Genomic DNA, 115,343 nt, shown 5'->3' with positions numbered 1-115,343 from the left:
CCCCTTCATCACGCTGGTGGTAATCGCGGATCAAGCGTTGGCTGTCATCGATAATGGTTTGTTCGGTTTGAATGGTGTGTCGTGGAGGTAGCCCACCTTCATCTTCCCCAAGGCTCATGGAGCCGCGCGTAAATATCGCTCTTACACCTAGTTTCTCTGCGGCCTCAACTTGTAAATCGATGGCGTGCTCTAGCCCGTTTGGCAGCAAGTAATGATGGTCTGACGCTGTGGTACAGCCCGACATCATTAATTCAACCAGAGCTAACTCTGTGGCAAGGCTCATCATCTCCGAATCGAGGTTGGCCCAAACTGGATAGAGGCTTTGTAGCCAATGGAAGAGTTCTTTATTGAGTGCGCCGGGGTAGGCACGCGTTAGGGTTTGATAGAAGTGGTGGTGCGCATTGATAAGCCCAGGAGTCACAACATGACGAGAGGCGTCGACGCTGTAATCTACGGGTAAGGTCGGCTCTTTGTGTTTGCCAACCAGTTCAATGATTTTATTACCTTTTATGACGATTCCTCCTTCTGCATCAGCCTGCGAGCCAGTGTAGATTGCGAGAGGATTCTTAATCCAGATGGTTTCCATTCATAGTAGTCCTTAGCCATCTCAGCCTTTTCAGGGAAGAGGGTCTTTATTTGGTATTTGTTGTTGAAAGATAAATTCAAATCAAGGGCGATGAGACATTCACTGTTATCGTTACGCCCGTGATTCTACGGAAATCGGTTTTACGCTCGTTAGCGATTTATCTAGTTCGTTTTTGGCTCAGGGTTATCTGATGCCGTTTGAACTTCAGTTTCTGTTGTTGCTTGTTGAATTTCTAATTGCTCGTTTGAGTGTCGTTCTTCTTCAGCCTGTTCTTTCATTTCTAGCTCAACTTGCGCTTGGCTTTCGGCTAACGCTTCTTGTTCTTCTGCGCGTGAAGATTTAGGCAATACAAGGTTAAGAACAACCGTCATGATGGTGCCAGTCGTAATGCCAGAGTGAAGGAAATTGGCCAAATCGTGTGGCAAATGTTGAAGCAATCTTGGTTCGAAGGTGACGGCTAAGCCAGACGCTAAACCTACACAGATTACTAAGGCATTTCGCTTGGTGTCTGCGGCCTTGATCAACATGCGGATACCCGCGTAAGCAATCATCCCGAACATCACAAAGCCCACACCACCCAAAACAGGTTTCGGAATCGTGACGGCAATAGCGGCTAATTTCGGGAATAAACCGCCTAAAATCAGCAAGCCACCGGTTGCAGCTACTACATAGCGACTTGCTACACCTGTGATACCCACAATACCGACGTTTTGGCTGAATGACGCCAGTGGCATCGCTGTTAAAATCGAAGACAAGGTACTACCAAGACCATCGCCTAGCAGTCCACGTTTTAGATCTTTACCGCTGACTTGGGTTTGGCAGTTGTTGCCAAGCGCCATGAAGTCACCGGTTGCTTCAGCGATAACCACGATGTACACCAAGCTCATGCTGATGATGGCACTAGCAGAAAACGTAAAGCCATACTTAAATGGTTCTGGGCCACCGACCCAAGCAGCAGAGCTGATCTGCTCAAGATCGACCATGCCGAGTGACAGCGCCACAATGTAACCGCCCGCTAAACCAATCACGATAGCGGAGGCCGCAACCGCGCCTTTACAGTAAACCGATACGCCAATCACTATCCCCAAAGAGACCAGTGCGAGAAACAGTTTTGGTAGCGTGGCGAATTGTTCCGTGTTGGCAGGAGAATCGCCAACCCAGTTCATGGCAACCGGTAAAATGGTTAAGCCGATTAGGGTAACCACCACACCACTTACCACGGTCGGGAACAGCTTGCGAACCTTGTCCATGTAGAAGCTGGCACCAATTACCACGAATGAGCCGATAAGTGCTGAGCCCATGATAGCGGCGACACCACCTTCGTTACCGATGGAAATAGCCACACCTAAAAAGGCAAAGCTTGAGCCCATTACAACAGGCAGTCGAATACCAACAGGGCCAAAACCGAGACATTGCGCGACAGTCACAATACCAGAAGCCAATAGCGCCGCATTGATCAGTGAAACGATCTCTGTGTTAGGTAGGCCAATAGAAGCACCGACAATAAGCGGGACAGCGACGATGCCACCAATCGAGGCGAGCATGTGTTGTAAAGCAAGTAGAAGGGTTAGCCCATGGGGCGGTCTTTCATTAAGGGTGTACAGAAGTTTCATTTGATATTCCTCTGCCTGCGTTTCCGTTTACAGGCGATTGGCGGTCAAATAATGACTTCTACAAACTGCGTAGGGTCATAAAAAAGTGCACTGAATCGGTAGGGTTTCTGCTCTCTCGTCATCAATGCAATTAGCTTTCTTAAAAATCATGTTGTTGCTTGGCTTGCGAACCAGCCAAGCAACGTTGTGAGCAATCAAGAAATGACTGCTCAGGAGCTTTAGGGTTAACCGATGAACACTAGCTTGGCGATGAAGATAGCCGCTAGGAAGTACATCGAGATAGACACATCTTTGGTTTTACCTGTCGCCAACTTAAGCACTGTGTAGGTAATGAAACCCAATGCGATACCGTTCGCGATAGAGAAGGTCAGTGGCATCATTAGTGCGGTAATCGCGGCTGGAGCACCGTTAGTGAAGTCTTTCCAATCGACGTGCTGCATGCTGCTCATCATCACGAATGCGACGTAAATAAGAGCACCAGACGTTGCGTAAGCGGGGATCATGCCTGCAAGCGGTGATAGGAAAATTGCCGCTAAGAACAACACACCAACCACGACTGCTGAAAGACCTGTACGTGCGCCTGCTGCAACACCGGCTGCACTCTCTACATAACTGGTTACTGGCGGACAGCCTACACACGCACCTGCCACGCTTGAAATACTGTCGGCTTTCAGTGCTTTGCTTAGGCCTTCAATCTTGCCCGTTTCAGGGTTGGTCAGGTTTGCACGCTCAGCTACGCCCATCAAGGTACCAGCTGTATCAAACATGTTTACAAAAAGGAAAGCCAAGATAACGCTGATCATCGATACGTTTAGTGCACCGGCGATATCCATTGCCATAAAGGTAGGCGCTAAGCTTGGTGGTGCAGCGAAGAAGCCATCGTAGTGAACTAGGCCAAGCATCATGCCGACTAGCGTTACACTCAAAATACCGATAAGCACCGCGCCAAACACTTTACGCTCACTCAGAACCGCAATGATCAAGAATGCAATCGCAGCAAGCAGAGCTTCTGGTTTCGTGAAGTCACCCAATGAAACCAAAGTTGCTGGGTTTTCGACGACGATACCCGCTGTTTTTAAGCCAATCAGACCTAAGAACAAACCAACACCTGCAGTCATTGAATAGCGCAAGCTCTCTGGAATACTCTCGATGATCCATTGGCGGACTTTGTAAAAGCTCATCCCGACGAACAAGATACCGGAGATAAACACCGCACCTAGCGCGACTTCCCAGCTGTAGCCCATTTCGCTTACTACTGTGAACGAGAAGAAGGCGTTCAAGCCCATGCCCGGCGCAAGTCCGACAGGCCAATTCGCAAATAGCCCCATTAACAAACAACCGATCGCAGCACCAATACAGGTCGCGACGAATACCGCGCCTGAATCCATGCCTGAAGCGGCCATGATTTGTGGGTTAACGAAGATGATGTAAGCCATGGTTGCGAAGGTAGTGACACCACCGACTAACTCATTTTTTACGCTACTTCCGTGGGCCTTAATTTTAAAAAACTTCTCTAAAATTCCGTTGTTCGCATCTTGGTTGAGTATTTCTGTTTTACTCTCACTCATGTCAGCAAGTCCTTTTATGTTGTGATCCATTTATTGAATACAGCGAGATTTCAATATTAAGTTTTAAGGTTTTTCCTAGCCGCTATTTCTTTAGCTATCAGTTGATTAGTCATCAACTCTCTAACTAATAACGTTATTAGTATTTTTATATGAGCGTGTTGAGGGTCTGTTGACCTTTCGCGGTTAAATTTTGTTCGAGATAGAATCGTTTTAGGCGCGGCAAGGAGTATGTAGCCTAGTCACTCTAAGTAAATACTTCTTAACAAAGCATAAAACGATTCTAGCCGAACCCTTCGGGCAGCCTTTGTGGTTCATTTCTACTGCGTTATCGGCTTCTCATGTAGGCTAGCTACACATCAAAGCCTCTGCCTTGTAGAAATTTTCCACAAAGCGCTGCAAAAATCAGCTCGAAAGGTCAACAGACCCTACTGAGCGCGCATCTTTTTAGATGCACGCACGAATCTGTTTATTATTCGATGGTTGGGCCTAGTTCGAAGTTCTAGGACACGGGACTAACTGCCCCGATAGGTTGAGAAACTGTAAGGCGAGACGAGAAGAGGAACGTGATAATGCGCTTCTGGATCATCTAGACCAAAGCGAATAACAACATCGTCTAGGAAAGGCACGCCATCCAATTCCACGCCTTTACTTCTGTAGTAATCGGCTACGTAAAACACCAATTGATATTTCCCCGGTCGGAAATCATTCCCAGCCAGAATCGGCGCATCGGTTCGGCCATCGGAGTTAGTGATTACCGTCGCCAACTTTTCTGTTGAGTCTTCATTGACCTTATAAAGCTCTACCTTGATCTCTGCACCCGGTAAGCCGTGAGTCGTATCTAATACGTGTGTTGTTAGTCTTCCCATAGTCCTTTAATAGCGCTTTTGGCGCTCCTCTGTTCCGTGGTTTATCTGTCTGTTTCGACCTTGCAAAGAATGCAACTGGTCACTTTGTTATCACTAACTATGTACGAACTGTACACAATTAGTAAAGCAAATTGTTGGAAAAATGTTAACCATTGTGTCGTTTTTTATGATTTTATAGATCTTGATTATCGTTTTTTGGTGAGTTTTGGCTTTATTAAGTTATTGTTTTTAAGTGATAATGGCACGTAAATTTGACTTTAATAACAAAATCTTTACATTGAGATAAATAATTGTATACAATAAATGTACAGGGGTAAGGTTGCTCTGTTTATCGAGAATCCATTTGGTTGAATCATTTGGTGACTTACTTAAAGAGCGGCTAAGCCAACCACTTATGTTAGGAGTACTTGGATGAATAAGGATTATTCAAGAAATTTGATCGGTTACGGAGCTAACCCTCCCAACCCTCAATGGCCAGGTAATGCGCGCGTCGCGGTTTCTTTTGTATTGAACTATGAAGAGGGCGGTGAGCGTTGTTTGTTACATGGAGACGACGAGTCTGAAGCCTTTCTCTCAGAGATCCCGTCAGCACAGCCGATCAAAGGCGAACGTCACATCAGCATGGAATCCATCTATGAGTATGGTAGCCGTGCGGGTGTATGGCGTGTTCTTCGCTTGTTCGATGAATATGAAATTCCATTAACCGTCTTTGCTGTCGCAATGGCGATTGAGCGTCACCCAGAAGTAGCCAAAGCTATGGTCGAAGCGGGCCACGAAATCTGTAGCCACGGTTACCGCTGGATAGACTATCAATACATTGATGAATCTGAAGAGCGCGACCACATGACCAAAGCGATCGAGATCATCCAACAAGTGACGGGTCAACGCCCACAAGGTTGGTACACAGGTCGAACAGGTCCAAATACGCGTCGCTTAGTCGCAGAAGAAGGCGGCTTTCTTTACGACTCAGATGCCTATGATGATGACCTGCCTTATTGGCACACCGAGACTGGTCATCCGCAATTGGTGATCCCTTACACACTTGATGTGAACGACATGCGTTTTTCAACGGCGCAAGGCTTTAACTCGGGTGAGCAGTTCTTCCAATATCTGAAAGACACGTTTGACACCCTTTATATGGAAGGCGAAACCGCACCGAAAATGATGTCGGTTGGGTTGCATTGTCGTCTGATTGGTCGTCCCGGTCGTATTGCTGCATTAAGACGTTTCTTAGATTACGTAAAACAGCATGACAGCGTGTGGCTATGTCGTCGAATCGATATCGCCAACCACTGGCACCAACATCACCCATACAACGAACAACAAAATTAGAACGAACAGCAAGGAGGCTTAACGTGACTGAATTTCGATCTTGCCAACCAACAACCATGAACCGCGATACCTTTGTCGCTCACTTCGCTGATGTCTACGAACACAGCCCATGGGTTGCAGAAGTGGTGTATGACCAAGGTTTGAATGCCGAAGACGACCATATCGAGAATCTTCATCTGAAAATGGCATCGACCTTGTTAGGTGCAGACCAAGGCAAACAGTTGGCTTTGATCAACGCTCACCCGGATTTAGCCGGTCGAGCAGCAGTAAACGGCGAACTCACCGAGTCGTCGACCAAAGAACAAGCGGGGGCGGGCATCGACCAGTGCAACGCCGAAGAATTTGAAAAATTCACTTCTTACAACAACAGCTACAAAAGTCGCTTCAATTTCCCTTTTATCATGGCGGTGAAGGGAGCCAATCGTTACCAAATTCTTGAGTCGTTCGAGATGCGATTAGGAAATGATAGTGAAACTGAGTTTGCTACGGCGATTCAAGAGATCAACAAGATCGCGATGTTTCGTCTCTGGGATATGTAAGTTAACGGAGTTAACAGCTATCTCAGCCCAGTCTTAGTGCGCTAAGAACTTGATTTATCAAAGCCTTATTGAATAAAGCATAAGCCACTGAGTTCTCATTTTATTATTACTTGATTAATTGGATAGGATTACACGGACATGACCCAAACATTTGAACAATACATAAACCTTGCAGACGAAAAACTCGGTGCAGAAGCCACCTTCGCAACAGACGATTTTTTCGCGGATAAAAGCCGTCTACTCAGCCACGCAGCGGCAGAGTGGAAAGACGACTTATACGACGATAACGGCAAGTGGATGGACGGTTGGGAAAGCAGACGTAAACGTGGTGAAGGTTACGACTACTGTGTCGTTCGCCTTGGCCTAGCTGGCACCATTGCTGGCGTTGATATTGATACCTCATTCTTCACAGGTAACTTCCCACCTTCGGCATCAATTGACGCGTGTTATTCACCACAAGGTGAGCCAACTGACTCAACAGAGTGGCAAGAAATTCTGCCTTCAATGGCACTACAAGGTGATCATCATCATCTTGAAGCCATCGAAAGTGACCAAGTATTTACGCACCTACGTTTGAACATCTATCCAGACGGTGGTGTCGCGCGCTTACGTGTTTATGGCCGACCAAGTGTCGATTGGGACGCAATAGATTCTCAGCAACAAGTTGACTTAGCAGCCGTTGAACACGGTGGCCGAGCACTCGCATGTAGCGATGAGCACTATGGCAACAAAGCCAACATCTTAGGCCCAGGCCGTGGTGAAAACATGGGTGATGGCTGGGAAACAGCACGTCGTCGTACACCGGGTAACGACTGGGTTATCGTGGCACTAGGCCACCCAGGTAACATCGAACGCATCGTTGTTGATACAGCCCACTTCAAAGGTAACTACCCAGATAGCTGCTCGATTCAAGCGGCTTATGTGAAGGGCGGTACCGACGACCAAGTAGAAACACAAAGCCTATTCTGGCGTGAACTGTTGCCAGCACAAAAGCTGCAAGCGCACGAAATTCACGAATTCATTTCTGAGGTAAACGACCTTGGTGCGATTACCCACGTACGTGCAAACATATTCCCAGATGGTGGTATCAGCCGTTTGCGTCTGTTTGGTACGAAAGCGAAATAGGAAATGAGTATGAGTAATGGAATACGTCGTTTATCCATCGAACCGTTAACCAAGCAGGCTTTTGCAGAGTTTGGCGATGTTATCGAGTCCGATAATAGTGATTTCTTCATGATCAACAGTGGGTCAACACGTCGCTACCACAAGCTAGCGACAACTGATGTGCAAGACCAAGACGGAGAAGCGATCATCAGCATCTTCCAAGCCACACCGTTGAGCTACCCACTGACCATCAAAATGTTAGAGCGTCATCCGCTTGGCTCTCAGGCATTCGTTCCATTACTTGGTCAACCCTATTTAATTGTTGTTGCACCGAAAGGCGATAACCCGACGTTAGCCAATAGCCGAGCTTTCTTGAGCAACGGCCGTCAAGGAGTGAACTATCACAAAGGGGTGTGGCATCACCCAGTTCTCGCCCTCACCGATCAAGACCAGTTTTTGATCGTCGATAGAGGCGGCGAAGGGCATAACTGTGACGAAGTTTATTTCGACAGCGACCGAGTGGCATTGCATTTGGACGATCTGCCAACGGACGACAATAAGGAAGAGCAACGCTTAGCTAAAGCGTTGTGATACAGGAGTTTATTATGGATCCGCATATTACAGAGTGGTTGAACTTAGCAATACGCTGGGCTCACATGATTGTTGGTGTTGCGTGGATAGGCGCATCATTTTACTTTGTTTGGTTAGAGAATAACCTTAACCGAGTTAACCCTAAAACGGGCCTTTCAGGCGACTTATGGGCAATTCACGGCGGTGGTATTTATCACCTAGAGAAGTACAAACTTGCGCCACCAGAGATGCCAGAGCACCTGCACTGGTTCAAATGGGAAGCTTACTTCACGTGGATCACCGGTGTGTGTTTACTGGGTGTGGTTTACTACCTCAACGCTGAAATTTACCTGATTGCACCGGGCTCTGGCCTTGATTCAACAACGGCAATCGCGATTGGTATTGGTTCATTCGTTGCCGGCTGGTTTATCTACGACTTACTGTGTGATTCACCATTAGGTAAAACACCCGTACTACTTGGCGTTGTGTTGTTTGTATTGCTCGTTGCTGCGACCTATGGCCTAACCCAAGTGTTCAGTGGTCGTGGTGCTTACATCCACGTAGGTGCAATCATTGGTACCATCATGGTGGGTAACGTATTCCGCGTTATCATGCCTGCACAACGCAACTTGGTGAAAGCGATTGAAGAGAAGCGTGAACCGGATCCGGCACTGCCAGCGAAAGGCCTACTGCGTTCTCGTCACAACAACTACATGACACTTCCAGTGCTGTTCATCATGATCAGTAACCACTTCCCAAGCACTTACGGCTCGGAATACAACTGGTTGATCCTTGCTGGTTTAGCGATCTTCAGTATCTTGGTGCGTCACTACTTCAACACCCGTCATGGCAGTCAGAAGTTTGCATGGACAATACCAGTAGCAGCATTGGGTATGATCACGCTTGCGTTTGTTACCTCACCTTACGCGAAAAAACAGATGACTCCGGTTGTGCAAGCACCAGTGGTTCAAGAAGTGCAAGTCAGCGCGACTGAATCAGCGACAGAAGAACTTGCTGCAAACGACACCGCTTCAACGACTAGTTCTCAGGCCGCACCAGCAGACCACGCAATGCAAACTGCTAGCGCAGGCGTCAGCTTTGAAACCATCAACAAAGTCATTCAAGAGCGCTGTTCTGTGTGTCACTCATCAACCCCGAGCCACGCCGCTTTTGCTGCTGCGCCAGGTGGTGTGATGTTTGATACGCCAGAAGAGATCAAAGCCAACGTCCCAAGGATTGTTGCTCAAACCGTAACAACTAAGGTGATGCCGCTCGGCAACATGACTCAAATGACTGACGAAGAACGCGCACTGATCGGCACTTGGGTAGAGCAAGGCGCTACGCTTCAATAATGATGTGAATCCTTTACCTAAGAGCATGAGTCTTAGGTGAGGCTTGGGGAGAGTTTGGTTTCGGGCACGCGCCAAACTCATCCCACCCTGTTTCCCCGGTTCCTATAACCGGGGCTTTTTGTTTTTGGACAAAGGAAATGCAGAATTATCATTCAGTTGGTGACTCTAGGTGCATATGTGGTTTAGAGTTCGAAGAATTGGGTTTTATTAAGTATTTTGGTGTAATCAAATCTTAATGTTACCTATGCTAACAATTTTACTTGATTATTCTTATTAAAGTTAAAGCTGTATTGAAATATCAAGTGTGCATCCACCTAAACTTGACCTAGGCATATAGGAAACCATTAATGAGTAACGTTATTCCATTTAGAAAGAAACCAACTTCAACTCAACACCCGAAAACAGCGATTAAGATGAGCGATTGCCATTTTGAAGAAAATGGTATCGGTATGCTTTTAGGAGAAGGTGTAGAAGTTGAAATGGATACAACTACTTTCCTTAACAATGGCATGGGGATTGTTGCTGGCTCAACCGATGAAAAATTTCTTCAAGCGTTGTCTGAATCAAAACCTCAAGAAAGGCTAGGGTTTGCGAATGAACTAAATCAATTCGCTAGCATTCCAGATAAAGAACTACGTACACAAGAAATAGAGAAGTCTTCTATTTCCAGGAAATTATCTTCAATAGCCAATATTGCGACTGTCACAACTTGGCTTAATGAAGTTATTGAGGGCGTATCAAGCGTAGATTTTGAAGCGTTATTAAATACGATTATGGGTAGCTAGCGAGATAAAAACAGCTGAAGAGAACTTACTTAAGCTTGGTATCTCGCATAGGTGGCTTACAGTCTTTTAGCTATATCGTTTAGCAAGGAAGCTCTGTGAGTCATTGCATGTCGATAGTAAGTACTTACGTTTAAACTGATTCATTGCGTACGCAGTCCTGTATAAGGTTCTTGATATGAATCTCTACCCATGGCACTTATAGTCCAAATTGACTTTAGTTAGGACAAAAAATGGAAGACTTGATAGTCGCGTATTTTAGGGCATTGAGCTCATTCTTTAGGTATCTGTTTCAGTCGATATTGATTGAGTTCATTGGTTACGGAGCTGGCTGGATAGTCTGTAAAGTATTCACATTAGGGCGCTTTCCCCCATTGATTCCAATTGAAAAAGAGCGAACCAGAATTTCTTATGTCGGGGCGATTAGCATCGTATTGTTTCTGTTAGCAATTGGTGTGTTCAATAGTTTTTAGGCGACGGAATAGAGTGTGGCCATGGATAGTATTCAAAATAATACGGACAAAAAAGACATGCTTGAGAAAGTTCAGAATATTGCTTCGATTAACGGGTTGGAATATGAAGTGAGCGGAAATGTCCTTAACCTTAAGCTAGGCAGAGCTGGTGGAAAGGTAAAAATTAAATACGACTACGCGACGAATTCATACGTCTACAACTGTAATGAATATGCTATTGGTTTTTCCAGTCTCATCTTCTTCGTTCTTTCGTTCAATACTCTGTATCAAGTTACTCACCAAGCATGGTCTGGCTACGTCGCGGGTTTGATGTTTGCGGTGGCAGTATTTAATTTGATCCAATTAATATTGTCTCACGTCCAAATGCTAGACATTAAAGCACAGCTAAGAGAAGTCGGTATTTATCTCAAGTCTGGCGCGTGAGAACCTTTAGCATCTTGTCTATCGTGAACAACTGAGCATTCGCTGAGTAATGAGTGGTTGAGCCTTGCCATCGGTAGCTATACGCTCAAATAAACAGCACTAACGCCAATTCTTAATGCTGTTTTTACTTTCCTCTTACACTCTTTTCAAATATCGAACCTAGTATCAAATTTCTCTTTGTTATACAGGCAAGTCTCTCATTATGAAGAACTTCTTTGATAGCGAACTCATGCTCTCTAGCTCTTTGAATTTCGTTTTGCTATCGCTTGGGCTAACGCTCCTTTTTCATCTTCCGATTTGGTGTGGGTTCAACTTGAGCCGACGCAAATGGAAGCTTATGGATTATTTATGGCCGTTCTTGGCGGGTATCGGGATGCTGGGCGCAGTGTCTGAGATTCGTGCGAAAGTAGCGGGTGATTGGGTTGAAACAGAACAAACCAGAGCGGTGGCGATTTTAGAGTCGGTTCAGCAGTTTTCTTTGGATAAGCTGCGAAGTGATACCTGCACCGGTCAGCCATCTTTAGATAGTCACGCTCAGCACCACGAAGCGTGTTTGTGGTATTTGAATACGGCAATCACGTTCAAAGATGTCGATTTCACCTTGTTACCCAACGCATCGGATTTTACGGTTCCTGCGCCGAGCGTGTCGCTGGTTGAAAGCGATGCCGTGTGGGTGGATGGTATGTTGAGCCAGTATGAGAAGCAGAAAAACCAATACATTAAAACCAGAGAAGCGCAGGTGAAGCAGCCATTAGAAAGCCTCTTCTGGTATGTGAGTCCTTACTTAGTCTGTTTCGCTATTGCTCTGCGCCTTACTAAAGTGACGGCAGAGCTTAAACTGGATAAGTGCGTAAACAATTAACTCGACATAGACAGCGCGAACGACAGTAAAATAGGCAAGGTAACCACACTTAGGAAGTTGCCGAACAACACCATAGATGCGACTTTAGGCGGCTCGACATTGAACCGTTCAGCGAACAGGTAGTTCATCACGGCAGGTGGCAGCATGGTGAACAGCACCATCATTTGTAGGTGCAGCGTTGGCAGCGGGATAAAGAAGTAGATGATGGCGAAGGCGATGGCACCAGTAAACAGCGATTGAGCCGTACACAGCAAGCCAACTTTGAGTCCGCTTAGCTTCAAGTTCACCATTTGCGAACCCAACGACAACAGCATAATTGGGACAGCAGCTTGGCCGAGTAGCGATGTTGCTTCGTAGATTGGATTCCATACTGCAATGCCAGACAGGTTGAGCGTCATCGCTAATGCTGCGGCTAAGAATATCGGCATCTTGAGGATCTGTTTGATCGGATTACCTTCGCTTAGGAGCGCTAAACCAACACTGATATGGACACACGCCGATACCACAAACAGCAGTACTGCAGGGGCTAATGCACTCTCACCAAAGGTATAGGTGAAGAGAGGGATCGCGAGGTTGCCACTGTTACGGAACATGTGTGGCGGAGCCCAAGCTTTGAAGTTGAGCTTAAAGATCTTACAGATTGGAATCATCAATAGTGCTGGCACCAACACCGCAACCAAAGAAGCGGTGATGAGTGGCAGTTGTTCGGTGTCGAGAGGCATGGTGGTCAGCGATGCAAAAACCAAAGCAGGAATACAAACATCCATGTTGATGCGATTGATCGGTTTGAAATCGGGCTTGAGCCAACGACCGACCGCAAAGCCAGCACTGGCTAAAGCAAAAACGGGAAACAGAATGCTGACGACCTGTTCGAACATAGAATTCCTTTCTAGATTGAGTGCTTCCATTTAGCTGAGAAACGAATGTTTTAGAGAGACGCTAAAGTGAAGTATGAAGTCGATATGTATAAACATTAACCTATCAATATAATGACTTGGCGTCACCGAAGATCGTTGTTTGTGAACGGTTAATTTATATTTCTTTGAATGAAGCACAAAAAAGACCAGTGGCATCAGCAACTGGTCTTTCAAGGCTAGATAAATCTGGACGGATTTTTAATTAACGACGGCTGTCGCTGTCTAGCGATTGTTACTCGGTTTTCAGTCTAGCTAACGAGCTTTTGATAATCTTTGAAATTCACATCGTAGGCTTTCTCGCCGTAGATGTAAGTCTCGCTGACGGTTCTGTCGTCACCCAGGCTCATCAATACAAATAGCTTCTCTTCAAGCTTGGTCGCTTGTTCCATTCTAAAGCGCATCAATTGTGTGGCGTGTAAGTCCAACACCACGAAATCGGCTTCTTTTCCTACTTCCAAGTTGCCAATCTTGTCTTCTAAATGCAGTGAACGTGCACCACCTAATGTGGCTAAGAATAGCGACTTAGCTGGGTGCAATTTCTTATGTTGAAGCTGCATGATCTTATAGGCTTCACTCATGGTTTGTAGGATTGAGAAGCTAGTGCCTGCGCCGACATCAGTCCCCATACCAACACGAATGCCGTGCTCTTCCATTTCTGGTAATCGGAATAAACCTGAGCCTAAGAACAGGTTAGAGGTCGGGCAGAAAGCAATGGCAGATTCCGTGTCGGCTAGGCGCTTACATTCGCAATCAGACAAGTGAATGCCATGGGCGAAAACCGAACGTTTGTGCAGTAGGCCATAGTGGTCATACACATCCAAATAGCTGTCGCGCTCTGGGAACAGTTCTTTTACCCATTCAATCTCTTTCTCGTTTTCAGAAAGGTGCGTGTGCATATACACATCTGGGTACTCTTCTAGCAATTTACCAACGGTAGCCAATTGTTCTGGTGTACTGGTTGGCGCGAAACGAGGTGTCACGGCATAAAGCAAACGGCTGCGGTTGTGCCATTTCTCAATCAGTTCTTTGGAGTCGGCGTAGCCAGATTCTGGCGTGTCGGTGAGGTAATCAGGCGCATTGCGATCCATCAAAACCTTACCCGCAATCATACGTAGGTTGCGCTTCTCAGCTTCTTCAAAGAAAACGTTAACCGACTCTTTGTGTACCGTGCCGAACACGAGTGCCGTGGTTGTGCCGTTGCTTGCTAGTTCGTCTAGGAATAGCTTCGCCACTTTGTGTGCGTAGACTGGGTTTTTGAAGCGCTTTTCTTCTGGGAAGGTGTAGTTCTCTAACCAATCAAGAAGTTGCTCACCGTAAGACGCGATCATCCCTGTTTGAGGGTAGTGGATGTGCGTATCAATAAAGCCAGAGGTGATCAGCTTGTCTTTGTATTCTTTGACTTCGAGTGTTTTTGGTTGGCGAGCCAATACTTCATTGGCATGCCCTAAATCGACGACATGGCCGTTCTCAACCACTAAAACACCGTCTTCAAAATAGTCGTAAGACTCATCGATGCCGACGTCTTTTGGGTCGGCGACGCTGTGTAAAATACTGGCGCGATAAGCTTTGCGTTGCGTTGTCATGTTTACTTCCTTTTAATGACTTCAGCGACGTTATGGCCACTGAAGCTTTGCGACTTGTGTTAGGCGATCTTCTCTTCCAATGGTGGTTCGCCTACGTCGCTTGGTTGACTGTGTTGATCGGTCAAACCCTGATTTCGATATTGTTTGGTTGGGCGCTTTTGTTCAAGCGCTTGGCCTTGATAGTGTGCGATCAGTTCACCCGCAACCGATACCGCAATTTCGGCAGGATGTTTGCCATTCACGGCGCTAATGCCAATCGGGCAAAGCATGGTTTCGATTTGTTCTTGGCTGTAGCCGCGCTGCTCTAAGCGGAAGTCGAACTTCTTACGCTTGGTAAGCGAGCCGATCATGCCAAAGTAACGGCTGTCTTCACGGTCAATAATGGCTTTGGTTAGGTCAAAATCGAGCTGGTGGTTGTGGGTCATCACAAGGTAATAACTGTTTGGTTGCATGTGTTTCACTTCACCGACTGGGTCGTCTGAGACAAGCTTTTTAACACCGTGTGGCAGCGTTTCAGGGAACACTTCTTCACGTTCATCAATCCAGGTCACACGGAAGGGCAGAGTCGCGACAATGTGCAGCAGCGCTTTGGCAACGTGCCCAGCGCCAAACAGCACAAGGTGATTCTGCTGAGTGCCAATCGGTTCAAAGCTTAATGTTGCCATTCCGCCACAACACTGGCCCAAACGAGCGCCTAGGTTAAAACGTTCCACTTTGAGCGACTTTTCACTGGCAATCAGCATCTCTCGAGCCATTTTAGTGGCCACATGTTCAAGGTGACCACCACCAATCGTAGCGATGATTCGGTCACGAGTGACAAGCATCTTGGTGCCCGCATCACGTGGCACTGAGCCTCTGTCTTCAAGCACTGTCACCATGACACATGGTTCGTAGCTCTCTTCCAGCTTTGCCAGTTCGTGAATCCAATTATCCTTAAACATATGTCCTCCTAAATCCCTTCTGTGCTTCCTAAGCTGTTTATTACGCCCTATGCCATATCTGTCAGCTCTAAGCCGTTTCTGATTGAGCATCGACCGAAGTCGGGGCTGTTTCAGAGACTTCCTGAATCGCCATCAAAATACGCTCTGGCGTTGCTGGTGTGTTGAGCTTAGGAATCGCTCCATCAACGGCCACGTAGCTAATCGCATCTTTCAATGCACTCCATACCGACATACCCAACATGAAAGGTGGCTCACCCACGGCTTTCGAGTTGAATACTGTGTCTTCTGGGTTGCTGCGGTTTTCCAAAAGGTGCGTTCTGAAATCAATTGGCACATCAGCAATCGCAGGGATTTTGTAGCTTGCAGGGCCGTTGGTCATTAAGCGGCCTTGCTGGTTCCACACCAACTCTTCCGTTGTTAACCAACCGACACCTTGTACAAAGCCACCTTCGACTTGGCCGATATCAATCGCCGGGTTCAATGAAGCGCCTACGTCATGCAGAATATCGACACGCAGAATCTTGTTCTCGCCAGTCAGGGTATCGATGATGACTTCTGAACAAGAAGCACCATAGGCGTAGTAGTAGAACGGACGACCACGCGCCTTCTCGTGATCGTAATAGATCTTCGGAGTGCGATAGAAGCCAGTGCTTGATAGCGAGATTTGGTTGAACCAAGCCAGTTCAACAAATGAGTTGAAGGTCATGATCTCATCGCGGATCTGCACCATGCCGTTTTTAAACACCACTTCTTCAGGCCACACTTTGAAGTGCGAAGAAGCGAAGTCGATCAGGCGCTGCTTAATGGTTATTGCGGCGTTTTGCGCGGCCTTACCGTTGAGGTCGGCGCCCGATGAGGCTGCGGTTGGTGATGTGTTCGGAACTTTGTCTGTGTTTGTAGCGGTGATCTGGATACGTTCGACATCGACTTGGAACTCCTGTGCAACGATTTGTGCCACTTTGATGTTCAAGCCTTGCCCCATTTCCGTACCACCGTGATTCAAATGAATACTGCCATCGGTGTAGATATGGATGAGCGCACCTGCTTGGTTCAAGAAAGTCGCAGTAAACGAGATGCCGAATTTCACTGGTGTGATCGCAAGGCCTTTCTTCAAGATAGGGCTCTGCCTGTTGAACTCAGCGATTTCTTTACGACGTGCGTGATAGTCACTGCTGCGTTCAAGCTGTTCGGTTATCTCAGGTAAAAAGTTGTCTTCAACGGTTTGGTAGTAATGGGTCACATTACGGCCTTCTTCGCCGTAGTAGTTCGCTTTACGTACTTCCAAAGGATCTTTTTTCAGGTAACGCGCAATCTCGTCCATGATGTGCTCGATGGTCATCATGCCTTGCGGGCCACCAAAGCCACGGTAAGCGGTGTTCGATGCGGTATTGGTTTTGCATCGATGACCAACCACAGTTGCATCACCTAGGTAGTAGGCGTTGTCTGAGTGGAACATCGCACGATCGACGATAGAACTTGATAAGTCTGGTGAGTAACCACAGTTACCTGCAACGGTAATGTCGGCACCTTGAATCACACCATTGTCGTCAAAACCGACCGTATATTGATTGTAGAACGGGTGGCGTTTACCGGTTTGCTGCATGTCTTCATTGCGCAGCAAACGCATTTTGGTTGGTCGGCCTGTAAGGTGGGCAATAACCGCAGCCATACACGCTGGAGAGGCCGCTTGGGTCTCTTTACCACCGAAACCACCGCCCATGCGACGCATATCAATCACGACTTTGTGCATCGGCACGCCAATCACTTCCGCAACCAGTTTTTGAACTTCGGTCGGGTTTTGAGTCGAGGTGTAAACGATCATGCCGCCGTCTTCGGTTGGCATTACGCTACTGATTTGAGTCTCTAGATAGAAGTGCTCTTGGCCACCGATCTCTAGGTCACCAGAGATCACGTGTTTTGCTTTTGCCAGTGCTGCTTTCGAGTCACCACGTTGTTGAGTGTGGCTTTCTGTTACGAAGTGCTCTTTTGCCAGCGCTTCTTTCACATCAAGAATGGCTGGTAGCTCTTCGTATTCAATAACGGCTGCGTGCGCGGCTTTGCGTGCGGTTTCTAGATCGTTAGCTGCCACAGCAATCACAGGTTGGCCGTAGTATTCTACTTTGCCATCGGCAAGCAGTGGGTCGCCCGGTAGGATTGCACCAATGTCCAATTCACCTGGTACGTCTTTGGCTTGAATGGCAATCGCCACGCCTTCGAATTCGTAACACGGAGATAGGTCTATTTTGGTGATGTTGGCGTGCGCTTGCGTGCTCAGGCGTGCGTATACGTGCAGCTGATTCGGGAACTCTAGGCGATCATCAATGTACACCGCTTCGCCTGTGACTTGCTTGGCTGCACTGTCGTGTTTAACGCTTTTACCTACGCCAGTTTTTAGGTCTTGTTTTGCAATGGTAACCATCTCTTCGTGGGTCATCGCATTGCTCTTGTGACCAGAGGAATTTGATTTAGACATAAGACGTTACCCTTGTTTCGATTTGGTTGTTTTTGTTCTGTCGTTCAATGAAGTAACGGCGCAACATATTGGCCGCCGACAATGAACGGTATTCTTGGCTGGCACGGAAATCAGATAGCGGCTCAAAGTCGTTATACAGTTCCTGCATCGCTAACTTAATATTAGCGTCTGTCCACGGTTTACCTAATAACGTATTTTCACAACGCGCCGCGCGCTTAGGTGTTGCAGCCATACCACCGAAGGCGATACGAGCGTAAGAAACCTTGCCATCTTCGATTTGAATATCAAACGCACCACACACCGCAGAGATGTCATCGTCTAAACGTTTAGACAGTTTGTAAGCTCGAAAGCTGTCGTTGCTTGTTTTAGGAATGATGATCTGTTCAATGAACTCACTCTCTTTCTGCGCTGTCACTTTGTAGCTGATGAAGTAATCTTCAATCGGCATTGTGCGAGACTCGTCACCGCAACGAAGTTTGATCTTCGCGTTCAGGGCAATCAGCAGAGGAGGGGTGTCACCGATAGGTGAAGCATTGGCTACATTGCCGCCGATGGTGCCTTGGTTGCGTACTTGCAGTGAAGCAAAGCGATGCAACAGTTCACCAAAATCTGGGTAGTGCTTTTTCAGTAGTGAGTAAGAATCACTGATAGGCAGGTTGGCACCAATGATTAAATCGGTGTCGGTCTCTTCACATACCTTCATGTCTTCAACAAGGTTCACGCTGATCAGTGTTTCAATCTCGCGATGGAATTGCGTCACTTCCAGTGCTAAATCCGTACCGCCAGCAACCAGCTTAGCGTTCGGATGCGCTTGAAAAAGCTTGGCCAGTTCATCGGTGCTTTTCGGGGAAAAAGCGGTGAGGTGACCAAGGCGTAAGTTGGCTTCGGTGTCTTGAATACTTTCTAGCTTCTTGATGGTGTTGCGTTCAAGCTCAGCAAATTGGTCGATCAAAGGTTGGTCTGTTGAAAGTGACATCGCAGCATCAACAATTGGTCGGTAGCCTGTACAACGACATAGGTTACCCGCCAGTGATTCCATGACGTCTTCTTTGCTCGCATCGGGTTTGTTTTTGCCTAGCGCAAACATCGACATGATGAAGCCCGGCGTGCAGTAACCACACTGTGAACCGTGAAAATCAACCACCGCTTTTTGCACTGGGTGCAATGAGCGATCTCGATTTTGCAGATCTTCTACTGTGATCAGTTGCTTGCCATGCAGCGCTGAAACGAACGTAAGGCAAGAGTTCACCGAGCGGTATTGCAGTTGTCCATCAACCACTTCACCCAGAACTACCGTACATGCACCACAGTCACCCGACCCACAACCTTCTTTTGTACCCGTCTTATTTATCTTGGTACGAAGGTAGTTGAGCACTGTCATATTTGGCGACAGATTATCTTCGCGTCTTATTTCCTGATTGAGCAAAAAAGTAATCAAGAGACCTCCTTGTAAATCGACATATTTCCATGTGTATTCTTTTTGACTTCTAGGTCAATAATTATCCATCCTGACCCTGCGGTCAACTATTTATTTACAAAAATGCAACAAAGATGGCTTGTCGTGAATTGTATACAATTTAATTTTGGTCATAGTCGTCTGTTTTATAAGGGTTTGGATTGAGATTGAACAGTTTTATGGTGTGAATGAATGGATAGCTATGTATACAAGATAAAGACAAGATTTATGGCACTGTTGGGAGTGATTCTGTAGAGGCTAAGATCGTTGTTGAGGCTAGAATAGACAGTGTTTTAGATGGATGTGAGCCGATCGTCGTCTTTATTTTTAGGTGAGAGGGCATAAAAAAGAGAAGTAAACGCTGAGGCTTACTTCTCTCTTGTTTGTTAACGAAAAGTTGTTAACAAAAGGTTGGGCTATCTAGTTAGCAGAACTATGATTTGCTCTTAAGCAGATCTGAGAACACGACATGCAGATCACTAGAAGCTGTGCTGCTGTCTAGGTTGAGCTTCGAACGAATATGGCTTAGGTGTTCTTGCATCAACTCTACGGCTTGTTGTTCATTGCCTGACTCTATCGCATCCAGTAAGCCTGAGTGTTCGTCTAGAGAACAGTTCGAGTGGTTGCCCGTTTCGTACTGAGCGATCAGCAGTGAAGTTTGCGATACCAAGCTGCGTTGGAAAGCCAGCAGTGGCGCGTTCTCTGCCATTTCAGCCAATTTGATGTGGAACTCACCAGACAAACGTAGGCCAGAGCCGTAATCGCCTTGGTCGAAAGCACTGTTCTCTTTCGCGACCAATTTTCTGCACTCTTCGATTTGAGCTTTGGTCGCGTTTTTAACGGCTAGCTCGGTGATAGCAATTTCCATTACTTCACGTGCTTTAAATATCTGTTTGGCTTCGTCTACTGTTGGAGCCGCAATCACAGCTCCTCGGTTAGGGCGGATCACCACAACTTGCTCCAAAGAGAGTCGTAGTAAGGCACGACGGATAATAGTACGGCTAACGCCAAAGATTTCTGCGAGGGCTTCTTCGCTTAATTTGGTGGCTGGTGGCAGCCTTTGTTCTAGTATCGCGTCGAAGATATGGCAGTAAACAACATCGTCTTGAGTCTGGCCTGATACTTTTGTATTTATACCTTTGGAGACAGAGTTTTTGAGAGCTGTCATAGAGATAAGGGCCCTTGTTTAGTCGAGTAGGGTGGGTTGAGCATGATTCGTGAGTGTTACCTTACATTGTATACACTTATCTATACAATGCCACTGGCTGAAAGTGCGATGTACGCTTATTTGTTAGCGACTTATAACATTCAGCTTCGTACAAATCGGTGCAATATTGAACTATGTACTTTTTAAAAAGTGAGTTTTGGTTTAAAGCTTAGTGCGCATCTGGTCGAAGCTAAGTGTGTATGTAATTAAAGCTAAATGCGCGTTCTGTTTAAAGCTATACTCGATTATCGCCGCAACTGTATGCCACGATCTGACTGATTTCGCTCAGGCTACGACCTGACTGTTGCTGCCATTCGTTGAAGGCTTTACTCGCTGCCAGTTGTGCTCGCTTGGTGTTACGACCGCTATCAACCACGTCTGTGCTGCGTAGGTGTGCTTCAACATCTGATGACAAGATGAAGGTATCTTTACCCATTTGGCGCAGAGTGTAGGCTCCAGTATTACCACCTAATCGCTTGCCGTGTTTTTTCAGGTAATCCCACAGCTCGGTGATACGTTCTGATGGCCAGTCGGCAACCATTTGCGAGAAGGAATCCGCTTCACGCTTGGCATTGTGGATCATCATGGCGTTGGCAGGGATGGTCATTACCTTGGTGAGGTGGCGAATAATGCGCGGGTCTTGCGCTTTCTGTTCCCACATCTCATTCGGCAGCATCAGCATCTTTTCAATATCGAACTCAAAGAATACTTCTTCAAATTGTGGCCACTTCTTTCTCACCACATTCCACGAAATACCACACTGGAAGACCTTTTCGGTAAAAGCGGCCAGCCAACGGTCATCAGTGATTTGTGATAACTCGGCTTGTGAAAGGGGCGCACGGACAATCTTTTCGAGTTCGGCCGCTCCGCCTTTACGGTGAGCCGCACGTTGATAAATGGTGTCGAATTTTTCTTGGGTCATTGAAGGTTCCAAACTAAAGCGATTCTTTATGATATGGGGACTAATTTCTATATGAAAAGGAGCTTAAGCTTCTGTCGCCAATTGAACAAGAAAACCGCGCATGTAGTCGGTTCGCTTGTTGGCTTCTAATTTGGCGGATTCTGTATTCATGGTTTCAGCGAGCTTGAACAGTTTCACGTAGAAATGGTCGACACTGTAATGCTTGTCATCCAAATCACGCTGCTTGGCGAACGGGTCTTCGTGGTTATAGAGTTCGGCATCGAAGCTTTGACCAACGTATAGGCAACGAGCAATACCAATTGCACCGAGAGAATCTAGGCGATCAGCATCTTGGACGATTTGAGCTTCCAAGGTTTCTGGTGTGATGTTAGCGCTGTAACTATGCGTGACAATCGCATGATGGATCTCATCAAGATAGGACGCAGGGTATTCGATAGATTTGAGGAAAGAGATCGCCTTATCTGCTGCCATTGTTGAGCTTTGGGCCCTGTCTGGGTGGTTCTTAGGAAAGGTGAAGCAATCATGAAGATAAGCAGCAGGTAACACGACTTCAAGCTTAGCTTGTTCTTGATCGCACAAAGCTTTTGCGGTTTTGACGACACGCTTAATATGGCTGATGTCGTGTGCTGCATCTTGTGTCATTTCTTGCTGTGCAAACTCAAGCAGTTGGTCTTCAAACTTTTCCTTCACGCGTCTCTGTCTCCGTTAATGATGTTGCTTATTATCTAGCATTTATTCACATCGACTGTAACAGTTTCAAGCGCGAGTTTTTATCTTTTATAAAAAGTATATCAACAAAAAAACCGACTCTGTGAGTCGGCTTAATATTGGTCTTTATTTGTTGTATTGGCTTTTAAGCTGCGGCTTGTTGCAGCTGCGCCAATACATGATGCAGCGATGGGCTGATCGTGTGGCCAAGCGCTTTTACTTCTTCGCAAGGCTCAACCAAATCTGGAATTTGGAAGCTGATCATGTTCGCTGCCATAGAAGCGCGAATTCCGTTGTTCGAATCTTCGAACGCTAGGCAGGTTTCAGGCGCAACACCTAGGCGTTCAGCCGCCAGCAAGTAAATCTCTGGGTGAGGCTTGCCGTGAGTCACTTCGCAGCCTGTGCTTAATGAAGTGAAGTACGAATCTAGGCCAGCCAGCTCAAGCTTCTTCTTTGCGATATCAAGCTGAGTGGAGGTCGCCACCGCGATTGGAATGTCGTTTGATTTCAGCCACTCAAGAAGCTCAATCACGCCGTCTTTTACTGGGATTGCTTGGTTTTTAACAATTGCACTGTAGCGCGTGCGCCATTCATTATTCAGCGCTGGGTAATCTAACCCTTCACCGTAACCATTTCGAAAAATCTGTTCGATGGTTTTTGCGTTACAACCAATGATGCCTAGGTAGACATCTTGCAAAAACGGAACACCTTGCGCGTGACATGCTTCTTCAAAAACCTGCATACAAAGTCGCTCGGTGTCGAGCAGCAGCCCATCCATATCAAAAATAGCAGCTTGAAAATTCATATCCGTGGTTCTTAATGTGTTGTCATCGTGAGGGCGGGTATTTTGACATAGTGTCTAGTGATAGGCGAGTCAACGTTCAGTAAGAATATATCCAATCGGCTCGGCAATATGCTTCTGCATGACTTTAAATGTGATTGGTTGTGGTTGAAATAATATCGTTCAGTTATGAGCCTTGTGTTTTATAGGCCATCCAGATCTAACAGAAACAATTATGATTATTCCACATAACAAATCTAGCTTGTGCGTCTGGCTTATTATTACATTTCATAAACTTACAGGTCTGTTTACGTGACCATAATCTTATAAAAAACAATTACCGGGAGCCTGCAATCATAGTGTGACCAAGCAATAAGTAAATGGCTGAGCTTAGGGAGAAAATAACATTAGTCCACATTTTTAGCAGGGTTGCTTATGTTGTATTTTGAGTTTCTATTTTTATTAGTCGTCCTTTATATCGGATCTCGGTATGGCGGTATTGGCTTAGGTGTTGTTTCTGGTATTGGTTTGGTTATCGAGGTGTTTGTCTTCAAGATGCCACCAACGTCTCCACCTGTCACCGTGATGCTGATCATCCTCGCCGTTGTTACTTGTGCTTCGATTCTCGAAGCGGCAGGTGGTTTGAAATACATGCTGCAAGTGGCGGAAAGGGTACTGAGAAAGAACCCGAAACGCGTTACCTTGATAGCACCGTTCGTGACTTACTCGATGACTTTCCTATTGGGTACTGGCCACGCGGTTTACTCAATTATGCCAATCATCGGCGATGTTGCGTTGAAGAATGGTATTCGTCCTGAGCGCCCGATGGCGGCTGCGTCTGTTGCGTCTCAACTGGCTATCACTGCATCACCAATTTCTGCTGCTGTGGTCTATTACCTCGCGCAACTTTCTGATATCCAACACTCTATTACTCTGCTTTCTATTTTGATGGTGACGGTTCCTGCAACGCTGTTTGGTACGTTTTTACTTTCTTTGTACAGCTTGAAACGCGGCAAAGAACTGAACGACGATCCTGAATATCAAGCTCGTCTAAAGGATCCAGAGTGGAAAAAGCGTATCGAAAGCACCACAGCGACGTCTTTGGATGAAGTGTTGCCAACTTCGGCTCGTAATGCGGTATTGATTTTCCTACTTTCAATTGTCGTGATTGTTATCGTGGCGATGGTGCCTGAGATCAGAACGATCGTAGACGGCGACAAGCCAATCAAGATGTCAGTGATCATCCAGATGATGATGCTCTGTTTCGGCGGTATCATTTTGCTGGCAACTAAAACTGATCCGCGTGATGTGCCAAACGGCGTGGTATTCAAATCGGGTATGGTGGCGGCGATTGCTATCTTCGGTATCGCTTGGATGTCAGATACCTACTTCCAATATGCAATGCCTCAATTTAAATCTGGCATCGTGGAAATGGTGACTAACTACCCATGGACGTTTGCTCTAGCGCTATTCATCGTATCGGTTGTGGTGAACTCTCAAGCGGCGACTGCACGTATGATGCTACCTGTTGGCCTTGGCTTAGGATTAGATCCAGCACTGCTTATCGGTTTGATGCCAGCAGTTTACGGCTACTTCTTCATCCCGAACTACCCATCAGACATCGCAACAGTTAACTTCGATGTGTCTGGCACTACCAAGATTGGTAAGTGGTACTTCAACCATTCATTCATGTCGGTTGGTTTGATCGGTGTCGTGGGCGCATGTTGTTTAGGCTACGCACTGGCACAGATTTTTATCGCTTAATGTATTAGCTTTCTTTGAGATAGCTAAGACAACAAACAAAAACAGCGCCTAAATTGGCGCTGTTTTGTTTTAACAGGTTTCGTTTATTAGCTTTCAGGAGAGCTATTAACGCGGCTCAAAAGCCAGCGACTGAATTGCTTCTTCAATCGTTAGGAAGTGGATCTTCATCAGGCACACTTCGGCTTTTTGAAACTCGTGGTTTCGAATCAGCTTGGTCACGCTTTCTACTGAATATTGCTCAGGCCGTTTCGCTAGAGACAGTTGATTTGATATCGATTGAAGTGCGTAGCTGTTACCCTCTGAATCAATGAGGTAATCATCTTCACCCAAGATCATGTCTGAGCATTCCACCTGGAAATCTTGTTCTGACGCGACGTAAATAAGCTCATCATCACCGTCGAGTTTTACCAAAGATGGCCAACTGATCATTACTGCCCTTTCTATGTGCTGCTTACTGCTTTTAATAGTGGTGACGACAAGCAATTATATAAAAGTTATCGTCATCTGCTTTATACACTAATCGATTCTTGTCATCGATTCGTCTTGACCAAAAGCTAGACAGGTTGCCGACTAGTGGCTCCGGCTTTCCAATCCCTTCAAAGGGCGTTCTTTTGGCGGCTTCAATCAACTTATTTAGTTTCTTGAGCGTTTTCTTGTCTTGGGTTTGCCAGTATAGGTAATCTTCCCAAGCATTATCTGTAAATACAATCTTTCGATCATTCGTCATTATTCAATTCTCGAACGGTTGTATTTCCGGCTTCGAGTTGAGCAATAGATTCAGCCAATCTTTCAGCGTTTTTAGGCGAGCTCATAAGGTACAAGGTTTCTTGCATTGAATTAAAATGATCAAGAGACATGACCACTGCATCTTCTGAATCTCGTCTGGTTATTACCGTAACATCAGAATCGTCTACCACTCTATCGAGCACAGACTTAAGGCTATTTCTGGCCTCAGTAAAAGAAACAATATTCATCACTTATTTACCCTGTTGTTTTTGGATATGTTTAATCTTTCTATATACACAGAATAGTTAATCATTCATGAATTAACTATTCTACATGTTCCGCTTGTTGTACATGTTATATCAGAGCTTACACATGATCAACTTATGGTACATGTCATTCATTGTAAATATGCAGAGAGTTACTGACTCAAAATGCTATTTACTCAAAGATCGGCCTAATGGTGCGAAGTAACCTTGCAGGGCTTGGTATATCTGTTCTCGGTGCGCCATATCAGGATACACGGGGTACATATCAGGCTTGGTTGTGCCATCCACTAGATAAGCGTTCTTGATATCGGAACACGATTCAATCACGGATTCAAAAGCGCGCGCCATCATCTCTGTGGGTAGTGAGAAGTAACGGGCAGACATCGCTTTGTCGGCAATCACACTGCGAGCCACATAATCGTGTTTGTCCAAGTTATTGTCGCTAAGCAGTGTGGCATCAAACAGAGACATCAAACTTTCGTTTAATGGATGAGGTCGCACCGTTCTATCGTGCAACCAACAGTCGCTGGCGAACAGGATCTGCTTGCGAGGGCCAGAGGTATCGCCGATTTCAAACGCTTTCTCAGCGATATAGTGGTCAAATGCATGCCAAAACTCGTGAGCGAGCGCGCCAGCTCCGGCATTCTTCGCGAGGGCTAATTCTCGTTGGTTCGGGGCATAGTGTGCTTGTACGCCTTTTCTGCCGCCACTGCCGAACGCTAAGCCTAATGTGCCGCGAAGGCCAATCGCTTCTGGTGGCAAAGCCAAGATGTAAGCCAAGTCGGCTAGCGAATCGAATATCAGATTTGCGGCCAACTCTTTTTCTTCTTTCGTCACCCAAGCACCCACACGAATGCTGCCCATACCGAAGGTTTGTTTGATGTCCATGAATGACACCTGATCGCCATGTCGGTAGTCTGGGCCTTCGCGCGTTTTGTATTTAAAGTGAGTTAACTTCAAAAGGGTCCTTGGAAACAGACGTAAGAATGAATAGTGTGCTCAGTGAGATGCGCCTGTGTGAGATGCATCTCTTGGAATTAAAGGACGTTAGCACTTTTGATAGCAAATTGCCGAACAAAATTAGTTTAGATTGAGTTCGAAAGCTTCCCATGAAGTTGGGTTACCTTCACGAGTGAGTGGAAAGAGTGGCTGTTGTGGTTTTGCATAGCTTAATCGGTGCAGTCTTTGAGTTACGTGGTAGCTATCAAGCCCTGATACCGTGACCAAATCCAACGCTTCTAAATCAAGGTAGCCATCCGGCATCACGGCGCGTTTGGGTGCGTGAATCGTTATAACTTCACCGATCAACATTTGCGTTTGATTGCTTTCGATTGTTATCTGTTCTTTGAACGCTAACCCTATCTTTAAACTGCTCTCCAAGACGAAGGGAGCGGGGAATGTGTCGTCATAATAGGCCGTTAAGCCGACCGCGTTGAATTCTGAGACTGGTTTAGGGTAGCGAGCCGAGGTTTGATGGGCCTTTTTAACAAAGTCAGCACCAATGCTGTTAACGGTGAAGTACTTAGTTTCTAGGATGTTTTCTAGCGTATGACGTCGGCTTTTATCTGGGCGAACAATAAAACCAAGCAGCGCGGGATCAGACCCTAGGTGAATGACAGAGCTCACTATCGCAAGGTTTTCAAGCCCCTGTTTATCACAAGTACCAATTAGGTTGGCGCTTTTAAATCCAGATAGGGAGTTAACCAAACGAATGCGGTGGCGCGGGTCCATTGTTTGGATATCTTGTTTAGAAAGGGTCATGTCCTTCATATCTTCTCTTCTTCTCATTTATTGTTATCTTCGAGCATGCTCACTAACGGACTTATATGTACGAAGAATCCGCTTTTATCGATCAAAGAGCGCTTATTGGCCGTGGGCAGTTTGTCTCTTTTATCTCTGCTACAGCACAATGAACGAGATCCTTTGCATAGATTTACGTACGTTGACGTCCCTTTACATCACAGGAGCTAAAGTAATGATGTCGTCTTTATGAGTGTTAACAAATGAAAACAGTCCGCAATATCATTTGGGCAATGATTGCCACAATGTCAGCCTTTTGGTTTGCGATGGAACCGCAATTATTCGCTTCAAGCGATGTCTTTGAATGGCGCTCAGCCATGATTCAGTACTCAGGTATTTTGTCTCTGGTGTTAATGTCCATCACAATGATCTTGGCGATGCGTTTGCCTATGGTTGAGAATTGGCTGAAAGGTATGGATAAAGCATATCGAGTCCATAAATGGCTCGGTATCGGTGGTGTTGCACTGGGTGTGACACACTGGTTGTGGTACCAAATACCTAAGTCATTGGTGGTGTCTGGTGTGTTAGATAAGCCTGTTCGACACGATGGTTCAGGGCCGCAAGCTGTTTTGACTGGATGGGAGTTATGGGTCAATGAATTACGCGGTATTGCTCAGAGTATTGGCGAGTGGGGCTTCTACTTGTTGCTCATTTTACTGGTGGCGTCACTATGGGCGGCAGTGAAGTACAAACCGTTTAAATTGTCGCACCGTCTGATGTCGGTTGCGTACCTGTTTATCGCTTTCCACTCAGTAATCCTGCTTAAACGAGCGTATTGGGGAGAACCTATTTATTATCTAACTGTGGCATTTGCTTTGGCTGGGTCTATCGCAGCGATTTACAGTTTGTTGGGCTTGGTTGGGCGTCGTAATCGTCACTCAGCGACGATTATCTCGACTCGCTATTTTCCACAAGCTGAAGTGATGGAGCTGGTGTTAAAACCGGAGGTATCTTGGCAAGGTCACAAAGCTGGGCAGTTTGCGTACTTGCGTTTCGGTAATGAAGACCCGCATCCGTTTACCATTGTTTCTGGCAGTGATGATCCAGAGCTGCGCTTTTTGATCAAAGAGCTGGGTGATTTTACTAATGGCCTATATGAACGAGTGAAAGCGGGCGATGCGGTTACGGTTGAAGGACCCTATGGTCGACTTTATTTTGACCTAAGCAAGCCACAAATTTGGATTGCTGGTGGTGTCGGGATAGCGTCGTTTTTTGCAACACTTGAAGCGCTCAAAACAGAACGAGATCATCCTCGTATTCAACTGTTTTATTGTACTCGCGGTGTTGATAAGCAATTAATCGATGAGTTGTGGCACCTAGCACACGCGGTTGGTGTGAAGTTGACCGTGATAGATACCTTGCACTCACCGCGGCTAAACGCCGGAAGAATTGTCAATCAATGTGGCGACCTCAACGAGTACGAGATGTATTTCTGCGGGCCGGAGTTGTTCTCTACATCACTGAAAAAAGAATTAGACACCTATCAATTTGATATTGAAAAGCACTACCACGAAGAGCTGTTTGTGATGCGTTAAAGCCAACTATTGGAGCTGTGATTGTTAAATTAGTCAATCGGCACAGTGTAAAAAGGCGTAAAGTCACTCAATTTGTTATTGCAGCGGTTTGCTATTGAGCGATACCATATAGGGCTGTTTCTTTGGTAAAGATGTAATTATGTCAGATGAAAAACTCGCACTCGAATGGATGCGCCAACAAGCTCATAAAGTTGACCCATACGTTATCGATCCATCGTTTGATGAATGCGTTGAGTTGCTTGATCCTGCCTTCAAGAAAGGCAAGAGTGTTGCTCAACTCAAGTATCTGTTATCAGAAGCAGATCGCCGAGCGGGCGCGGCAGAACGTAAGCATGCGGCTTTAAAATACGCCAAAGAGAAAAGCCCAAATGCTGGTCAAATCTTGCGACTGCAAAGCAAGCTTCAACAAGTTCAGTTGGCGTTGAAATTGGCGACTGGTGACAACAACATGACCATCTCTCAGTTCTGTTCAGAGTATGACGTGACTAAGCGTGACGGCAATACGGCATGGAATGAAAAGCTGGTGGAGCAAGGGAAGAGAAAGTAGTCATTAAAAAGCCTGAAAATTGATTTCAGGCTTGGTGGTCAATCCGCTTATTCAGATCCAATACCCACGCTAAGGTCGAATGTTATTGAAACTGACCTTTTGTGTCCCATCATCTAGGTTCTCTAACTTAACCACATCCCCTTGATAGTAATACGGTTCCATTGGCATCTCGCTGTTGGTCGGCCTTGCGTAATGCAATACTGCTGGCTTCGCGTCAACTTGCTGTGCGTATAGATAGCCAATCAGCGCATGTTCAAACTGGTGATAACCGTTGCCCCAATGGAAAGCTTTGGTGCGTTTTGGCTCAAGCCCGACACCGCCGTATTTATGGTCGACCCATACATCATGAAAAGTGGGTAGGGTGTATTGCAGGACGTCTTTCATTGAATCATCGACAAGTGAAACCGTCATTGCTGCTTGATCAAGCTCCGCCCATTCCCATGATGAAGCCCAATTTGTGTTTGGTCTGCTTTGCCAGCCAGTTATCTCTTGTCCTTTCCACGCTTTCTGAAGTTCCTCGCCATAATATTGGGATACGTTGGCGAACTCTTTCTGATATTGCGCCAGAGCGAGAGTGTGTTTCATGCCATCGAATCCAAATTGCGACCATTCTGTATTTTCTAATGCGTGACCGGTTAGATAGGTCATCCAATACGCTTTGATGGTGTGCCCAAAATCGTTGTGATTAGCATTCGGCATCTTGGCGGCTTTGCTGTGAATGGCCCCGTAGAAGCGTTGTTCATCTTCAGAGTGGTAGTGCTCGACCATGGTTTGTGTCAGCCAACTTAGATCATCAAGCCATCTTGTCTTGGTGGGCTCTTTTAGCAGGGGAGCGACTAACAGCATATAACCGTTAATCTGATCAAGTTGCGCGACCAGTTCACGCTGTGTGGCTTTGCCATCTTCACCATCCGCAAGTACCCAAGCAAGACCGCTGTTGTCGCTAAGTCGATATTTATCAAAGATAAAAGCTTGTTGTTCGATGAGTGCTTCTTCTACCTTTTTGTCTTGAGTCAGGTAGTAATACATGGCAAGGCCAACTAATGCATACGCTTGATCTTGAGAAGTACGCTGCTGCCAATTCTGGCCTACTTTTCCCTCTTTTGTGTAGCCGATAAAGCCGCCGTTTTGCTTATCTTCTAGCTGATCAATGATGTAGTAGGCTCCTTGCTTGGCAAGCGCTAAAGCCTGCTTATCGCCACTAAGGTGGTAGAGCACGCCATAGGCATAAGTTTGACGTGACTTCATCCGCGTAAACTCTTTGCCAAAGTGTGGCGTGATCCAGCCTTTGTTTAGTTCATGGCACACATCAGAAACATCGAGCAAGGTACCGTCATCACAGCGGAAAGTAGGGAAGTTTCCTACCGGTTCTCCTTGAGCGCTAGGCATTAACGAATAAGGTGCAAGCCCTTCAGTCGCATGGTTGAGCCACTCTTCTCCAGAAGGAAGAGGGGCGTTGGCAGATACGGCGAAGCTAGTAATACTGAGTAATGCGATCGTTGCTCGTAACATGATGTTTATCTTAACTATTTGAATTTCTTTGAATATAAACAATCACATCTGCACATTGTGATTAGGCGATCACAATCGACCAAATTAATAAGGTTTAGATAAAAGCTCACAGACTAGTGAGCTTTGGAAGGGTGTCTTGTATTTTATACTGGCTTGCCCGCCTCATCTTCTTCAACCACATCGGTTTCTAAGCTTGCCTCTGCCAGCCATTTTTGTATTGATGGACTGTTCAGCACACGTTGTTGATACTGCGATGCCTTTTCGGAAAGTTGTATTCCATAGGTTTCTACGCGCAATGCGACGGGTGCAAACATCGCATCGGCAATCGACCATTCACCAAATAACCATCCCTCTGGGTATTGTTCCATTTGTGCAGACCATATTGCATCAATACGAGCGATGTCTTTCAGTGCGTCTTCACTCAGTGTGAGCTTTCGTTGTGCGCGGCAGTTCATCGGCATTTCATTTCTGACGGCAAAGAACCCAGAGTGCATCTCGGCGGAAATTGCTCGGGCATGGGCGCGTTCTTTCACTGAGCTAGGCCACGCTGCACCGTCCAAATAGGCATCGTTAACGTATTCGAGAATCGCCAGTGAATCCCACACCGCAACGTCACCATCAACCAGAGTTGGAACTTTGGCTGTTGGTGTCACTGAAGCTAGTGTGTCGTAAAAGTCAGACGTGAATAGCTTGAGCTTGATGATTTCTGCATTCAGGTTGTAGTTGTCGAATATTAGCCATGCGCGCAATGACCAAGTTGAGTAGTTCTGGTTTCCAATATAAAGCTGCATAGTTGCTTCCTTGCGTTTAGTGGGTATGTATTTAGGGGTATGCATTTGAGCTTAGGGGATTGTATTGCGGAGCACTAACGGATAATTTTGATGCAATACATTAATAAAAACGATGGGTGGTGATTTCAATATGGATATTGATGCTTTGCGAGGCTTTCTCGCGTTTGTGGAAACCAGTAGTTTCACTCGTGCAGCGAAACAGATAAATCGTACCCAATCGGCATTCAGTGCTCAGATGCGTAAGTTGGAAGAAGAACTCAACGTCACTCTTTTCCAGAAAGAAGGACGTAATTTAATACTGACTGAAGCTGGCTTAGCGCTGCGTTCTCATGCCGAACAGTTGGTCGCCCTCCACAACACCGCCCTCAAGCAAGTAAAGCGTTATGAAGACAAACAACCTCTGCGACTCGGCTGCCCTGAAGACTACAACGACACCATTCTGCCGAAAGTGATTCGCCTGTTACAGCAAGCAGAACCTACCTGTTCCATTCAAATATTTAGCCTACCAAGTATTAACCTCAGAGAGTGGTTAGATGATGGCCGTTTAGATGCGGCGATTGTCACCAGAGCGCCTGATAGTGAAGAGGGTTACTGGCTTACACATGATGTGGGTGTTTGGATAAGCAGCCCTGACTATGCATTCGATGAGTCTAAACCAGTCCCACTAGCCTTGTTTCAGACCGATTGTAAGTACCACGCAGCGGCAGTGAATGGCTTAACCAAGCAGGGCACGCCTTATCAGTTATTGGCGTGTAGCAATACCGCTTCAGCGCAGCGTGCAATCGTGAAAGCAGGATTAGCGATTGGTGCGATGGGTAAGCTAAGCGTGACTTCAGATTTGAAAATTCTTGATGATATGCCGCCGTTGCCTTCGGTCGATATTGTGCTGATCCTAGCGAGTAAGCATCACCCGGTATTGGATAAAGAAGTGCTCAATCAACTTGTGGAGCTGGGTTCTGAGTAGCTTAGGTTCATCTTCCTATTGGAGGATTCCCAAGCTTTTCAATTTTCGATAAATGGTATTGCGGCTGATACCGAGTATTCTCGAAGTCTTACTTATGTTGCCTTGGTTGGCTTGATAGGTTTGCAGCAAGGTTTCTTCAACGGTACTTCTTAAATCGTTATTAGCTGTACCTTTGGTGGTATTAGGAGGCGTGAGTTGATGCTGATTATCGTGTGCTAATGACGTGAGATGTTGAGCAAGGTGGCTGGGCACATGCTCGAGTGTGAGTTGGGGTTCATCACTTGCTAATAGAGCAGCAACCTTAAGTAAGTTGTCTAATTCGCGGATATTACCCGGCCAAGAATAGGCGCACAGTAAGCTCATCAAGTGCGGGCAGATTGTCTGTTCGTCTTCGGCGTATTTACGATGAATGTGCTCGATTAAAGCGTGCTTGTCTTGTCGGTGTTGTAGGCTTGGCAAGGTGAAGGCTAAGCCATTGAGTCTGTAATACAGGTCTTGCCTAAACTCACCTGTTGCGACTAACTGCTCGAGGTTTTTGTGAGTTGCAGCGATGATCTGACAATCGACTTGATAGCTTTGATTAGAACCAACTGGCACCACGGATTTGTCTTGCAGAACATGCAGTAGTCGGCACTGAGCTTCTAAAGGCATGTCGGCGATCTCATCTAGAAATAGAATCCCTTTATCTGCTTGACGGATCTTACCTTGGAAGCCCTTGTGGCTTGCTCCCGTAAAGGCGCCCGGCGCGTAACCAAACAGTTCAGATTCGATAAGGTCTTTAGGCAGCGCGCCACAATTTACCGCTACCAAGGGCGAAGACTTACGCTGGCTTTGCTTGTGCAGCGCTTTAACAAACTCGCCTTTGCCAACTCCTGTTTCTCCTAAGATCAACAAACTGATCCCTTTATCGATTACCTTGTTGGCTTGCTGCCAAGCGTGTTCGATTTGTTGCTCGCCATGGTGCAAATCACACGATGCTGAAATGGAGCGCGTGCGTTTGGTGGTTATAAGAAATCCGGCATCGGCCGTGAGACACATAAGATGATGCTCGATCACTACCAAAATACTAAGAACCTGTTGATCAGCTACGATACTAACCCACTAGGATTTTTCTAAAATAGATAGGTTCTAGAACAGTCTATTAGGAAGTCACTAGCAACGAGATGGCTTAAACAATACAAGTAAAATGAAAAGCAAAACGCCAAGTTCTTATGAGCTTGGCGTTTTTATGTTTGAATCGCTTTAGTTTTTCGAAAAGAAGATCTCTGGCTTATGGTTCGGGCCATAGTTGCCTTCTAGTTGGGTAAGTTCTAATCCTTGTTTGCCTATCAAAGAGCCGACTAACTGGCGGTTGAACGGGTAGCTGTCGGGGTTGTTAATGTACTCTTCAACATCAATCCATTTAGCTTCTGCAATTTCATCTGTGTCTTGAATCGCAATCTCTTGAGTTTGAGCGATAAGGTGACAAACAAAGTAGAGGTTAGACTTTCCGAATTGATACGGGTGTCTTGTCGCCATGCCAACCACTGAAACGAACGTGGCTTCGATGCCAGTCTCTTCTAAGGTTTCTCGAACCACGGATTCTTCAATGCCTTCACCCAACTCAATATGACCGCCCGGTAATTTGTAACCCGTCATGCCGTGCTCTTTGATCATCAGAACTTGATTGTGTTCGTTAGTGATTAACGCACCAGCACCCAAGGTGTGGGTCGGAATGAAAGGCACAAACTCTACAATCTCGGATTTGTGGATCAGCGTAATCTCGTCTTCTAAGCAGTTGTGAAACACAAAGCCAAGCTCAGTCGCCACCGGAATAAGGTGCGAGAGTGAAATAGGTAAGCTAATCCAAATAATGCCTTTGCTATTCTGCTTTGAAAATTCGGTGATCTCGCTGAGTTCGGCATTGAATGAGTCAACATCGTGAGGGGCTGTTGCTGGGTCAATGATGATGCCGTTAAATTTGTCGAGCGTAAATTCCACGGGTGATCCTTTATTATTTTGATTTATTGGGCGTCGAGCATGGTCTGAGCTTATCGTATCTAAAGAGCTTATAACACCTTGAGAGCAAGGGCAGCAGTGAATCAAAAGTAGGCAATGCAGTTTATGTCGAACGGGTCGGGATAAGTGGAGGGTGTTGCTAGAAACAAAAACTGCGCTTGGAAGCCAAAGCGCAGTTTTAAAATGAGGTTTATTGCAGTTCGATTTTAACGAATATAGTTCGCGTTAATACTCACGTACCAGTGTTGAAGCTTGCCATCAGATTTCTTGATCCACAAATCGTTGGTGTAGCTATCAATCTTGCCGTTAACCGTAAGGTTGAATGTGTTCTCGTCGAATTCGCCAAGCTTCACGAACTGGTCCGTGGTAATCAGGAATGGGTCCATGTCGTCTACACCAACCACATCTGAAATCACATAGTAGTGGTAAGTCAGCGGCTTGCTCGCATCATTCGGGTTGCTGCGATACGCAACAAGCTTGAATGGTTCCGTTAATGGAACGTCGAGCGTTTGCTTGTCCATGGTCGCTGGAATTGGAATAAACAGCCAAGCGGTAAACAGACCGCTCAATAAAACCATCAGGAAGAAAAGAGTCTTAATTGCTTTCATAGCAACCTTCAAAATATGGGGGATGTTAATGGGGCTATGGTAACTAGGGAGAGTAAAGATGCAAGCTCTGTTATTACCCTATCTTATCTCAGCTTAATCTAGCGCAAAGAAAGCGGTTCGGTTAACTCGAAATGTAAACACGAGTGCTTAACTCTTGATTATGGCTTAAGAGAATTCGTTATTTGAACCAATCTTGGTTTTTAACCAGTCTCTCGAAACAAGGCGAAGAACTGTCGCGAAATGACCTATATAGATAAAATTCAGTACGATAAGAATAGCGCATGAATATTTTTTGAGCGTTTTCTTATGCATTTAAATCCACGGTTAAGTGGCGAATACCATTCTTATGTCGATCACTCATTTCGTATCGATTGTTCACTTGGCTCCAATCCATTTGGCGCACCAGAAATTCCTGAACATGTGATCAAAGATATTATCTACGGTATTGATAAGTACTATTGCCACAGGGAGCTTTCGGAGCTGACTTATCTGACTCGCCAGTTTATTGGGATTGAAGATTGTCGTATTACGTACACCACGGGCTCTCTTGGGGCGCTAGAACTTATCTTCAATAAACTTATCGATCACAACAATCGCACCATGATAGGCATTGGCCCTCAGTTTGTTGAAGCAGTATCAGAGTTCACTTTGGTGGGCGGGAAGTACCAGTCCATCAACATGTTTGATTATCAAAACGAGTCGGATCTGTTCGGTGTGTTGGCATCAAAAATAAGCAGTCAAAATCCTGCCTTGGTGTATATCGATAATCCCAACAACCCAACGGGTCGAATCTACGACAGAGCTTATCTGGTCGAGATAGCGAGAGTATGTGAGCGTTCTGGCGCTATTTTGATTGTCGACGAGGCCTATGGTGAATACCTGACCCCTGAGCAGTCTATGCTCGATCAGACCTTAGTCTTGGACAACTTAATAGTTTTACGAACCTTTTCTAAAGGTTTAGGGCTCGCTGGGATTCGACTCGGTTACTTAGCCAGCAGTGAAAACCTGACTTCTGCAATCGAAGCTGCGGTGAGTGTGTTTACGCCGACTTACCCCTCAATAAAAATCGCATCGGCGACCTTACCCAATGCAAAACACTTCTTAGAAATGAACCGCAGCAAAACTGAATACTTTAAGCAGCAAATGATCGGCTTGTTGTCTGAGAACAATATTGAGGTGGTTGGCACGTCAATATCGACGCCCATTATGTTGTTGAAAAAGAGAGGAACTCACCTTTCAAAGCTATTTGAGAGTATCGGTATTAAGACATGTTCGGGTGTCGATTTTGCTATTACGTGCGACGCGATGACTGAAGAGTATGTTCGATTACGAATTGTTGGCAATGATATAGATTTAGAAGCGTTAAAGCAGCGTATTAAGCAGTTATAAAAGCAACCGTTATAAAATCAGTAGGCATAAAAAAGCCCGCACCTTGCGTTTACAAAGTGCGGGCTAAATTCATCTGGCTACTTGTTTAAGTAAGCAGCGTGGAACTCAATGTGTTCATCAATAAAGCTAGAGATGAAGTAGTAGCTGTGGTCGTAACCAGGCTGCATACGTAGCTCTAAATCGGCATTGGTTAACTTAGCGGCTTCGACTAATTGCTCAGGTTTAAGCTGCTCAATCAGGAAGTTATCGGCTTCGCCTTGGTCAACCAACATTGGCAGCTTAGTGCCTTTGGTTTTTAGAAGCTCAGAGGCATCGTATTGCTTCCATTCTTCAATATCTAAGCCAAGATATTGGTTGAATGCTTTCTGTCCCCAAGGGCATTGCATTGGGTTGGTGATTGGGCTGAATGCAGAGATAGAACGGTAGCTATCTTCGTTCTTGATGCCAATCGTTAGGGCACCGTGTCCGCCCATGCTGTGACCAGAAATCGACTTCACTGAAGTCACAGGGAAGAAAGATTCAATCAATGCTGGAAGCTCTGTTACCACGTAATCGTACATGTGGTAATGGCTGTCCCATGGTGCTTGAGTGGCATTCACATAGAAGCCTGCACCTTGGCCGAGATCGTAGCTTTCATTGTCGGCAACGCCTTCGCCACGTGGGCTTGTATCAGGTGCAACAATAGCGATGCCTTGCTCAGCCGCAGCTTTGAATGCGCCGGCCTTTTGCATGAAGTTTTCATCGGTACAGGTTAAGCCTGATAACCAATACAAAACAGGAACTGGGTTTTCTTTGCTTGCGTTAGGTGGCAAGAAAATCGCAAAACGCATGTTGCAGTCAAGCGTTGCAGAAAAGTGGGTGTATTGTTTGTGCCAACCACCAGCAACCTTTGCTTGGCTAATGTTTTCGATTGTCATCTATTGTGCTCCGTTAGGTTGATGGTTTTGGGGAATAACATGTCTATATCATTTAAAGTTTCACCACCCACCGGGCAGGAGGTGGTGAAGACAGTTTGTTGCTTTTCATTTATAACTTTGGCCTCGACACCTAAGTATCGAGACCAAGAGGTGTTATACCAATCACAGTAAGTAGATGGTCATAAATAGCGCAGGAAAAAGGCTTGAGAACAAGGCAGAAATTTTCGATAAGTAGTTATTCTACAATCAAAATTTCTAACGCCGTTATCGAGTGTTTTAACAAGCTAGAATGACCAGTTATTTACTACGATTGGTATTATTTATCCATGTGTAGAACAGTACGGATAGATTCACCTTTATGCATTAGGTCGAATGCTTCGTTTACGTCTTGCAGACCCATTGTGTGAGTGATGAACTCTTGAAGACCAAACTCACCTGCCATGTAGCGGTTAACGATTTCTGGAAGCTCAGAGCGGCCTTTAACACCACCGAAAGCAGAACCACGCCATACACGACCTGTTACTAGTTGGAATGGACGAGTTGAGATCTCTTGACCTGCGCCTGCAACACCGATGATTACAGATTCGCCCCAACCTTTGTGACAACATTCAAGCGCTTGACGCATCACGTTTACGTTACCAATACATTCGAAAGAGTACTCAACACCACCGTCTGTCATCTCAACGATAACGTCTTGGATTGGCTTGTCGTAGTTCATTGGGTTGATGCAGTCAGTCGCGCCAAGTTGTTTCGCTAGCTCGAATTTGCTCTCGTTGATGTCAACACCGATGATGCGGTCAGCACCAGCCATGCGAGCACCAATGATTGCAGAAAGACCGATACCACCTAGGCCGAATACAGCAACGTTGTCGCCTTTTTCAACTTTAGCTGTGTTAAGTACCGCGCCCATACCCGTAGTTACACCACAACCTAGAAGACAAACTTCTTCAAGTGGTGCTTCTTTGCTTACTTTCGCTAGAGATATTTCTGGAAGTACTGTGTACTCAGAGAAAGTAGAGCAACCCATGTAATGGAAAATTGTTTCGCCATTGATAGAGAAGCGGCTTGTACCGTCTGGCATTAGGCCTTTACCTTGCGTTTCACGAACCGCTTGGCATAGGTTAGTTTTACCAGATTTACAGAACTTACATTCGCCACATTCAGCTGTGTAAAGTGGGATAACGTGGTCGCCAATCTCAACACTTGTAACGCCTTCGCCGATCATCTCAACGATACCACCACCTTCGTGACCAAGAATTGAAGGGAAGATACCTTCTGGATCGTCACCTGATAATGTGAATGCGTCAGTGTGACAAACACCAGTAGCAACGATGCGAACTAGAACCTCACCAGCTTTAGGAAGTTGTACATCAACTTCTTCCATTTTTAGTGGCTCGCCAGCTGCCCATGCAACCATTGCTTTTGATTTGATATGCGTTTGACCAGGTTTAATTTCGATTGTCATTGGATGTTTCCTATATGTCAGTACAGCGGATAACTGTGCAATTAAATTCAACCCGTTAAGCGTAGTTGAGCTTAATTGTTTCCGCTCTCTCGTTTTGTTGGAGCTAGTATAGGTGTGAGTGCATGTTTTGATAATCCCCTTAAATAGAAAATGATTATTACGTATTTGTAATAATAGAGCATTTAGGTTCCTCGTGTTAACCGAAAGTCACACTTAAGAATTTTTAAGGTACGTCATAATAATTGCTTACTGAAAATCACATGAATTGGAAATAAAACTACAATATTCTGAGCGCCGTATTTAATGTTGTGGACTCATACATGCTTTTATCTCTTCCGCCTCCAGTGATGCTGTCACTTGCCATCGTGCTTGAAGTTGTCGCGACTTCTTTATTGCCTAAAACGCAGCAATTTACTTCCCTTCCTGCTACCGCCGCAGTACTCGTCGGTTATGGCTTTGCTTTTTATCTGTTGTCTCTCACGGTTCAAACTATGTCTCTGGGTGTCGCCTATGCGATTTGGTGTGGGGCAGGGATTGTGTTAGTCGCGGCGTTATCTTGGTTGGTCTACGGGCAAAAGCTAGACATCTACGCGATCATTGGCATCGCTTTGATTCTGTCTGGTGTGGTGATCATTAACCTGTTTTCAACGTCGGTGAGTCACTAAGAGTCTATTTCCTACTTCTGAAGGAACAAACTAATTGGAATCTAGAGTAGTTAGCCTTCAACTTAAGGTATTGAATATAATATAGTAATTCCAATAAATGCATTTTGTGCATGTATTTTATGAAAACAGCTCACTTTACTCATAGATTGGTCGGTTTAGTATAGCCAGCAGAAACCAATGATTATAAATAATCATAGATATTATCTTTTTATCAATAACTTAGGGGGTCATTATGACTATTCCGACAACCGATATGATGGAAGCTTGGACGGGATTTCAAGCTGGCGACTGGCAAACATCCGTTAATGCACGTGATTTTATTCAGCGAAACTACACCCCTTATGAAGGCGATGAGTCTTTTCTTGCGGACGTGTCGGAGTCGACGACACAGCTATGGGAGTCGGTGCTAGAAGGTATTAAAGAAGAAAGCCGCACTCATGCCCCTGTCGATTTTGATACTGATATCGTTTCCACTATCACCTCACACGATGCCGGTTACATTGTAAAAAACCTCGAAAAAATCGTGGGTCTACAAACCGATAAACCACTGAAACGCGGCATCATCGCCAATGGTGGTATTCGAATGGTGAAAACGTCGTGCGAAGTGTACGGTCGTGAATTAGAGCCACAAATCGAAAAGATCTTCACTGAGTACCGCAAAACGCATAACCAAGTAGCGTTCGATCTTTATACCGACGAAATTAAAGCATGTCGCCGTTCTGGTATTATTACTGGTCTGCCGGATGCTTATGGTCGTGGACGCATTATTGGCGACTACCGTCGTCTTGCTTTGTACGGTATCGACTTCCTAAAATCAGACAAAAATGAGCAGTTCAAATCAACTCAGAAGATGCTTGAAACGGGTGGTGATTTAGATAAGACATTGCGTTTACGTGAAGAGCTTACTGATCAAATTCGTGCCCTTGATGAAATGCGAGAAATGGGTTTGAAGTACGGCATTGATATGTCTTCTCCTGCTCGTACTGCGCAAGAGGCAATCCAGTTTACCTATTTTGGCTACTTAGCTGCGGTTAAGTCTCAAAATGGTGCTGCGATGTCGCTAGGCCGCACATCAACCTTCCTAGATGTTTACATCGAACGTGACCTTAAACTTGGTCTGATTGATGAAAAACAAGCGCAAGAGTTGATTGACCATTTCATCATGAAGCTTCGTATGGTTCGTTTCCTTCGCACTCCTGAATACGATTCATTGTTCTCTGGGGACCCAATTTGGGCAACAGAAGCAATGGCTGGTATGGGCGTTGATGGTCGTACTCTTGTTAGCAAAACGACTTTCCGCTACTTGCACACATTGCACACGATGGGCCCAGCACCAGAGCCGAACATGACGGTTCTATGGTCTGAACAACTGCCTATCGCGTTTAAACAATACGCGGCTAAAGTGTCTATCGAAACCTCATCACTTCAGTATGAGAACGATGATCTAATGCGTGCGGATTTTGATAACGATGATTACGCGATTGCGTGTTGTGTAAGCCCGCAGGTGGTTGGCCAACATATGCAGTTCTTTGGTGCTCGTGCAAACCTTGCTAAAGCGTTGCTTTACACCATTAACGGTGGTGTTGATGAAAAATCTAACATGCAGGTTGGCCCCCAAGTTGCTCGTATCGAAGATGAAGTTCTCGATTTTGACCGCTTAATGCCTCGCTTTGATGACATGATGGATTGGCTTGCAACGCAATACGTCACTGCGCTGAACGTGATCCATTACTCGCATGACCGTTACAGCTATGAAGCATCGTTAATGGCATTAATGGACCGCGATGTTCATCGCACAATGGCTTGTGGTATTGCAGGGCTGTCGGTTGTTGCTGACTCGTTAGCGGCTATCAAATACGCGAAGGTAACACCAGTACGTAACGAAGATGGCATCGCTGTCGACTTTGAGATTGAAGGTGAATATCCAAAATTCGGCAACAACGATTCACGTGTTGATGATATTGCTTGTGATTTGGTTGAACGTTTTATGAAAAAAATTCAGAAAATGAACACCTACCGTGAAGCGGTTCCAACTCAATCTATCCTTACGATTACTTCAAACGTTGTATATGGTAAAAAAACCGGTAACACACCAGATGGTCGCCGCGCAGGTATGCCATTTGGCCCGGGCGCAAACCCAATGCACGGTCGTGACGAGAAAGGTGCGGTTGCTTCACTTTCTTCAGTTGCCAAACTGCCGTTTGAATTCGCTAAAGATGGTATTTCTTACACCTTCTCAATCGTACCAAATGCACTAGGTAAAGATGACCTAAGCCAAAAAGTGAACCTAGCAGCACTAATGGATGGTTACTTCCACCATGAGGAAAATGGAGGATCGATTCGTGTTGAGGGTGGGCAGCATCTCAACGTTAACGTGCTTAACCGTGACATGTTGTTGGATGCCGTCGAACATCCAGAAAAATACCCACAGTTAACCATCCGAGTGTCGGGTTACGCTGTGCGATTCAACTCGTTAACACGTGAGCAGCAACAAGATGTAATTAGCCGTACGTTTACTGCTAAGATTTAACCGTAAACTTCAAGATATACGGTTCTAAAAAAGCGCGAGAATGACATCCGTTTCTCGCGCTTTTTTGTGCGTGGAGTATGGCGCTAATGATGTCGTTGGGCGTCGCGTTGTCTTGGCTAGTATATGGGCAAAACCGATATTTACGCGGTGATTGGAATTACTTTGATGCTTTTTTTGGGGGGATTCGCTTGTTTTTTATGTCAGAGATCACTAGGAGCTCTAACTTATCTTTGCCCCAAAGTGAGCCAGAGAGGGGGTGAACTCTGTTTCAAACTCAGGAACTTGCCTTACTTTTCCTCATGCCTAGAGTTCTAACTTTGTCCCCAAATTTCTAACCCACTAGACCACTAGAGACTGATCTTCAATCACAGCTACGCACGAATACGTTGTTTAAGTGTTTCTAAGCTATTGAATAGTCGATAACTAAATGGAAGTTCTTCAGTGATAACGTGCCTTGAATTGGAAGCTATGTGTGTTTGCACGGTTTGCACCTGAAAATCGGATTTATACTGAATTATGTGCTTATTTTTCAGTTGGTTAAGCAATGAATTTCGGATATGCTGAAAGTGTGAATTCGTGCCTGCACGATATTAAAATGTTAGGTTTATAGGTCGAAATATTACATGAAATTACAACAAGTTTTAGCGTTGCTAACTCCTTATAGTTTGTTTATCTCAATCCTGTACTTGTTTGGATTCTGGAGCTCATTCAACGTTAATGTTTTGGAATACATTGCCCTTTCAGATGTTCTGAAGAGTGCCATGACACCATTACTTTACTCCGCTCTTCTGGTCACAGTTGGCTTTTCTATTGGTAACATGTTAGGTATGCCGTTAGCGAAGCACTTACCTGAAGGTGGAGGGCAGCATTTACCGGTAGCTAGGTATGTTAGGTTGGCATTTAGAGTAATGTTTTGGGTATTGCTATCAGCAATCATATATCAAATTGTCTTTGAGTCTGGAAATTATAGGTGGTTTAAAGTAGCGGCATTATCGATGTTAATTGTTCCAGTTATAGTCGGAGACGCAAGAGAACTTGAAGATTACATTCCCTATAAACATGTTCGAGTTATCGTTGTTAATGTACTTGTCGCAGTAGCTGTCTATGCATTTGGTTGGGGGGCGATTGATGCGAAGGCAGCCAAAACTAATGAACAAGATCTCAAAATTAATGGTTTAGATGTCGAACATCAGTATGTAGGTTGGGCTGGAGACTATTTATTTCTTTGGGACAACAAAAATAGTACTGTCATCGCTAAGGCTAAAAGAACCGTAGACTCAATCGAATTTTCGGTGACTGAAGAAAAATCAATTTTTGAACGCTACACGACAATAAATAAACCTAACAAAGAAATTTAAGAGTGATTCACAACGCTTGGCGCTTTCACTTCAAGCAAGTTTAGTGTTTATGGCACAATGGGTTAAGTCAGGTGTTTGCGTTGTTCACACCTTAATTTGGCGTTATACAAACGGAGGCAGCAACAAAATATGAGTAAGCAAGAACATCCTAGAAAAGCGGTAGAAAACTTTAAAGCGATCATGCAATTACTCAGTCCGTCACGGTTGAAGCTTATAGCTTTCTCGGTTTCGTTCGTTGTGCTTGTTGGCTATTCAGTCAATTCAGAACAATTTACCTTGTTAAAATCAATTTTGCTTGTTTACTCATACATCCTTGGTCTTTCTGTTTACTCATTGAATAGACTATCCCAAGTTAAGAATGACATCGAGTATTTGTCTCAGGAGTACTTCGGTGATTTTCCTGTACGACAACCAAATGGTTTTGCTTGGGAAACTCCAGACGGACAGCGCCTAGAAAGCGAACGTTTGAACAAGCACTATAGCTATCGTATAGCGTTAATGTTTATTGGGTTTGTTCTCTTGGTTTTTGGTCTGTGCTTGCTAACAGTGTTTGTATAACAAACGTTTAAGGTTTCAAGATACTTTTTCTAATCTGATTGAAACCGTTTAGATCAAAGAATCTAAATGGTTTCTGTCCAGAGCCTTCATAAGCTGAATTTTTACCCGTGGTACTTCCTAGTTCGAAAGTCCCTCTTTCCAACTTAGAACCGATCTCAATATGAGTTGTCGGGAGATTTTCATTTACCCTCCCGACATCAAACGGATCCATAGCTGATCTTCCTAGCGACTTACAACGTAAGAGGCCGATTAAAAGGGAGAAAAAATTATGGCCACCGTTTATGTCAGCATCGGAAGCAACATTAACCGCGAATATCACGTCACAGAATCTCTCAAAGCATTGAATAGCCGCTTTGCACCTCTACACATCTCTAATTTTTACGATTGTGAGCCTGTTGGTTTTGAAGGAGATAACTTCCTAAACCTAGTCGTTGGGTTTGAATGTGACCTTTCTATCGCTGAACTGGCTAAGGTTCTGCATCAAATCGAATTAGAAAATGACCGCAAGCGAGAAACTAAAGAATATGCTTCGCGTACGATGGATATCGATATCCTTCTTTACGGTAACGAAGTAGGCATTATTGATGGAGTAGAGCTGCCTCGAGGTGAAATCACCGAGTACGCTTTTGTGCTTCGACCGTTAGTTGATGTTGCCGCGCAAGAACTTCATCCCACTCTAGATATCTCTTTTCAGCATCTCTGGAACAACTTCGATCAGCTGAGTCAGAAAACCGAACTTATACCGTTCGAGGTCAGCTTCACTTAGTCCCTGTAACTGCTTTAAACAGAACGCTTGAGCTTTATTGATCTTTTCCTCTAATAGGCACGTAACTCACTCTACCTTCTAAGGATCGGAAACTGTTATGAATCACAATGCGATTATCACCATCACAAATCTCAGATTAAGAACCTTCATCGGCTTCAACGAAGAAGAAAAAACCAAGCAGCAAGACATCGTCATAAATGCGGAGATCCATTATCCCGCGAACAACCTTTGCCTCTCTGATGATGTGGAGAACGCACTTAACTACAAAAATATCTGCAAAAAAATTATTGAACATGTTGAATCTGGACGGTTTCTGCTTTTAGAAAAGTTAACCAGCGACGTACTCGGTATTTGTATCGACCATTCATGGGTCCGATACGCTCAGGTGAGAATTGACAAGCCTCATGCTCTACGTTTCGCCGATTCCGTCTCGCTCACCCTGAGCTATGAAGCAGAACTTGAAGATTAACTCATAAGGAGCGACTCAATGCTAACCACAGAAGCTGAAAAAGTAAGAGAAGCTTTGCTCGAAAAGGGGCTTGAAACCCCGATGACATCGAGCGAAATGAACCCCGACCAGAAGTACAACCGCATCAAAGGGCTTTTGACGGAAGTTGTCAGTACGCTCGGGCTGGATTTAACCGATGACAGTCTCGCTGAAACACCTCATCGCATTGCAAAGATGTACGTTCACGAGATATTTTCAGGGCTCGACTACAATAACTTCCCCAAAATTAGTGTTATCGACAACAAAATGTCAGTTGATGAAATGGTTAAGGTATCGGATATAGATTTAACTTCGACGTGCGAACATCACTTCATCACCATCGATGGTTTAGCACAAGTGGCTTATATCCCAGAATCCAAGATTCTTGGGCTATCTAAAATAAACCGTATTGTTCGATTCTTTGCTCAGCGTCCGCAGGTTCAAGAACGCCTTACACAGCAAATCCTGGTCGCGATACAGACTCTAGTCGAAACAGAAAATGTGGCTGTGACGATTAAAGCAACTCACTACTGCGTTAAATCGAGAGGCGTTATGGACGCTAACTCTGAAACCACCACAACCGCGCTTGGTGGCAGTTTCAAAACTAACCCTCAAACTAGAGCTGAGTTTTTACGATGAGTGAAACGATTCTAATAACTGGAGTGGGGAAGCGTTTAGGATTCGCTCTGGCGCAGCAACTTATATCTGACGGATACAAAGTCGTTGGCACTTACCGAAGCGACTATCCCCAGCTGAAAATACTGCGCGACAGTGGAGCCGACTTACAACAGGTAGACTTTTATCAACAAAGCAGCCTAGAGGGCTTTCTTCATTACGTTGGTCAAGAATATAAGACACTTCGTGCCATCATACATAACGCTTCCGACTGGAAGCCTGAGAACAAGACAAACCCCAGTGAAAATGCATCACAAATCATGCACCAGATGATGACGATTCACGCCACCGTGCCTTATCTGGTTAATTTAATGCTCAAAGACCAACTAATGTCTGGCGATAAAACGTCGGACATCATCCACATCAGTGATTACGTTGCGGAAAAAGGCAGTAAAAAACACATCGCTTACGCGGCCAGTAAAGCCGCACTCAACAACTTGACGCTGTCGTTCTCAGCGATGCTGGCTCCCAAGGTGAAAGTCAATACTCTCTCTCCTGCCATGATAAAATTCAATGAACATGATGACGAGGCGTACAAAACCAAAGCTCTGAAAAAAGCACTGATTCCCTCAGAGGCAGGCTTTGAAGAAGTGATAGATGGCATTAAGTTTGTTTTGGCTAGTCACTATATGACAGGAAGGACTTTGCACCTTGATGGCGGCAGGCACTTGAAGTGAAGTTCATGCGTTGTGATCTTGAGGCAGGATAGTCAACTAATCTATTCGTCTTTCATATCGTCTAACTACATTTTTTTAAGTTGTCCCTCGACACTTTTTGGGTTTTAGACATTAGAACGTGTTTGCATGGGCGACTCACCAAACAACTGCTTGTAGCTTTGGCAAAAATATCCCAGATGAAAAAAACCAAAGTCAAAGGCGATTTCATTGATGCACCGTTGTTCGCTCGGATTTTGCAGAATGCGCCGTACCTGGTTGAGACGTACATTTTGTATAAATTGTTTTGGTGATATGTCACAACAGGACTCAAAGGTGTATTGCAGCGTACGGCGACTGACATAAACCGCATCGCACAGTTCAGACACGGTGACGGGTTTACGGTACTGCGAGTTATCTAGGTACTGCCTAATTCGACGCATTGTATTCTCACGCTGTGAGGCATTGGTTTTTTGCATATTTTGATTAGACGATTGAGCGAACAATTCGACCAACATATCTTGAACAATGGATTGATGAGTTTGAAAAGACCAGCGAGATTGACTCGGGGAGAGTAGTAAGCTCAAGTAAGCTTTTATTTGTTGGGTGTAGTGTTGAGAGCAACCAAGAAAGTGGCTCTTGCTGTTTAATGATTCAATCTCTAGCTGTTGCTGAATCATTTCAACCAGTGAAGGGCTTATGACTAACCCATAAATAGAAAAGGTTTCTGGCGTAAGTAGCTCAAAATCCGCCCCAGCCTCACGGATCAAAATACTATCAGGATTACCTTGTGCGTAATTGATGTGTAAAGGTCTATCGTTAGCACTGATCCCTAACCAAATCCCTTCATTAATACGACATTGCTGCTTGAGTTTTCTGTTGCTGTCTTCTCGAAATAGGTGCACGTGAGAAAATTTTCGTTCACGGATCTGACCTAGAAAACTTCCTTGACTCAGTTGGTCATATTCTTGCTGCCAGTTAAAGAGGCTGGCTGCCTGCTGATTTGCATCAAATGTGTTGAATGTGCACAAATTAGGTGCATAACGCATCAATTCTTCATCCTTTCTCATCATTCCATGACCTACCCATGTGACCCATATTAGTACAGTGTGTCTTTAAGTTTATGTTTATTAATGCTTTTTTATGTTTGCCGATTCTTGATATTCATTCGGTTCAAAAATCGCTTAATTACTCATATATACAAAAGGTTATTGAGCAAGAACTGAACCAGTTTATGAAGAGGGAATTTATGACAGCAGCTTATCGCCGACAACAAGGGCACCTGGTTTTTAACTTTGAGTCGTTAGCAGATCTGATGGCAAAGGCTACGCCAGAGCGTTCAGGGGATGTTTTGGCTGGTGTATCTGCGACTTCTGCTGCAGAGCGTGTTGTAGCTCAGATGACACTGGCAGACTTGCCCCTAAAGACGTTTTTAAATGAAGCGGTGATCCCTTATGAAAGTGATGAAGTTACTCGTTTAATCATTGATAGCCATGATAGAGAGGCGTTTAAAGCGATTGATCACCTTACAGTGGGAGACTTTCGGAACTGGCTGCTAAGTGATGAAGCCGATAGTCTCACGCTTGCAAAGCTGCGTCCTGGTTTAACTCCAGAAATGGTGGCTGCAGTGAGTAAGATCATGCGTAATCAGGATTTGATCCAAGTCGCCAAAAAATGTCGGGTAGTGACTGCGTTTCGTAACACCATTGGCTTGCCTAGTCGTTTATCCACCCGTTTACAGCCCAATCATCCAACCGATTCTCTCAATGGCATTGCCGCCAGTATTTTTGATGGTTTGATGTATGGCAATGGTGATGCTGTGATCGGCATTAATCCCGCAACAGATAATGTACCACAGGCAATTAAGTTGATGAATCTGATGGAAGAGGTCATTCAACACTACCAGATCCCGACCCAATCTTGCGTATTAACCCATGTTACAAACACGATTGAAGCGATTGAGATGGGCGCTCCGGTGGATCTCGTCTTTCAATCTATTGGTGGCACTCAAGGTACGAACGACACCTTTGGTATTAACCTTTCGATCCTTAAAGAAGCAAACGAAGCGGCGCTTTCGCTGAACCGAGGCACCGTTGGAAGTAACGTCATGTACTTTGAGACAGGGCAAGGAACATCTCTCTCTGCCAATGCTTTTCATGGTGTGGACCAACAAACTTGTGAGACACGGGCTTATGCCGTAGCGCGTCATTTTAATCCATTGTTGGTTAATACCGTGGTCGGCTTTATCGGCCCTGAATATCTCTTTGATGGAAAACAGATTATTCGAGCAGGGCTTGAGGACCATTTTTGTGGCAAATTGCTTGGCCTGCCGATGGGGTGTGATATCTGCTATACCAACCATGCCTATGCCGATCAAAATGATATGGATAACTTACTGACATTGCTCGGTGTCGCTGAGTGCTCGTTCATTATGGGGATTCCGGGTTCCGATGACATCATGCTCAATTATCAAACAACCTCGTTTCATGATGCACTTTATGCACGCAAGGTGTTGGGTTTAAAACCTGCGCCGGAGTTTGAGGAGTGGCTAACTCAGATGCAGATTTTTGATGATGTAAAAGATGTGCGCCTAAATGAACGACTCTCCGGCTCATTTGCTGGCGCTCTAGCACAACTTAATGGAGGCCCCGCACATGGGTAAGGTGGTCTCTATGGCAAAACATTCTGCTTCTAAGTTGGTAACTCAAAACCCTTGGCACGAGCTTAAAGGTTTTACATCGGCACGTATTGCACTGGGTCGAAGTGGAAATAGCGTTCCAACTAAAGAGTTGCTTTCATTTCAACTCGACCATGCACAGGCGATGGATGCCGTTCATTGTGCTTTAGATGTGGATTCATTGGTTGAGCTCATCGCTCAATCAAACTCGGTCATTCAACACACTTCTCAGGCACCAATTAAGGCGCACAGCAAAGCGACAGACAGATTCATGTATTTGCAAAGGCCGGATCTTGGTCGTGAGCTTGATGACGTCTGTTGGAATCAGTTGCAAGCCGTTCTTCATTCAGAGTCTCCCCCGTTTGATCTCGCGATAGTAGTGGCTGATGGCTTGTCTTCAATTGCCATTCAAAATCATGCAAATCCAGTCATTGAGCATCTGCTTTCTTTATTAGGGGAAGACGAAGTGCCGTGGCATGTTGCTCCTATTACTGTTGTGAGGCAGGGCCGAGTGGCAATAGGAGATGATGTTTGCGAGTGCTTACAAGCCAAGATGGTGGTGGTTTTGATTGGTGAGCGCCCGGGACTGACCTCTCCAGATAGCATGGGTATGTACCTGACTTGGCAGGCGAGAAGAGGAACAAAAGACTCTGATAGGAACTGCATTTCTAATATTCGCCCACAGGGGTTGGCTTATGAAGATGCGTGTAAGCGAGCGGTATACCTATTGAAGGAAGCTCGTCGGCTAGAGCTTTCAGGAGTCAACCTTAAAGACCGTTCGAGTATCGAGGAAGAAGGTGGTGAGCAGTTAGAAGACAAGCACACAGGCAATTTTTTAATTGGATAAAAGACAAAAATAGAGGGATTTACAATGTCAGAACATCAGGAATATTTGGCGCAAAGACAACTTAAAAGGGGCACTGCTGGGTGGATTTTGCTAGCAGGGTTAGGCGTTTCATACGTTATCTCTGGTGACTTTGCAGGCTGGAACTTTGGTATCGGTCAAGCTGGCTGGGGAGGCTTTCTTATTGCTGCAATTGCTATGGCGGTGATGTACTTTACCCTTGTCCTTTCTTTGGCGGAGATGTCTGCGGCTATTCCCGCTGCAGGAGGTGGCTATAGTTTTGCTCGACAAGCCATGGGACCAACGGGGGGATTTTTTACCGGCTTATCCGTCTTAATTGAGTATGCCCTTGCACCTGCCGCGATTGTCATTTTTATTGGCTCAGCGGTGAATGAACTAATGGGTATCGATGGTCCTCTTGTTTACGCGATCTTTTATGCCATCTTTATCGGTATTCATATGGCAGGGGTAGGAGAAGCTCTGAAAGTCATGATGGTCATCAGTGGGTTAGCCGTACTAGCAATTCTTATGACAGCAGGCGTATTGGTTAGTGAGTTTGATGCTAATAATCTGTTTGATATCGCTCCGGCAACCGCACAAGCCACAGAACTACTTCCTTTTGGTTGGTATGGTGTATGGGCGGCACTACCGTTTGCAATGTGGCTTTTTCTTGCGGTAGAAGGGGTTCCATTGGCTGCTGAAGAGGCGAAAAACCCGGCCAAGGATGTACCCAAAGGCATTATCGGCGCAATGCTATTCTTACTGGTCACCGCTACCTTAGTCGTTCTGCTGCTTGCGGGCGCTGTGGGTTCTGAAGCGATTGCGAATAGTGCCGTTCCTCTAGTCGATGCCTTGAAGTTGACCGGTAATCCAACCGTTGCAACGGCTGTTAATATACTAGGACTTGCAGGACTTATTGCTTCATTCTTCTCGATTATCTACGGTTATAGCCGCTTAGTGTTTGCATTGTCTCGTGCGGGTTACTTGCCTCAAAGCTTGTCGCTTACAAACAAAAACAAAGTGCCTGCTCGTGCTTTAGTGGTGCCGGGTGTGTTTGGTTTTGCTGTGTCATTGACCGGAGAAGGCGACCTGATCTTGGCGATGGCGGTAGTGGGGGCGACAGTGTCTTATGCATTAATGTCGCTTAGTCATATATTGTTGCGTATCAAGCAACCAGAGCTTCACCGTCCATACAAAACACCGGGTGGCATGCTGACTTCCGGCACTTCACTAGTGCTGTCGCTTATTGCAATGACGGGTGTTTATGCTTTTGACCCATCTGCATTCTTTATGACTATGGGACTCTTTGTGATTGGTGGTGCTTATTATGGCCTATATAGCCGTAATAAATTGGTCGCATCGACCGCTGAGGAAGAGTTTGAGATGCTGTCGGTTGCAGAGAAAGAGCTTGAGGCTACTAATTAGATTCAATTTCTAATGGTATTTAAGGCTCTAGTGCTTTGCAGGAGCCTTTATTACACTACTTGTAGTAACTTGCGTGTAAACCCCAATCGCCATCACCTCTAACGATAAATATTAATTTAGAAATAGTGCCGTTTTAGGATCATTTTCTTGGAACGTTTTTGTCCAGACACTTGTCATGATTTTTTATAACTAGTTAGATTCATAGCGACGAGCCCCGAAGTTCATTGATAGTGAAGTTTTCATCGCGCTAATCATGTCGATTGCCTTTCTCTAAAGATAAGTTGAAATGATGCAAAGGAAGAATTCGGCATAGATTATGAATGGGATTGATTCAGTAGACGGAATATATGATTCACTAGTAATTAGGATGAATTACTGTTCGCATGTGTATATGTAGCCTACTCCAGACTAATTTCCCTCACACCCCAACACTGCCACAAACGCATCCAAATACTTCTCTATAGTTAAATCCGCAGAAACTGGCGGAAGTTCTACGGTAATGCATGGCAGGTTTCTTTCCTGACACCATGTGCCGAATGAGCCTGGGGTTTCGTAATCCACGTCTTCAACGAGCGGTAGGTTGAATTGTTTGCTTAGCCAAGTGGCAAGCTCCGATTGGGTTGGGTCATCGACCATGGCGAGAGGTTCGTGGAAAGAGATGACGAATTTTGGCTTACGCTGTTCAATGAGTGTGATGAGGGACTGCACTTCAGGTTCAAGTTGTTCGGCTTGGCCGGTTTTCACTTTTACATCTCTGACTGGTGTGTGGGAGCTCCAGCGATAGACAGTGCCGTTTGCTGTCCAATTTTGAGTTGGGAAGGCACGGTTCAGGTCGACTTGGTTTGCGTTGGCACGTGTTCCTAATTGATTGCCATCTGGGTTCATAGACAGAATCACATCGTGTCGCAAGTTGGCGGCTGGCAAACTTCTTAGTGCACAAGACAAACCTGCGATAGAAGCGGTTTCGTCACCGTGCGTGCCTGCTAAGATCAGCCCGCGAGATTCGCTTTCTACTTGCGCGGGGAAATAGAGCAAGGGTGCGCCCAATACTGACTTTCCATATGTTAGCGGCTTTATTGAAAATGCAGCTCTTTCTGTTCTTGGAATTGAACTCACCTTTATCTCCTGATTGATCAAGTACTATCAAGTATTAACGATTACACAAACTTACTTAAATAAACTAAAGCGTTAAAACTCGTCAACAGTCGCATTGTTAATTTTATTACTTGCTTCAAAGATAGGCTAGGAGAGCAAAAACATATGGATTTTAAGAAACATTCAACGGCTTTACTCATTTCATCTCTATTGACCCCTTTTATCTCAGTAACTGCCGTTGCTGACACATTGCCTGCGGGAACTTCTCTGGCGAAAGAACAACATTTAGTTCGTGCTAACGATGCAGAAGCGGCGACGCTTGACCCTGCGAAAGCAGAAGGCCTGCCAGAAATGCACATTCTACGTGACCTATTTGAAGGTTTAGTGATTCAAGATCGCGATGGCAATATCACCCCAGGTGTTGCACAGTCTTGGGAAACCGAAGACAACCAGACGTTTGTATTCCACCTACGTAAAGACGCGAAATGGTCGAATGGCGATCCGGTGACGGCCGATGATTTCGTGTATGCGATAAGACGCGCGGTAGACCCTAAAACGGCATCGCCAAATGTGTGGTACCTAAAGCTTACTCAAATCAACAATATCGCTGACGTAGCCGAAGGCAAAAAGCCAGTTGAAGAGTTAGGTATCTCTGCAGTCGATAAACACACGGTGAAATTCGAACTCGATAGTAAAGTGCCTTACTTTGTGGCGATGACGGGCCACACATCCATGATGCCAGTGCACAAAGCAACCCTAGAAAGTAGTGACAAGCCGTGGAGCGATCCTAAGCAATTTGTTGGGAATGGTGCATTTGTGCTAGAGGAGTGGGTGGTGAACGAGCGCATTGAACTGAAGAAGAACCCAAAATACTGGGACAGTTCAGATACTCACTTAACCGAAGTAACTTATATTCCGTTTGAGAATCAGAATGCCTCGATTAACCGTTATGCAGTGGGCGAGGTCGATATTACTTCGGACGTGCCTACACACATGGCGCAGCAGCTTAAAAGCAAATACCAAGATGCGTTTACCACAGTGCCTCTGCTGTGTACTTACTACTACGCATTCAATACTACGCGACCACCATTCGATGACGCACGAGTCCGTAAGGCTGTCTCTTATTCCATGATGCGTGACGTTATCACCAATGGTGTTACTCAGGTGGGCAACTTACCGGCTTATACCTTTGCTCATGAGTACACGGCTGGTTTTGATGCGACACAACCTGAATACAGTACTTGGACTCAGAAGGAGCGTGATCAAAAAGCAAAAGAGCTACTGAAAGAAGCGGGCTACGATGCGTCTAATCCGTTGGACTTCAAACTGCTTTACAACACCAGTGAATCGAACAAGTCCATAGCAGTGGCGATTGCATCAATGCTGAAAGGCAACTTAGGTGCACAAGTTGAGCTTGAAAACCAAGAGTGGAAGTCTTACTTGGTGTCACGTCGCCAAGGTGATTTCGATGTAATGCGCGCCTCTTGGTGTGGTGACTATAACGAAGCATCAACCTTCTTGAGCCTATTGCGCTCTGGTTCTTCGGGTAACTTTGCGCGTTACAATAACGACAAGTACGACGCAGCAATGGACAGCGCCTTAGCTGCAACCAGTGAACAAGATCGCCAAGGTTTCTATGATCAAGCAGAACAGTTGTTGGCTGAAGATATGCCTATCGCGCCGATTTACTACTACATGCAGGCTCGCCTAGTGCGACCAAGTGTTGGCGGCTTTGCGAAGAACAACGTTGAAGGACGTATCTACTCTAAGGATCTTTATATCACAGAGTAATTGCGTTTGATTCACGCAGCGACACACCGCTAAAAACATGAAATAGCGAAAAGGGACGTTGATCATAAATATCTGATCAACGTCCCTTCGTCATTAATTTAACAGGATTAATGTTTGATTTCGTAACACTAAGCTCCCTGAATATTTCAATATGTACAACCTTAAGTTTCAGAAAGGAGAATAAACAGTAGGAGATTGATTATTATCGCATATAACCAAGGGTTATTTTGTGTATAACCGATTGACTTGTTTTTGTATGGCATCCTTCCTAGCTCATAGTTACACGAAAAACATTCAATATAATCTATATCTACTGACTGAGGTTGTTGTGAAAAAATCCCTATTACTAATTACGCTTGGAACATTATTTGGTTGTTCTTCAGTACCTCAGCCTAAAATACCTCAAGATCTTGTGAGCATCACAGATAGTCAATTGTGTGAGGCTTTCGGTGTGGCTTATGCGAGCAAAAATACAGAAGCTTTAGCTCATATTATGGAAGAGGCTGAAGCTAGAGGTATAGAGGAGAATGACTCTTGTAAGATGTTTATTGAGCTAGGAGCTCAGAAATATTTTGACTATATGGATTCCCCATCTGGATTCGAAAGCTTCATTAGTACCGTAGATGCAATAGGCACAGCAGGGCATACAAACAATCATACCCTTGAGGTTAAATAGTAAACCTATTCTAAAAATCTCTACATCACTGAGTAATAGAGCCTCTGACATATCAATAAAAATAAGAGATAGAAGCAAAGGGACGGTGATCATAAATATTGAATCAACGTCCCTTCGTCATTAATCTGTAACGGTAACCGCAAAAACTGAAACCTGATTGAAGTATTTTTCACTTTTATTTCAATCAGGTGAAGCCATGTTACCCTCTCTACGCGCTCTTGTTGCGTTCGAAGTTGTTGCTCGTCTGGGTTCCATTGGCGCGGCTGCCCGAGAGCTTTGTGTCACGCAAGCGGCGGTTAGCCAACAGCTCAAAAGTTTAGAAACCTTCCTCGCCTGCCATCCTTTTATAAAAAATACTCTTTTATCAGGCTTAATATTCAGCTGGTGGACTGGCCATCAACTAACCCTTGTCAGAATGTCGATATCGAGCTGACCAACGGCAAGGTCGAAAGCGAAGACACTCATTGCGAGCGATTGTTTCAAGAACATTGGCAACTGGTGTGGAGCCCTTTCAGATAAATTACGCTCAACAATTCAGAAGATCAAACTTGAGCAACAACCAACTCTAACAATTAAGTCTAGTTTTGGTATTAGCTTGCTATCAGAAAAGGAAAAGTGGAAAGACTGTGCGATCGCGCGCTTTATCAAGCAAAGCTAAAAGGACGAAATACAATTGTGATTGAAGAGTCATACCCGGCATCAACAAAAGCGATCTGCAGCTCTTAGTTTGACTAAGAGCCAACATCCACACAAATTGTTTTTGGCATGTTTTAGCCCTAAAAGGTTTTCGTCGCGCAAAGTGATGACGAAAATCGGTAAATAAAAGTCAAAAATAAAAACGCGAGCGGTAGATTGCGATTTATGTTGGTGCTACGTTATGAGCAATTTATAACATATAAGTCATGACACATTCGATTGAGAGATAACAGTTAACAATGAATAAGACAAAACGATATCCGGTCAACATAGTATTCAGTTACTTAATACTGTCATCATTATGGGTTTTATTCTCTGATCTCGCAGTTGAGTCACTATCAAATAATTTACACGAACATGCCTTAGCTCAGACAGTCAAAGGTCTGATCTTTATCATTCTAACGTCTATTTTATTATGGGTAATGGTCCAGAAAAATAATCGAGATTTAGAGGACGCTAACGATCTTGATAGTGTGACTGGACTTCATAGCCCTTCAGTCTTTTATCGATATTTAAATAAAAGACTGAAAAATTCTCAAGCCAGTGACCATTATGTCCTCTTCTTATTAGACATTGATAACTTCAAATCTGTCGCTGACCAGATCGGATTCGAGAATACTAATTCATTTTTAAAAGATATCGCACGATCTATTGAACTTCCTATAGAGCATCAACCGCTTTCATCACGAGTGCACTCAGATGGTTTCGCGTGCTTGGTTAAACTCAACCATACGGAACATATTGAATCCTACATTGCCCTCGTACATCGTAGATTTAACCAGTGTGCTTATCGTTATAATATTAATGCCACTTGCTGTATTGGCGCTGCTCTATTCCCCTCGGATGGGAATAATGCCAAGCAACTCATGGCATCTGCTACCCACGCCTTAACTGAAGCAAAGAAAAGCAAGGACACGATTGAATTTCATGACCCAAAACTCACTGAGCTTGAACGTCAACGTCAAGAAATGGTGCAAGAATTACGTAAAGCGATTGATGACAAAGCGATTGATATTGTGTTTCAGCCTAAATTCAACATTGAAAGTAGACTCGTCGCAGGTGTGGAGGTGTTGTCTCGTTGGACGCATGAGCGCTATGGTGTCGTTTCACCGGATATCTTTGTCGCGCTAGCAGAAGAGAATCATTTTTGTCGTGATTTGACTACGTTAGTTCTAGAGAAGACTGCGTCACAACTTAGGGCTAATGGCTTGCTAGGGAATGAGCTTAATAGTGTCTCGGTCAATATTTCAGCGGTAGAGCTAAATAGCGTTGATGACATGAACCATCTGGATGAATATCTACGAAAGGATCCCGAGTTTGCTCGCTTACTTTGTCTTGAAATCACTGAAACCGCTATTTTGAAAGATATAGATCAGTGTGCAATCGCTGTTCAGAAGTTAAAAAAACAAGGGGTGTCCTTTTCGATAGATGATTTCGGTGTTGGCTACACGTCTTTTGGTATATTTAGCAAATTGGATGTAGATGAAATCAAAGTCGATCGCAGTTACATCAGTGGGTTAGAAGATGATTATCGTTCGAGAGCTATAACGTCTGGTATCATTGATATAGCGCGAGGGTTTGGCATTAGTGTAGTGGCTGAAGGGGTTGAAAATGCTCAACAACTGTCAATTTTGAAAACGTTAAATTGCGAACAAGCCCAAGGTTATTATCTGGGCTACCCGATGCCATATAAACAGTTGAAAGAAAGTCTCACCTCTGAAATAGAACTATGTTCAACAACATAACTTAATACTTTTTCATCTAGGCGACAGAGATACAGATGACTTGTATCGAGAAGGATGCTGTTGGCCCAACTATAAGAAATCCCCATTCGTTGACTAGCCGAATGGGGATTTTAGTTACTAGGGGGTAGTAATTTTATCTTCTAACTTGTTTCAGGTTTTAGATAGCCACCATAGTCGCGGCTTTCTTCATTGCTTCCTTGGTTGAACACTCAATCACGTTCGCATTAGCAAAGCGGTGAGCGTCTTTCACTTGAATATCGTGAGCTAAGATAACCAGTCTTGAGTTCGCTACATCTAGGTCGCTGATGCGGTTCTGAATACCGTTTTGACCTTGAGTTTCTACCTTAATCTTAAGGCCTGCGGCTAAGCCTGCTTTCTCTAGTGCTTTCGCTGCCATGAAGGTGTGTGCAACACCTGAAGGGCAACATGTTACAGCTACGATGTCGTACTCGCCTTCGCCTGCTACAGGTGCCACTTGAGCTTGTACTGGTGCTTCAACCATGTATTCTTCTGTTTCTACCGCTACCGGTTTCCAGAAGCCTACGATAACGGCTGTGGTTAGTGAGCCAAGCGCAATACCGACGACGTACATTGGAATGTTGCTTGATACTGGCGCAGTGATTAGGCCGCCCCACGGTGCGTGCAGTAGAACGTCTGTCATGAAGCCAAACACACAGCCCACGATACCACCGGCAACGATTGAAGGAAGTACGCGCATTGGGTCATTTGCTGCGAATGGGATAGCACCCTCAGAGATACCGATAGAACCCATGATTGCTGCTGCTTTACCTGCTTCTTGCTCTTGTTTAGAGAACTTGTTTTTGAATAGGAAAGTCGCCAGTGCCATGCCTAGAGGTGGTGTACAAATCGCGATGCCTACGCCGCCCATTAGCCAAGGTTGCGTGTCTACTTGAGTTTGAGCAAATAGGGTCGCTACTTTGTTGATAGGGCCGCCCATATCAAACGCCGTCATACCACCAAGGATCGTGCCCAGAACCATCTTAGATGCGCCAGCCATTGAAGCTAGGAACTCGTTCATTGAAGACATGAACAGTTTGATTGGCTCACCGATGCCCCACAGTACGATACCTGCAGAGATTAACGTACCTAGAAGCGGGTAGATAAAGTACGCACCTAGCGCCGTCATGTTTGCAGAAAGCGGGATCTTCTTAAGTTGGAACACCACGCCACCGGCGATAAAGCCTGCCACGATACAACCAAGGAAGCCACCACCCATGTCAGCCATGATGCCAGAAGAGATCATCGCAGGAGCAAGTGCTGGTTTGTCTGCAATTGAGTAACCAATAAAGCCGCCAAGAATGATTGGGAAAAGAACAAGGCCTTTGATACCGATATTAGAGATGTCTGCCAGCAAGCCGACTGCAGGTACAGCACCTTTGCCTGATGCCATTACCGCTAACGCCAACAGAACACCACCGGCTACGATGAAAGGTAGCATGTGTGAGGTTCCGAAAAGCAGGTGGCCTTTCATGGTACTAAGGGTTTTTTTAAAGTCGCTACTACTGTTTTTATTATTGGTATTCGTAGCTTGAGTTGTTAGGGTGCTCATAATTTTCTACGCCTTATGAATTAATTAAAATATTAAGGATTTGTTGTTCGTCTTTTGCGTTATGGATATCTTGAATAAATTCATCGCTGAATTTTCCAAATAATTCTTGTAGTACATAAATATGATGGTCAGCACCGTTGTCGGGTGAGGCAATCATAAAAAACACGGTTGGGTTAATGCCGTCTTCATCGCCATATTCAATGCCTTCACGCTTAACACCGACAGCAATCGCCGGCTCAGTTACAGCCTTGCTTTTTGAGTGTGGGTAAGCGATGCCGTCCATTGAGGTAATGCTTTGAGATTCACGAATTTCGATGTCTGCCAAGAAGGCTTCTTTATTACTGATTCGGTTGTTTCCAAATAACATGCCTGCCAATTCTTCAAACAGTTCTTTTTTATTATTCGCTTGAAGGTTGTTATTAATTAAGTTGACGTTAGTTAGCTGTGTGATCATTTATTAACTCATTCACTATTGAAGTTCTTGAATTAAAATTAATGGATTAACCCGATTCGCGAAATAGCAAATAAAAGCCCTTCACTGTACATTTGTACCAAGCAAAATTAAGTGTGATTTGCATCATTCATCCAGTGTGAGATGAGTCATATTTGATGGTGTATTTCGGTGTTGAAATAACTTTCTGTAGGAAGAAAAAAGCTGTAGGAACAAAAATGCCCCGCAAAGCAGGGCATTATCAGTGTTTGTATCTACTCGGGAGAGCTAGATTTACTTGATAGAGCTAGCTGTAAGCACGCGCCACGCGTCCAACGCAATCCAGTTTGTAGCTCTCTGCGTAAGCTGGAATGAACACCGATTGGCCTTTCTCTATTACGCAGGTTTCACCACATTGATGAGTTAGCACCATGGGTTCATCGAGTGGTAATAGGATCTCGGCGCCTTCGGTTGTGATCTGTCGTTGCTGCGAATTTTGTACGATAGAGAACTTAAAATCCTCGACTGGAATTTGGTATTCCATCACATCACCTTGCTCAATAGGGCTGAGCAGTAGCCTATCTGCAGGCTTTTCATTGAATTGAGTACAAGAGACTAATTCATTGATATCCATGTACTTAGGCGTCAACCCTGCGCGGAGTACATTGTCTGAATTCGCCATCACTTCTAAGCCCGTACCTTTAATGTAAGCGTGCGGTGTCTCGGCATCCAGATACATCGCTTGTCCGGGCTTTAGGGTGATCACGTTCAATAGCAGTGGAGCAAACAACCCGACATCACCAGGATATTGCTCTTCCAGTTCTGAAATCAACTGGAACACAGGTGTATCTGAAAGCTTCGCCTTCATCAGCAACATGGTCAGCGCCATGCCTTTTTGTTCTCCTTGTAAAGACAATAAGCTCGCGAAGAAGCTCGCTAATCCATTGGGAGTTTGATCGCCTTGCAGGTCGTTGACCATCGAATGCAGCTCTGGAATATCAAGGTAATGGAAGTGCTCAAGGATCTCGCTGATTGATCTAAAACCATTCATCGCGGTGTAGTCAGTTAGGGCATACACCAGTTCTGGCTTGTGGTTGGCATCCTTGTAATTACGATTGCCTGCTGTCATCGGAATGCCTTGCTGCTCTTCTAGAGCATACCCAGATTCCGCTTGTTGCTTGTTCGGGTGAACTTGAACAGACAGCGCTTTCTCTGCTGCTAACACCTTGAATAGATATGGTAGTTCACCAAATCGACTTGCTATTTTCTCACTTAGAAACAGGTTTAGGTTCTTCGAAATAAGGTTCGACAACGTGGTTTGCTGACCATTGTCAGTGACCATCGAACAACCATTAGGATGAGCGCCCATCCAGATCTCCGCTTGCGGCTCACCAGACTGGTTATCAATACCAAACAGTTGGCTGAACGAAGAAGGGCTACCCCATGCGTAGTTTTGAATCACGTTGGTCATAGGGTAGAAAAAGCGTTGTACGAACGAATCGTTCGCTAAAGAAAAATCAGACATCGAAATCACCATGTAGGGAAACATGGCTTGAGCTCTACTCGATTTATTGAAATACGAGCTTAGAAGGGCTCAAGCCATTGGAGTTGAAATGGCTTAAGCCGCTGCTGTCGTTAGCTTGGCTTTGCGTAGATTTTTAAGCGCGATACAAGTCACCGCAGTTACGCCCGCACCTGATGCCATGCACAGCAGTGCCAACATTGGGTAGTTCATTGCACCTAACAGAGCTACAACTGGGCCACCATGGGCAACGCTGTTGGTGATACCAAACGAGAACGCCATAACCGCTGCAGTCATTGAGCCAAGCACGTTGGCAGGGATAACCGACATCGGATCTTGAGCCGCGAAAGGAATTGCACCTTCAGAGATACCCACTAAGCCCATCGCGCCTGCTGCTTTACCCGCTTCGATTTCAGAAGATTCGAATAGGTCGAACTTGCGGCCAAGTCTGGTTGCGATAGCCATACCCAGTGGAGCCACAGGGATTGCACACGCCATAGCACCCATGAATTGAGTTTGACCGCTGGCAATCATGCCGACCGAGAATAGGAATGCCACCTTGTTGAATGGGCCGCCCATATCAAAACCAGCCATACCACCCAGTACGATGCCTAGTAGAACCACGTTGCCTGTGCTCATGCTCGTTAGTAGTGCAGTAAGCGCATCCATCAGCCCTGCTATAGGTGCACCGATAACAAAGATGAACAGACCCGCGATGAATAGAGAACCAGTGATCGGAGCGATCATGATAGGCACAAGCGGTTGAACGAATTTGTGGTAGTTAAACGAAGTAATCCATTTAACGAAGTAACCCACCAATAGACCGGCGATGATTGCACCAATGAAGCCTGTACCTGCGTCAGCGCCATAGAAAGAACCGTTGTTAGCAATCCAGCCACCAATCAAGCCAGGGGTTAGGGCAGGGCGGTCGGCAATCGCGTAAGCAATGTAGCCAGCCAAGATTGGGATCATCAATGTGAAGGCAACCACGCCCACTTCGAGGATTTGGTTCCACATGCTGCCAGCAGGGATCGCCATGCCAGATTCACTAGGCTCGCCACCAATGGCTAGTGCTAGGGCAATCAAAAGACCGCCAGTCACTACGAATGGGATCATGTGAGATACGCCATTCATCAAGTAACGATAAAGGTCTGAACGTGCTTGTGAGGCTTTTTCTACAACAGATTGGTTGGTCGGCGTTTGTTCAGCTTGGTAACTAGGTGCGTTGAGCGCTTGCTTAATCAAGCCTTGTGCGTCTTTGATTGGTGCTTTTACGTTGGTGCTGATGACGCGTTTTCCGGCAAAGCGAGCCATGTCGACCTGTTTATCACAAGCCACGACAATCGCGTCGGCGCGTTCGATCTCTTCTTGAGTCGGGCTGTTTTTAACACCAATAGAACCGTTAGTTTCGACCTTGATGTCGTAGCCAAGAGCCGCCGCTCCTTTCTCTAGCGCTTCAGCTGCCAAATAAGTGTGCGCAACGCCAGCTGGGCAGCCTGTCACACCAATGATGAAGCCTTGTTTCTCAACGTTGGTTTCGGTTGCTGAAGGCTCAGGTTTGCTAAGCAGTAGTTCTAATGCTTCTTGTTCAGATTGAGCATTCATGAAGCTTTCGATAAAGCCTTCTTCAATCAGTTTTGAAGAAAGCTCTGCCAGTACTTCGATGTGGTGATCATCGCCGCCATCTGGAGACGCAATCATGAAGAACAGTTTTGATGGCTGACCGTCATCGGCGCCGTATTCGATACCCTGCTTGTGGACGCCGATAACAACCGCGGGTTTGATCACCGCAGCGCTTTTTGCGTGTGGCAGTGCGATGCCCTCTTCAAACCCAGTATTACCTTGTTCTTCACGAGCCTTAATGTCGGCAAGAAACTGTGCTTTGTCTGAAATACGGCCTTGTGCGTACAGCACGTCTATCAGCTCTTTAAATACGTCTTCTTTTGAATTAGCGCTAAGCGAAAGCTTAATCAAATCTTGATTGATCAATGTCGTGATCATAATGAACCCCTACTCTGTTTTTATTTTGTTAGGGGTATTCTGGAATCTACGGCTTGCCTTCTGTAGTGAAGAAAAAATGCATTTACTGGATGATTGTTGCCTTATAAATGGAGTGTGATTTTGATCGGTTAGGAGTGCCTGTTTGGGGGAGTGTTGACAGCTTTTATGAGGTTATAACGCTTTTATTGATAAGGGCTTAGATTGATTTTTCTATCATGATAACAGTGTTCTAAATCTGGCCTTAGACTGGAGATTTATTTCCACTACTGGATTTTTGTAACCTAGATCTCAAATTGTGATTTTGCTCAATAGCGCTATGTTTCACTAAGGAGTATATCTATTCCCGTAGCCTTATTGCTGCTTATAAGAGTTCGAAACAATGATATTTCATGAACTAATCTCGTCGGTATTAAACGAGCGAGAACCGTTTCATAACATCTGGTTTGCGGGAGATTTTCACACGCCTTCAGCATTCAGTTATCAGGTGAACTTTCCGCGTTTAGAGCTGGTGCTCGACGGTGAGTATATTAATGAAATGGAGAGTCATGATCGCAAGATCACCAATGTTGTTGCGAAAGCAGGGGATGCGATTTTCATCCCGCCTAACTGTTGGAACAAGCCGAACTGGGATACTGATTGTTCGGTACTGAGTATGTTGTTTGGGCGTCGTCAGCTTGGTTTAAGCTTGGTGAGCAAGCGCAAAGGGGAAGAGAGCTTCTACGATATCCAAAAGCATAGTATTCAGACTCGCTCTGGCTTTGCGATTGATAATATTTTGGAGGCGCTCAGCTCGTTAGCGCGCGAGAGCAACAAGCAGCCGATGGATGAATTATTGCTGCAAGCGTTGCTTCAATACAGCAAGACGATGCTGGATGCGCCTGTCGAGAAGTCTCACAGCCGCGTACAGGATGTGTATCAAGGGATCTGTATCTATATCCAAGAGAATTTCCACCGCCAGATCACGCGAGACAGCATCGCTTTGCGCTTTAGTATTTCATCCAACCATTTGTCGCGAATGTTTCGTCAACAAGGCCACATGACGCTGGCTGAATACATTACACGTGTGCGAATCGACCGCGCCAAGTTCATGCTCAAGAAATACAATTTCAAGCTCAATGAAGTGTCGGTACGTTGTGGCTTTAAGGATGTGAATTACTTCTGCCGAGTATTCAAAAACCGCACCGGAAGAACCCCGACTGAATATCGTGGTTCAATCTAATATCCCTTCAAATTGCCATTTTTGACCAGAGCTTATACGACCGAAATTTGTATGACTAGATCACCACAGTGAGCTCTGTGTTGTGGTGATCAATTTGCTTTGTGTTCTCCTCTGCCGTTTATTTCTACACCTTATTTCCCAACCTTATCTTTAGGCACGATTTCTATTTATCCCGTTTCACTAAATAACCCCAATTAATAACATTACGGGTTCGCTTTGCGAGTTGCTTATTATTTTTCGTTGCCTATTTATTGAATTAAACGTGTGAGAGTTGATGTATTAATGCGATGCATTTAATGAATGCTAAGTAAATTAAAAACCACTTATCGAGACGATAAAATCTTGTTATTGTTGTCCAGATTACTGATTGAAATGTTTTTAAGTTATTGATTTTAAATGTTTACTTTCCGTTGGATTGTTCTTTATTTACTAACGTGTAATTCATGCCTCGAAATCAAATATTCAGGTTTATACGCCCCATCACAACCTTGACTTATAATACTACAAATTAAAAATTCAATAGATAATATGCTCTTCAGATATTCATCATAAAGAAGACTTATACATGGAACTCAATACTCTGATCGTAGGAATTTATTTCCTTTTCCTTATCGCAATAGGTTGGATGTTTAGAACGTTCACCAGTACAACCAGTGACTATTTCCGCGGGGGCGGTAACATGCTTTGGTGGATGGTTGGCGCAACTGCGTTTATGACTCAGTTCAGTGCTTGGACCTTCACTGGCGCAGCGGGTAAAGCGTATGCCGATGGTATGGCTGTCGCGGTTATCTTCCTAGCGAACGCATTTGGTTACCTGATGAACTACCTGTACTTCGCTCCGAAATTCCGTCAACTACGCGTGGTAACGCCAATTGACGCGATTCGTATGCGTTTTGGTAGCTTCAACGAGCAAGTGTTTACTTGGTCTGGCATGCCGAACAGTATTGTTTCTGCGGGTATCTGGCTTAACGGCTTGGCGATTATCGCATCGGGTATCTTTGGCTTCGATATGACAACCACTATCGTTCTAACTGGTCTTGTTGTACTAGTGATGTCGGTAACGGGCGGTTCATGGGCGGTTATCGCGTCTGATTTCATGCAGATGGTTATCATCATGGCAGTAACCGTAACATGTGCTGCTGTGGCTATCGTGCAAGGTGGCGGCGTGACTGAAATCATCAACGATTTCCCTGTAGCAGAAGGCGCATCATTTGTTTCTGGTAACAACCTGAACTATGTAAGCATCTTCGGAATCTGGGCATTCTTCATCTTCTTCAAGCAGTTCAGTATCACCAACAATATGTTGAACTCTTACCGTTACCTAGCGGCAAAAGACTCTAAGAACGCGAAGAAAGCGGCGCTGTTGGCGTGTATTCTGATGACAATTGGTCCAATCATTTGGTTCATGCCACCTTGGTTTGTAGCAGGACAAGGCGTTGACCTTGCAGCACATTACCCAGACGCAGGTTCTAAAGCAGGCGACTTCGCTTACCTTTACTTCGTAGAGCAATACATGCCAGCGGGTATGGTGGGGCTTCTAATCGCAGCAATGTTCGCAGCAACCATGTCTTCTATGGACTCAGGCTTAAACCGTAACTCAGGTATCTTTGTAATCAACTTCTACCAACCGATTCTTCGTCCAAACGCGACAGAGAAAGAGTTGATGGTTGTATCTAAGTTGATGTCTTCGGTTTTCGGTGTCGCTATCATCCTTATCGCACTGTTTATCAATTCATTGAAAGGCTTGAGCTTGTTCGACACCATGATGTACGTAGGTGCATTAATCGGTTTCCCAATGACGATTCCAGCATTCTGTGGCTTCTTCATTAAGAAGACTCCGGACTGGGCAGGTTGGGGCACGTTAGTGGTTGGCGCGATTGTGTCTTACATCGTAGGCTTCGTGATTACCGCTGAAATGCTACAAAATTGGTTCAACCTAGAGCCGCTAACAGGTCGTGAATGGTCTGATTTGAAAGTAGCGGTAGGTCTGATTGCTCACTTAACGTTTACAGGCGGCTTCTTTCTTCTTTCGACTTTGTTCTATAAACCACTGGAAGCGTCTCGTCAGAAAGATGTTGATACCTTCTTCACTAACCTATCGACGCCTTTGGTTTCTGAATCAACCGCGCAGAAGAAACTGGATAACAAACAACGTCACATGCTGGGTTCATTGATCGCAGTGTCTGGTGTAGCTGTGATGGCGATGTTTGCTCTACCAAACCCATTTTGGGGAAGAATGATGTTCGTACTGTGTGGCGGTATCGTGTTTATCGTTGGTCTACTGTTAGTGAAAGCTGTAGACGACTCGGTTGAGGATGCGAAACAAGCGAAAAAAACGGCTTGAGTAACTAAACCTACAAGATAAGCAATTTAGAATAGAACGGCTGAGCGTAATTGCTCAGCCGTTTTTTATTGTGTGAGCAATTGGGATTATAACCAATGGAGTGAGCAACTTAGCTGAATAAGAAATTGAACTTAAAAGGGTGAGATGAATTAAATCAGACGAGAAGAGATGTACATCAACAGGGCTTGCAGGTCGACACTGCTTCGGGTCTTTTGCAGACGTTCATTGACCTGATCGTGAAGCAGGTTTCGAGTTAGGTTGGTCGCCGCCACAATGTGCTCACGCTGTGGCTTGGTTGGCAATACCAAAGCAATGGCTACATGCACTTCGCCAATACGTGATGCCCAGTCAATCGGGTCGTCACTGACAATAACGGCAATTGAGAGATCTTGAGTCGATTCAAACATCACATGCGGCAAGGCGATACCCGGTGACACGCACGTAGACGAGCGTTCTTCTCGCTTAATGAATGCCAGAATTAGTTCATCTGGGTCTTCTGGATAAACAAGGTGAGCGAGGCCTTTCAAGCATTCAAATTTGGTCAGTTGAGTTTGTGCTTTGGCATGGTGCCACTTGATGTCACAGGGCGGGCATATTTGCGGCATACGCTGGATTAGATCTTTCGAGAATTCATGGTTCACTTGTGAACCAACCATGTCGTAATGCTCAGCAATTACATCTTTGAGAACGAAACAGGCCAGCTCCGCATCAATCCCAACCGCGGTTATCTGACACAAATCACCACGAAGTAAACCTACTTGCAGCATCGCAACGGATTTGGAGAGATCAGCCGTTCGATTTTGAGTGATGTTGATAATGCGGATGTTGCTTTTGAACTTCTTCGCTAATCGAGTAAGGGGCTGCGCGACATGTGAGTTCGCGGAAGGATCGTTAACGAAGAAGGTGATCTGGTATTCGTTCATGAAAAGTTTAAGTTCGACAATGCTTAATAAAGACTTTATCGACACTCAACAACACCTCTTCCATGGGAATGAATACGGTTTTAGCTGGGTCGAACCGGCTTGGTTGTTCAATATCGATATCAGAGACGATCAACACTTTGTCTGCGAGGGTAATATCTTGGGCGGTCAGTAAGTTTTCAATACCCATAGCGCCTTGCGTCTCAACCTTGATTGAAACGTTGAACTTAGGGGCTGTTTTATTTAGAGCATCAGCTGCCATATAGGTGTGCGCAATGCCTGTAGGGCACGCAGTTACCGCTACAATTCTCATTATTATTCTCGGCTTAATCTCGTCCCTGTTACGTTACAAAAGCTACCTTTCAGAAGCTACCTTGGAAAAGCTATCTTGCATGGAAAATCCAGTATAGAAAGCTCGCATAAGGGAGGGGCGATATTGTTATGGGTTCTGTGGATTTTATGGATTGGCGTTTTTTATTCCAAGGTGAAAGTCACACTCTGAGTTCTTGGTTACAATAATCCAGTTAATGCACCTTTCGTCCTATATATTGAGTGCCTTCACACCGTTAATCTTTTCATCTTATTAACCTTATCTCTAGGTTAACAGATACTAATTACTTCAGTCTGAAATCAGGCGAGGCAGAGCAGCATATGGATATCACCAACATTATCGAGCCCGAGATCATCTGCTTAGATTTACAAGCAGACTCAAAACAGGCGGTATTTGAAGAGCTTGTTGAACTGCTCGACCGTGCCGGTAAGCTCTCCAATAAACGTGAATTCCTTGATGATATCTGGAAGCGTGAAGCCATCGGTAATACAGGCTTTGACGATGGTATTGCGATTCCACACGCGAAAAGTACTGCCGTAGCTAAACCAGCTGTGGCGGTAGGTATCAGCCGATCTGGCATCGATTATGGCGCAGACGGCGGCGAGCTGTCGGACGTGTTCTTTATGCTCGCTTCACCAAACAACCACGACGACCACCATATCGAGGTACTAGCTCAGATTTCGACCAGACTTATCGAAGATGGCTTTGTTACAAAATTAAAGGCGGTGGAGTCGGTCGAAGAAGCTCAAGAGCTGTTTCTCGAAGCCAATTTTGAACCTTTCGATAGTTACGCCTCTAGCCATCATGAAGTTTATGTCGAACCACTAAGCCCTTGGGCACAATCTCTTAATCGTCTTAAAGAACACTTGTTATACGGCACCTCACACATGATTCCATTCGTGGTCGCGGGTGGTGTGCTTTTGTCTTTGTCGGTAATGATGTCGGGTCATGGCGCAGTGCCTGAGAGTGGCGTTTTGGCTGACATCGCACAAATGGGCATCGCAGGGTTAACCCTGTTTACCGCCGTGCTGGGTGGTTACATCGCGTATTCAATGGCCGACAAACCGGGTTTAGCGCCCGGTATGATTGGTTCTTGGGTCGCGGTCAATCAATACAACACCGGTTTTCTCGGTGCAATTGTGGTCGGCTTCTTTGCGGGTTTTGTGGTGAATCTGCTCAAGAAGATCAAACTGCCAGATAGCATGATCTCGCTGAGCTCGATCTTCATCTATCCACTAGTCGGCACCTTTGTTACCTGTGGCGCTGTGATGTGGGTGATTGGTTCTCCTATTGCCCAAGTGATGCTAGAGATGAACCAGATGCTGACTGGCATGGCAGGTTCAGGAAAAGTGGTGTTGGGTAGCATTTTGGGTGCGATGACGGCCTTTGATATGGGCGGCCCGATCAATAAGGTCGCAACGCTGTTTGCCCAAACTCAGGTGAATACTCAGCCATGGTTGATGGGCGGCGTCGGGATTGCGATTTGTACGCCACCTCTAGGTATGGCATTGGCGACTTTCTTATCGCCGAAGAAATTCAAAAGAGACGAGCGTGAAGCGGGTAAAGCGGCGGGCATTATGGGAATGATCGGCATCAGTGAAGGCGCGATTCCTTTTGCTGCCGCCGATCCTGCGCGCGTTCTGCCTGCGGTTGTGGCTGGTGGCATTGTAGGTAACGTGGTTGGCTTTATGTTCCATGTAGTGAATCATGCACCATGGGGCGGCTGGATTGTATTGCCAGTGGTTGATGGCAAGATTGGCTATATCGTCGGGACACTAGCGGGGGCTCTAACAACAGCTCTTATCGTGATTCTTCTGAAAAAGAACGTGGTCGAAGGCGAAGCGAACTCTAATCAGTTCACGGGTGGCTCGGTAACGGAAGAAGGGCAAGCGGAGGTATTGGCGATTACTTCTTGTCCGTCAGGCGTTGCCCACACATTCTTAGCAGCGAAATCCTTAGAAAAGGCGGCGCATCATCTTGGGGTTCGGATTAAAGTCGAAACGCAGGGTGCCAACGGAATAGGCAATCGTATCACGCAGAAAGATATTGAAAGGGCGAGGCTGGTGATCTTTGCTCACGACGTGGCGATTAAAGAAGTAGAACGCTTTGCGAACGTGAAAACGTTAGATGTCAGTACTAAGGAAGCGATGCTTAATGCTCAGGCGTTGATCATGAGAAAGGTGTAACTCTTTAAACCGCAAAGTTTATCATCTATAAAGTTAACTAGATCAAAACTAAAAAGACTCCGCTCAGGCCGGTTAAGGTGAAAGTGGAGTCTTTTTGTATCGCTTTCTAATGTATAAGTTCAGCCCTTAAAAAGGGTGGTACTTAAATACGTCTTCAACCATTGAGTTGAGCAAATCGATATCGTCACAGGTTTTGGCGTAAGTACGCAGGCCTGCGATTTGAACCTGAACATGACGAGCAAGTTGAGTCGGATCGCGCTCTTTGCTGATCTCACCCAATTCTTGTGATTCTGAAATCAGCTTGGCGAACTCACCTTCCATTATCTTGAGTGACTTCTTCGCTTCTGCTAACAATTCTGCGTGTTCATCAGTCAGTTCTGCGACCGTTTTAGCCAACATACACATGCCGTTTGGTGCGCTCTGTTTCGATTCGACAACCGCACGTTTTACGAAGTTTTCCAACGCTTTGATAGGCGATTCGGTTTCACTGCGGAAGCGGTTCAGATTCAGGATGCCAAGTTCGGTATAGCGAGCAAGCGTCTCTTTAAACAAACCTTCTTTGCTGCCGAACGTCGCGTAGATGCTGCCCGGACGCATATCAATCACGTCTTGCAGGTTACGCATAGAAGTCGCATGAAAGCCCTTTTCCCAATACAGGTTCGTTGCTTTATCTACTACATCTTGTCTATCGAACTTCGCAGTCTTGGCCATAACATCTACTTCATTAATCTGAACATATGTTCAATATTTTATGCTGAACGCCCGTTCTAGTAAAGGTGTGTTTAGCTGCTTTGCGCAGGCTTAGAACATCAAAGAGTTAATAAAACATCCAGATCATCAGGAAATAATCTTAATCATCAATAACTTCTACGGTCTTGTGCTGAGCGCCGTAGTAGGTGCCTTCATCGATGGTGTACATCAATGTTGCTTCGCACTCTGGACAATCGAATTCCTCATTGGGTTCAATAGCCGCTTCTTCTACCCATTCCCAACCGATATGTTCTTCGCAAGCGGGACAATCCATACAATATCTCTCAGTTGTTGTCGCATATTTATTGCGAATCTCTACTTTGATAATTCGGCATTATACATATTTAGTTAACGAGGAATAGACAGTTAATCAGCGCAGAATAGGGAGTTGATTAGTTGTGAATCAATCGCTGGTGAGCGTTGAATCTATAGTTAGTTCTGAATATATCGTTTTCTCTGAGCACATAATTGGTGCAGGCCTACCCCTTTTGGGTAGTTAAAGTGTGTCAGATTTCAGTCGCTTACGTCAATAAAATGTTGTCGCATGTGTTTTGGGTATCGTTAGGTCGCTTAGCTAACAGTTTTATCGGTAAATCAATGAATTTTGTAAGGTTAAATGTTACCTTCATCGCATCGCGATCTGTGTGTCACGGTAATTGATGCACATTGATCAAGTTGAATAATTATACAGTCACAATTGAGGCGCATCTTATTAAGGGTGTGCGAGTTAGATGACTGAAAAGATTTGTTAGCTGCTAGGGAAATGATAATGAAATTAACCGATATGTCTTTTAAGCAAAAAATCATCGCTTTGCTTATTTTACCGATCTTGGGATTTCTATGGCTTAGCGTTTCTGCGATTTCAAAAGGCGTAGAAACCACCAGTGAATTGTCTTCATTAAACCAACTTACCCGTTTGTCGGTTGTGTACAGTGAACTTGTGCATGAGTTACAAAAAGAGCGTGGAATGACGGCTGGGTTTATCGGCTCACAGGGCACTAAGTTTGTCAGTGAACTACGTGCACAAAGAGCCAGTGCAGATAATAGACGTAATCTGAAAACCGAATACTGGCAATCTGCTGAAATCGATTTACCGCAGATCACTCGGCTGAACACTGAAATAAGCCAAAGCCTAAATCAAATTACTTCTATTCGTAATCGGGTCGATTCTCAATCGATTCCGCTGTCTGAGGCTTTGGGTTATTACACCCAACTTAATGCAAAGCTGCTGAGCGTATCGGCGTTAATTGCTGAGCTTAGCTCTGATGCTGCCATCACCACTGAAACCATCGCTTACTACAACTTTTTGCAAGGTAAAGAGCGAGCGGGTATCGAGCGTGCTGTCCTAAATAATACCTTCTCTAAAAATGAATTTGGCCCAGGCATGTTGGTTAAATTCATCTCTTTGGTGACTGAGCAAGATACCTATTTCTCAAACTTTGAGGTATTGAGTAACCCAGCTAACGTTCGTTTCTTTGAACAGCAATTGAATGATCGTTCGGTGGCAGAAGTAGAAAAGCTTCGTGGTTTGGCTGAATCTAAGATGAGCGGTTTTGATGTTGATCCTGTGTACTGGTTCTCGCAATCTACCGCTCGTATTGTTCAGCTAAAGAAAACAGAAAACCGCCTAGCAGAGTCGCTTATCGCACTGACAGAGAAAAAAATGTCAGAGGCGCAGTCTGCGATGATGATGAGTATTGGTCTGTTTGCTTTGGTAACCTTGTTCGCGACCTTCGTGAGCTATAAGGCGATCAGCGACCTGACGATGAGAGTAAAAGATCTTACAGTGATGTTGTCTAAGGTTCGTAATGACAACGACTTAACAGTTCGCGCTAAGTTCGTTGGCAACAGCGAGCTTGGACAGATCTCTTCGGCACTCAACGAAACGCTAGAGAAGTTTTCAAACGTTATCGACAACCTGTCTCAGTCGAGTCTGACCTTAGCTTCAGCCGCTGAAGAAACCTCACAAACCTGTCACTACAATTCGAACACGCTAGTGCAACAACAAGACCAAATTGGCTTGGTTGCGACGGCGACAGAAGAGTTATCAGCAACGGTAAATGAGGTGGCGGCTAAAACTCAGCAGACAGCAAGTTCCGCTAAACTGGTCGATGAGCAGTCTCAAGAAGGTTTGAGTACGGTTCAAAACTCTTACCACTCTATCGAAAAACTGGCATCTGAAATTAATGATCTAGCGGAAAAGATCACGCACTTACACGAGAGCAGTAATAACATCAACAGTGTGATTGATGTGATTAAGTCCGTCGCTGAACAGACTAACTTGTTAGCATTGAACGCGGCAATTGAAGCGGCAAGAGCGGGTGAGCAAGGTCGTGGATTTGCGGTAGTGGCTGATGAAGTTCGCACGTTAGCACAGCGTACTCAGCAGTCGACAGCTGAAATTGAAGGTTTCATCAGCTCGTTACAGTCTGATGTGCAAACCGCGTTTAATGTGATTGATAACAGTCAGAAGATGTCGTCTAAAGCGGTTGAGGATTCAAAAGAGGTGGAACACACCTTACAAGTTATCTCAGCATCGGTGAGCGAGATCTTTAGCATGACTGAGCAGATCGCAACCGCTACCGAAGAGCAAGCGGTAGTGACTCAAGATATTGCTCAAAACGTCATGGCAGTAGAGCAGAAGTCGACAGAATCTACGACAGGTGCAACGCAAATAGCTGCAACAGCCAAAGAACAAGCTCAGTTAGCAGCTTCATTGAAAGATATTGCGAGTACGTTTAAGAGCTAACTAGCAAGCACTCCAATAAGAAGTAAAATGCCCGTTAGTCTCTACTTTTAATAGCAGGACTAACGGGCTATTTGTATCTGCTGTCTTCTAAATGGCAACAGATAGTCCATTCAATGGGGATCTACCCCATAAACCAAGACACGAAAATCAACGCACCAAAACCAAATGTCGCCATTAATGCCGTGTCGCCACCGGCTGCTGTGTAGCTGCCTTCGGTTTGTAGGTGAGGGAAGTCAGGTCTGCGAACCTTAACTACCATTGCGAGTGGGCCCCAGATAGCTAGGAACACCAGCACCATACCTGCATAGTCCAGCATGCTTACAAACTGGCTAGCGAACAGCTCAGCTAATACCAAAGGTAAGATGAAGGTTAGCGCATAAGCCAACGCTTTGTTGTTGGTCACCGCATCTTTGTTTTGGTCGTAAAGCGCCATCGACACGCCGAGGAAAGAAGTCACCAAGGCCAGAGCAGAGAACAGAGCGATCACCACTTTCAACCAAGCAGATTGGCCGCTGAACGCAGAGATCAACTCAGAGATATTGTGGAACTGGCTTATCGCGTCTGTGCCAAGGTTGCCGATAATCGCGAATAACCAAGTTAGGTAGCAAATTAATGGAATCACTGAGCCTAGCAGAATCATATTGCGGATCTGCTTTTGAGTTGCTTCACGGTTGTAGATAACCAGTGACGGGATCACCACCATAGAGGCAAAGCTAGTAAAGATAACTGCGCTGTATTGCACCACGTCGTTGGCCGTGTATTTGCTGGTTTGAGTTAGGTAATCAAGGCGAATGTTGCTAAACAACGACGCGATAACAATAAACAGCATCACCACCATCATGATGAATAAGCCACGATTAAGTTTGTCTATGTAAGACTTGCCCGCCACTACAATTACACCCGTTAATAGGCTAAAAGCTGTGTAAGCTGCAGAGGTCGATACATCAATACCAACATCGAGCAGTAGCTTGTGGATGATGTCACCGACACCCAAGATATAAGCGATGAGCATGCACACCAGCAGTAGGTAAAAAAGTGCATTGATAAAGTGTTTACTTTTGCTGCCCAGAGTGAGGTAAGCAACACTGCTCATGCCACTGTTGTCTTTGGTTTTAGTACACGCTTCTGCCAGTAGGAGTGCAGAGTAAGTGGTGCCGATAAAGATAAGTAGCATCAGCACTGAGCTGATCATGAAGCCAAATTGAGCCAACACCATGGGAATAGCAAGCATGCCAGCCCCTAATGCAGTTCCTGACAGAATCAAAGAACTGCCGAATAATTTCATATTCAAGAAAAACAACCTCAAGCGATCCAATTAAATTTTGTTTGGATTGTAAATAATTGTTTCCAAGACTAACAAAATACTCAGTAAAGTTAGGGGTTAATTTCTAATAAATTTTGAATTTTTCTAAAAAATTTAAGCAGGAATTTCTGGTGTATATGTGTGGTTGATTTAAGTATTCACTCGGTGAGTTTATTTATCGTTTAGTTAACGTTCGTCCATTATTGAATGATTTAGAAATTGGCAAAATTCAGTTAAAAAGAAGTATGTTTATGAGCTAATTGAAGACGATTCTAGTGAGTCGGATGCGGATAGTACGATTGTGGGTGCGATTATCTTTACGCCGCTTTCATTTGATGATGAAACCAAGGCATATTTGCTTTCGCCAGTGGCGGTGAGCACTCAGATGCAAAAGCGTGGTATTGGTCAGCGCCTGATTAACTTCGGTTTGCAGTTTCTAAAAGAGCAGGGTATTGAGCTTGCAGTGACGTACGGTGATCCTGACTACTATTCAAAAGTGGGCTTTGGGCAAATTACCGTTGAGCAGGTCCCAGCGCCCTTTGAATTGAGTTTCCCTCACGGTTGGTTGGCTCAATTGTTAACTGGTGGTGAAATCAAAGTAACAAGTGGCAAGTCGAGTTGTGTTAAAGGCTTGGCTCACGCAGAATATTGGTAGCCGCTTGCAAAAAATTGAGAAAAAGAGAAAGCCCATCAGGTGTTGCCTGTTGGGCTTTCTCGTTATGAACAAAAGATATCCGTCAGCCTTCAATGTATAAATTGAACAACTGTTCAAAATAACACTTGAACGATCGTTCTTGTTTGATCTATATTGTTTTCACACCAACGGAGAACATTCATTAATTGCTCCGTGATTGAATAACTTTAGAACCGAAAATTGATAGGGATAGAGCAATGAGCAACTTCAAAATTCACTCAGTAGAATCCGCGCCAGAGCAAAGCCAACCTATTCTTGAGGGCGCTAAAAAGCAGATGGGCAGAGTGCCGGGCTTGTTTGGTGTGTTGGCTGAATCTCCAAACACACTTAAGGCTTACACTCAGCTTCATCAGGCGTTTAGTGACTCATCTTTCGATGCTGAAGAGCTAACGGTTGTTTGGCAAACCATCAACGTTGAACACGAATGCCACTACTGCGTTCCTGCACACACTGGCATTGCACATTCAATGAAGGTTGATCCTGCAATCACCGAAGCACTGCGTAATCGCACAGCTTTACCCACTGAAAAGCTGCAAGCCCTGCATGATTTTACGCTGAGCATGGTACGTAACCGCGGCAATGTGCCTGAAAGTGAAATGGCAGCATTTTTCGAAGCGGGCTACGGTCAGCAACAAGTGCTAGAAGTGATTCTTGGCCTGTCTCAGAAAGTGATCAGTAATTACGTAAACCACGTTGCTAAAACGCCAGTCGACAAAGTTTTTGAACAGTTCGCTTGGCAAGGGTAATCGTATTTAACTAACCATCGTATTTAAGCAACTCAAGATATGATAATGATGAAAGCCCCACTCAGTTGAATGGGGCTTTGTTGTTTTGGTCTAAATGGTAATTAGAAAGGTAACCTAACGCACGTGCTTAGCGATTATCTTCGCTAGTGTCACAACCCCTTCTTTCCACTCTTTGCTCTCTTCAATGTTGGCAACAGTAAAGCGCAAGCAGTGTTTATATTGGTCGTTGGTGCCAAATACTGTTCCGGGTAAAATCCCCAACTTATGCTTTAAACAGTCTTGATAGACCGCGTAGCTATCGACCGATTCAGGCAGTGTTATCCAGTTTAAAAAAGAGCCTTCCGGTTTTGATAGGTGGTATTGCCCGACAAGGTGTGGGTGGCTATCTAGTGCTTGTATTAACAGGCTTTGGAATTGCTTTTGGTTGGTTTGGTAGAGCCGTTTCATTTTGGATAAGTGGCTGCGATATTTACCGGTAGTGAGGAATTGCCCCACCGCGGATTGCATCAGGTTTGAGCTGCCCATGTTGTCGCATAAAAGGTACTTTTCGACTAAAGGTTGGTAGCGCCCCGACAATAACCAACCGATTCGCAAGCGTGAGTCTAAGGTTTTAGACAGTGAGTTGACGTAGATGACTCTATCTTGGTCATCAAGCTCTTTGAGGCTAGCGATTGGTGTATCGAACGCCAAGCTACCGAACACATCGTCTTCGATAATTGGTAAAGATCCGGTGATCTCCAGTAATGCTTTTCGATTCGCCAATGGCATTCTTGAGCCGGTTGGGTTAGTAAAGTTTGGCGTTAGCAGTAAGGTTTTTACTTCCCATTTGTCCAACGCGCTCTGCAGTGATGGAATGTCAATGCCATGGCTAACACTGCTCGGGATTTCTAAAGCTTGCAAGCCAAGTGATTCGAGCAACAATAAATTACCGAAGTAACAAGGTGACTCGACTGCCACGATGTCACCCGGTTTGGTGAGCGCACGTAGTGCCAAACTGATCGCCTGTTGAGCACCATGAGTAATCGCAATCTCTTTGGATCCCGCAGGTACGCCTAGATCATGGGTGATCTTTAACAATTGCTTTACTAATTGCTCGTCGCCGGGAGGTAATTGGTAATACCCAGGCAATTGAGTTTGTAATCGACTGTGGCGACCAATCTCGGCATACAAGCTACGAATCGCAGGGTTGTTTATGTTCGGGTGCGCAGAACCTGCCAACAGTTTCAGGCGGCCTTTCGGGCGAGAGAGTACCGATTTGGTGACAGATAAGAGGTCCACTTTTTGAGGTTGGCTTGGTGTATCCCAGCAGGTGGTGTTCGGTGTCTTTACGCGATAGCCAGATTTAGGTACCGAGTAAACCCAACCCGTTGCTTCGAGTTCTTGATAGGCTCGAATTACGGTATTTTTGCTTACGCCAAGCTGTTCGCTTAACTGGCGGATCGAGGGAAGGCGATCGTCTGGATGAAAAAGTCCTTTATCGATCTGAGCCTTAATATGTTGTTCGGTAGCAAGGTATTTATTGCCGCTGAGTTCTGCTTCCACGTGTTTCTCCCTCGTTGCACACTCTCAATCTGTAACCATTTAAAGTGTTATATCTGTATCTTTATTAGTTATCTGTACCCAACTAAGGTAACAGCATTGATGAAGAGTTGACCAGAGGTTTGTAATGCTGATTAAAATGATTCCGTTTGTGTTTGTAATATTGTGGTCGTCAGGTTTTGTCGGCGCACGTCTTGGTGTTGAATATGCCGAACCCGCAACATTACTTTCATTGAGGATGGTAGCCAACGTGGCGCTGTTCTTGGTTTTGATTGCAATCATTAAGCGTCGTATTCCTCGTGGTCGAGCATTCTTCCACGCAAGTGTGGTTGGCATCTTGATTCATGGTTTCTACCTTGGTGGCACCTATCTGGCGATTGATATAGGTATGCCCGCCGGGTTGAGTTCTCTACTTGTTGGCTTACAACCGATTCTTACCTCATTGATTATGATCAGCTGTACTTCGCAGCGTTTTAATTTTGCACAGTGGTTGGGGTTAGCGCTTGGTTTTGCGGGTATTAGTTTGGTGTTGATGGGCAATATTGAATGGCAGTCAGACGACCAAAAAGGCTTGGCAACGTTATTGTGTTTGGTTTCTTTGGTGGGTATTACCTGCGGCACTTTGTATCAGAAGCGCTTCTGTCAGGGGACAGATATGGTCGGCGGTGCGATGGTGCAATATTTGGCTTCTGCCGCGTTGTTTCTGCCGTTCGCAATGCGTTACGAAACTATGCAAGTAAACTGGACGATAGAATTCACGTTGACTCTAATTTGGCTGGTGGTCGTTCTGTCTTGTGTTGCCATCCTATTGTTGCTTTACATGGTAGAGCACGGTGCATCTTCAAGTGTGGCTTCGGTCTTTTACTTGGTGCCACCGACGACAGCAATCCAAGCGTGGCTTATTTTCGGTGAGTCGTTCGACATGTATGGCGCGATGGGCTTTGCCTTGTCTGCTGCGGCGGTTTATTTGGTGGTGAAAAAGCCTGAGTTAATTAAGGCTCGTAGGCGAACAGTGTTAGAGCGGTAGTTTGTATACCAAACTCATCCTACTAAAAATCGATGACTAGAAACAAAAAAGAGCCTGAATATTCAGGCTCTTTCTATATAAAATATTGGCTAGCGACTTTTGATTAGCGTTTCATCAAGCAAGCGTAAGCCGTTGTAAACGGTGCTTCTTGGTATTGCTTAAGGCCAGTTTCTTTGAACTTCATCATTAGAGGGTTACGCTTAAGGCTCTCTTTGATGTCAGCAGGAGATACAACGGTTACGTCTAGGTCGTCGATCAGTTGAATCGCTGCTTCTAGTTTGAAACCAAAGCCACCGCCAGCAAATTTGCCTTTAGTCTGACGTTGGCGAATTACAACTTTTTCTACTTGGTAATCTTCCATTAACTTTGCAAAAGAGAATTGAAAGTCTTTCATATTCTGTGTGTCGTTTGCGTCGCTAATCGCAACCTTAGAAACTCGGCAATCAGGAATGTTAAATACGCCGTCTGACAGAGAAAGAAGACAGATGACTGCATCGTTACCTTTGATTTCAACACCACAAATTTTCATGTTCTTACCTACTTATTTTAGAGCCCTACATTATGGTGTTATTTCTAACACTTCTCCAGTATTTGCGCGTATCAGCAGCAAATAAGTCTAAATCAGAGAGTATTTTAGTCGCCGAAAGTTAACCTTTGATTGAAAAAACATCACACGAATTTACGGTATCGTTTGCTATGAGATGAAGCTCACAAAAGCTTAGCGGGATTTTATATGTGTGCTGTATATTGCGCGCGCATCCCTATTTGAAGTGTGGTTATTAATCCCAATGAATATCAATAATCTTTCGATTAAGAGTAAAATCGCGATCCCGCTGTTGGTGATTGTGATTGTTTTTTCTACCGTTACTGTGCTCAACGTTATCAGATCAAATGCTCAAGCTGCGATTAATAATGAGCTCAATAATGTGGTTCAGCCAGTGCTAGATAACCTAGAAGATGGCTACCGAGATATCTACCAAATTATCGCTTCGGCACAAGGTCTGTTGCTTGCGAAAGACCAAGCGGCGGTCGAGTACCAAAAGTTTGAATTTAAAGACAACGCTTACAAAGCGGTTCCTCGTTTTCAAAGTGTCGAAACCTTGTATCAAGCGGGCGTGTTGGACCCATCTTCACGTGGCGAGTTAGCAAAGCTTGTTAACGCGATGAGCAAGTGGGTGGCACTGCACGAGCCAATGTTCGCTGATCCAGCAAACGCAGACCAATACAATATTGATTACTCGCCAGCGCTTGACGCAGAGTTTGCGATCATTCGTACTCAACTGCGCGATATCCGAACTGTGATCGAATTGAAACAGAAAGAGCTTCGCCAGCAAGCCGATGACTCTATTGAATCGAGTAAGTTGATCATTGAAGTGGGTATGGCCGTTGCTGTTTTCGCTGCACTTTTCGCTATGTGGTTATCCAATCGGTTTATCGTTCAGCCAATCCAGAACGTAGAGAAAGCGATGAATGAGATCGCATCGGGCGACGGTAACTTGTCTCAACGTATGAAGGTCGAAGGTAATGACGAGATCGCTCGTTTGAGTTCTGCTTTCAACCAGTTTGTTGGCAAGATCCATGTCACCGTGGAGCAAGTTATTCTCACATCGAACGCAGTACGTGGCGAGATGGAAAACATCAAATCACTCACGCAAAGTGTTGCTGAATTCTCGTCTAATCAACAGCGAGAAAGTGAAGTGGTCGCGGCTGCAGTTCATGAAATGCAAGCAACCAGTGAAGTGGTGAGTGGTAACGCATTAGATGCGGCAACCGCAAGTAACGTTGCAAACCATGAAGTGGAATCGGCCGATACTACGCTTGGCTTAACTGTTACTTCGATTGAACGCCTTGCGCAAGATATCGAGAACGCGGGCGGTGTGGTTCAAGAACTAGATACAGACGTGAAGAACATCGCCTCAATCCTTGGCGTGATCAAAGGTATTGCAGAACAAACCAACCTACTTGCTTTGAATGCGGCTATTGAAGCGGCACGAGCGGGTGAACAAGGCCGTGGCTTTGCCGTAGTCGCAGATGAAGTAAGAGCGTTGGCGAGTAAAACTCAAGACAGCACTGGCGAAATCCAATCAATGATTGAACGCTTAGAAGTGGGTGCTAAACACGCGGTTGGTGTGATGACTGAAAGCAAAGTGAGTGGCGAGAAAACCATTGTTCAAGCAGGAACTGCAGCATCTTCATTGAGTGAGATTCGTAACTCAATTGGCAAGATGAATGACATGAACACACAAATTGCTACGGCGGCTTCGCAACAGTCTCAAGTGTCTGAAGAAGTGAATAAGAATGTTCAACGCATCGCTGAAAGCACCATGCAAATGGTTGAGATGGCAAGCAGCGCAGAAAATGCATGTATGGCATTGGCTGAACAGTGTGAAGCGCTAGATAGCCTTGTGTCTCAGTTTGAAGTGTAATTTTCAAAATTAGACAGACGAATATGAGCTGATAATGGTTGCTCGTATTGAGTCCCATTAATCAGCGGTGAACGACAAAAAAGCCCGCACTCTATGAGTGCGGGCTTTCTTTTTGACTAGGTGATCAGTCTTTTGACTAGGTGATCAGTTTTTAGACCTGATCAATCATTCGGTGTTAGCTGCTGCGACCGTCTTTGTATGTGTAACGGTAGTCAACTTTTACGTTCGCTTGGTAATCAATGTCACCGCTCATGTTAGTGATTTTCTTCACTTCCATATTCGCGTCATCAATCTTGAACGAATCGTATTTGGTTGTCTGTTGGAACTGTGGCAGTTCTCTTGAAAGCTCAAAAGGTGTTTTTGCGCTTAACTCATCCATAAGGTTGGTGCCTGCATCGTATGCTTCCGCTTCAGTAACAAATGTATCAGATTTTAGCGTTGTTTCTTGAATTGTTGTTTTAGTTGCTGCAAACGCAGTGGTGCTGAGTACAAGAGTTGATACAAGTATGATTAACTTCTTCAAAGGGATACCTTACTTTGTTGTACCAGTGTTTTAGAGATTCTCACCCTAGCAATAGGGGATGAGGTTAATGTTAGGACAAAAATATGGTTCTGTAAGGGAATGACTATAGGTGCCGAAGATTAATGCACAGCGCATATCAAGCAAGGTGACACTGATATCTAACTTCAATACACTGTATGGGTAACCAAAGTTCAGCATAAGGTAAAGGCATGGCCAATTGGGAAGGGGTAAGTGAGTTTGTTGCAGTGGCAGAGCGTGAAAGCTTTACTGGTGCGGCGCAGAAGCTCGCTACGTCGGTGGCTCAAATCAGTCGTAGAGTAGCAAACCTCGAAGAACGACTCGCAGTGAAACTGCTCAATCGAACGACTCGAAAGGTGTCTCTTACAGAGGCTGGGCAACTCTATTACCAACAATGTAAGTTGTTGGTCGAAGGTTTAGAAATTGCTGAGCTTGCGGTCACGCAGATGCAATCCACACCCAAAGGCTTACTGAAAGTCACCGCGCCTGTGACTTATGGTGAGCGCCAACTCGCCCCAATACTGCATCAATTCTTAAAGCTTCACCCGCAAGTAGAGCTTGAGCTGATGCTGACCAATCAAAAGCTCGATCTTATCGATTCGGGTGTTGATGTTGCGATTCGTCTTGGCCGCTTGGAAGATTCAAGCCTTGTGGCAAAGAGGCTGTCTCAACGCCAACTTTATGTATGTGCAAGCCCTGAATATATTGAACGTTATGGCGAGCCGCATACATTATCAGAATTAAATAATCACCAATGTTTAGTCGGTGGATTTGAACATTGGCGTTTCAAAGAAAATAGACGCCCTCGCTCAGTTCGTGTTAACGGACGCATTAAGTGCAACAGTGGTTTAGCCTTGTTAGACGCAGCTAAGCAGAGCATTGGCTTGGTGCAGTTGCCTGAATACTATGTGAGTGAAGACCTTGATTCTGGTGAGTTGGTTGAGGTGCTGTCCGATTATCGAGATGACAAAGAAGGGATCTGGGCGCTTTATCCTCAGAACCGCAACTTATCTTCAAAGGTTCGCCTGCTGGTGGACTTCCTTTCTGAGCAATTGGATTAGTGTATGGCTTAAAACCTCCACCGATAAAAACGGGCTTCAGAATAGAGATTCTGAAGCCCGACGTGTTTTAGGATTAATTATCGTTTGATTACGGCTTACTAGACCGAAAATGTATTAGACGGTGAAGCGATCCACCAAGTGATACAGCTCATTTGCACGACTGTTGAGGTTTTGGCTACCTGTACGGTTTTGATTCGCGAGTTCTGCCGATTGTGAGCTTTGGTCAGAAATCACCACGATGCGTTGAGATATTTCTTGTCCTACAATATTTTGCTGTTCAGTGGCTGTCGCAATAAGCGAGTTCATGTCCATGATGGTATCAATCGACGCTTGGATCTTCGCCAGTGCTTTGGCTGCGGCATTCGCTTCTTCCACGGTTTGCGCACTTCGGTTTTGACTTGAATCCATCGCTTTCACAGCAGCATCTGAGGCAGCTTTAAGTTGCTCAATCATCTTGTGAATGTCGCCAGTGCTTTCTTGAGTACGGCTTGCCAGTTTACGAACCTCATCGGCAACCACAGCAAACCCACGACCTTGTTCGCCTGCACGTGCAGCTTCAATCGCGGCATTCAACGCGAGTAGGTTAGTTTGCTCGGCAATGTCTTGGATGACCGCCAACGAAGAGGAGATATTCTGCACATCACCTTCTAAACGAGACACGACAGTGTTGGCTTCTGATACTTCGCTCGCTAGGCCTGCCACCGAATCTGCAGCGGCGTTTACTATCTGTTGCGCTTCTTTGGCATTGCCCTCTGCAAGTTTAGCGGAATCCGCCGCTTGGCTAGCGTTGCTCGAGATCTCTTGCGCCGTTGTGGTCATTTCAGTCATCGCCGTTGCAACTTGTTCAGTCTCTTCACGTTGCCCAGTAGCAATCTCGTCGACCTGCGCAGCACGAGAAGACATGTTAGATGTCTCGGCTACGACTTGCTGACCGACATCACTTACGCTGCGAATGATGGTTTGCAGGCTTGCCACAAAGGCATTGAAGTTCTCGCTGAGTTTTGTGAACTCGGGCGCTTTGAAGGTTTCCATTCGAGCGGTTAAGTCAGCTTCGCCACTCGCGAATGCGCTGATTGAACGATCAAACTGCTCGAGTGGTTGCATGATGGTACGGTTGACGGCAACGGCAAACACAGCAACTACTAGGGCAATCAAACCACAGAATATAGCGATGGCCGTCAATGAGCTTTGTAACGCAGCATTTGAGCTCTCTTTCATCTCTGCGATGACCGCATCGATGTCGTCAGTATAGAAGCCTGTACCTAGCATCAAGTCCCACTGGGGAACGAATATCGAGTAGCTCAGTTTCGGTAGGGCTTCGGATTGACCAAGTTTTGGAAAGTAGTAGGTGGTGAATTCACCAAGCTTTGAGTTCTTGATCAAGTCACGAATCAGGTAGTTGCCTTTTTTGTCTTGCAGGTCGTAGTAGTTGTTACCAATACCATCGTTGTTTTGTCCAACAACCACTCGAACGCCTTTAGAGTCGTAGCCAAAGATGTAGCCAGATTCGCCATATTCGAGTGTTCTTAATGTTGGTAAGGCTTCTTCTAATGTTGCACCTCTATCCAAAAATGGGCTGATCGAAGAGTAGGCCATTTGTAGATACGCTTTGAGTTCCTTTTCTTTCATCGCCATCATATTGCTACGCGTCGATTCTACTTGTTGTGCGGTTAGCTCGGTGCTCTTCATATACGTCACGCTCATCATCCCAATTGCCATCAGTAGCAGTGGAATAAAAGAGAGAATGTAAAGGCGGTTTTTGATGGTTAGGGTCATGTCACGCTTCCTGTGTGATTGTCTCATGCAATTTTCAACACATTATTAATGTGGTTTCAAAATGTAAATGGGCTTGTTGTTTAATTGTTATCCTAGAGTGTTTTTGTTTTATAAATATGATGACGGTTAGGTTTTTGGGGTGAGAAGCCTTGCAACTAGAGGCTTAAGCGCGAAAAAGTGAGTTTGTATCGATGCTTTTGAATTCGACGCTGCTTTGTTAGAATGCGACGCTTTGTAGCACCCTGCTATGTCTATTCGTTAAGTGAGAAAGATTCATGAACAAAAGCCATGTGACTATTGGTTTAACTAACCCAAAGAGCCCGACAAACGTTGGTGCTGTTATGCGTGCGGCTGGTTGTTACCAAGTCGACGAAGTTAAATACACAGGGCAACGCTACGAAAAAGCCGCAAAATTCCACACCGATACTAAGAGTGCTGCGCGTACTATCCCGTTGACTGGTGTTGAGTCGTTTTTAGACAATCTTGATCCAGAAACTAAGATCGTTTGCGTAGAACTCGCAGAAGGTGCAACACCACTACCGCGTTTTAAACACCCAGAAAATGCCATTTATATCTTTGGCCCTGAAGACGGCTCTATTTCTCAAGATGTCGCCGACAGAGCCGATCATGTTGTGTACGTACCAACAGTTGGCTGCATGAACTTGGCAGCGACAGTGAATGTGCTGCTTTACGATCGTCTTGCTAAATCTGATGAAATGGATGAGAGCAACGAACTGATTAAGAAAAGCCGTGATAACCGTAACCATCTGCTAATCAAAGAAAAGTAACTATTTACTTCTAGTAAAAGTAACGATCTGCTTCTAGTGTTATCTATCCCGTACGCAATCGGATATTATCTTGAGTTCATCATCAGATAATTGAAGGGTTAGATAACACCATGGAAGACAAGCAATTACTTGCCGCGCTACAGCAACACTCTGTCCTCGATCTCTATCAGTTATTCCAAGAAGTTGGTCAAAACCGCTCTTTGTATGCATTACTAGAGAGGTTATCTCCCCTTAAAGAACATCATCAACTGAGTACTCGTCTTAGCCCTTTTAAGCCTCATATCGAAGGATTGCTAGCTCAATTTGATAGCGCCACGCCAGATAGCGAGATCCTCAAGGCAGTCGCTCTTCAGTCTGAGATTCAACAACGAGGCCATAGCATGAGCCGTTACATCATGACATCAGATAATCACCGCCATTTTTCCCCAAATGCAGACCTAGTGATGTTTGGTGATTCGATCACTGAATGGGCACCGTGGGCGGATATTTTCCGCGATGTCTCGATGGTCAATCGCGGCTTAGCGGGTGACACCACAACTGGTATGTTGCGTCGTATTGATACCACGTTGAATGTGAAACCAAAGCTTGTATGTTTTATGGCAGGGATAAACGATTTAGCTCAGGGTTATGATGTCGAACATATCTACCAGAACTACATTGATATGCTTAAGGTGTGGCAAGAAAACGATATTCGCATATTGGTGCAATCAACGCTTTATGTCGGTTCTAAACTGCAAGGTTTGAACCCTTTAGTGGAACTGCTCAATACCAAAATAAGCGAGTACTGTTCTCAGCAAGGCATTGCATTCTTAGATGTGAATTCTGTATTGTCACCTAATCAGCTTTTGTCGAATGAGTACTCATGTGATGATTTGCATTTGAATGCGAAGGCTTATCAAGTTTGGGCTGAGGTGCTTCAACCTGCGATAGCTGAGCTACTAAAGTAGACTCACGCAGATAAATAGAAAAATAGACAGCTAATTAAACAGATAGACCGTTAACCAGCTTAGCTAATACAAGAAAAGCCAACCCCTAGATTTGTTTCGCGAACCATAAGGACATCAATGTGAACTTAAGACAGTTGGAAGTCTTTTACGCCATCATGCAAACCGGAACCGTATCTGGAGCCGCACGTAATCTACATGTGTCGCAACCTAATGTGACGCGTATTCTGGCGCACACTGAGCAACAACTTGGGTTTGGTTTATTCGAACGTGTGAAAGGTCGGTTGGTACCAACGGTTGAAGCGAAAACCTTGTTACCTGAAGCGGAGAAAGTTTACCAACAACTGGGTCAATTTCGTTCTTTGACCAACAAAGTGAAGCAAGGACACCAGCATTTACGTATTGGTGCGCCACCGATTCTGGCGACCAAGTTGCTGACGCAAGTGATTGCTCAAATGTCTCGCGAACAAGAGCTCTCTTTTGAGTTGTTGACTGCAAACCGTGATGAACTGTGTGCTGGGCTGTTAAAGCATGAGCTTGATATTGCTATCGCATTTGGGGACGAAACACCGCCTGCTATATTAAGTGAAACACTCTTAACTGAATCTCTCAAGGTTTTGGTTCCATCCAATATGGTTGAGCAGTTGCCCGCAGAATTAACCCTCGATAATCTAATCAATTATCCGTTGCCAATCATCGGGCTTGATAGCCGCGATCCATTAGGCCTGCTGTTACATCAAAGCCTTATTGCACGCGATGAGCATTATCACCATCCGATATCGGTACGTGGATACAGCGCTGCGGCGGAACTGGTGAAGCACCAAGCAGGGTTTGCGATCGTTGACCCGTGGACGGCAGAGCAGTATCAAAATGACGATGCGGTCTGTGTGTTGCCACTTCAACCAGATATCCAATTCTCGGTATCGATGCTTTGCGCAGAGCACACCCCTCAGTCGATTTCCGTGAAGCAATTTATCGCTTCATTGAAGAGCCATACTCACCCTATAACTTAAGGTTATAGGTTCGCCATAAATAGGTATTCGGCAGCTTCGAAGTTCTTAATTAAAGTAAATCCATACAAGGACTTATTAATTGGGGACACTCATGTCTATCGCTCAACCTTACCTTCTTTTTCTTGGGGATGTTACCGACCCACTTGCCGCAAAAACAGCCCGTGGTATTCACCAATGGCGACCAGAAATCTGCCTAGGCCAACTGCGCTTAACAGGCGATACCGTTTCACTGGGCTTAACGGACATGACCTTGCAAGAGGCGCAAGCGCTAGGGGCGAAAACCCTAGTGATTGGCACCGCAAATCCGGGGGGCGTCATTCCTGATTCTTGGCAGTCAACCATAATGGCCGCTGCAGAAATGGGATTTGAGATTGCATCTGGCATGCACCAACGATTGAGTGAATTTTCACCGCTTGCTGACATGCAACAGCAAGGATTGACTAAGCTTCATGATGTACGCCATTTTGATGGTTCTCTAAAGGTTGGTAAAGGTAAGCCTCGTCAGGGTAAGCGCCTGCTTACTGTCGGAACAGATTGCTCAGTAGGCAAAATGTTCTCGGCATTAGCGATTGAAAAATCGCTTAAACAAGCGGGAATATCCGCCCAGTTTAAAGCGACAGGGCAGACCGGTATTTTGATTGAAGGCAGCGGAATTTCGATTGATGCTGTGGTTGCGGATTTTATTTCCGGCGCGGTTGAAGCGATTAGCCCCGATTTTACCGACCACGAGTGGGACATCATTGAAGGGCAGGGTTCTTTGTTCAACCCTTCGTTTGCAGGCGTGAGTTTGGGGTTATTACATGGCGCACAAGCCGATGCTTTGGTGTTGTGCCATGAGGTCGGGCGACCACATATTCGTAACCTTCCTCATGCTCAATTGCCAAGCATAGAACAGACGATTGAAGCCAACTTACAAGCGGCACGACTGACGAATCCAGATGTGAAATTGGTTGGCATCTGCTTGAACACGTCGGCAATTAGCATTGAAGACGCTGAGACATTATGCCAAGAATGGACCACACTCTATCAAGTGCCCGTGACGGACCCTGTGCGTTTTGGTGTACAACACATTACTGATCATTTGCGACATTCACTTTAACGACTTCATCATTTCTACGTTTCCATTTGTTAAAGCGAACATCAACCGAGTGAAATTATGAAGATTACAGCAGAACCCATTACTATCGCGATGCAAACGGCTTTTCGCATCTCTCGTGGCAGCCGAACTGAGTGTCACGTTGTTCGTGTTTATATTGAACATGATGGCAAACAAGCTCAGGGAGAGTGCACCCCTTACCCACGATACGGCGAGTCATCGGAGTCTGTGTTAGCGCAAATCCAACAAGCGTCTAGCGCACTTGAAGGTATGTTTGAGCGAGGCGTTACCGATCCGGCAGAGCTAAGAGATCATCTTCAGTCTTTATTGACCGGAGGGGCAGCGCGAAATGCGGTCGATTGTGCGCTTTGGGAGCTTGAAGCCAAACAACATGACCAGGTCTTCCCAAATAGCCTGTTTGAGTTACCGAATCAAATCGTGACAGCAATGACCGTCTCGATTGGCACTCCAGAAGCGATGGCGACTCAGGCTCGAGACTATGTCGTAAATGGAGCAAAACTCTTAAAAGTGAAGCTTGATGGCGAGCAAGTGGTAGAGCGTGTTCGCGCGGTACGAGAAGCTGCGGCAGATATTCAGATTGTACTGGATGCCAATGAAGCGTGGACAGGATTGAATCTCGAAGAGTTGTTCAATCAACTGGTAGAATTTGATATTGCGATGATCGAGCAGCCGTTACCCCAACAGCACGATGCCTCATTGGCGCACATCAAGCACCCGATACCACTGTGTGCTGATGAAAGCTGTCATACCACTTCGCAACTTTCATCTTTGTTAGGCAAATATGAAATGGTCAACATCAAGCTCGATAAAACAGGTGGTTTGACCGAAGCATTGGTACTTGCTGAAGAAGCTCAAAGGCTAGGATTTACGCTGATGTCGGGTTGTATGCTCGGTACATCGCTGGCGATGCGTGCAGCTCTGCCTATCGCTGTTCAATCTGAAATCGTCGACCTCGATGGCCCAGTCTTACTTGGTCAAGATGTAGCACCATCACTGACTTATCGAGATGGGATGATTGTTCTTTAAGTTCCTAACAAATTAGCTAGGAATCTCTCCATACAAAAATCGCATAAGCGTTAACTTATGCGATTTTTTGTTTGTACCGTTTTACAGAGATAAGTAAACCATACTGCAACTACTCACTTGCTTCATTGAGTGGGGTGTACTGAACTGCTAAATACAACCCACCTAGAAAATACAGTGTTTAGCAAAATCACCCGCTTCATTAGCCGTCCAGTCACCTTTAGGCTTTTCTTTCATATCCGCACACCAAGCTTCACTGCCAACCTCGGTACAAGCCATTAATTGAGTAGCAAGGAAAAGTATCAACGCGATTTTCTTCATAATAAACATTCCGTTGTGGTCTAAATTTCTGCTTATAACTGTATCAAATCCCACAAGTGATTGTTATAGCTGCTAAGAACTTAAGGGCGTTAATAATGATGTGGGGTTGAGCTGAATTCGAGGGACGGTAAAGAAGCGAAGGTTTGCTTGGCTTTAAGATCGAAAAAGCCAGCAATGTATGCTGGCTTTGAAATTCTTAATAAGTTTCTATTCGTTATTTCGCTTTAACTACTTATCGATTTATACCAATTTCATCTCTTGGATGATGTCCGAAGCAATCTCTGGCTTCGTGCTTGTTGGTTTCTCGTGTAGGTCGGCTTTCAATTGTCCCTTACGGTTACTTAGGCCCGCTTCAAGTTTCTTAAGTGCTGCAGCGATAGCTGGGTACATAACATCGTCTGTCGATTTTGCTGTTACTCGTACACCTTCGTAGTTGGTGAATACTTCAACCTGATGTTGACCGTGTTCTTTAGTAATGATGATGTCGCAACTGATCAGTGATGGGAAATGGTTAGATATCTTCTCGAATTTACCTTCGATGTCTTTGCGTGACTCGTCGTTAATTGATACATGATGTGTTTGAACATTTATTTTCATAAATCATACCTTTCCAATGACTGTGTCATTTAAACGTAGCAAACATCGCATAGATTAACCAACTGAGAATTAGCACATGTGTGATTGACTTCAGTGTTATCAAATATTCTCTTGTTACTCCCTTGAAAGTCCGATGAACTGATCGCATATTATGTTTCGTGTTTTAAAGACATGTTCAAAAAAACTCCATCCTTGATAATTTGCGCTAACCTACAGCGAATTCCCAGTGAATCTCTCTTTATCGGTTTTATAATTCCGAACTTGTCACTCCATTGATTTTCTTTCCAGCTCACTCACTTTTTCTTCTTTGATTAAAAACTCAGCTTAAGTTACTAATTTATAGACACTCAACTGCCCACTCCATATTGAAGTGAAACTCTCCTGCTGTGAGTTGAGACTCGGGTATGGTAATGCGTGCTCGAATATCGACTTCTTTATTGGATGCCAGTTGATCGACAGGAAATTCGACGCCCTGACGCCAATAATTAATGTCACCTTCATAGCGAACCGGCGTTTCGACTTTGAATCGCACAAGTTCTGAAATGCGAGACTCATCAATTGAGCCTAGATCAATATGTTGCAGTTTGAGCAACAATCGAGAATCTTTGCGATTGGACTCAAGCTTAAGCGTTATCGCTCGGCCATCGTATTCTCGGCCACTGAATTTAAGCCGTTTAAGCGTATTAAAACCATCAAAGCCATTAAGATTGATGCAGAAATGCTGGAGCTGTTAGGCAGTGAAGATGGCAACACGGCGATGATCAAAGTGAGCTGGGATGAGAAGGGAATGAAGATCTATAAGGATGGCTACTTAGCGGATTATGAGTACGGGATTGCCCCTCATGAGATGCAAGAAAACTACGAATTAGCACCTAAGTAACTCGATTCGATTGCAGAAAAGCGCCTTACTTATTAGTGGGCGCTTTTCTTTTGCTCACCAAAGCATGACGAAACTCACACTTTTCTGACAATTAATGACTCGTTATGCTAGTATGCGCCGCTTGTCTTTGTAATTGATAAAAAACGCATTACCCAAACAGTCTTTTTCTGTTTATCTGCTTGTAATGACCTCATTCAGTTTGGCCTGACTTGGCCGAACATCTGCATTTTGCTCGGACGCAAAGAGAGTAGTTCTCACTACTTCACTATGTACATTTGAGAGCACCATCTATCAAAGGCCTTTTAGAAACAGCCTAGTTAGCGTGAACTATGTTCTGCGTGAAGGGTTTCGTTTTTCCAAAAATCCCTCCGGCGGCTAAGTGAACCTTAGTTGCTGACAAATAAGGAGTCTATATGACGACTACGGTATCTACATCCGTACCTACATCTCAAGCTGGTAACGCAGCGCCGACAGAGAAAGAAGTAAACCACCCGTTTCTCTCTTTGGTTATCATGGTGATCGTTGCTGCAATCGCAACTTACTTCATCCCTGCTGGTGAATTCGAGCGAGTGGTCATGAATGGCCGCACGGTTATCGACCCAGACAGCTACACACAATTGACCAGCAACCCAACAACATTAGCCTCTTTTTTCGAATCATTTTTTAAAGGCTTCAAATCCGCTTCTGGCGTGATGGGCGTTGTGGTATTTGTGGGTGGTGCTTTTGGCATTATCAAACACATGGGTCTGTTAGACGCATCCGTTGTTGCACTAACTACTAAGCTAAAGAAGCAAGGCTTGTACGTAATTGCGCCTGTGATCATGACGGCGATTTTCTTCAACGTCACCTTCACCGGTATGCGTGAACTTGATGTCATCTTTATCTCTTTGATGATCCCGATCTGTATCAAGCTTGGCTATGACGCGATTACGGCACTTGGCGTTGTTTTACTGGCAAGTTGTGCCGGTTTCGCAGCCGCTTTGGCTAACCCATTCTTTACGGGTATCGCACACACTATCGCTGAACTGCCTATGTATTCAGGCATGTGGTATCGCTTTATTGTTGGCATGTTCATGTTGCTAACAGGTGCTTGGTATGTACTTAACTACGCGCGCAAAGTTAAGCAAGACCCGACCAAAGGTTTGTTGCACGGTACGGGTTACCACTACGAATCAAACGTTGAAGCTAAGTCTCTGACGGTTCGTGAGAAGCTAGCAGGTATCGCATTCTTAGGCGTGTTCGCATACATGATCTTCGGTACTCTGACGATGGGCTTTGGCTTTACTGAGATCGCAGGTGCGTTTGTGGCAATGGCGATCATTCCTGGCTTGGTGGCAGGATTGTCTCCTAACAAGATTTGTGAATATTGGACTAAAGGTGTCAGCGATGTATTGGTTGCTGTGTTGATCATCTTCTTTGCGCGTTCGGTGTTGACCATCATGGAAGACGCGAAGATTGTCGATTCGATTATCTACTATCTTGCGCAGATCATTTCTGGCAGCTCTAAGCTTGTTGCGGCGGCAGGTATCTACTTCTCACAAGCTGCGATCAACCTGTTTATCCCGTCGGGCAGTGGTCAAGCGGTGATTACTATGCCAATTATCATTCCACTGGCAGATATTGGTGAAGTGACTCGTCAAGTTGCTGCGTTGGCGTCTCAATTGGGTGATGGTATCTCGAATTACATTTATCCAACCAACGGTGGCTTGCTGGCGGTACTGGCGATTGCGAAAGTCCCTTATGGTAAGTGGGTGCGTTTCTTCTTACCGCTATTCTTGTTCTGGTCGGTGGGCGCTCTGATTTCAGTCGTGATTGCTCAAATGATTGAGTTAGGGCCTTTCTAAGGTTTCTGTTTAATCGAATACATGGACAGTTAAGGCTTAACTGAAGCTGTGTGAGTAAATAAGAAGGCAGCGAATTCGCTGCCTTTTTTCGTTTAAAGAAAAGCTATTCCAACGTTAAAGGTTACTCTTCAAATTGGTAAGAAGAGGGCACCACAATCACGCCTTGTTTTGATATGTGGAAGCGTTTCGCATCGGCAAGGCCATCAAGACCGATCTGGGTTCCGTCAGGCACCTTAACGTTCTTGTCGATGATGCAGTTTTGTATGTGGCAATTTTTTCCAATCTCAACATCTTCAAACAGAATACTATCAATCACAATCGCGGCATTGCTGACTTTCACTTTCGGGAAGAAGATTGAGTTTTGCGCCGAGCCGCCTTCAATTACAACGCCATTCGCTATCATCGAGTTGATGAATATTCCTTGATTACCTTCAACTGAAGCAATGGTTCGTGCGGGTGGCAGCTGCGGTTCGTAAGTACGAATCGCCCAATCAGGTTGATATAAATCGATAGGCGAAGCTGGCTTTAACAGGTCCATGTTGGATTGGTAATAAGAGTCGATAGTACCAACATCTCTCCAGTACGCATCTTGGGTCACTCGGCCTTCTTCATCCCCAAACTTGTATGCGTAAACACTGTTGTTACCCACCAATTTAGGAATGATATCTTTACCAAAATCGTGGCTTGAGTTCGGATCTTCGGCGTCCGCCAGTAGCGCTTGTGTTAGTACTTCTTTATCAAAGACGTAAATACCCATTGAAGCCATGCTGCGAGTTGGCCTACCAGGTACACATGCAGGGTAACGTGGCTTTTCGGTAAAGTTATTGATCTCTAGAGATTCATCTATCTCCATCACACCAAACTCTTTGGCTTCGTCAATCGAAACCTCCATGCACGCCACAGTTAGGTCGGCCTCGTTCTTTTTGTGCTGCTTGAGCATTGGTGCGTAATCCATGCGATAGATATGGTCACCGGATAACACCACCACATGCTTGGCTTCACTGCGAGACAGCAGATACAAGTTTTGATAAATCGCATCGGCAGTACCGCTGTACCAGCTATCACCGGTTCGCATTTGTGGGGGAACATTGGTGATGTATTCGCCGAGCTCGGGGTTAAGCACCGACCAACCATCACGTAAGTGTTTTTGCAAAGAGTGAGACTTGTACTGAGTTAGCACCAGAATTTGGCGAAGTCCGGAGTGCAGGCAGTTCGCGAGTGTGAAATCGATGATTCGATATTTGCCACCAAAAGGTACCGCAGGTTTTGCACGGTTATCGGTGAGGGGAGAAAGCCGAGAGCCAACACCGCCGGCCAGAACGATTGTTAGAGTGTCTTGCATAGTCAGAACCTCAATGTATTTATGATTATGAACATAGACTTGCAAGCACTAAGCCAAATGTAACTCATTGAATATTATACGCGGCAAGATTGATTCTTGTAGAGCTGCACCGAAATGATGCGTGCGAGATATTGGCTTGCTCTATTTTGATCCAAAGAGAGCTGAGCAAAGTGAAGGGATTGGATTAACAAAATGACGCACGGAAAAGTTGCATTACAAAACTGTCAATAAAATGAAGAGATAAAGTGATCGGGTCGATATAAATTTACATAAATAATCACAACTTTTCACAAATTGATTTCCATCAATAAAGTAGGGTTATTCTATGATACCTTGCACGCAAAATAAGAAATGATTACTCATTCACCAACAAAGATTAAGCCCCCAAAAGGAAATTATAATGAAAAAAACAGTATGTGGTATTGCGGTTATTGCGGCTCTTATGTCAACCAACGTTCTTGCTCATAAAGAAGGTGATTTCATCATCCGTGCAGGTGCAGCAATGGTATCTCCTAACGATAGCAGTGGGGATGTTCTGGAGACATCGGGGTCAAAATTTGGTGTGGATTCAAACACCCAACTTGGATTGACATTTGGTTACATGTTTACAGACAACATCAGTCTCGAGATTCTTGCAGCGACACCGTTCTCCCATACAATTTCTACAAACCATGGTGGTTTAGGTGATATCGCCGAGACAAAACACTTACCACCAACGTTGATGGTTCAGTACTACTTCGGCGAAGCAAACAGCAAGTTCCGCCCTTACGTAGGTGCGGGCATTAACTACACTGTCTTCTTTGATGAAGAACTTAATGGCACTGGTAAAGATGCAGGCTTAAGTGACTTATCTCTTGATGACTCTTGGGGACTTGCGGCAAACATTGGTATGGATTACATGATCAATGAAGATTGGTTCTTGAATGCGTCAGTTTGGTATGCAGACATTGATACTACAGCGAAATATAAAGCGGGTGGAAAACAATACTCAACCGACGTTGATATCGACCCATGGGTATTCATGATCGGTGGTGGTTACAACTTCTAACCCTCTTTATTAGTTTACTAAAGGCGCTCAAGCACCAGCCAGCTTGGGCGCTTTTTTTTGCTTGCTTGTTAATGAAATGCTCACTCCAACTTATTGTTGTTATGGGTGAAGCAAACTGATTGTTGTCATTTATTGTTAATAAAAGAGAAAGATAAGTGTCATAACAGCCCTCTATGATCGCGTTTCAAATCATGGAGGATATATGAATCGTAAATTTAATAAGCTGACACTATTACTGCCTATTGCGGTAAGTTCTGCTCTAGTAGGGTGTTCTCAATCAACGTCAACATCACCAACGGCTGCTATCCCATCTCAAACGTCACTTGATGCTTTTAGCTTTCAATGCCAATCCATCGAGCAGCCAAGCGCTTCCAATGCTGAGGTAACCGGAATCAGCCTGGTTGGACGTGCTATTGCCGATGCCCCGTTTGATACTTCAGCAGCCGAAATCGTCAGCTACGATTCATGTACCGACAAGCTTTATGTCGTCAATGCTCAAGCACAAAAAGTCGATGTGTTATCGATAAACTCTGACAGCGCACCAGCATCTGAGGGCTCTATCGACCTTCAATCAGCGGCTGCAGCTTCGGGTATTGATATTGGTGCCGCGAACAGTGTGTCGACTCATCAAGGATTAGTTGCTGTCGCGATTGAAAATGCTGATAAGCAACAAAACGGCATCATTGCACTTTATCGTTCAGACACGCTAGAGCTGATCACTACTTATACGGCTGGTGCATTACCGGACATGGTGAGCTTCTCGAAAGATGGTCGCTACATTGCCTCTGCAAATGAAGGTGAGCCGAATGCGGATTACAGCATTGACCCTGAAGGTTCAGTAACGCTAGTGGATTTAACCAATGGCCCTTTGCAAGCCACAGTCACTCAAATTGATTTTAAGGCATTCAATCAAGGTCAGCCTCGCCATGCAGAGCTGACCGACAAGGTTCGAATCTCTGTGCCGAATGCAACCGTTGCTCAAGACCTTGAACCGGAATACCTAACGTTTGCTGATAACGGAAAACTCTACGTTGCCCTTCAAGAGAACAACGCATTGGCAGCCATTGATGTGGTGAGTGCACAAGTGGATGCGATTCTTGGACTAGGCGGCAAGCCTTGGGATAACGCTAAGCTAGATGCGTCAAACAAAGACAAAAACATCGGTAATCTCCAAAGCTACGCAATGTTAGAAGGCCTTTACATGCCAGACAGCATCACCAGCTACAGTGTTGATGGCAACACCTATATTGTGACTGCGAATGAAGGTGATGGTCGTGAGTATGGCATCAAAACCACGCAAGAAATGTGTGACGAGAAAGGTTTTGAGTGGGATGGCGATGACTATCAAGGCACCGAAAACTACACCACAGAAAAAGACTTTTGTATCGCGTATGTCGATGAAGTACGCGGCAAGAAGTTAGACGTTGACGCTAACCACCCATTAGCAGGCGCATTGAAAGACAACAAGCAACTTGCACGTCTTAAAGTGATTAAGCCACAAGGGACACTCGCTGCTGACCAAAAGGTTCAAGCATTCGGTAGCCGTTCTTTCTCTATTTGGGATGAGTCAGGCGAGTTAGTGTTTGATAGCGGTGACGATTTTGCTCGAATCGTACTTGAGCAAGATCCTGCAAACTTCAACAGCACCAATGATAACAACCAAAGCGGTGACGATCGTAGTGATGATAAAGGCGTAGAACCTGAAGCGATCGAAGTGGCGGAGATCAACGGCAAGCACTATGCCTTTATTGGACTTGAGCGCCAAGGTGGCATCATGGTTTACGACGTAACACAGCCTAAAAACGCAAGTTTCATCAGCTACTTGAACAATCGCGACTTTACTCAGCCAGTGTGCACTAAGGTTGATGAAGACGGTGATTGCGACAACGAGACTTACAACGCTAAAGCGGGTGATTTAGGTCCAGAATCAATCAAGTATTTCACTCGTTCTGGTAACCACTTTATTGCGGTTGGCAACGAAGTGAGTGGTAGCACGTCAGTTTACCGCGTTGAGTTTTAATCACGCTTCTTACTAGCAATTAGATTGAATCAAAACAAAAGCGCCACGACTTGTTAAGTCGTGGCGCTTTTTTAGTTCATCGCTTATTTATTAGCGATGGCAAAGGCCTATGGCTGTTGCTTAGTTGGTGCTAGAGCAATCTCACGGATACATACATTCTGTGGTTGTTGGTAAGCGAATGATACAGCGCGAGCGATATCGTCAGCTGCCAATACGCCACCCATGTCTTCTTTCCAAGAATCGTAACCGTCTTTGATCTCTTGAGATGTTGTGTGAGACAGAAGCTCAGTTTCTACAGCACCCGGTGCGATAGTGGTAACACGAACATTTGAAGCCGCCACTTCTTCACGAACGTTCTCAGAAATAGCGTGTACCGCGAATTTAGTACCACAGTAAGCTGCGTGGCTTGGGAATGTTTTCTTACCCGCGATAGAGCTGATGTTGATGATAGTACCCGTGTTGCGTTCCATCATCGGAGCAAGTACAGATTGCATGCCGTTTAGAAGACCAATTACGTTCACGTCGAACATTGTCTTCCACTCTTGTGCGTCTTGAGTATCGATTTGACCAAGAAGCATTGCGCCAGCGTTGTTGATAAGCGCATCTACAGGACCAAACTTCTCTTCACCTTGTGCGATAGCTGCATCAAAAGACGCTTTGTCTGTTACGTCTACTTTCACAGATAGAGAGTTTGGTAGGTTCAGCGCTTCAAGGCGGTCAATACGACGAGCTAAAAGTAGTAGAGGGTGACCTTCATCGCTTAGACGACGAGCGATTGCTTCACCAATACCAGAGCTTGCACCTGTAATTACGATTAGTTTTTTCATTTTATTTCCTCTGTACTTTTATTGCGTCGGTTGGCTACGACGTATTGTTTAAGTGCATTCGAATCAAGTGCTTGTTGCCTTGCTTCGTTGCGATGGAGGTATATTAAGGAAAATAGAATTGTTGATATATAGCACTTTACTTGAAACACTGTTGCTGTGGTGCAACAATAAAAGCGTCTATCTCATAACTTCATAAGTAAGCTGGCGACTATGCTTAATCAAATTAACCTGTCTGATATTCGTTCTTTCGTGCTGATCGCTCGTTTAGGTAATTTCACCAAAGCGGCGGAGGAGTTGGATGTGTCTCGTTCCCACGTATCACGCCAAGTGAGCAGCCTAGAAAAGCAGATGGGTGTGACACTGTTTATCCGCACCACTCGAACCTTAAGGTTGACTCACGCAGGGCAAGATCTGTACGCGAGATGTGAACAAGCCTTAGATAATATAGACCAAGCCTTGATTGCTGCTGTGGATGACGTCGAAGAAGTACGTGGCGACATAAAAGTAAACTGTGTTGGCGGTTATCTGGGCGAGGTGATCATCGCGGATCTGGTCAATGAGTTCATGCAACTCTACCCAGACATCAGCATCAGCCTTGATTTCAGTAGTAACCGAGTCGACTTGATTGAAGACGCGTTCGATATCGCATTTCGTATGGGAAGCCTTGAAGATGCGGGCTTTATCGCGAGAAAGCTTTTGGACATCGAGATGGGAACGCTCGCAAGCCCTGAATATTTTGCTCGCAAAGGAAAGCCAAACCATCCTAAAGATCTCATTCACCATGACTGCTTAACGGGGTCTGTGCGTAAGTGGAGCTTTCAAGCTTTGGATGACACCAAGAAAACAGTCGATGTTCATGTCACGGGTAGGCTGCAATGTAAGAATGGGCGAGTGTTAGTTCAGGGCGCGAAATCGGGCAACGGAATTATTCGTGTACCAACCATCTATTGCTTGCAAGAGATCAATGATGGGCAATTGGAGCAGGTGTTTAATGAGTGGATAGTGCCGAAAGTGGACTTTTCAGCGATCTATCATCGAGACCGCTATCAACCGAGCCGAATTCGAACCTTCATTGATTTTGTGAAAGGCCGTTTTGAGCAAATGCCAGTCAGCTAAATAGTGCGTGCTGTCCATTATTTGGAATAGAGTGGACTTGCTTGGGCTTACATCTCGTCGATTTCGTTTTGTAGACTTTCCAGTTGATCCAGAATCAGTAAGAACTTCTCACCAAAGGGCGTCACTTGATATTCAACTCTTGGTGGGAGTTCGTTGAACATTTGCTTGTCTAAAATTCCAAATTCTACATTTCGCTTCAAACATTCATTCAATACCTTTGTAGATAGCCCTTCTACTGAGCGCACCATTTCACCGGGGCGATTAATGCCATTTGCCAGTAATTGGTAAACCGTTAGCGACCATTTACAGCCGTAGATGGTTTCGACCATGCGAGCTGAGCGCTCTGGTGCTGATTTTCTTGAAAAAAAGTTTTCCTGATTTTTCATAAAGATGTACCAATAAGTACCTACCTAACTGATTTGTACTTACTATTCATAGTGTTAGTTCAAAGCCTAAGATTACCACGTTCACATGACTTAGGAGATAACAAAATGAACTTCACTAAAAATGGTATTGCAGTAGTAATCGGTGGCACAAGTGGTATGGGCTTTGAAACAGCGAAGCAGTTAGTCGCTCAAAACATCCATGTGTTGGTGGTCGGCAATAACCCAACTAAGTTAGATAAAGCGGTGTCAGAGCTGCAATCGCTCGGTCATGCTTCAGGCTGGCAAGCTAACCTTTATGATGATGCAAGTGTGTCTCGTCTTATTACGCATTTAGAGTCGCTCGAAGAAGGTATTGGTTACCTTGTGAATGCGGCTGGTTACTTCAACCCTAAAGCGTTTATTGAACACCAAGAATCTGATTACGAGCAATACATGCAGCTCAATAAAGCAACCTTCTTCATCACTCAAGCTGTCAGCAAGTTGATGATCAAAAACGGTGGCGGAAACGTGGTAAATGTAGGCTCTATGTGGGCCAAACAAGCTATTAGAGCGACACCATCCTCTGCGTATTCAATGGCAAAAGCTGGCTTGCACGCTTTAACACAGCACATGGCGATGGAGCTTGCGGACTACAACATTCGCGTGAATGCGGTTTCTCCTGCTGTTGTTAAAACGCCGATTTACGAATCTTTCATCAAACCTGAAGAAGTGGATCAAGCGCTAGAAGGCTTCAACGCGTTCCATCCTATTGGTCGAGTAGGTTTGCCGAAAGACATCGCCAATAGCATCTCTTTCTTACTATCAGACAGTGCAGATTGGGTAACGGGTGCAATCTGGGATGTTGATGGCGGTGTGATTGCTGGTCGTAATTAATCAGGATTCTTTTTAGGTGGCTGTCGCGCAGGAAAAATAGCAGCGAGATGGCCTCCTTGATGAGTATTCGCGTAGAATAAAAGCTAGAAAGATAATAAGAATAATTAAAACGATAACAAGAGTAAGGTCGCCATTATGTTCAACATGGACTTTTCAAAAAAGCTGGTTATTGAAACCGAATCATTAGATTGGGTCGCGAGCCCTGCAAAAGGGGTATGGCGTAAGCCGTTAGAAAGGGAAGAGAAAGAATCAGGCCACACGACTAGTGTGGTGAAGTACGGTCCTGAATCTTCATTCTCCGAACACCCACATCCGCAAGGAGAAGAGATCTTCGTATTAGACGGTGTGTTCTCAGATGAAACTGGCGATTTCCCCGCTGGCACTTATATCCGTAATCCTCCAGGCAGCGCGCATTCCCCATCGAGTAAAGAGGGCTGCACGATCTTAGTTAAGCTTAATCAGTTTGATGCGAGAGACTTAACGCAAGTTCGAGTCAATACGCTCGAAACGGAATGGCTACCTGGTATTGGCGGGTTACAAGTCATGCCACTGCATGAGTTTGAGCACGAGCATGTCGCTTTAGTGAAGTGGCCTGTTGGCGAACGTTTTCAGCCGCACCGTCACTTTGGTGGAGAAGAGATCTTTGTGTTGTCGGGCACCTTTAAAGATGAACATGGCGTGTACCCGAAACATACTTGGATGCGTAGCCCTCACATGAGCGAGCATTTCCCTTATGTGGAAGAAGAGACGATCATCCTAGTGAAAACAGGTCATTTGCCACTGATATGATGATTATCTCGATAAGTAAAATAGAAAGCCGCTTACTAAAAGTCAGCGGCTTTCTGCTTTCTAGTGCCTATTGAGCTTACCTAATACACATTTGAGCATTAGTAAGCAACACCAATACGTTGGCGCGGGAACTTGCCAGCTTCGAGCTCATCAATCATCGCAATAGCGTAATCGCTGACTGAAATTTTGCTGTTACCATCCTCGTCGGTGAGCAGTTGATCGCCACCAGTGCGGTAGGTCGATAGTTTCTCGCCCGGGAATATTTCTGCGGCAGGGCTAACGAACGTCCAGTTAACTTCGCTATTAGATTGCTTGAACACTTCAAGAGCTTCGCCCTGTGCTAGCGCTTCATTTTTGTAATCCGCAGGAAAGTCAGGAACAGTCACTAGCGGTACGTTTGGCGCTACTTCTAATGAGCCAGCTCCGCCAACCCAAAGTAGGCGATCGATACCGATGCTCGGTAATGTTGCCAGCAATTTAGTCGCAGTGTTTTTTACGATGTCGTGATTACCCAGAGCACGTCCGCCAATCGAAGTAATGACTGCATCAACGCCGGATAGTGCGTTTGCTAGACTTGCGGCTTCATCTTGTAAATCAAATGAACGAACTTCAATGCCTTTGGTTTCCACGCGGCTTGCATCTCTTACAACAGCAACGACCTCGTGACCACGAGATTGAGCTTCTTGAGCGATGTGACTACCAATCCAACCTGATGCACCTAATACTGCAATTTTCATAATGTCTCTCCAATTATCTAATTTATTGAGTCGTTTTCTCGACAGCCATTGCAGTCTAATAGCTCACTAGGTTGCGATAAATATCGCAAAATGATGTAGATTGTATCTATATAGTGATCTAATAAGGTTCGATAAGCTGCGAAATAGTTCAAGGAGAGTGTGATGGATAGGTTGACGGCAATGCGTAGCTTTGTCGAAGTTGCGAATTGTGCCAGCTTCACCCAAGCAGCTGAGCATTTGGACATGAGTAGGTTGCAGGTTTCACGTCATGTTCAAGAGATAGAAGGGTGGCTGAAGCAGAGGCTATTACATAGGACGACTCGAAAGGTGAGCTTGACGGCGGCAGGGGAAATCGCTCTGCAGCGCTGTGAGAAAATCCTCCATGAGACCGCTGAGTTAGAAATTACGTCACTCAATCAAACCGATGATCTTTCTGGAACCATTCGAATTGCAGCTCCGATTGGTTTAACTCAGCACATGTTGTTGGATGTGGTCGAACAGTTCACCGAGCGCCACCCTAATATCACGGTCGAACTGTTTGCCTCAGACCGCTTTACTCAGCTGGTGGATGAGAGGATCGATATTGCACTTCGTTATACCGATCAACCTGATGATAGTTTGATTGCACGAAAGCTAATGGTTATTGATTCAGTGGTGTGTGCCTCGCAAGCCTACTTAGACAAACATGGTGAACCTGAAACGGTCGAGGCGCTTCGACAACACAATTGTTTTCGTCACTTGAATGTTTCTAAGTGGGATTTTGTTAAGGACAATCAACACTATTCAGTTGAGGTGTCTGGCACTATCAAGGCTAATGATGTTGGAGTGCTAACTCGTGCCGCACAGCACGGGAAAGGGGTAGTTCGTTTACCTTGTGACTTAGCCAACCCACTGATTGCGAATGGCAAATTGATACGAATATTGGATGAGTTTGTTTCACCGAGTAGTGTGCTGTGGGCGGTGTATTTGTCTCGTAGTTATCAGCTGCCGGTTGTTCGTCAGTTCATTGATTTTGCCGCAGAAGCTTGGTCTAGCGATATCAAATCTGGCGATGTTTGAAACTTCATAGGCAATGATACATAGCGATAGAATTTTAAAAGCTCATAAATACAAAAATCCGATATCAATGGTGATATCGGATTTGAACTCAATAATTCAGAGTTCCAGCACGCTCTCCTCTCACGAAGTCTTTACATGTAATGATGTACGGATAATCGGGTATTTATTACCTTTTCGTTTACGTCTGGTAAAGGCTGATACAAGCTTCTCGTAATGTCGGATAATACTTGGTCGTAAACTTGCGACACGACGCTAGAGATATCACTGGTTAATTCGTACATGCTATCTGCCGGTTGGGTCGCTTCGTTACTTGATGCGATCTCTGAGAGTGCATGCATCGCTCGCGTACAAACCGGTGACCCACTACTAAGAGGGCAGATAATCGATAACTGGTTGAGTTTTCTGTGTGTCTGAGAGGCGTAGAATTTGAATCTCAAATACTCCTCAGGCTTCTCCATATCAGGGATACACATTCGTAATTTGGTCAGGATCTCCATGCAATCTAAGATCTGTTGCCAATTCATGTGGTACTCACGGCTCATGTCTTCACGCTCAGACTGAATTAGCCAGATGATCATTACTTCATCCATCAAGAACATGCTATGGCGAATTGTTTTGCCATGAATCGATTGGTTACGCACCAAGCTACGGTTTTGCCAGTCGCTGTGCATAGCGATGAGCTTGAGGTGATAGATGCGATACATAGGGCTGCTGTCAAACGACACATGGGATTGAAGCAGCTCAGATACCTCAAGTATGTTGTCGTAAATCTCGTTCACTTTACGAATCGAGTCGCTAGACAATTTATACGCCAGAGCGTAATGCGTTGCCGCGCGGTGTTTGCGTGATAACAACAATAACTCTCTAAGCAGAACTAAGGTTTCAAACCTGTGTGATAGCGCTGTTTGTCTCTTCCTTGAGAAATGAAACAGGGCTGCAAGTACTAATAGGGATAAACCCACTGAAATAACTACAAACATATTCAACTCCTAATATTTGTATACCTACTTAGTGGTAGTGCAGACACCATGCCAAAATAAATAAGTGTTATATTTCATTGATTTATGATTTTTCTCAAATTATGGATGATCAATCATGGTGCATGACTTCACCATTCGAGTGAATGTTTCTCATATTTTGCAGGATTTTTTGAGAGGTTACGCTTTTCTAACGATAGGTTGGGGAGGTTTCGGTAAGTAGAGACACTTTGGCGATCCATTTCAGGCTCGTTTCAAGCTACGGAAATTAAAAAGGCCTCACCCTATATGCTTTAACTCTAAAAGCAGTAAGAGTGAGGCCTTTCAATGTTCACTTCGCAGTGTAGTTGACTTAACGACTAAGTGTTTAGCATTGAGGGCTAAACGTTATGCAAGCTTAAGGTCGAACTCAGTGCGGTACATCACCATGTCTTCAATGGTCAGTACTGGCATGTTGTGTAGTTTGCCGAAAGCAACGATCTCTGGCGCTTTTGCCATCGTACCATCCGGATTGGTTACTTCACAAAGTACACCGGCAGATTGAAGACCAGCCATTTGCATAAGATCTACTGTACCTTCTGTGTGGCCGCGACGAGCAAGTACACCACCTTTACGAGCACGCAATGGGAATACGTGGCCAGGGCGAGCAAGGTCAGTAGGCTTAGCTGTTGGATTTGCAGCTGTCTTGATCGTTGTTACACGGTCAGCGGCAGAAACACCTGTTGTTACACCAACTTTCGCTTCGATAGTGACGGTAAACGCAGTTTGGTTTGCGCTGTTGTTATCAACAACCATAGGTGGAAGTTCAAGTTGGTTCGCTTGCTCGTCAGTTAGACACAGACACACAATGCCGCTGCATTCGCGGATCATAAGCGCCATTTGAGCATTCGTCAGGTGTTCTACTGAGTAGATGATGTCGCCTTCGTTCTCACGATCTTCATCGTCAAGTAGAAGTACGCCACGACCTTCGCGTAGAGCTTGCAGTGCATTTTCAACGCGAGTGATTGGTTCGCCAAATTCGGCAAGTAGTGAAGACTGATTCATGGTTAAACTCCTAAAATATCACCAGAATCAGGGCTGTATGAGGGATCTCAACCGAGCACAACAAAGCCTACTCATTACAAGTCAACTTTAGCTCATTATGGTTTTATCCAAAACGAAATGCACCCGCCTAAGTTGGAGGTACGAACCCAACTCACGCGGGTACGCCTTTCCAACTTAAACGAGTGTGTTTTCATTCTCTCTCATCCGGACTATAACCGTCGGCTCTGGCATCTCACCAGATCTGCTGACCTCGACGAATCGAGCGCTCGCGGGCTTATCTTTAGATTTTGCTAAGGACATACCGCCGGTGGGGAATTTCGCCCCGCCCTGAGAATAAAAATTAATAATCTGTTTTGCTTTTGAAAGCAGACCAGATGGTAATCCTTTCAATAGTGGATTTAAAGGACTGACAGCAAAGTTTTTAAGATTCTGGCCTTATAATCCGGTAAGTGTTCACTTTATCAGCAGAACGCGTCCGGTAGTCTATTAATGGGATGATGCCTTTGTCTCGTCTGGTTTCAGTGGTTTTTGCTATCTCTATGAACATAAATGGATGTTGAACATTATTGGTGCTGGCGTGGCTGTTCACCGAATCAATACTCAAGAGGTCCATTAATCGAATATTGTTACACCATGACGGCTGACTGACCGTTTTGACATAAAATTGATATTGACGATGCTAAGCTGCGATAGCATCCGACCACTTTATCTAAAAGATCTTAGCCATGACTTCTCTGTTCTCTAACAAATCCAAAGGCTTATTACTGCTCGTTCTAAGTTTGTATTCCCTCATACCCTTTTTGATCTTTGGATCTGACTTCGACCTTGGAAGTGCTGTTTTGCCTTTCTATGGCGCCTTCATAACGTTTGTGACTTACTCTGCGGGCAATCAAGGGTTCTTGGTAACACTAGCGATTTTGTCTTTAGTATTGTTCACGATGAAGTTTTCCAAAGCGAAGTTAGTCAGTCTTTGTCTGCAGCTCGGCTTGTTGTTGGTGCTTAGCTTTGCAGCGAAAACCTTCTTAAAGCATTCCACTGAGAGCCCTCGTCCTTATTCTGAGTATTTGGTGACGCAGGAAGTGGTTGATATGCCGGAAGTGTTTTACGAATTACCATTGGTTGAAAAGAATGCTGCGATTGAGTCTGTACAAGATAAGGTGAGCGAGTGGCGAACGCGTCACTGGTTGGGTGAAACTGACTACTCTTTCCCATCTGGACATATGATTTTCGTCGGTGTGTGTTTGGCGTTCTTTGGTGGTCTTCTCCTAGAGGCGAAACGCTTTTATCTAGTCGGCGGTTTACTGGTTTGGGCTGGTGGTGTCGCCTATAGCCGTGTTTGGCTTGGCATGCATCGACCAGAAGACTTAGCCGGATCTATTGCCTTTGCGGGTTTGATCTATTTATTGGTGCCGCTTATCTCAGAGCAAAAAATAGAACGCTATTTACCTGCATTTTTGAAACAGACTTCTTAGGGATCCGTCCTCACTGCAAAAGAAGGGCTCAGATTAGCAGTACGTAATAAACGCTACTGATTGAGCCCTAGCTCTGCTTGCTTCTTTTTGGTTAGACCTAAGGACACAATTCGGTGTGACTCAATGAGATAGTATCTCAGCTCCTCATCCCTTTCTGGCGTGCTTTCAAACAGCTGAATCCATTTCATACCGCGTGAAGCAAAGTAGGGTGCGGGTTTATAGCCCGGCTCTTCTTTGAGAAAGTCGAAATTCTGATCGGACGCCTTGAAGATAAACGCAGGCTCATCTTTCGGTCCCCAACCACCAATCGCAAACACCTTGCCACCTACTTTCCAAACGTGAGAGTTATTCCACTGCATCACATAACTGGTTGCAGGCAGTGACTCGCAGAATGCGTTGAATTCGTCGTAAGTCATAGAGCGTCCTTTTATCTACTGGGTGTTTGTGTTGGTTTTCTAAGATGTCTTTCTTCTTCTTGTTTTTATCGCCAATAACTAGCCAGCTAAACCCTGCCAGATTGCCGTAAAGCCACTGATAGAACATAGCAGTAATGAACCAATGCGTATCTTCTCTTTAGGGATGCTTTGTGTCGTCATCAATGCCACTTTATAACCTAACCAAGCCGCAGGCAGCAAAGGGATGGTGATGATCAAATGGTGCATGGTGAAGAAGCCAATTGGGATCTGAACAATCAACGAGATGATCGAACTAAACACGAAAAACGCAGAAAGGTTGCCACGAAGCTGATTAGCGTCTTGGTGTTGCAGTAGCAGTGCCATCGGAGGACCACCAATACCCGAACTGGTGCCAAAGAACCCAGAAAAGAAACCTGCAATACCCATCTTAGTTGGGGTTGGTTCGAGTCTAAAGGGCAGTAGGCTAACAATCACGGCAAATACCACCAATAAGCCCAACCATAGTGATAACACGCTCGTTGAAACCATCACTAACAAAGCGCCACCTGCCAGTGACCCCGGAATGCGGCCCAGCAATGCGATTTTTAATCCGCCAATAGAGATATTTGCTCGATGTTTAAAAGCGTTGAATAACGAGATAAACAAACCGATTAAACAGATAGGTGCAGGTACATAATCAGGAGAGACCAAAAACAGCAGTGGAGCTGCAACAATGGCCAAACCAAAGCCGATTGCGGTTTGCACAAATGAGCCGACAAAAATAAGTGCCATTGCGATAAGGACAGTCTGATCCATGTATTCCATAAGCCTGCGGATTAGTTTTAAAGGAGCGGGTGGATACTATAAATGAAAACCAAGAGAATAGTCTTATTATTCAGTGAGCTTTATGCCAGTTTCGCTAGTTATAGTTTCTATTATCGCGACCAACAAAAAAGCGAGTGAGTATCTCAGGATGCTTCCTTTCAATACTCACTCGCTTTATTGGAACGACTTGTTGTTTACGCTAGTGGGGGAGTCAGCATAAAACGTTAAGCCATTGCCAATTTCACTCGCTCAATCGGCTTGTCATTGATTGGTAAATGGATAAGTGCTGCTGCAAATGCCAGTACCACCGTTGACCACCAGATTGGCTCGTAAGAACCGTAGTAATCGTATATACGACCACCCACCCAAGCGCCTAAGAAGCTACCCACTTGGTGAGTAAAGAACACCAAACCGTACAACGTTGATAGGTAACGGGCACCGAAGATCTGACGTACTAAGCCAGACGTTAGCGGAACCGTACCCAACCAACAGAATCCAATTGCCGCACCGAAGATAGCCGCGGTTGATTCAGTCACAGGCAGAGTAACAAACGCACCGATAACCACAGTACGCACTAAGTACAGTGCAGACATAACGTGGCGTTTGCTGAACTTGTCGCCCATTACACCCCAGAAGTAAGACCCGAAGATGTTGAAGATGCCAACGTAAGCCAGTGCCATTGCAGCGCTGCTCGCGGGTAGGTCTTTATCTGCTAAATAGCTCGGTAAGTGCGTTGCGATAAACATTACGTGGAAACCGCACACGAAGAAGCCCGCGTGAATCAACCAGTAACCTTTGTGAGCAAACGCTTCAGACAACGCTTCTTTGAGTGTTTGGTTCCCTTCAGCTTGCGCTTGTTTGTTTGAGGCTGCTTTAGGCGCTAGCATGAACAGCGCAAAAGAGATCATCAAACAACACAGTACGCCAAACACTTGCATCGCACTCTGCCAGTCAAATTCATTCAGCATGTATTGTGCGCCCGGAATTACCGCGAACATACCAAATGAACCTGCAGCCGTGGTTAAGCCAAACGCCTTAGCCGCGTGCTCTGCTGGTACAACTTTCGCTACTGCGCCAAGCACGATCACGTAACTTGTCGCACTCAAGCCAAGACCAACCAGTGCGCCTAACGAAACGTAAAGCATGCTCGATTCGGTAGAAATTGAGGTAAGAAGTAAACCCAAACCGTAAGCACATGCGCCAGCAATAATGATGCGTCTTGCTCCCCATTTGTCAGCGGCCATACCAACAAAAGGTTGGAACACACCGAACAATAAGTTTTGTAGAGCAATAGAGAAGCTGAAAAACTCTCGACCCGTGCCGAAATGCTCTGAAATTGGCATCATGAAAATGCCGAATGATTGTCTGATCCCTAGACTGATAATAAGTGTGCCTATCCCTAGCCATACCAGTAAAGGAAAACGGAAAATGCTCATTCTAATACTCTTAAATTAATGGTGGTGATGTGAGTGGTCTTGCGCTGACATGTGTTGGTCAGTCATCTCATGGTGATGTTCGTGCCCAGAATGATCATGCCCTGACTGCTGGTGGCAACCACTGCTTACGGCATGCTGAGCCAAGAGATCAATCAATGGCTGACTGTGATGCACAATAACCAAACTAATGACGAGGAATAACGTCATTCTGGCAAGTTGGGCAAAAAGAGATTGTGAAAACATACGGTGTTGACATGCGCTCAATGTTGTAAGAAGTCGCGCATCATAGTGATGAGTCGGGTATGTATCAAATGACCATTTGTGATGTAGTCTATGCGTTTTATGCATAGATTGTCGCTTGATTGGAATTGGTATAAAACGCGCTCAATAAATAAGAAAACTTGAAGCTCGTTAGTTAATTGAAACAAGTATCTAATTAAGAATGAAAGTCTAAATTAAGGCTTATAACTAGCTGTTTAATTTAAAGTTTCACAAAGCTGTAAAAACTAATATACAAACTAATCACTAAGCAACATTGCTCGTTCACTCGACTTATCTGTCAAACATCGTAAATTTGGGCATAAATCGTTTCAAGACTACTGAAACGCGATGTTAAAAGATTCAGGGAGAGTCATTCACATGGATAAAGATCATAATCTTCGCGAAAACTTACTGGCACTGATCTTAGGTAGCGCATTGGTTTCACTCGGCGTTATCTTTTTCAACCAAGTCGGTTTGCTCACCGGGGGCACGGCTGGTCTAGCGATCTTCATTACCAAAGTAACAGATTTGAGCTTTGGCCAAGTATTCTTCGCACTTAACTTACCTTTCTATATTTTGTCGGTTGCTCGTATGGGCTGGCGCTTCACAATCAATACGTTTATCGCGGTTTCGATTGTTTCGTTCGCCGTGGATCACTTGTATCACGTGATTCAAATTGCCGAAATTCATGCATTGTATGCAGCTTTACTTGGTGGTGGCTTGATTGGTACCGGCATGCTGGTGATTTTCCGTCACAAGATGAGCTTAGGTGGCTTCAACATTCTGGCGTTGTTCTTACAAGAACGTTTTGGAATTCGAGCAGGTAAGGTTCAGATGGCATTAGACTGCACGATTGTTGTGCTTTCTCTGTTCATTGTTGATGTGTCATTGGTTCTTCTGTCTGTGCTTGGTGCGATAGTCACCAACTTGATTCTAGCAATGAATCATAAACCGGGGCGCTATCAACCTGTGGTAAAAGCGGAAGCAGCATAGTTCGGTTCGCTCAAGCTCTAGATTTGCTTAAGTAAAGAGTGATTTGCAGATTATGAAAACAACAAAGCCAGCATTAATTGCTGGCTTTGTTCTATTGAAATAACGGATTCGATGTAACGATTAACACTTGCCGCAGCTGGCGTTCGGCTTAAGCTCGCAATCAATCACATTGCCTTGTTGATCAAGGGACAAGTTACAACACTCTTCAAACAGGTTCTTAAGATCAGCACGGCTTTTTTGCACGCGGGATTTAACCGTTGAATAGCTGACGTTCTGCGCTTCTGCGATCTCTTTTTGGCTTTGGCCTTTGATGTCGACCGCAAGCAGTAGCGATGAACTTTGTTCTGGCAATGCCTGAATAAAAGGTTCAATACACAATGAAAGTTTCTGCTTAAATTCAGAGTCGTGGTCTAAATCGGTAAACCACAGATCTTCAGCATCAATTTGGCTATCACGTTGTTGGCGTGCATGCTTACGGTAGAAGTCGATAATGGTGTTGTTGGCTAACTGGAACAGCCAAGCCTTAACACTGCTAGCATCTTGTACCTTATCTAAGTTCTGATAGGTCTTAATCAAGATATCTTGGAGCAAGTCGTCTACATCCGCAGAGTTGTTGACCTTTGAATGCAGGAATGACTTTAATGCTTGCTGATACTCGGCCCAGACTTGTTCGAGCTTCAAAGGTGCATTAGTTGCACTGTTCATTTACGCAACATTCGTCTTGTAAGAAATCAATCACACCTTCTAGGCACTCATACTCCGCCACGCAGAATAGAGTTCTTCCTTCTCGTCTTTGGCTGATTAGGCCCGCAGACGCCAAGCTTGATATGTGGTGAGACAAGGTAGAACCGGGAATGCCTAGCTCTTCTTGTAGGCCGCCAACTGCAATGCCTTGGTAGCCAGCTTTAACGACACTCTTATAAATGGTTAGGCGAATAGGGTGCCCCAACTCTTTAAGTGCTTTCGCAACGACTTCTAAGTTCATATTAACTCCTCAAGATTTAATTTCGATGTTAGTCGAAATGTATGTCGAATTCAAATTTAAAAACGGTGTCTGTGTAAGTTATTGAAAAACTGTGTTTTCGAAAGTCATTTCGATTTTTATCGAAATAATGCTTGTTCTGGAGCTGTTTATTTCTATAATTCGAGAATATTCGAAATTAAGGGTTGGTTATTTTTCTCATAGAGCCCGACCTTCAATCCAGTTTGGAGTTAATTATGAGCAATGAAATGTTAACAATGCTGAAAGACGCACTTGATATGTTCGCTTTCTTAGCAGTAGAGCTAATTATCCTTTTCTTAGCGATCAGCTACATTGTTGGGATTCTTCAAGAGTTCCTTACACCAGAAAAGATTCAATCTATCCTGAGCTCACGTAATGGTAAGGGTTATGTAGTAGCAGCACTACTGGGTGCAATTACACCTTTCTGTTCATGTTCGACCATTCCTTTCTTAAAAGGATTGCTGCGTGCAAGAGCGGGTTTCGGTCCAATGATGGTGTTCCTATTTGGTAGCCCACTATTGAACCCAGTGATCATTGGTTTGTTTGTGATTACCTTCGGTTGGCAAGTTGCTGTGTTCTACTTCCTTGTAGCAATGACGGTGTCTGTAGTGGCTGGTTACGCACTTGAGAAGCTTGGCTTTGAGCGTTACGTAAAACCTGAAGCGTATGAATCAACAGGTTCAGCTTCAAGCTGTGGCACTAGCTGTGGTGACTCTGCTCCTAAGAAAGCAGCACCGGTTAAAGCAGAATCTTCATGTGGTACAAGTGCATGTGGCGAACCTGCACCCGTAATGGCGAAAGAGACATCTTGCTGCGATTCTAAAAAAGAAGAGCCACAAGTAACGGTTTCATGCTGTTCAGCGGATGGAAGCGCAACAGCTGAAATCGTAGAGAAGAAAGAACCTAGTCGTTGGATGAGAATTTGGTTCTCAACTTGGAAAGACTTCAAACAAGTTTTCCCTTACCTAATGATGGGTATCGCGATTGGTTCATTCATCTACGGCTTCATTCCTACAGACCTTATTGCACAGTACGCTGGTGAAGGTATGTGGTATGCGATTCCAGTAGCAGCCGTGATTGGTATTCCACTGTATATTCGTGCTGAAGCGGTAATCCCACTAAGTGCAGCTCTAGTACAGAAAGGCATGGCGCTGGGTTCAGTTATGGCATTGATCATTGGTAGTGCAGGTGCAAGTTTGACGGAAGTTATCCTGCTTAAATCAATCTTCAAAAATCAGATGATTGCGGCCTTCCTATTCGTAATACTAAGTATGGCGATTGGTGCAGGTTACCTATACACCTTCATCTTTGGTTAATCTTAGATAACACCATCGATACGAAAATATAGCTAATAAAAAAGAGCTCACCTTGTTGAGCTCTTTTTGTTTAGCTTATCAGTCCGGAGGCTAGAAACCGCGAATATCCAGCTCATTATTGATCAATACAACGCACTGAGAAGCAAACAGCATGTTCGGGCCTAAGCTGATCTTTTCTGTTCCTAAGCGCTTTAAGCTGTTGTAGCTTTTCTTCGGCATAGGGATGTGATCAGTAAGAAGGAAACATGGGTTTTCAGCAATCTCTGCATCACGGATAAAGTCACCTTTCTTATCCATCATGTATAGCTGGTGGTCTTCAGCCAGTTCTTTGACTAGTTTTTCAAAGCTCATAGTGCGAACGACGATTCCCGGTTCAACCTGACGAGTCTGCTCTTTGGTCATACCTTGAGAAGCATCAACCGCTCTTACTACCGCTGATAACAATGCCGATTCATGAAAGCCACCAATGTTGGTGATCTCATTTGAATCGAAAGTGATCGTACGTGAAAAGTCTTTAGTACTTTCTAATACAAGGTGTACGGTGACATTCTTACGGTGAGATTGAGCAACGAAGATCGTGTTCATCAGAGTATGAGCCAGAATCTCAGTATGAGCATCTTGCCCAACACCTTCTAAGATAAGTTTGCTCTCTGTAGGGGCTGCGCGAGCGCGTAATACAAATGAACGCATGGAATGTACCTTGTCAGTATGTGATAAAGCGAAACGGGCTTTATCAACATGAATTGATGAATAACCAAAATTGTGGCGGTATGTAACTCTTTTCTATTAATGAAGTCAAATAGAGTTGCGTATAGCGCCAACCAGAAGAACTCTGCGTATTAAATAGAGAATGACCACATTACAAGATGGTAAGGGTTGAAGCGACCAAATGTTTACGTAGATAGTATGCGCAAATTATTAGGTGACTTACATAAGGAAGTAGTCGATGAAGTTACAGAAGATCAATAAAGAAGAATATAGAAAGAAGATGAACCTGCTGTTGGTTTCGTTGGTTGGGTCACTCGCAGTGTTCGCCATTGTATTCGGAACCATACTGATCGAGCTATTCGGTTCAGGGCAATCAATCGCAGGCGAATCGACAGGTAATTTCCACTTGAACGTATTAGGTGTGATCTTATCAGTCGCATTGAATGCATTTATCGCGAGCCGTGTGAAAGGGCATGATTACTTCAAAGAAGCGCTTTATGTATGGAACCTTAAACAAATCCATAATCAAATCTATCGTAAGCTCAAGCGTATTCAACCCAAAGCTGAGCAAGGCGACCGAGACGCGCTGACCATCCTTTATTTCTATTACACCACGCAAAAACAGGTATACGACCTAGACAACAACACATTGACGATAAAAACAGTTCAGCAATCGCTAGATAACATCCTAGAAGTGAGTGAGAAATGGAGCATTGAGCTAGATATAGAGGCTTTTTCGAAAGATCTAATCGCAAAGTTTTAAGTAATACACCCATTATTGTATGAGCTTTGAGCTACGAAAGAGCCTTTTGACGTAAAAGTAGCCACTTAAGCAAGTTTTTTGAATTTTTATCAAAAAAGGGGTTGCCATGTTTTCGATGATCTCTATAATGCCGCCTCACTGACACGGCAGATGCCATAAGGCTTCAGCGGTAATCAGTAAGACGGAAAGTTCGAAAGAAATTAATTTTAAAAAGTGTTTGACACTTAAGATTAAATCGCTAGAATTCACGTCCGCTTTCAAGGGTTTCTTTGTAAAAAGAAAGTTTCGACAAGCAAAGCTCTTTAACAAT

At 45.0% G+C, this 115,343-nt stretch carries 107 protein-coding genes, 5 pseudogenes and 1 riboswitch (1 of these 113 running past the window's edge); of the genes and pseudogenes, 57 read left to right on the top strand and 55 right to left on the bottom strand.

The window, feature by feature from the left end; genetic code table 11:
* The 4 genes from AB4486_RS06275 to uraH all read right to left on the bottom strand — a co-directional run.
* Positions 1-586: the 5' portion of an 8-oxoguanine deaminase gene (locus AB4486_RS06275; RefSeq protein WP_372116726.1), read on the bottom strand. Its footprint begins 776 nt before the window's first position; only the first 586 of its 1,362 coding nucleotides appear in the window; the start codon lies at positions 584-586; its stop codon lies beyond the left edge, outside the window.
* Positions 587-747: 161 nt separating this feature from the next.
* Positions 748-2,199, bottom strand: a complete 1,452-nt coding sequence (locus AB4486_RS06270; protein ID WP_372116724.1) for a nucleobase:cation symporter-2 family protein — start codon at positions 2,197-2,199, stop codon at positions 748-750.
* Between the two features lie 224 nt (positions 2,200-2,423).
* Complete coding sequence (locus tag AB4486_RS06265) at positions 2,424-3,767, bottom strand: NCS2 family permease (protein WP_372116722.1); 1,344 nt, start codon at positions 3,765-3,767, stop codon at positions 2,424-2,426.
* A gap of 512 nt (positions 3,768-4,279) precedes the next feature.
* Positions 4,280-4,633 carry a hydroxyisourate hydrolase gene (gene uraH, locus AB4486_RS06260; RefSeq protein ID WP_017083063.1) on the bottom strand — a complete coding sequence of 118 codons (354 nt, stop codon included), beginning with the start codon at positions 4,631-4,633 and terminating at the stop codon, positions 4,280-4,282.
* A 411-nt stretch (positions 4,634-5,044) separates the two neighbouring features.
* Between uraH and puuE the strand changes: the two genes are divergently transcribed.
* The 9 genes from puuE to AB4486_RS06215 all read left to right on the top strand — a co-directional run bounded on the left by puuE (position 5,045) and on the right by AB4486_RS06215 (position 12,070).
* Positions 5,045-5,965, top strand: coding sequence for an allantoinase PuuE (gene puuE, locus AB4486_RS06255; protein WP_372116720.1), 921 nt, complete (start codon positions 5,045-5,047; stop codon positions 5,963-5,965).
* Positions 5,966-5,988: 23 nt separating this feature from the next.
* Positions 5,989-6,504, top strand: a complete 516-nt coding sequence (gene uraD / locus AB4486_RS06250) for a 2-oxo-4-hydroxy-4-carboxy-5-ureidoimidazoline decarboxylase (RefSeq protein WP_372116718.1) — start codon at positions 5,989-5,991, stop codon at positions 6,502-6,504.
* A 138-nt stretch (positions 6,505-6,642) separates the two neighbouring features.
* A complete protein-coding gene (gene alc, locus AB4486_RS06245; RefSeq protein WP_372116716.1) occupies positions 6,643-7,629 on the top strand; it encodes an allantoicase in 987 nt (328 codons plus the stop codon).
* 9 nt (positions 7,630-7,638) lie between these two features.
* Entirely contained in the window at positions 7,639-8,199 is a 561-nt protein-coding gene (locus tag AB4486_RS06240; RefSeq protein ID WP_372116714.1) for an ureidoglycolate lyase, read from the top strand.
* Between the two features lie 14 nt (positions 8,200-8,213).
* The gene (locus tag AB4486_RS06235) at positions 8,214-9,530 is read left to right on the top strand and encodes a urate hydroxylase PuuD (protein WP_061037654.1); all 1,317 of its coding nucleotides are present in this window, start codon (positions 8,214-8,216) and stop codon (positions 9,528-9,530) included.
* Positions 9,531-9,877: 347 nt separating this feature from the next.
* Positions 9,878-10,315 carry a hypothetical protein gene (locus AB4486_RS06230; protein ID WP_372116712.1) on the top strand — a complete coding sequence of 146 codons (438 nt, stop codon included), beginning with the start codon at positions 9,878-9,880 and terminating at the stop codon, positions 10,313-10,315.
* A 230-nt stretch (positions 10,316-10,545) separates the two neighbouring features.
* Entirely contained in the window at positions 10,546-10,785 is a 240-nt protein-coding gene (locus tag AB4486_RS06225; protein ID WP_017067013.1) for a hypothetical protein, read from the top strand.
* Between the two features lie 21 nt (positions 10,786-10,806).
* A complete protein-coding gene (locus AB4486_RS06220) occupies positions 10,807-11,208 on the top strand; it encodes a hypothetical protein (protein ID WP_017067014.1) in 402 nt (133 codons plus the stop codon).
* A 337-nt stretch (positions 11,209-11,545) separates the two neighbouring features.
* A complete protein-coding gene (locus tag AB4486_RS06215; RefSeq protein WP_017069072.1) occupies positions 11,546-12,070 on the top strand; it encodes a hypothetical protein in 525 nt (174 codons plus the stop codon).
* On the opposite strand, the gene AB4486_RS06210 is transcribed toward AB4486_RS06215, so the two are convergent.
* The 9 genes from AB4486_RS06210 to AB4486_RS06170 form a co-directional block, all read right to left on the bottom strand.
* Positions 12,067-12,948: an AEC family transporter gene (locus AB4486_RS06210; protein ID WP_004732869.1), complete on the bottom strand. Its 882-nt coding sequence runs from the start codon at positions 12,946-12,948 to the stop codon at positions 12,067-12,069. The two genes, AB4486_RS06215 and AB4486_RS06210, sit on opposite strands and share 4 nt — an antisense overlap.
* A gap of 287 nt (positions 12,949-13,235) precedes the next feature.
* On the bottom strand, positions 13,236-14,570 hold the full coding sequence (gene guaD, locus AB4486_RS06205) for a guanine deaminase (protein ID WP_372116709.1): 1,335 nt from the start codon (positions 14,568-14,570) through the stop codon (positions 13,236-13,238).
* A 59-nt stretch (positions 14,571-14,629) separates the two neighbouring features.
* Complete coding sequence (xdhC, locus tag AB4486_RS06200; protein WP_102428171.1) at positions 14,630-15,511, bottom strand: xanthine dehydrogenase accessory protein XdhC; 882 nt, start codon at positions 15,509-15,511, stop codon at positions 14,630-14,632.
* A gap of 67 nt (positions 15,512-15,578) precedes the next feature.
* On the bottom strand, positions 15,579-17,984 hold the full coding sequence (xdhB, locus tag AB4486_RS06195; protein ID WP_372116707.1) for a xanthine dehydrogenase molybdopterin binding subunit: 2,406 nt from the start codon (positions 17,982-17,984) through the stop codon (positions 15,579-15,581).
* Positions 17,977-19,422, bottom strand: a complete 1,446-nt coding sequence (xdhA, locus tag AB4486_RS06190; RefSeq protein WP_372116705.1) for a xanthine dehydrogenase small subunit — start codon at positions 19,420-19,422, stop codon at positions 17,977-17,979. The genes xdhB and xdhA overlap by 8 nt, the downstream gene beginning before the upstream one ends.
* 451 nt (positions 19,423-19,873) lie before the next feature.
* Positions 19,874-20,608: a GntR family transcriptional regulator gene (locus AB4486_RS06185; protein ID WP_372057752.1), complete on the bottom strand. Its 735-nt coding sequence runs from the start codon at positions 20,606-20,608 to the stop codon at positions 19,874-19,876.
* A 274-nt stretch (positions 20,609-20,882) separates the two neighbouring features.
* Positions 20,883-21,569, bottom strand: a complete 687-nt coding sequence (locus tag AB4486_RS06180) for a DNA-3-methyladenine glycosylase I (RefSeq protein WP_016766965.1) — start codon at positions 21,567-21,569, stop codon at positions 20,883-20,885.
* 63 nt (positions 21,570-21,632) lie between these two features.
* Positions 21,633-22,259, bottom strand: coding sequence for an HD domain-containing protein (locus tag AB4486_RS06175; protein WP_372057753.1), 627 nt, complete (start codon positions 22,257-22,259; stop codon positions 21,633-21,635).
* Positions 22,260-22,422: 163 nt separating this feature from the next.
* Positions 22,423-23,082, bottom strand: a complete 660-nt coding sequence (locus AB4486_RS06170) for an HAD family phosphatase (RefSeq protein ID WP_010432777.1) — start codon at positions 23,080-23,082, stop codon at positions 22,423-22,425.
* Between the two features lie 411 nt (positions 23,083-23,493).
* Between AB4486_RS06170 and AB4486_RS06165 the strand changes: the two genes are divergently transcribed.
* The gene (locus AB4486_RS06165) at positions 23,494-24,822 is read left to right on the top strand and encodes an anaerobic C4-dicarboxylate transporter (protein ID WP_010432780.1); all 1,329 of its coding nucleotides are present in this window, start codon (positions 23,494-23,496) and stop codon (positions 24,820-24,822) included.
* A gap of 105 nt (positions 24,823-24,927) precedes the next feature.
* Here the strand turns inward: AB4486_RS06165 and AB4486_RS06160 are convergent, their stop codons facing one another.
* From AB4486_RS06160 to AB4486_RS06140, 5 genes are all read right to left on the bottom strand, one after another.
* Positions 24,928-25,251 carry a DUF4144 domain-containing protein gene (locus AB4486_RS06160; protein ID WP_372100796.1) on the bottom strand — a complete coding sequence of 108 codons (324 nt, stop codon included), beginning with the start codon at positions 25,249-25,251 and terminating at the stop codon, positions 24,928-24,930.
* 31 nt (positions 25,252-25,282) lie between these two features.
* The gene (locus AB4486_RS06155) at positions 25,283-25,549 is read right to left on the bottom strand and encodes a Txe/YoeB family addiction module toxin (protein WP_017061615.1); all 267 of its coding nucleotides are present in this window, start codon (positions 25,547-25,549) and stop codon (positions 25,283-25,285) included.
* On the bottom strand, positions 25,539-25,796 hold the full coding sequence (locus tag AB4486_RS06150; RefSeq protein ID WP_017061616.1) for a type II toxin-antitoxin system Phd/YefM family antitoxin: 258 nt from the start codon (positions 25,794-25,796) through the stop codon (positions 25,539-25,541). Before AB4486_RS06150 ends, AB4486_RS06155 begins: the two co-directional genes overlap by 11 nt.
* A 186-nt stretch (positions 25,797-25,982) precedes the next feature.
* The gene (locus AB4486_RS06145; RefSeq protein WP_017061617.1) at positions 25,983-26,774 is read right to left on the bottom strand and encodes a CLCA_X family protein; all 792 of its coding nucleotides are present in this window, start codon (positions 26,772-26,774) and stop codon (positions 25,983-25,985) included.
* Between the two features lie 120 nt (positions 26,775-26,894).
* On the bottom strand, positions 26,895-27,584 hold the full coding sequence (locus AB4486_RS06140; RefSeq protein WP_017061618.1) for a flavin reductase family protein: 690 nt from the start codon (positions 27,582-27,584) through the stop codon (positions 26,895-26,897).
* A 233-nt stretch (positions 27,585-27,817) separates the two neighbouring features.
* Here AB4486_RS06140 and AB4486_RS06135 point away from each other — a divergent pair, with 233 nt between their 5' ends.
* A complete protein-coding gene (locus AB4486_RS06135) occupies positions 27,818-29,149 on the top strand; it encodes a ferric reductase-like transmembrane domain-containing protein (RefSeq protein ID WP_372115439.1) in 1,332 nt (443 codons plus the stop codon).
* Between the two features lie 139 nt (positions 29,150-29,288).
* Positions 29,289-29,696: a hypothetical protein gene (locus AB4486_RS06130; protein WP_017061620.1), complete on the top strand. Its 408-nt coding sequence runs from the start codon at positions 29,289-29,291 to the stop codon at positions 29,694-29,696.
* A 69-nt stretch (positions 29,697-29,765) separates the two neighbouring features.
* Here the strand turns inward: AB4486_RS06130 and AB4486_RS06125 are convergent, their stop codons facing one another.
* Entirely contained in the window at positions 29,766-31,208 is a 1,443-nt protein-coding gene (locus AB4486_RS06125; RefSeq protein ID WP_372116702.1) for an N-acylglucosamine 2-epimerase, read from the bottom strand.
* A 143-nt stretch (positions 31,209-31,351) separates the two neighbouring features.
* Positions 31,352-31,999, bottom strand: coding sequence for a glutathione S-transferase family protein (locus tag AB4486_RS06120; protein WP_017064968.1), 648 nt, complete (start codon positions 31,997-31,999; stop codon positions 31,352-31,354).
* Positions 32,000-32,111: 112 nt separating this feature from the next.
* Between AB4486_RS06120 and AB4486_RS06115 the strand changes: the two genes are divergently transcribed.
* Positions 32,112-32,963: a LysR family transcriptional regulator gene (locus AB4486_RS06115; protein WP_017067473.1), complete on the top strand. Its 852-nt coding sequence runs from the start codon at positions 32,112-32,114 to the stop codon at positions 32,961-32,963.
* A gap of 15 nt (positions 32,964-32,978) precedes the next feature.
* On the opposite strand, the pseudogene AB4486_RS06110 reads toward AB4486_RS06115, so the two are convergent.
* From AB4486_RS06110 to AB4486_RS06100, 3 genes and pseudogenes are all read right to left on the bottom strand, one after another.
* Positions 32,979-33,968: pseudogene (locus tag AB4486_RS06110) on the bottom strand (sigma-54-dependent Fis family transcriptional regulator); the annotation flags it as partial.
* 237 nt (positions 33,969-34,205) lie between these two features.
* On the bottom strand, positions 34,206-34,943 hold the full coding sequence (locus AB4486_RS06105; RefSeq protein WP_372116700.1) for an NUDIX domain-containing protein: 738 nt from the start codon (positions 34,941-34,943) through the stop codon (positions 34,206-34,208).
* A 224-nt stretch (positions 34,944-35,167) separates the two neighbouring features.
* Positions 35,168-35,569 (bottom strand): hypothetical protein, encoded by a 402-nt coding sequence (locus tag AB4486_RS06100; RefSeq protein ID WP_017061631.1) that lies wholly within the window; start codon positions 35,567-35,569, stop codon positions 35,168-35,170.
* 306 nt (positions 35,570-35,875) lie between these two features.
* Here AB4486_RS06100 and AB4486_RS06095 point away from each other — a divergent pair, with 306 nt between their 5' ends.
* Positions 35,876-36,958, top strand: coding sequence for a pyridoxal phosphate-dependent aminotransferase (locus AB4486_RS06095; protein WP_017061632.1), 1,083 nt, complete (start codon positions 35,876-35,878; stop codon positions 36,956-36,958).
* Positions 36,959-37,035: 77 nt separating this feature from the next.
* Here AB4486_RS06095 and fghA read toward each other — a convergent pair whose 3' ends face one another.
* Both fghA and AB4486_RS06085 read right to left on the bottom strand, forming a co-directional pair.
* Positions 37,036-37,875 (bottom strand): S-formylglutathione hydrolase, encoded by an 840-nt coding sequence (gene fghA, locus AB4486_RS06090; RefSeq protein WP_102463037.1) that lies wholly within the window; start codon positions 37,873-37,875, stop codon positions 37,036-37,038.
* 316 nt (positions 37,876-38,191) lie between these two features.
* Entirely contained in the window at positions 38,192-39,340 is a 1,149-nt protein-coding gene (locus AB4486_RS06085) for an S-(hydroxymethyl)glutathione dehydrogenase/class III alcohol dehydrogenase (protein WP_304569929.1), read from the bottom strand.
* A gap of 320 nt (positions 39,341-39,660) precedes the next feature.
* Between AB4486_RS06085 and AB4486_RS06080 the strand changes: the two genes are divergently transcribed.
* From AB4486_RS06080 to folM, 8 genes are all read left to right on the top strand, one after another.
* On the top strand, positions 39,661-40,005 hold the full coding sequence (locus AB4486_RS06080) for a multidrug efflux SMR transporter (protein WP_017069768.1): 345 nt from the start codon (positions 39,661-39,663) through the stop codon (positions 40,003-40,005).
* 232 nt (positions 40,006-40,237) lie between these two features.
* Positions 40,238-42,535, top strand: a complete 2,298-nt coding sequence (pflB, locus tag AB4486_RS06075; RefSeq protein WP_372116697.1) for a formate C-acetyltransferase — start codon at positions 40,238-40,240, stop codon at positions 42,533-42,535.
* A 623-nt stretch (positions 42,536-43,158) separates the two neighbouring features.
* Positions 43,159-43,893 (top strand): hypothetical protein, encoded by a 735-nt coding sequence (locus AB4486_RS06070; RefSeq protein WP_372116695.1) that lies wholly within the window; start codon positions 43,159-43,161, stop codon positions 43,891-43,893.
* 129 nt (positions 43,894-44,022) lie between these two features.
* Entirely contained in the window at positions 44,023-44,451 is a 429-nt protein-coding gene (locus AB4486_RS06065; protein ID WP_274675750.1) for a hypothetical protein, read from the top strand.
* 268 nt (positions 44,452-44,719) lie between these two features.
* Positions 44,720-45,217, top strand: a complete 498-nt coding sequence (gene folK / locus AB4486_RS06060) for a 2-amino-4-hydroxy-6-hydroxymethyldihydropteridine diphosphokinase (RefSeq protein ID WP_137001688.1) — start codon at positions 44,720-44,722, stop codon at positions 45,215-45,217.
* A 97-nt stretch (positions 45,218-45,314) separates the two neighbouring features.
* Positions 45,315-45,686 (top strand): dihydroneopterin triphosphate 2'-epimerase, encoded by a 372-nt coding sequence (folX, locus tag AB4486_RS06055; RefSeq protein WP_017067658.1) that lies wholly within the window; start codon positions 45,315-45,317, stop codon positions 45,684-45,686.
* A gap of 18 nt (positions 45,687-45,704) precedes the next feature.
* The gene (folE, locus tag AB4486_RS06050) at positions 45,705-46,343 is read left to right on the top strand and encodes a GTP cyclohydrolase I FolE (protein WP_102398130.1); all 639 of its coding nucleotides are present in this window, start codon (positions 45,705-45,707) and stop codon (positions 46,341-46,343) included.
* Positions 46,340-47,056, top strand: coding sequence for a dihydromonapterin reductase (gene folM, locus AB4486_RS06045; protein WP_136999154.1), 717 nt, complete (start codon positions 46,340-46,342; stop codon positions 47,054-47,056). The genes folE and folM overlap by 4 nt, the downstream gene beginning before the upstream one ends.
* A 104-nt stretch (positions 47,057-47,160) precedes the next feature.
* On the opposite strand, the gene AB4486_RS06040 is transcribed toward folM, so the two are convergent.
* The gene (locus tag AB4486_RS06040) at positions 47,161-48,081 is read right to left on the bottom strand and encodes a helix-turn-helix domain-containing protein (RefSeq protein ID WP_017067657.1); all 921 of its coding nucleotides are present in this window, start codon (positions 48,079-48,081) and stop codon (positions 47,161-47,163) included.
* Positions 48,082-48,281: 200 nt separating this feature from the next.
* Here AB4486_RS06040 and AB4486_RS06035 point away from each other — a divergent pair, with 200 nt between their 5' ends.
* The 3 genes from AB4486_RS06035 to eat are packed head-to-tail and all read left to right on the top strand — an operon-like array spanning position 48,282 to position 51,978.
* On the top strand, positions 48,282-49,694 hold the full coding sequence (locus AB4486_RS06035) for an ethanolamine ammonia-lyase subunit EutB (protein ID WP_017061645.1): 1,413 nt from the start codon (positions 48,282-48,284) through the stop codon (positions 49,692-49,694).
* Positions 49,687-50,556, top strand: coding sequence for an ethanolamine ammonia-lyase subunit EutC (gene eutC / locus AB4486_RS06030; RefSeq protein ID WP_136974151.1), 870 nt, complete (start codon positions 49,687-49,689; stop codon positions 50,554-50,556). The genes AB4486_RS06035 and eutC overlap by 8 nt, the downstream gene beginning before the upstream one ends.
* Before the next feature lie 24 nt (positions 50,557-50,580).
* The gene (eat, locus tag AB4486_RS06025) at positions 50,581-51,978 is read left to right on the top strand and encodes an ethanolamine permease (protein ID WP_017061647.1); all 1,398 of its coding nucleotides are present in this window, start codon (positions 50,581-50,583) and stop codon (positions 51,976-51,978) included.
* Between the two features lie 408 nt (positions 51,979-52,386).
* On the opposite strand, the gene mpaA is transcribed toward eat, so the two are convergent.
* Complete coding sequence (mpaA, locus tag AB4486_RS06020; protein ID WP_372100885.1) at positions 52,387-53,094, bottom strand: murein tripeptide amidase MpaA; 708 nt, start codon at positions 53,092-53,094, stop codon at positions 52,387-52,389.
* A 144-nt stretch (positions 53,095-53,238) separates the two neighbouring features.
* Here mpaA and AB4486_RS06015 point away from each other — a divergent pair, with 144 nt between their 5' ends.
* From AB4486_RS06015 to AB4486_RS05995, 5 genes and pseudogenes are all read left to right on the top strand, one after another.
* Positions 53,239-54,864 carry an ABC transporter substrate-binding protein gene (locus tag AB4486_RS06015; protein ID WP_372116692.1) on the top strand — a complete coding sequence of 542 codons (1,626 nt, stop codon included), beginning with the start codon at positions 53,239-53,241 and terminating at the stop codon, positions 54,862-54,864.
* 328 nt (positions 54,865-55,192) lie between these two features.
* Positions 55,193-55,540, top strand: coding sequence for a hypothetical protein (locus tag AB4486_RS06010; protein ID WP_133149730.1), 348 nt, complete (start codon positions 55,193-55,195; stop codon positions 55,538-55,540).
* A 196-nt stretch (positions 55,541-55,736) separates the two neighbouring features.
* A pseudogene (locus AB4486_RS06005) lies at positions 55,737-56,050 on the top strand (LysR family transcriptional regulator); the annotation flags it as partial.
* Positions 56,046-56,266, top strand: a pseudogene (locus AB4486_RS06000) (GGDEF domain-containing protein); the annotation flags it as partial. The pseudogenes AB4486_RS06005 and AB4486_RS06000, both read left to right, overlap by 5 nt.
* A 209-nt stretch (positions 56,267-56,475) precedes the next feature.
* The gene (locus AB4486_RS05995; RefSeq protein ID WP_372116690.1) at positions 56,476-57,981 is read left to right on the top strand and encodes a putative bifunctional diguanylate cyclase/phosphodiesterase; all 1,506 of its coding nucleotides are present in this window, start codon (positions 56,476-56,478) and stop codon (positions 57,979-57,981) included.
* Between the two features lie 157 nt (positions 57,982-58,138).
* Here the strand turns inward: AB4486_RS05995 and AB4486_RS05990 are convergent, their stop codons facing one another.
* The 4 genes from AB4486_RS05990 to AB4486_RS05975 form a co-directional block, all read right to left on the bottom strand.
* A complete protein-coding gene (locus AB4486_RS05990) occupies positions 58,139-59,551 on the bottom strand; it encodes a fructose-specific PTS transporter subunit EIIC (RefSeq protein ID WP_372116688.1) in 1,413 nt (470 codons plus the stop codon).
* A gap of 13 nt (positions 59,552-59,564) precedes the next feature.
* Complete coding sequence (locus tag AB4486_RS05985; RefSeq protein ID WP_372116687.1) at positions 59,565-60,005, bottom strand: PTS sugar transporter subunit IIA; 441 nt, start codon at positions 60,003-60,005, stop codon at positions 59,565-59,567.
* 283 nt (positions 60,006-60,288) lie between these two features.
* Positions 60,289-61,506, bottom strand: a complete 1,218-nt coding sequence (gene manA, locus AB4486_RS05980) for a mannose-6-phosphate isomerase, class I (protein WP_372116685.1) — start codon at positions 61,504-61,506, stop codon at positions 60,289-60,291.
* Between the two features lie 93 nt (positions 61,507-61,599).
* On the bottom strand, positions 61,600-63,504 hold the full coding sequence (locus AB4486_RS05975) for a fructose-specific PTS transporter subunit EIIC (protein ID WP_372100890.1): 1,905 nt from the start codon (positions 63,502-63,504) through the stop codon (positions 61,600-61,602).
* Between the two features lie 379 nt (positions 63,505-63,883).
* On the opposite strand from AB4486_RS05975, the gene AB4486_RS05970 reads away from it, so the two are divergent.
* A complete protein-coding gene (locus tag AB4486_RS05970; RefSeq protein WP_372116684.1) occupies positions 63,884-64,723 on the top strand; it encodes a helix-turn-helix transcriptional regulator in 840 nt (279 codons plus the stop codon).
* Between the two features lie 565 nt (positions 64,724-65,288).
* Positions 65,289-67,067 carry a sodium:solute symporter family protein gene (locus AB4486_RS05965; RefSeq protein ID WP_372116682.1) on the top strand — a complete coding sequence of 593 codons (1,779 nt, stop codon included), beginning with the start codon at positions 65,289-65,291 and terminating at the stop codon, positions 67,065-67,067.
* Between the two features lie 149 nt (positions 67,068-67,216).
* Here the strand turns inward: AB4486_RS05965 and AB4486_RS05960 are convergent, their stop codons facing one another.
* Both AB4486_RS05960 and AB4486_RS05955 read right to left on the bottom strand, forming a co-directional pair.
* Complete coding sequence (locus AB4486_RS05960) at positions 67,217-67,990, bottom strand: PTS sugar transporter subunit IIA (RefSeq protein ID WP_280544229.1); 774 nt, start codon at positions 67,988-67,990, stop codon at positions 67,217-67,219.
* A gap of 7 nt (positions 67,991-67,997) precedes the next feature.
* Positions 67,998-68,300, bottom strand: coding sequence for a PTS fructose transporter subunit IIB (locus AB4486_RS05955; RefSeq protein ID WP_004732927.1), 303 nt, complete (start codon positions 68,298-68,300; stop codon positions 67,998-68,000).
* A gap of 338 nt (positions 68,301-68,638) precedes the next feature.
* Between AB4486_RS05955 and AB4486_RS05950 the strand changes: the two genes are divergently transcribed.
* Complete coding sequence (locus AB4486_RS05950) at positions 68,639-70,504, top strand: fructose-specific PTS transporter subunit EIIC (protein WP_372116680.1); 1,866 nt, start codon at positions 68,639-68,641, stop codon at positions 70,502-70,504.
* A gap of 126 nt (positions 70,505-70,630) precedes the next feature.
* Here AB4486_RS05950 and AB4486_RS05945 read toward each other — a convergent pair whose 3' ends face one another.
* Positions 70,631-71,215 carry a TetR/AcrR family transcriptional regulator gene (locus AB4486_RS05945; RefSeq protein ID WP_017061660.1) on the bottom strand — a complete coding sequence of 195 codons (585 nt, stop codon included), beginning with the start codon at positions 71,213-71,215 and terminating at the stop codon, positions 70,631-70,633.
* A gap of 139 nt (positions 71,216-71,354) precedes the next feature.
* A complete protein-coding gene (locus tag AB4486_RS05940; protein WP_017061661.1) occupies positions 71,355-71,528 on the bottom strand; it encodes a hypothetical protein in 174 nt (57 codons plus the stop codon).
* Positions 71,529-72,023: 495 nt separating this feature from the next.
* Between AB4486_RS05940 and AB4486_RS05935 the strand changes: the two genes are divergently transcribed.
* Entirely contained in the window at positions 72,024-74,003 is a 1,980-nt protein-coding gene (locus AB4486_RS05935; protein WP_372116678.1) for a methyl-accepting chemotaxis protein, read from the top strand.
* 121 nt (positions 74,004-74,124) lie between these two features.
* Here the strand turns inward: AB4486_RS05935 and AB4486_RS05930 are convergent, their stop codons facing one another.
* A complete protein-coding gene (locus AB4486_RS05930; RefSeq protein WP_372116891.1) occupies positions 74,125-75,288 on the bottom strand; it encodes an amino acid permease in 1,164 nt (387 codons plus the stop codon).
* 274 nt (positions 75,289-75,562) lie between these two features.
* Here AB4486_RS05930 and AB4486_RS05925 point away from each other — a divergent pair.
* A pseudogene (locus AB4486_RS05925) lies at positions 75,563-75,961 on the top strand (GNAT family N-acetyltransferase); the annotation flags it as partial.
* Positions 75,962-76,197: 236 nt separating this feature from the next.
* Positions 76,198-76,746 carry a carboxymuconolactone decarboxylase family protein gene (locus AB4486_RS05920; protein ID WP_017061666.1) on the top strand — a complete coding sequence of 183 codons (549 nt, stop codon included), beginning with the start codon at positions 76,198-76,200 and terminating at the stop codon, positions 76,744-76,746.
* A 114-nt stretch (positions 76,747-76,860) separates the two neighbouring features.
* On the opposite strand, the gene AB4486_RS05915 is transcribed toward AB4486_RS05920, so the two are convergent.
* Positions 76,861-78,288 carry a PLP-dependent aminotransferase family protein gene (locus AB4486_RS05915; protein WP_017064936.1) on the bottom strand — a complete coding sequence of 476 codons (1,428 nt, stop codon included), beginning with the start codon at positions 78,286-78,288 and terminating at the stop codon, positions 76,861-76,863.
* A gap of 124 nt (positions 78,289-78,412) precedes the next feature.
* Here AB4486_RS05915 and AB4486_RS05910 point away from each other — a divergent pair, with 124 nt between their 5' ends.
* Positions 78,413-79,312 (top strand): DMT family transporter, encoded by a 900-nt coding sequence (locus tag AB4486_RS05910; RefSeq protein WP_372116676.1) that lies wholly within the window; start codon positions 78,413-78,415, stop codon positions 79,310-79,312.
* Positions 79,313-79,415: 103 nt separating this feature from the next.
* Here the strand turns inward: AB4486_RS05910 and AB4486_RS05905 are convergent, their stop codons facing one another.
* Entirely contained in the window at positions 79,416-79,841 is a 426-nt protein-coding gene (locus AB4486_RS05905) for a DUF3010 family protein (RefSeq protein ID WP_171732859.1), read from the bottom strand.
* Between the two features lie 259 nt (positions 79,842-80,100).
* Between AB4486_RS05905 and AB4486_RS05900 the strand changes: the two genes are divergently transcribed.
* Entirely contained in the window at positions 80,101-81,738 is a 1,638-nt protein-coding gene (locus AB4486_RS05900; protein ID WP_372116674.1) for a methyl-accepting chemotaxis protein, read from the top strand.
* A gap of 175 nt (positions 81,739-81,913) precedes the next feature.
* Here AB4486_RS05900 and AB4486_RS05895 read toward each other — a convergent pair whose 3' ends face one another.
* The gene (locus AB4486_RS05895) at positions 81,914-82,261 is read right to left on the bottom strand and encodes a DUF3316 domain-containing protein (protein WP_372116672.1); all 348 of its coding nucleotides are present in this window, start codon (positions 82,259-82,261) and stop codon (positions 81,914-81,916) included.
* A 209-nt stretch (positions 82,262-82,470) separates the two neighbouring features.
* On the opposite strand from AB4486_RS05895, the gene AB4486_RS05890 reads away from it, so the two are divergent.
* Positions 82,471-83,340 carry a LysR family transcriptional regulator gene (locus tag AB4486_RS05890; protein WP_017064933.1) on the top strand — a complete coding sequence of 290 codons (870 nt, stop codon included), beginning with the start codon at positions 82,471-82,473 and terminating at the stop codon, positions 83,338-83,340.
* Positions 83,341-83,454: 114 nt separating this feature from the next.
* Here AB4486_RS05890 and AB4486_RS05885 read toward each other — a convergent pair whose 3' ends face one another.
* Positions 83,455-85,116 carry a methyl-accepting chemotaxis protein gene (locus AB4486_RS05885; RefSeq protein ID WP_102429235.1) on the bottom strand — a complete coding sequence of 554 codons (1,662 nt, stop codon included), beginning with the start codon at positions 85,114-85,116 and terminating at the stop codon, positions 83,455-83,457.
* Between the two features lie 275 nt (positions 85,117-85,391).
* Here AB4486_RS05885 and AB4486_RS05880 point away from each other — a divergent pair, with 275 nt between their 5' ends.
* The 5 genes from AB4486_RS05880 to dgcA all read left to right on the top strand — a co-directional run bounded on the left by AB4486_RS05880 (position 85,392) and on the right by dgcA (position 90,004).
* Positions 85,392-85,904, top strand: coding sequence for an RNA methyltransferase (locus AB4486_RS05880; RefSeq protein ID WP_017061674.1), 513 nt, complete (start codon positions 85,392-85,394; stop codon positions 85,902-85,904).
* 110 nt (positions 85,905-86,014) lie between these two features.
* Positions 86,015-86,851 (top strand): SGNH/GDSL hydrolase family protein, encoded by an 837-nt coding sequence (locus AB4486_RS05875; protein WP_372116670.1) that lies wholly within the window; start codon positions 86,015-86,017, stop codon positions 86,849-86,851.
* A gap of 119 nt (positions 86,852-86,970) precedes the next feature.
* Entirely contained in the window at positions 86,971-87,861 is an 891-nt protein-coding gene (locus tag AB4486_RS05870; protein WP_108209486.1) for a LysR family transcriptional regulator, read from the top strand.
* A gap of 91 nt (positions 87,862-87,952) precedes the next feature.
* Positions 87,953-88,960: an N-acetyltransferase DgcN gene (gene dgcN, locus AB4486_RS05865; protein ID WP_108194754.1), complete on the top strand. Its 1,008-nt coding sequence runs from the start codon at positions 87,953-87,955 to the stop codon at positions 88,958-88,960.
* A 57-nt stretch (positions 88,961-89,017) separates the two neighbouring features.
* Positions 89,018-90,004: an N-acetyl-D-Glu racemase DgcA gene (gene dgcA, locus AB4486_RS05860; RefSeq protein ID WP_372116667.1), complete on the top strand. Its 987-nt coding sequence runs from the start codon at positions 89,018-89,020 to the stop codon at positions 90,002-90,004.
* Between the two features lie 162 nt (positions 90,005-90,166).
* Here dgcA and AB4486_RS05855 read toward each other — a convergent pair whose 3' ends face one another.
* The 3 genes from AB4486_RS05855 to AB4486_RS05845 form a co-directional block, all read right to left on the bottom strand.
* Positions 90,167-90,322 (bottom strand): DUF3012 domain-containing protein, encoded by a 156-nt coding sequence (locus AB4486_RS05855; protein ID WP_017061679.1) that lies wholly within the window; start codon positions 90,320-90,322, stop codon positions 90,167-90,169.
* A 240-nt stretch (positions 90,323-90,562) separates the two neighbouring features.
* Complete coding sequence (hpf, locus tag AB4486_RS05850; protein WP_017061680.1) at positions 90,563-90,919, bottom strand: ribosome hibernation-promoting factor, HPF/YfiA family; 357 nt, start codon at positions 90,917-90,919, stop codon at positions 90,563-90,565.
* A gap of 337 nt (positions 90,920-91,256) precedes the next feature.
* Positions 91,257-91,514: a hypothetical protein gene (locus tag AB4486_RS05845; RefSeq protein WP_229648214.1), complete on the bottom strand. Its 258-nt coding sequence runs from the start codon at positions 91,512-91,514 to the stop codon at positions 91,257-91,259.
* A 57-nt stretch (positions 91,515-91,571) separates the two neighbouring features.
* On the opposite strand from AB4486_RS05845, the pseudogene AB4486_RS05840 reads away from it, so the two are divergent.
* A pseudogene (locus tag AB4486_RS05840) lies at positions 91,572-91,799 on the top strand (hypothetical protein); the annotation flags it as partial.
* Between the two features lie 413 nt (positions 91,800-92,212).
* Positions 92,213-93,643: a YfcC family protein gene (locus AB4486_RS05835; RefSeq protein WP_372116665.1), complete on the top strand. Its 1,431-nt coding sequence runs from the start codon at positions 92,213-92,215 to the stop codon at positions 93,641-93,643.
* Positions 93,644-93,764: 121 nt separating this feature from the next.
* Here the strand turns inward: AB4486_RS05835 and glgC are convergent, their stop codons facing one another.
* Entirely contained in the window at positions 93,765-94,985 is a 1,221-nt protein-coding gene (gene glgC, locus AB4486_RS05830) for a glucose-1-phosphate adenylyltransferase (RefSeq protein WP_017064925.1), read from the bottom strand.
* Between the two features lie 400 nt (positions 94,986-95,385).
* Here glgC and ompW point away from each other — a divergent pair, with 400 nt between their 5' ends.
* Together ompW and AB4486_RS05820 are read left to right on the top strand one after the other, a co-directional pair.
* On the top strand, positions 95,386-96,033 hold the full coding sequence (gene ompW / locus AB4486_RS05825) for an outer membrane protein OmpW (RefSeq protein WP_065584094.1): 648 nt from the start codon (positions 95,386-95,388) through the stop codon (positions 96,031-96,033).
* Between the two features lie 202 nt (positions 96,034-96,235).
* Positions 96,236-98,053 carry a choice-of-anchor I family protein gene (locus AB4486_RS05820; RefSeq protein ID WP_372116663.1) on the top strand — a complete coding sequence of 606 codons (1,818 nt, stop codon included), beginning with the start codon at positions 96,236-96,238 and terminating at the stop codon, positions 98,051-98,053.
* Between the two features lie 107 nt (positions 98,054-98,160).
* On the opposite strand, the gene AB4486_RS05815 is transcribed toward AB4486_RS05820, so the two are convergent.
* The gene (locus tag AB4486_RS05815; RefSeq protein ID WP_008216572.1) at positions 98,161-98,880 is read right to left on the bottom strand and encodes an SDR family oxidoreductase; all 720 of its coding nucleotides are present in this window, start codon (positions 98,878-98,880) and stop codon (positions 98,161-98,163) included.
* 210 nt (positions 98,881-99,090) lie between these two features.
* Here AB4486_RS05815 and AB4486_RS05810 point away from each other — a divergent pair, with 210 nt between their 5' ends.
* Positions 99,091-99,996, top strand: coding sequence for a LysR family transcriptional regulator (locus AB4486_RS05810; protein ID WP_136974130.1), 906 nt, complete (start codon positions 99,091-99,093; stop codon positions 99,994-99,996).
* A 47-nt stretch (positions 99,997-100,043) separates the two neighbouring features.
* Here the strand turns inward: AB4486_RS05810 and AB4486_RS05805 are convergent, their stop codons facing one another.
* Positions 100,044-100,382 carry a helix-turn-helix domain-containing protein gene (locus AB4486_RS05805; protein ID WP_004741127.1) on the bottom strand — a complete coding sequence of 113 codons (339 nt, stop codon included), beginning with the start codon at positions 100,380-100,382 and terminating at the stop codon, positions 100,044-100,046.
* A gap of 105 nt (positions 100,383-100,487) precedes the next feature.
* Here AB4486_RS05805 and AB4486_RS05800 point away from each other — a divergent pair, with 105 nt between their 5' ends.
* Both AB4486_RS05800 and AB4486_RS05795 read left to right on the top strand, forming a co-directional pair.
* Entirely contained in the window at positions 100,488-101,255 is a 768-nt protein-coding gene (locus AB4486_RS05800) for an SDR family NAD(P)-dependent oxidoreductase (RefSeq protein WP_065584096.1), read from the top strand.
* Positions 101,256-101,390: 135 nt separating this feature from the next.
* Entirely contained in the window at positions 101,391-102,044 is a 654-nt protein-coding gene (locus AB4486_RS05795; protein ID WP_372116661.1) for a cupin domain-containing protein, read from the top strand.
* A 98-nt stretch (positions 102,045-102,142) separates the two neighbouring features.
* On the opposite strand, the gene AB4486_RS05790 is transcribed toward AB4486_RS05795, so the two are convergent.
* A complete protein-coding gene (locus AB4486_RS05790) occupies positions 102,143-102,781 on the bottom strand; it encodes an NAD(P)-dependent oxidoreductase (protein WP_136974127.1) in 639 nt (212 codons plus the stop codon).
* Positions 102,782-102,943: 162 nt separating this feature from the next.
* Here AB4486_RS05790 and AB4486_RS05785 point away from each other — a divergent pair, with 162 nt between their 5' ends.
* A complete protein-coding gene (locus AB4486_RS05785; RefSeq protein WP_372116659.1) occupies positions 102,944-103,840 on the top strand; it encodes a LysR substrate-binding domain-containing protein in 897 nt (298 codons plus the stop codon).
* Positions 103,841-103,971: 131 nt separating this feature from the next.
* Here AB4486_RS05785 and AB4486_RS05780 read toward each other — a convergent pair whose 3' ends face one another.
* Complete coding sequence (locus AB4486_RS05780; protein WP_372116657.1) at positions 103,972-104,820, bottom strand: hypothetical protein; 849 nt, start codon at positions 104,818-104,820, stop codon at positions 103,972-103,974.
* Positions 104,821-105,204: 384 nt separating this feature from the next.
* Positions 105,205-105,861 carry a 3,4-dihydroxy-2-butanone-4-phosphate synthase gene (gene ribB, locus AB4486_RS05775; RefSeq protein ID WP_017054827.1) on the bottom strand — a complete coding sequence of 219 codons (657 nt, stop codon included), beginning with the start codon at positions 105,859-105,861 and terminating at the stop codon, positions 105,205-105,207.
* Positions 105,862-106,049: 188 nt separating this feature from the next.
* Positions 106,050-106,200, bottom strand: a riboswitch (FMN riboswitch).
* A 386-nt stretch (positions 106,201-106,586) separates the two neighbouring features.
* Between ribB and AB4486_RS05770 the strand changes: the two genes are divergently transcribed.
* Entirely contained in the window at positions 106,587-107,333 is a 747-nt protein-coding gene (locus AB4486_RS05770; protein WP_017064917.1) for a phosphatase PAP2 family protein, read from the top strand.
* Between the two features lie 53 nt (positions 107,334-107,386).
* Here the strand turns inward: AB4486_RS05770 and AB4486_RS05765 are convergent, their stop codons facing one another.
* From AB4486_RS05765 to AB4486_RS05755, 3 genes are all read right to left on the bottom strand, one after another.
* On the bottom strand, positions 107,387-107,749 hold the full coding sequence (locus AB4486_RS05765; RefSeq protein WP_017065872.1) for an MmcQ/YjbR family DNA-binding protein: 363 nt from the start codon (positions 107,747-107,749) through the stop codon (positions 107,387-107,389).
* A 78-nt stretch (positions 107,750-107,827) separates the two neighbouring features.
* Positions 107,828-108,553 carry a sulfite exporter TauE/SafE family protein gene (locus AB4486_RS05760; protein ID WP_198599072.1) on the bottom strand — a complete coding sequence of 242 codons (726 nt, stop codon included), beginning with the start codon at positions 108,551-108,553 and terminating at the stop codon, positions 107,828-107,830.
* Positions 108,554-108,777: 224 nt separating this feature from the next.
* Entirely contained in the window at positions 108,778-109,989 is a 1,212-nt protein-coding gene (locus AB4486_RS05755; protein ID WP_372116656.1) for an MFS transporter, read from the bottom strand.
* Between the two features lie 29 nt (positions 109,990-110,018).
* On the opposite strand from AB4486_RS05755, the gene AB4486_RS05750 reads away from it, so the two are divergent.
* Both AB4486_RS05750 and AB4486_RS05745 read left to right on the top strand, forming a co-directional pair.
* The gene (locus AB4486_RS05750; RefSeq protein WP_017061698.1) at positions 110,019-110,168 is read left to right on the top strand and encodes a hypothetical protein; all 150 of its coding nucleotides are present in this window, start codon (positions 110,019-110,021) and stop codon (positions 110,166-110,168) included.
* A gap of 460 nt (positions 110,169-110,628) precedes the next feature.
* Complete coding sequence (locus AB4486_RS05745; protein WP_017065874.1) at positions 110,629-111,243, top strand: YitT family protein; 615 nt, start codon at positions 110,629-110,631, stop codon at positions 111,241-111,243.
* A 120-nt stretch (positions 111,244-111,363) separates the two neighbouring features.
* Here the strand turns inward: AB4486_RS05745 and sigZ are convergent, their stop codons facing one another.
* Together sigZ and AB4486_RS05735 are read right to left on the bottom strand one after the other, a co-directional pair.
* Positions 111,364-111,948, bottom strand: coding sequence for an RNA polymerase sigma factor SigZ (gene sigZ, locus AB4486_RS05740; RefSeq protein ID WP_017061700.1), 585 nt, complete (start codon positions 111,946-111,948; stop codon positions 111,364-111,366).
* Positions 111,932-112,228 carry a helix-turn-helix transcriptional regulator gene (locus AB4486_RS05735; RefSeq protein ID WP_004733042.1) on the bottom strand — a complete coding sequence of 99 codons (297 nt, stop codon included), beginning with the start codon at positions 112,226-112,228 and terminating at the stop codon, positions 111,932-111,934. The genes sigZ and AB4486_RS05735 overlap by 17 nt, the downstream gene beginning before the upstream one ends.
* A gap of 233 nt (positions 112,229-112,461) precedes the next feature.
* On the opposite strand from AB4486_RS05735, the gene AB4486_RS05730 reads away from it, so the two are divergent.
* Positions 112,462-113,562 (top strand): permease, encoded by a 1,101-nt coding sequence (locus AB4486_RS05730; protein WP_372116654.1) that lies wholly within the window; start codon positions 112,462-112,464, stop codon positions 113,560-113,562.
* A gap of 90 nt (positions 113,563-113,652) precedes the next feature.
* Here AB4486_RS05730 and trmY read toward each other — a convergent pair whose 3' ends face one another.
* Positions 113,653-114,252 carry a tRNA (pseudouridine(54)-N(1))-methyltransferase TrmY gene (gene trmY / locus AB4486_RS05725; protein ID WP_372116652.1) on the bottom strand — a complete coding sequence of 200 codons (600 nt, stop codon included), beginning with the start codon at positions 114,250-114,252 and terminating at the stop codon, positions 113,653-113,655.
* Positions 114,253-114,508: 256 nt separating this feature from the next.
* On the opposite strand from trmY, the gene AB4486_RS05720 reads away from it, so the two are divergent.
* Complete coding sequence (locus tag AB4486_RS05720) at positions 114,509-115,033, top strand: DUF3087 family protein (RefSeq protein ID WP_065584102.1); 525 nt, start codon at positions 114,509-114,511, stop codon at positions 115,031-115,033.
* Positions 115,034-115,343 lie beyond the last annotated feature (310 nt).

The sequence above is a fragment of the Vibrio sp. 10N.222.55.C6 genome (assembly GCF_041473395.1).
Taxonomy (GTDB): Bacteria; Pseudomonadota; Gammaproteobacteria; order Enterobacterales; family Vibrionaceae; genus Vibrio; species Vibrio crassostreae_C.
The sequence above is the reverse complement of the archived record's forward strand: the minus strand, read 5'-3'. Positions and strand labels throughout refer to the sequence as shown.

Coding starts and splice junctions, on each gene's coding strand:
- AB4486_RS06115 (WP_017067473.1), top strand. CDS start 32,112: ATGGGTGGTGATTTCAATATGGATATTGATGCTTTGCGAGGCTTTCTC.
- AB4486_RS05805 (WP_004741127.1), bottom strand. CDS start 100,382: ATGAAAAATCAGGAAAACTTTTTTTCAAGAAAATCAGCACCAGAGCGC.
- AB4486_RS06150 (WP_017061616.1), bottom strand. CDS start 25,796: ATGAATATTGTTTCTTTTACTGAGGCCAGAAATAGCCTTAAGTCTGTG.
- AB4486_RS06015 (WP_372116692.1), top strand. CDS start 53,239: ATGGATTTTAAGAAACATTCAACGGCTTTACTCATTTCATCTCTATTG.
- AB4486_RS06080 (WP_017069768.1), top strand. CDS start 39,661: ATGCTTTTATCTCTTCCGCCTCCAGTGATGCTGTCACTTGCCATCGTG.
- AB4486_RS05920 (WP_017061666.1), top strand. CDS start 76,198: ATGAGCAACTTCAAAATTCACTCAGTAGAATCCGCGCCAGAGCAAAGC.
- AB4486_RS06065 (WP_274675750.1), top strand. CDS start 44,023: ATGAGTAAGCAAGAACATCCTAGAAAAGCGGTAGAAAACTTTAAAGCG.
- AB4486_RS06095 (WP_017061632.1), top strand. CDS start 35,876: ATGCATTTAAATCCACGGTTAAGTGGCGAATACCATTCTTATGTCGAT.
- AB4486_RS06185 (WP_372057752.1), bottom strand. CDS start 20,608: ATGACAGCTCTCAAAAACTCTGTCTCCAAAGGTATAAATACAAAAGTA.
- AB4486_RS06155 (WP_017061615.1), bottom strand. CDS start 25,549: ATGACGAATGATCGAAAGATTGTATTTACAGATAATGCTTGGGAAGAT.
- puuE (WP_372116720.1), top strand. CDS start 5,045: ATGAATAAGGATTATTCAAGAAATTTGATCGGTTACGGAGCTAACCCT.
- AB4486_RS06235 (WP_061037654.1), top strand. CDS start 8,214: ATGGATCCGCATATTACAGAGTGGTTGAACTTAGCAATACGCTGGGCT.
- AB4486_RS05930 (WP_372116891.1), bottom strand. CDS start 75,288: ATGAAATTATTCGGCAGTTCTTTGATTCTGTCAGGAACTGCATTAGGG.
- AB4486_RS05890 (WP_017064933.1), top strand. CDS start 82,471: ATGGCCAATTGGGAAGGGGTAAGTGAGTTTGTTGCAGTGGCAGAGCGT.
- AB4486_RS05970 (WP_372116684.1), top strand. CDS start 63,884: ATGATATTTCATGAACTAATCTCGTCGGTATTAAACGAGCGAGAACCG.
- AB4486_RS05910 (WP_372116676.1), top strand. CDS start 78,413: ATGCTGATTAAAATGATTCCGTTTGTGTTTGTAATATTGTGGTCGTCA.
- AB4486_RS06125 (WP_372116702.1), bottom strand. CDS start 31,208: ATGTTACGAGCAACGATCGCATTACTCAGTATTACTAGCTTCGCCGTA.
- ompW (WP_065584094.1), top strand. CDS start 95,386: ATGAAAAAAACAGTATGTGGTATTGCGGTTATTGCGGCTCTTATGTCA.
- AB4486_RS06070 (WP_372116695.1), top strand. CDS start 43,159: ATGAAATTACAACAAGTTTTAGCGTTGCTAACTCCTTATAGTTTGTTT.
- dgcA (WP_372116667.1), top strand. CDS start 89,018: ATGAAGATTACAGCAGAACCCATTACTATCGCGATGCAAACGGCTTTT.
- AB4486_RS05975 (WP_372100890.1), bottom strand. CDS start 63,504: ATGATCACGACATTGATCAATCAAGATTTGATTAAGCTTTCGCTTAGC.
- glgC (WP_017064925.1), bottom strand. CDS start 94,985: ATGCAAGACACTCTAACAATCGTTCTGGCCGGCGGTGTTGGCTCTCGG.
- folM (WP_136999154.1), top strand. CDS start 46,340: ATGAGTGAAACGATTCTAATAACTGGAGTGGGGAAGCGTTTAGGATTC.
- folE (WP_102398130.1), top strand. CDS start 45,705: ATGCTAACCACAGAAGCTGAAAAAGTAAGAGAAGCTTTGCTCGAAAAG.
- AB4486_RS06230 (WP_372116712.1), top strand. CDS start 9,878: ATGAGTAACGTTATTCCATTTAGAAAGAAACCAACTTCAACTCAACAC.
- fghA (WP_102463037.1), bottom strand. CDS start 37,875: ATGACAATCGAAAACATTAGCCAAGCAAAGGTTGCTGGTGGTTGGCAC.
- AB4486_RS06180 (WP_016766965.1), bottom strand. CDS start 21,569: ATGACCCAAGAAAAATTCGACACCATTTATCAACGTGCGGCTCACCGT.
- AB4486_RS06210 (WP_004732869.1), bottom strand. CDS start 12,948: ATGTTCGAACAGGTCGTCAGCATTCTGTTTCCCGTTTTTGCTTTAGCC.
- sigZ (WP_017061700.1), bottom strand. CDS start 111,948: ATGAACAGTGCAACTAATGCACCTTTGAAGCTCGAACAAGTCTGGGCC.
- AB4486_RS05990 (WP_372116688.1), bottom strand. CDS start 59,551: ATGAGCACCCTAACAACTCAAGCTACGAATACCAATAATAAAAACAGT.
- AB4486_RS05745 (WP_017065874.1), top strand. CDS start 110,629: ATGGATAAAGATCATAATCTTCGCGAAAACTTACTGGCACTGATCTTA.
- AB4486_RS05815 (WP_008216572.1), bottom strand. CDS start 98,880: ATGAAAAAACTAATCGTAATTACAGGTGCAAGCTCTGGTATTGGTGAA.
- AB4486_RS06135 (WP_372115439.1), top strand. CDS start 27,818: ATGAAAACAGTCCGCAATATCATTTGGGCAATGATTGCCACAATGTCA.
- AB4486_RS06225 (WP_017067013.1), top strand. CDS start 10,546: ATGGAAGACTTGATAGTCGCGTATTTTAGGGCATTGAGCTCATTCTTT.
- AB4486_RS05785 (WP_372116659.1), top strand. CDS start 102,944: ATGGATAGGTTGACGGCAATGCGTAGCTTTGTCGAAGTTGCGAATTGT.
- AB4486_RS06270 (WP_372116724.1), bottom strand. CDS start 2,199: ATGAAACTTCTGTACACCCTTAATGAAAGACCGCCCCATGGGCTAACC.
- AB4486_RS05730 (WP_372116654.1), top strand. CDS start 112,462: ATGAGCAATGAAATGTTAACAATGCTGAAAGACGCACTTGATATGTTC.
- AB4486_RS05855 (WP_017061679.1), bottom strand. CDS start 90,322: ATGAAGAAAATCGCGTTGATACTTTTCCTTGCTACTCAATTAATGGCT.
- AB4486_RS05985 (WP_372116687.1), bottom strand. CDS start 60,005: ATGATCACACAGCTAACTAACGTCAACTTAATTAATAACAACCTTCAA.
- AB4486_RS05820 (WP_372116663.1), top strand. CDS start 96,236: ATGAATCGTAAATTTAATAAGCTGACACTATTACTGCCTATTGCGGTA.
- AB4486_RS06130 (WP_017061620.1), top strand. CDS start 29,289: ATGTCAGATGAAAAACTCGCACTCGAATGGATGCGCCAACAAGCTCAT.
- AB4486_RS06040 (WP_017067657.1), bottom strand. CDS start 48,081: ATGCGTTATGCACCTAATTTGTGCACATTCAACACATTTGATGCAAAT.
- eutC (WP_136974151.1), top strand. CDS start 49,687: ATGGGTAAGGTGGTCTCTATGGCAAAACATTCTGCTTCTAAGTTGGTA.
- AB4486_RS05780 (WP_372116657.1), bottom strand. CDS start 104,820: ATGTTTGTAGTTATTTCAGTGGGTTTATCCCTATTAGTACTTGCAGCC.
- AB4486_RS06165 (WP_010432780.1), top strand. CDS start 23,494: ATGTTGTATTTTGAGTTTCTATTTTTATTAGTCGTCCTTTATATCGGA.
- manA (WP_372116685.1), bottom strand. CDS start 61,506: ATGTCTGATTTTTCTTTAGCGAACGATTCGTTCGTACAACGCTTTTTC.
- AB4486_RS05995 (WP_372116690.1), top strand. CDS start 56,476: ATGAATAAGACAAAACGATATCCGGTCAACATAGTATTCAGTTACTTA.
- AB4486_RS05790 (WP_136974127.1), bottom strand. CDS start 102,781: ATGAAAATTGCAGTATTAGGTGCATCAGGTTGGATTGGTAGTCACATC.
- AB4486_RS05810 (WP_136974130.1), top strand. CDS start 99,091: ATGCTTAATCAAATTAACCTGTCTGATATTCGTTCTTTCGTGCTGATC.
- AB4486_RS05960 (WP_280544229.1), bottom strand. CDS start 67,990: ATGAACGAATACCAGATCACCTTCTTCGTTAACGATCCTTCCGCGAAC.
- AB4486_RS05955 (WP_004732927.1), bottom strand. CDS start 68,300: ATGAGAATTGTAGCGGTAACTGCGTGCCCTACAGGCATTGCGCACACC.
- AB4486_RS05900 (WP_372116674.1), top strand. CDS start 80,101: ATGAATATCAATAATCTTTCGATTAAGAGTAAAATCGCGATCCCGCTG.
- ribB (WP_017054827.1), bottom strand. CDS start 105,861: ATGAATCAGTCTTCACTACTTGCCGAATTTGGCGAACCAATCACTCGC.
- xdhC (WP_102428171.1), bottom strand. CDS start 15,511: ATGTTTAAGGATAATTGGATTCACGAACTGGCAAAGCTGGAAGAGAGC.
- AB4486_RS05765 (WP_017065872.1), bottom strand. CDS start 107,749: ATGACTTACGACGAATTCAACGCATTCTGCGAGTCACTGCCTGCAACC.
- AB4486_RS05795 (WP_372116661.1), top strand. CDS start 101,391: ATGTTCAACATGGACTTTTCAAAAAAGCTGGTTATTGAAACCGAATCA.
- AB4486_RS05720 (WP_065584102.1), top strand. CDS start 114,509: ATGAAGTTACAGAAGATCAATAAAGAAGAATATAGAAAGAAGATGAAC.
- AB4486_RS05880 (WP_017061674.1), top strand. CDS start 85,392: ATGAACAAAAGCCATGTGACTATTGGTTTAACTAACCCAAAGAGCCCG.
- trmY (WP_372116652.1), bottom strand. CDS start 114,252: ATGCGTTCATTTGTATTACGCGCTCGCGCAGCCCCTACAGAGAGCAAA.
- AB4486_RS06240 (WP_372116714.1), top strand. CDS start 7,639: ATGAGTAATGGAATACGTCGTTTATCCATCGAACCGTTAACCAAGCAG.
- AB4486_RS05885 (WP_102429235.1), bottom strand. CDS start 85,116: ATGACCCTAACCATCAAAAACCGCCTTTACATTCTCTCTTTTATTCCA.
- AB4486_RS05935 (WP_372116678.1), top strand. CDS start 72,024: ATGAAATTAACCGATATGTCTTTTAAGCAAAAAATCATCGCTTTGCTT.
- guaD (WP_372116709.1), bottom strand. CDS start 14,570: ATGACAACGCAACGCAAAGCTTATCGCGCCAGTATTTTACACAGCGTC.
- AB4486_RS05950 (WP_372116680.1), top strand. CDS start 68,639: ATGGATATCACCAACATTATCGAGCCCGAGATCATCTGCTTAGATTTA.
- AB4486_RS06120 (WP_017064968.1), bottom strand. CDS start 31,999: ATGCAGCTTTATATTGGAAACCAGAACTACTCAACTTGGTCATTGCGC.
- AB4486_RS05770 (WP_017064917.1), top strand. CDS start 106,587: ATGACTTCTCTGTTCTCTAACAAATCCAAAGGCTTATTACTGCTCGTT.
- AB4486_RS06035 (WP_017061645.1), top strand. CDS start 48,282: ATGACAGCAGCTTATCGCCGACAACAAGGGCACCTGGTTTTTAACTTT.
- pflB (WP_372116697.1), top strand. CDS start 40,238: ATGACTATTCCGACAACCGATATGATGGAAGCTTGGACGGGATTTCAA.
- AB4486_RS05940 (WP_017061661.1), bottom strand. CDS start 71,528: ATGGATTGTCCCGCTTGCGAAGAACATATCGGTTGGGAATGGGTAGAA.
- AB4486_RS06100 (WP_017061631.1), bottom strand. CDS start 35,569: ATGAAAGCAATTAAGACTCTTTTCTTCCTGATGGTTTTATTGAGCGGT.
- alc (WP_372116716.1), top strand. CDS start 6,643: ATGACCCAAACATTTGAACAATACATAAACCTTGCAGACGAAAAACTC.
- folX (WP_017067658.1), top strand. CDS start 45,315: ATGAATCACAATGCGATTATCACCATCACAAATCTCAGATTAAGAACC.
- uraH (WP_017083063.1), bottom strand. CDS start 4,633: ATGGGAAGACTAACAACACACGTATTAGATACGACTCACGGCTTACCG.
- AB4486_RS05905 (WP_171732859.1), bottom strand. CDS start 79,841: ATGAAAATTTGTGGTGTTGAAATCAAAGGTAACGATGCAGTCATCTGT.
- xdhB (WP_372116707.1), bottom strand. CDS start 17,984: ATGTCTAAATCAAATTCCTCTGGTCACAAGAGCAATGCGATGACCCAC.
- AB4486_RS05800 (WP_065584096.1), top strand. CDS start 100,488: ATGAACTTCACTAAAAATGGTATTGCAGTAGTAATCGGTGGCACAAGT.
- AB4486_RS06215 (WP_017069072.1), top strand. CDS start 11,546: ATGGATTATTTATGGCCGTTCTTGGCGGGTATCGGGATGCTGGGCGCA.
- AB4486_RS05875 (WP_372116670.1), top strand. CDS start 86,015: ATGGAAGACAAGCAATTACTTGCCGCGCTACAGCAACACTCTGTCCTC.
- AB4486_RS05735 (WP_004733042.1), bottom strand. CDS start 112,228: ATGAACTTAGAAGTCGTTGCGAAAGCACTTAAAGAGTTGGGGCACCCT.
- hpf (WP_017061680.1), bottom strand. CDS start 90,919: ATGAAAATAAATGTTCAAACACATCATGTATCAATTAACGACGAGTCA.
- AB4486_RS06085 (WP_304569929.1), bottom strand. CDS start 39,340: ATGACAATCGAAATTAAACCTGGTCAAACGCATATCAAATCAAAAGCA.
- AB4486_RS05965 (WP_372116682.1), top strand. CDS start 65,289: ATGGAACTCAATACTCTGATCGTAGGAATTTATTTCCTTTTCCTTATC.
- AB4486_RS05760 (WP_198599072.1), bottom strand. CDS start 108,553: ATGGAATACATGGATCAGACTGTCCTTATCGCAATGGCACTTATTTTT.
- AB4486_RS06265 (WP_372116722.1), bottom strand. CDS start 3,767: ATGAGTGAGAGTAAAACAGAAATACTCAACCAAGATGCGAACAACGGA.
- AB4486_RS06170 (WP_010432777.1), bottom strand. CDS start 23,082: ATGAATTTTCAAGCTGCTATTTTTGATATGGATGGGCTGCTGCTCGAC.
- AB4486_RS06160 (WP_372100796.1), bottom strand. CDS start 25,251: ATGATCAGTTGGCCATCTTTGGTAAAACTCGACGGTGATGATGAGCTT.
- AB4486_RS06220 (WP_017067014.1), top strand. CDS start 10,807: ATGGATAGTATTCAAAATAATACGGACAAAAAAGACATGCTTGAGAAA.
- folK (WP_137001688.1), top strand. CDS start 44,720: ATGGCCACCGTTTATGTCAGCATCGGAAGCAACATTAACCGCGAATAT.
- AB4486_RS06140 (WP_017061618.1), bottom strand. CDS start 27,584: ATGAAGGACATGACCCTTTCTAAACAAGATATCCAAACAATGGACCCG.
- eat (WP_017061647.1), top strand. CDS start 50,581: ATGTCAGAACATCAGGAATATTTGGCGCAAAGACAACTTAAAAGGGGC.
- AB4486_RS05945 (WP_017061660.1), bottom strand. CDS start 71,215: ATGGCCAAGACTGCGAAGTTCGATAGACAAGATGTAGTAGATAAAGCA.
- AB4486_RS05835 (WP_372116665.1), top strand. CDS start 92,213: ATGACGACTACGGTATCTACATCCGTACCTACATCTCAAGCTGGTAAC.
- AB4486_RS05755 (WP_372116656.1), bottom strand. CDS start 109,989: ATGAGCATTTTCCGTTTTCCTTTACTGGTATGGCTAGGGATAGGCACA.
- dgcN (WP_108194754.1), top strand. CDS start 87,953: ATGTCTATCGCTCAACCTTACCTTCTTTTTCTTGGGGATGTTACCGAC.